The organism is Marivirga sp., assembly GCF_035704835.1.
Lineage (GTDB): Bacteria > Bacteroidota > Bacteroidia > Cytophagales > Cyclobacteriaceae > Marivirga.
This window is the reverse complement of the sequence record NZ_DASSWQ010000086.1, coordinates 1-115,343: the sequence shown is the minus strand read 5'-3', so window position 1 is coordinate 115,343 and position 115,343 is coordinate 1. Positions and strand designations below refer to the sequence as shown.

Genomic DNA, 115,343 nt, shown 5'->3' with positions numbered 1-115,343 from the left:
CATTAGTTTCTACTTTGAAAACTGTCACTTTTTGATCAAGACTTTTTTCTATTATACAACCTCCTGCATATTCAGTAATAGACGTGATTTGATAATCTCCAGCATCTTGGAAGGTATAATTTAGTTCTGCTCCTTCAATGACTGTACCATTGACTTTCCAGGAGTATTTAGCCGCCTCTGGAGTACTATTTTTAGCTGAAAAGTTAAAAGGAGCACAACCTTTAAATTGAGTTACGTCCAATACTGGCGTATTAACTTCTTCCACTTTCAGCAATTCAGATCGATGAATTTCAGAAATACAACCATATTCATTTTCATAAAATAGGGATACATCAACAGCACCGGGTTGATTTAATTTTACATTAATTTCTTTCCCTTCAAAAACCTGTTCACCTATTTCCCATTTAAATCCATTTTTGTCAGGATGATTGGCTTTTAATGTTATTTCTTCACCAAGGCAAACTTTTGAGTTTTGCACAATAATTTCAGGTGTTTTGATATCCACCACTTTAATGGGCTCTGCTAAAGTAATCACATTTGAGCATCCGTTTTCACTCTTGTAGCTCACCTTCACTCCATATTCCCCTTTCTTTGGATAAATATATTCTACATTATTTCCAATCTGAACATTACCATCTCCAAAATCCCATTCAACTTCTTGAGCCGCTGCAGCTATGGAGAAATTAATTGGTGAATCATTTCCCAAACATTGCGAATAAGCACTAGCAGAAATTTCATATTCTGCAGCTGGGGCAACTTCAATAAACCTCTCTTTTACCACAATATCTTGACAATCATTTCCTGCACTAGCGAGTAAGGAAATTGAATAGACACCTGCCTCTCTGTAAGTATGTATTGGATTTTCATCTGAAGACTGATTTCCATCTCCGAAAGACCACTGAAAATCAGTGGCGTTTTCTGAAAGGTTTGTAAAGAAAACCTCATTATTTAAACAGATCAATGAAGAATTGACTTCAAAATTAGCAGAAGGCTTATCTGTAACGGAAATCATGTTTTCTACGATTAATGTATCCTTATTTCCGTCACTTTTAGTTAAAATAGCGCTAACATCCCATTTCCCCTCTTTTTCAAATAAGATAGTAGGAGTTGCAGCATTTGCAGTTTGACCATCTCCCATCATCCAAATGACAGATTCGAAAGCAGTATTTTCCAATTGAAGTGACACCATCAATGGAGCACAGCCAGATGTTTTATCAGCTTTAATCTGACCATAAGATTGAAAAGTCAGTGCAAAAAAACTTAGAAAAATAATTATTGATGATTTAAAAAGTATAAATGATTTCATGATGATGATTATTTAATGAGCATTACTTTACCTGATTGATCGATTCCTTGTCCTTCGTTGCCTTTGGCAAATACTTGATATACATATCCACCAGAAGGAGCTACCTCTCCATTTAAGATGCCATCCCATTTTTTTTCAATATCATTACTAGTGAATACAATATCACCAAATCGATTATATATCACCATTTTGTATTCCTTAACACCTTTAGCAACACCACCAAAAGAATCGTTTAGTCCGTCACCATTAGGAGTAAAGGCTGTTGGAAACTCAAGTGAAAAAGGCTGAAACAAAGTGATTATATTGGATGCGCTCATAACAGAGTCATTTGCAGCGCTTATCGCTAAGATGCGATATTTGGCAGGTTTTTTATCGGGATCTACATCGGCAAATCCAGTATTAAGACCCAATATTAGTAGTCCAATGATGATGATGATGTTTTTCATGATGAATTCCGATTAATGATACATCAAAATTCGTCATTATAATACTCCTATAAATCAGCTGAATTCTTAAAGAAAAAAATACGGATAAACCGCATAAAAATAGGGGATTGCACTAAAAGTGATTAAGTGAATCACTTAAGAATTAGGACTCAAAGATTCGATAAAAAAATGATAGCTTTTCGTTATCTAAAAATTCCGACACAAAAAAATCTTTACAATTCACATTAAATATTACAAAGTCTCTAACATTTCTTCAATAGCCTCATACACTTTCTCAATCTCTTCTTTTTTGATAATGTAAGGCGGTAAAATATAAACTACATTACCCAAGGGACGTAACAAAATATCTCTTTTAAGGAAGAATGGATACAATTTATGTCGAACCTCATTTACGTAAGAAGTATCTGCATTTGTTTTCAGCTCTAATGCGAAAATAGTGCCTAAAACCCTACTTTTTAGTACTTTAGGGTGTTGGGAAATTTTTTCATTAAAATGATTCTGCCATTGACCAATCTTAGAAATTTGAGCTTGTGTGCTTTCTTCTAGCAACAAATCAAAACTGGCTATAGAAGCAGCGCATGCAATGGGATTAGCTGTAAAGCTATGACCATGAAAGAAAGTCTTCATGATATCGGTGCTTTTGTAAGCTTCCATTATTTCAGCCGTGCAAGAAGTAACTCCTAGAGCCATAGTTCCACCAGTTAATCCTTTAGAAAGACAGAAAATATCAGGTTTATTTTCTAAATAATCTGCAGCAAAGTGTTTTCCTGTTCTACCAAATCCAGTAAATACTTCATCTGCAATGCATATCACATCATTATCTTGGCCTATTTTGATAAGTTTATCCAGCATTTCAGCAGAATACATTTTCATGCCCGCAGAGCCCAAAACTAAAGGTTCAAAAATGAAAGCGGCTACTTGACCAGATTCCACCAACTGATAAAATTGCTGAAGAACTTCATCTTCATTTTCTTCAGTTGGTATAGATAGAAATTCCACATCAAATAGAAATGGAGAAAAGGGCGCTGAAAAAGGGCCCCTATCCCCTACTGCCATCGCTCCGAAAGTATCACCATGATAAGCCCCATCAAAAGCAATTACTTTCTTTCTTTTTTCATATCCTTTATTGTACCAATATTGAAAAGCCATTTTCAAGGCTACTTCATTGGCAGTACTTCCGTTATCAGAATAAAAAATTTTAGATTGATTATCGGGCAAAATGGAAAGTAACTTTTCTGCCAATTCAATGGCAGGACGATGCGTAAAACCAGCAAAAATTACGTGTTCTAAATTTTGAGCTTGCTTTGCCACCGCTTCAGCTATTTTTGGGTGACTATGACCATGCAAATTGACCCACCAGCTTGAAATGGCATCCATGATTTTACGTCCGTCAGAAGTATGCAAGTACATTCCTTCCGCTCTCTCTACCATAATATGCTCAAATCCATTGACCAACTGCGTAAATGGATGCCAAATACTCTCACTATCTCTATCTAACCAGTTCATAAATTGTTTCTTAACTCAGCAGCGTATTTTCTAACTACTGCATGATTAATTTCTTTTTCTTCCGCTATTCTTAACAAGCAAGGATAGCCGCTTTGTTTTAAAATTATCTCCTCGCTAGCAGGATTCGAAGGTCCGTTAAATACAATTCCTTTTACTGCTAAACCCCTTCTTTTCAATTCATTTATGGTGAGTAAAGTATGATTTATACTCCCTAAATAAAGATTAGATACCAGAATCACAGGAATTCCCCATTTTTGCGGGAAATCAATTACAAACTCTTTATCATTAATCGGTACTAGTACGCCACCAGCCCCTTCAATAATTAGATTTTCATTATCTGTTATAGGAATGTCAAAATTCTCTACTTTTAATTTTACCTTATCAATTTCAGCTGCATAATGTGGAGAAGCTGGCGTATCAAGCACATATTTTTCTGGGATCAAATCAGTTTTTAAATTGCTTATTAAACCCCCTACAAAATCTGTGTCTCTTGGATATCCTGCTTGAATGGGTTTCCAGTAGTCAGCTTCTAAAGCTTCACAAATGATGGCACTAAAAAGTGACTTCCCACTATCCGTGCCTATTGCTGTAATAAAATAGTTCATTGAAAATACTGATTGATATGATGGCACAAAGTTGTTATTTCTTCCTCAGAATTGAAAGCATGCAGACATATCCTTACTCTTTCTTTTCCCTTTGGCACCGTGGGGCTGAGGATTGGCCGGATATCAAAGCCATTTTCATTCATATATCCTGAAAATTCTATTGCTTGATCGGCATTTTCTAAAATGATACCCTGTACAGGATGATTGCTTTCTAATATATTGATATGATCAGTTAATAATTCTTTATATAAAGAAACATTGGCATTTAACTTTTCTAATAAATGAGGATTTCTTTTTCTATATGATAATGCATTGTGTATGACTTGAACACTATGAAAAGGCAATGCTGTTGTATAAATAAATTGTCTGCTGTAGTTAATCAAATAGTCTTTCAAAACCTTACTTCCAACAACCGCAGCTCCATGTGCACCAACAGCTTTTCCAAAAGTATAAATTCTAGCAAATATTTTATCCTGCAAACCCAAATCGCAGCACAACCCAAAACCAGTTTCCCCATATAAACCAGTGCTATGGGCTTCATCAACGATTATTTCAGCATCAAATTCATTAGCTAATGCAACAATTTCTCGTAAAGGCGCTTCATCTCCATCCATTGAATAAACAGATTCAACTACTATAAATTTATTGCCACTTTCAATATTTTTCAGTTTCTTTTCTAAGTCATGAAGGTCATTATGCTTAAAATTAAAATAATTGGCTCTGCTCAATCTTACTCCTTCTTTGATGCAAACATGCGATAACTCATCCATCAAAACAGTGTCTGCTTTTTGTGGAACTGAAGACAAAACTCCTAAGTTTGCCATATAGCCAGAATTGAAAAGTAAGGCTGAATCGGAGAGAAAATAATTCGCTAAGAATTTTTCTGTTTCTTCATGATATTTTTTGTTTCCACTTAACAAACGTGATCCTGAAGCACCATTATCCACAAAACAAGTCGAATTTGAATGGATTTCTTCCACTTTTGTAAGTCCCAAATAATCATTTGAACTAAAGTCGATTAGACCTTCTTGGCTTAGCTTCAGTTTTCTATATCCGCCATTCGTTTTTCTATTTTCAAGCTGTGATTTTAACACATCTGTAAGTTTTATCTTATTTTTCATGGGAATAATCGTTGAATATATAACATTTGTCGCCATATTCGTTGTTAGAAAATTAAAAACTAAAATTAATCAAGATGAAAAAGCTTTTTACATTAACAGCACTATTATTTTTTGTTGGGATATCAGCAAAAGCACAATTATTCACGATTGGCCCTAAATTAGGGATTAGCAATACGACTCTCAGCATTAAAGATAATGTTGGTGAATACGAATCTGGAGATGCGAAGTATAGCTATCATGGGGGAGTTTTTGCAAGAGTTAAAATTGCTGGATTTTATATTCAGCCGGAAGCTTATTTTAATTCTGTAAAAGGAGAATATTTCGATCCAAATCAGCCTCAAGGTGAACAAGATGTCCAATTTAATCAAAGTAGAATTGACATGCCGATTCTCGTAGGCTGGAAAATGGGGCCTCTAAGAATAAATGCTGGGCCAGTTGCCAGTTTCAATTTAGATGAAGATGTTGACGCTAGTAGTACAAATAGTGTAGTTACAGAATATAAAAGTGCTGTATTTGCATACCAAGCTGGTATTGGTCTGGATATTTCAAAAATAATAATTGATTTGAGATATGAAGGAAACTTAAGCAATCAAGCCATTTTAGGTAATGATGAAGGAAAAGTAAAAGTAAATCAAATCATGTTAAGCGTAGGTCTTAAGCTTTTATAATTAGAAATTGACTAAAATAGAAAAAGGGGAAGTATCCCCTTTTTTTATGATTTATAATTTCACTTCATTCTCTACTACAGGAATGTCTGAGTATCTTAATTCCAATTCATCAGATAAAACGATATGTCCTTTATCTCCTCTTTTAGTTAAAAGATTTAGGCTTTCATCACTTACTTGATAATAATAGTTAATATCTAATGGACTTTCGAATCGGAATGTTTTCTTCTTTATCGAATTAAAATCATCATCAAATACAGAAACATTCAAACTCTTCAAATCTTCTGAGGAAGAAGTAATGATTATCCCTCGCTCCGTCTGAAAAATTCCATTGTATTTTCCATTAATATCTATCTCTTTGATTGAATAATCAGTGCTATCTGCCTGATATTTCACCACCGTCAAGAAATTAGGCCAAACTGCATCTCCAAATCCTTCGCCTTGATAAAGCGCAATTTGCATATTACTGTTTCTTAAAGATACTAATTCAATGGGCTTCTCCTGAGTCTCAACTTCAATTTGATTTTTTACTTCACCTGCTTCGTTAGAAACAATTATTTTATTCAAGAAATCAAGCGAATCAATATGTCTTTCATATAATAAAAAGTTGATATCACCTCCACCAACAACATTTATATCGCTGATTTTTTGCCATGATTGGTTGACTTCATAAGCTGATGGAACTGCATTATACCAACTTACAGCATTTTTATTTTTCGCAGCATAAAAAGACTGTGGAATGCTATCCTCATTAAGATAATAGCCTGTGAAATATTCCAAATCATTCACATTGGTTTTAGACGTAGTGATAAATGCAATATTTTTACCTAATGAATCGTACTCATATTTGGGCATTTGCCATTCAAAAGTAATTCCTCTAAAATTCGGGATGTCTTGCAGAAAAGGCTGTTCTTGATAATCCAATATCTGATTTTTCAGTTTACTAGCTGTATTTCCACGAATTTTCAATAAATCTGCTTCTTCTGATTTGAAATAATCTTTAAACCCCTCTATACCACCATAATATTCTTGATAGAATTCTTGGTTCTTTTTCAGATTGCTTGCTTTTATTTCTTGATTGTACTTTTGCAAATCCTTTTCTAGGCTTAAGGTTTCCTGAAAAACCCTATTAATTGCGTATAACTTAACCTGAAATGATACGTCCTTTGCTGTATCATAAACTGCTAAACTCTTTTGTTCATTTACCAAATCAAGCTTATCGTCTTTATATTGAAACACATTCGCCACTGGAGAATTCAAATCATATTTTCGTATTTTATAAATTGATTTCTTTTCGATTGGATCTAAATTAATAGAATCATTAAGTGACCAGTTTTCCATTTGCTCGAAGCTAGCATCCAAGCTAGTTTCTATCTTATCAATGTCCTTTCTCAGCTGATTAATTTCAATGTCAATAACCTTCTTTACGTCATTTACCCATGCGGTATAATCCCATAATTCAATATTATCAGCTAAGAAATTTGTTTGTATAACTAGACCGTCTAAACGATACGTTTGAATAGTGTTAAAGGATAATTCCTGATTGAGTTTGAATGGTGGATAAGCAGCAGCTGCTTTTTTATATTGATCAAAATAATAAAGTGTGGAATCAAAACTATTCTTAACCAAATTAAATCTTTTCTCTAATTCTTTATCGAATAATAAGTAAACATCTTTAAGAGAATTGAATTCTCCATTAATTCTGACAAAATTCTTAGATGCTAAATCGTATTGTTCTACCGTTTTCATGAAATTCTTATGAATTTCAGGCATATGGGTTAGGAAAGAATCTGCATCAATAATTCCTTGTTCGAATACTACTCTAACAGAATCAAATTCAACTTCTGGTTTACCATTTCTTTTGAATTGACTTGTGAAATTCGGATAAAACCATGCATTTCTTCTTACTTCTTTATCGTCAATCAAATTTTTAGCCCTTCCAAATAATAACTTGGCTCTTTCAGCATTTTCAATGGCTGATTCATAATCAGAAATAGGATGCGCTTTTACATATCTATCTTCAAAAATAAGTGCTAATTGTAGGTTGGAAGCAGGATGGTCATTATTGTATTTAAAAAAATCGTATAGAATAGGGAAAACTAAGTCTACACTATCGCCTATAAAATAGGGGTTTATATCTTCCTCATAATCTAACTCTAATTGAGCATAATTTATATGCGGCAAGACGAATAAAACGGATATGATAACTATAATTTTTTTCATTTTTTTAATCGTTTTGAGCCAATTTGATATCTAATATTTTTAATTCAACTCTACGGTTTTTAGCTCTATTCTCTTCAGAATCATTTGCTGCCACCGGTTGAGATTCACCGTAACCTTTAGAAATCAATCTATCCCCATTTATACTATTACTCGTTAAATAACTTATTACACTATTCGCTCTTTCTTTTGATAGCCGAACATTATAAGCTGCATTGCCTACATCATCTGTATGAGCAGCTATTTCTATTTTCATACTTGGATAAGACTTCATCAATTTTATAACCCTATCTAATTCTTCAAAGCTACTTTCAAACAATGAAGATGAATTTGATTCAAAATAAATATCCTTTAAGGTCAGATTGGCATCTTTTGAAAGTGGTTGTAATTTTAGTTCAACCCCTTCGCTATTTTCTTGTATTTCACCAGTTTCTTCATTTATGGTTTGAAGTTTACCTTCATTAGAAATACCTATTTCAGTTGAATTAAAGGCATATCCCCTATCACTGGATGCTTCCACCAAATATCTATCTCCCACTCGCAAATTTATAGTCTGATTTCCTGAAATTACAATTTCTTCATTCCTTGTTTTATTTCGAATTATTAATTGAGAAGAGGATACAGAACCATCGCTTAGTAAATCTCTAACATTGATAGGAACACCGACTTTTTCAGGTACTAATTCTATATCTTGCTCGTAAACTCTATATAATATTAGACCAGTTAAATCAATAGAAAAACTTTTAGATTTAAAGTTTTCGCTCTCAACATCAATAGTATAAGCTTCACCGATTGGTAAATCCACTTTAGTTTTCCAATTTTCCCCATCTGATTGCACCACATCTATAGTTCTACCAACGCTATTTTTTATTGTAATAGTGGCTTTAAGTGGGTCATATAATTCAATATCATAAATATTCACATTCAAATGTGCTGTTGTAAATAGGTCAATGTCAAGTTGATATTCTTGATAGCTTTCAATACCTCTTAAATCATAATAATGCAATGCACTGCTAAAATCATCTTTTCGCACTTCAATATTATACGCTCTTCCCGCGGATAAAACTATAGAATAATAACCATCTGTAGGGTTATTATTGAAGCTAGAAATTTCTTCAGAAGTATTTGCATCAGTAACACGCAAACTAGCTGACAACCCTTCTTTACTATCTGCATCTCTCACCACTCCCTGAATAGTTACGTTTTGAAACTGCCTAAATTCCTCAGGGATAACTACACTGTAAATATCCTCGTTTTTAGAGAAATACATTAAATCACCTGAAGCAGAAATACATGAAAATAAATCATTATCTGTAGTATTAACATATTCGAGTGGTATAGGTGCAGTCCAGTCACCATCAGCATTCAATTGTGTTTGATACAAATCGAAACCACCAATCCCTTGTTCTCTGATGGAAGCAAATATCAGAGTTCTGTTGTCAGCCATAATTTTAGGAGCTTTTTCACATCCTAAATTTACCGGATACGGTAATACGGTGGGTTCAGTCCAGCCAGAGTCTGTTTTTTGACTGGCATAAATCTCATAGCAAAACTCATTAATACCTTCAGGGGAATTTTTACTATTTCTCGCAAAATAAAGTGTTTTACCATCTGTAGTAATAGTAGGAAAACCATCAAAACTTCTGGTGTTAATTTCTGGACCCATATTTTTAGGCTTCGACCAAGTGTCTCCAATTCTTTCAGAATAGTAAATGTCCTCAGACCCTATTCCATCATCAAAAGAGGCATGAAAGTAAATTCTATTACCATCATAACTAAAGTTCGGTCCTGAAATTACATCAATAGAATCTCCATAATTATTGATACTATCAAGTGAAATTTGCTCTGTCCATTTATTGTTTTCAAAACGCGTAAGGTAAAGCTTCCAAGAGCCATCTTCATTTGACTCGTATATCAGCTTTCGTCCATTTGCACTAATACTTGGCGCATACTCAATATATTTTTCAGTGCTTATTTCACTTACAATTGTCTTAGGATATTTGGCATCCAAAGCTTGTTCTATTGAATCTTTTTGACTTTGTGAGAAAATTGGTAGAGTCACAAAACAAAACAAAACAAAAACTAATACAGTAGTATATTTTTTCATCATTTTTGTTATTCTCCTATTATAGTAAATGCAGCCCAATAATACGGCTGAGGAAATTCTTCTTTAATTTTCATCTGTGCTTTACGGAATGAAGTGAATTTATCATCTCCATCAGTCCAATTTTTGTAAAATTCTGTCATTAATAACTGTGTTGTATAATCATTTACTGTCCATAAACTCATAATTAAATTTTCGGCTCCAGCCACCAAAAATGCTCTTTGAAGACCATAAACACCTTCTCCATTTTTAACTTCCCCCAAACCTGTTTCACAAGCAGATAAAACCACCAATTCAGTTCCATCCAAATCCAAATTCATGGTCTCATAAGCGGTTAAAAGTCCATCTTCAAAGCTATTTTCATAAGGTAAGCCTCCTGCTAAACCAATAGATGAACCTGAAAGTAATATACCAGACCGTAATAAAGGGTTTTCTTCTGTTCCTTGATTTTCAACACCTGCCATTTGATGATCAGCATCGTAGGTTTTGAAAAAACCATGCGTAGCGATATGAAGAATGTCAGGAGCCGATAGACTATCAATGAGGATTTCACTGGCATCTTTTTCCATATATTTGCTAACTTTCCAATTACTTGCAGTGGTCATGGAATCAATTGCGTTAATTTCCACTTTTGTGCCAGGAAGCGGAGGAATTCCACCATTAAAATCTCTTAATCCAGTATTAGCAGCTGTTAAAGTCAAGTCATCTTCCGCTCTACCTAGTGAAAAATCAGGAGAACCTATCAAAACTAATGTAGGAAATTCCTTATTTGTTCCTGTATTATTTTTAGCTAACATTACAGATTCATTTCTAGTTAAAACAGAATCTGAAATTTGTAAATTTATTTTCTGCTTTATCAAATCTCTCGCACTAGTAATAATTCTAATATTCTCTTTTTCAAGTAGATATTTCCCTAGATTTTCACTGTAAAGCGTATTGATGTTAATTTTATTGTAAATACCGTCAGGACTTACATATAGCTTATCCAATCCTTCAGGAATATCCTTATCTACCCATTCCCATAAATTCTCGTAGGAAATTTTATCCATCAATTTGTATTTGATTAGGTTTTGGTAAGCATTGAAATACTTTTGCTCAATTCTTCTACCTTCTTGTAATACTGCAATTTCAGGCTCATCCATAGTATCTGTTAAAATTAAACCTGCATATATTATAGAATCGTTTTTCAAACTTTTCTTAACTCTAACTAACTCCACAACGCCAGTATTGGGCTCTAGACTTTCTTTCAACATTCTCCAATTGATGGTATCAGAAGCAAAACCCGCATTAAATAAATTTGATTTAACACTTAATTCCTTTTCCATGGAATTGATTGTATTTTCTATTTCTGCTAAATCAATATTTTGTTCTAAAAGCTCCCCTTTGGTATAAGAGTAGTATTGAATCGCTTGTTCTTTTTTATCTTGCCATGAATTGAATAATGCTATCAAATCCTGATCTCCACTATTTAAAATTTTATTTTTCATTTTAGCAGAAGCATTCAATAACATTGCCTTTGTGGTGAGCTGTAAATCAAATAAATCTTCTTTCAGCTTAGGAATTGATTTGAAATTCTCAATTGCAAAATCTTTGTAGGCTTCAAAAACTGGATTTACCTTATGATAGAAAGCAGATTTTTCACTTTCACTCATTGAAGGAAAATATTCTTTAAATAAGAATAAATAACTATTTACTGAATTATTAAACAGTGCATAAGCCGAATCAATATCGTTCTGTACTTGTTTTAATATTCCCCAGCCATATAGTGTAAAAATATAATCGGGATGGTTAACGCCTAATACTTCTCTTCTTAATTCAGTAACTTTAGCGAAAAGTGAATCAGCTTTTTTAAATTCTTCTTGTTTTTGATAAAGTACCGCTAAATTGTATTGGGTGCTAGCAAAAGTGGGATTATCTATTCCATAAACTTTCTCATCAATCATCAAAGACTTTTCATAGTAAGCTTCTGCTTTCTCATAATCTTCACTAGAAAGATAAAGAGAAGCAAGGTTATGCAGGGTAGTGGCATATTTTGGATGTTGCACTCCATAAATTAATGAATCCATTTCCAAAGCCTCATTTAATAAAGGAAGTGCCTTTTCAATATCTCCTTCACTTTGATATATTGAGGATAAATTTTCAATTGACGTAATATAAGATGGATGTAATTTGCCTAATTTATCAACATAAATATCGATTGCTGTTGTCAAATTTGTTTTTGCTTCTTTCAGGTTACCCGTATTTTGATAATAAAGTCCCATTCCAGAAAGTGCATCCGCGTAAGCAACACTTTGATTTCCAAAAATGGTTCTAGACAATTCTAGTGTTTTTCTAAAATATCGCTCTGCTGCTGGATATTCTGCCTCTGCTAACTTTACTAATGCTAACTTTGAATTAACATTTAAAAGTTTGGGATGAGTTGCACCTAAACTGGCGATATAGGTTTTTTCGGCTAATTGATACAAAGAATCTGCAATTCTATATCTTGCTCGACTTTGAGCAACTGTTCCAAGATTCTCAAAAACCATTGCATTATTTTCATGGTTCGCATCGAAAATAGATTGGAAAATATAACCCGCATCCTTAAAATAAGACTCTGCTAATTGATAGTCACTATTCTCTAAACTTAATGAACCAAGATTATTTAAAGTGTTGGCATATTCAACGGTCTGTTTTCCTACAGTCTTTTCAATTAAATTCAAGTTTTTTGTGAAATATTCTGTTGCCTTATCAATATTGGTTCTGTTTTGCTCCAATACACCCAAACTATTTCTAGTTTGAATTTCAATTTCGGTTTGAAATTTATTTTCACCTTCAAACTGAGCTAAGGATTTATTTAAATAAAGCTCAGCCGAATCAAAGTCTGCTAATTCTAAATAAATATCTCCTGTATTTTTATAGGCAAGTGCTTTCTCTTCTTTTTTTCCATTGATATTTTCTAGTATTTCTTGATCGACTGACAATAGTATCTGAAGGGCTGAATCAAGCTGCCCCATCGACTTAAAAACAATCGCTTTCTGAGAAAGAATTTTTACAGATTGCAAACTATCTTCTTCATTATTTATATTTAAAGAATCATTAGCAATCGAATATAAAGCCAAAGCAGTGGTATAATCTCCATTATTAAATGCAACTGCAGCGCTGTTTAACTGGCTCTGTAAATCATCTCCTCCTAATGCCAATAGGGATTCACCTTTAGAAGTTTGTCCTGTTTTTTGATATAATACTCCCAGATTATTTTTCGTGCTGATATACAAATCTCTTTCTGTTTGTCCATCATTTTCTAATTGAGTTTTTAAAATTTCATAAAATGAAATTGCTCTGTCATTTTGACTATTATCCTGATAAATGAGCGCTCTTTGGTAAGCTGAAACTTTCCAAATTTCGCTATTTTGCATACTATTATCTTGGGTTATCCCAATCACCTTGTCATAATAGTTTGCAGCTTGATCCAAATCACCTTTGGACTCTAGTAAATTCGCTATATAAAAAAGAGAATATAAATATTGAGAACCTGCCTTAGCTATAAAACTATTTAAAAGCGGCAATGCTTCCAGAAAATATTGTAAGGCATCTTCATCCTGATTTTGATAGCGTAATGAAGCATAATCAAAAACTGCAAGTGCATGGTTTAAAGAATTGCTATGTTCTTTAGCAAGGAGTTCCATGTAATCCTTAGAATAAATAATTGCATCCTGTATATCATCATTTTGCAGGTGCAGCTGAGATAAGTAATTTAATAATTGGATATAGAATTGAGTTTGTTGATCAAAAGTCACTTCTTTCATTAATTCCAACTCGCTATTTGCTAGTTCTAGACCCTTTAAATAATCCTGAGTTTTGAAAGAAAGTTTTACGCCCAAATGGAGCGTTAAAACGTAAGCTTGATGTTTCTTTCCATAGGTTTCCTCGGCCTGAGTTAATGCCTTTTCCAGCAAGGATTCAGCTAATTCTAGTTTATTATCTTTTTCTGCATTTTGTAAAGCTGTGAAGGTTTCATCCCACGAGTTTTGTGCAAATCCAACTGATGTAACACAGATAAAAATCACTAAAAATTTTATACTTCTCATATTGAATTTTACTATCCTCACGCAAGATGATAATATTGTAAGAATAATGAAAAAGTTTTGTCGAAATACCTATTTTTAGGTAGAATTTCCCAAGAAATCCTCAGCAATAAGCTAACTTACTTTCTTTAATCTGAATAACCGAAAAACATATCAAATTAACAATATGAAACTTTATTCCAAACCCCTGCTCATTTGCTTTATATTTTTAGCTTTTAATACTCTTTTATCTGCTCAAAAAGATTTTACCAAAGCTGATAGCCTGAAAGGAGGGCTTAGCAAAGAAAGGACCTGGTGGGATTTGAAATATTACCACCTTGAAACTAAAGTAAATCCTGAAAAGAAATTCATTTCAGGAAGCAATACCGTGCAATATAAAGTTTTAGAACCTTATCAGGTCATGCAGATTGATTTGCAAAAACCCATGCAGATTGACAGTATTGTTCAAAATGAAAAGCAATTGGATTTTAATACATCATTTAATGCTCATTTTATTCAACTAAAAGAACAACAAATAACTGGCGCTATAAATGAATTGACTATTTATTATTCAGGTAATCCTAGAGAGGCAAAAAATGCTCCTTGGGATGGTGGATTTACATGGGCGAAGGATGATAATGGTCAGCATTTTATAGCAACAGCCAATCAAGGAATTGGCGCTAGCGTTTGGTGGCCTTGCAAGGAACATCCAGCTGATGAACCAGACAGTATGCTGATCAGCGTGAATGTCCCAAAACCATTGATCGATGTATCAAATGGAAGATTACGGAATGTAGAAGAGCATGAAAACAGCCGCACTTATCATTGGTTTGTAAGCAATCCTATCAATAATTATGGAGTGAATTTAAACATTGGTGATTATGTGAATTTTACTGAAACCTATAAAGGAGAAAAAGGCATACTGGATTGCAGCTACTGGGTATTAAGCTATAATTTGGAGAAAGCTAAAAAACAATTTCAAGAAGTACCCCGCATGCTGAAAGCTTTTGAATATTGGTTTGGTCCCTACCCTTTTTATGAAGATAGCTATAAGCTGGTAGAGGCTCCTTATTTAGGAATGGAACATCAAAGCTCAGTGACTTACGGAAACGAATTTAAAAATGGCTATAGAGGCAGAGATTTAAGTCAAACCGGCTGGGGCTTGAAATTCGATTTTATCATTATACATGAATCGGGGCATGAGTGGTTTGCCAATAATATTACCAACAGTGATGTGGCTGATATGTGGATTCACGAAGGTTTTACGCATTATTCGGAAAACCTGTTTTTAGATTATCATTATGATTCACTCGCAGCTAATGCTTACGTACAAGGTGTTCGCTCCTCTATTCAAAATGACAGACCTATTATTGGAGAATATGGTTTGTCATATGAAGGTTCCGGTGATATGTATTACAAAGGTGCAAACATGCTGCACCTAATCAGACAATTATTTGATAATGATGAAAAATGGAGACAAACCTTGCGAGGATTGAATGAAGAATTCTATCATCAGACTGTGACTACCAAAGAAGTGGAGAATTATATTTCAAAAGCTTATGGACAACCTTTGAATAAAGTTTTTGACCAATATTTACGGACTACCCAAATTCCAACTTTAACTTACAGAATATTGGGCAATCAGTTGCTTTACAAATGGGAAAACACAGTTGATGGCTTTAATATGCCAATTCGAGTTTTTATAAATGGTGAAGCTGAATGGCTAAAACCCAATTCAAAGACATTTAAAGCACTACCTAATCTACCTGAAAATGCAGATATTTTGGTTGATCCTAATTTTTATGTGGCGGATTTTAATTTGACGGAGTGAAGCTAAGTAATGAATAAAATACATTTCATGCTTTATTTAAATTAATCTTATCTATATTTTATACATATAATTATATTTTATTGAACTATTTAATTAAATTTAACTTTTTTAATCAAACTAAAAGAAATAGTCATGAAAAACATTGTTTTAAATCTCATTCTTCTTCTATTTTTTAGCAATGAAATAATTTTAGCATCAGACAAATTACCACCTAAAATACTTACAGAATTTGAGTTCACGAATGAATTGCAATCATTAAAAACAAAAAAAATACAGCAACACAGACTTACAGCTTCGACATTAAATGTTAGAAATCCTTCCTCTTACATTAATGATTACCATGGTATTAGAAGAGACTTAGAAAACTTTGAAAAGCAAATGCAAAGCAAAGTACTTAAAGGAGAAACTATAGAGTATGATGGCAAAGAAAGAGTTTTTATTGGAGGCATGCCTGCATACTATATGGATTATGAGGGAATTAAAAAAAATGAGGAAATATGGAGTTTCTATGGCATTGATAAATACATGATAGGTACTGATTATTATAAACAATTTCCTCCAAAGAAAATATATGAAATTAGAATAGAAACCAGTGGTAAATATGCATATCTAACTAGGCTAGACACAGAAGGTTATTATCCAAATGGTAAAATCTATATGGGTGGATGGGAAAAAATAAATGGTGCTCAAGTAGGTATAGTGGAACTCTATGGTCAAAACGGTAAAACCACAGAATATTTTCAATATCAAAATGAAAATACAATTGAAATTCAAATCGATTTTAACGAAGGTGAAAAAGTGATTGATATCATTTACAATAGAAAAAATGGCGCAGGAAAATATCGCCACCCTGAGGTTGAAGAAGGAAAATGGCTTTGCTGGAATGCTGAAATGAGAAATATTGAATGTGAAAACCTTAATCAACTAAATGATTTTGAAAATATATTTAACACGGAAAAACTAGAAGAAAATAATAATATAGAAAAGAGAACTGAAATTAGTACTGATAATTCAGAAAAAAGAGTAATCAAAAATACACGACTTGGCTATTCTGTATCTGTTCCTGTTAGTTCAAAAGTTAGTTTCGGCACTTCTAATGATGGCGTAACTGGGTCACTTAAGGTAACTTCTGAGACTATGAAAGAAGAAGATGATTGGACAGCAATTTCATTAAGTCCGAAATTAAATGAAGTCACGATGATTATTATTTACATCATCGAAGAAAAGGATGCTTATTCTTACGAAAAATTAAAGTCTGGAGTTAACAGGTGGGTAAATGGATTTAATCCTTATCTTAAAAATCCTCAAATAATAAACGAGGAAAAAGATTATGAATTAGCAGGTTTAAATGGGTATTTGTTTGAGTTAGAGCAAGAAGACGGTAAGGCTAAAAGATATATGTTTCAATATTTAGATGGAAAAACTAGAATATCAATTCAATTTGGTGTATGGGAAGAAATGATGGATAATATGGATAAGTATAACCCAACAAAAGATTATTTAAAGAATATTCAAATTAAAAAGATTTAGATTTTAACTTTTATTCAATATTTAAAAGGTCTGTAATTTGTTAAAACTGAAATTACAGGCCTTTTAATTAATATTTACGAATTAACAACACACCCAAAACCAAAAATACTACTCCTAAAATGCGTTGCCAGCTTATTTCTTTTATCGAAAATCCTAATAAGCCAAAGTGATCTAAAATCAAGGAAATTATCATTTGACCTCCTACAATAAGTGAGAAGGTTAAAGCAGTTCCTAATTTAGGCGCAATGATAATAACAGACGCTACATAAAACGCACCTAAAATACCTGCTGTCCAGAAAATCGGAGATGCAGATTGAGTTGCTGAAATGGTACTAAAATTAAATTTAATTACTAACAAATAGATAAACAAAGCAACAGTACCAATGAGAAATGAAGCAAAAGCCGCAAAAACCGGCTGTTGCACTGTCTTTCCAATTTGGATATTGAAACCTGCTTGAATAGGTAAAATTGCACCCGCCAAGAAAACTAAGAGCATTAAAAACAAGGTAGATTTAGCCATTTCTATATTTCAAAATTGAATTACTTTTTATAATCCAATAAACCTGCTTCGATTCTTGCTCTATGTGGTTCTTGCCATTTCGGTAATTTTAAAGAGCTTCCAAGTTCTTCATTAGTTTCATCAACCAAAAAGCCTGGGCCTTCAGTGGCTATTTCAAATAGCACTCCACCAGGAATCCGAAAATAGATAGATTGGAAATATTTTCTATCCTTTACTTCAGTTACTTTCAACCCTAACTCATTCACTAAATAGTCTTTAATTTTTAAAGAGTCTTCCAATTTTTCAACTCTATGGGCTACATGATGAACCGTCCCGATTCCATTCTTGCCTTTAGGTAATCCAGTCGCATCCATCACAACTAAAGAATTTCCCGCACCTCCTAAACTCGTGCTCAATTGGACATAGTCACCTTCTCTTGAGATTTCTTCATACCCAAAAACTTTTAAAAACTGTAAAGTTTCCTCCACATTGCTTATTGCCAATACGACATGATGAATTCCCAAAATATTTTCTTGATCTGAAATTTCATTTGTTTTCCAAACGGGACTTCTATTGTCATCAGCATCTTCAATGATTGCTATGTTTAAACCTGAAGGATCCTTAAAAGTGAGTTTCTCCTTGCCAAAAAGTTTTATCTTGGAGAAATTGATCTGATGGTTTTTCAATCTGCTTTCCCAATAAGATAAACTGTTCTTTGGTGCTGAAAAAACAGTTTCAAAGACCTGTCCAGCACCGATAATTCCATCTTTAACTCTTTGTCCTTTATATGGAAAAGTGGTGAAAATTGTAGAAGGAGCTCCAATTTCATTTCCATAATAAAAGTGGTAAACATTTTCATTATCGAAATTTACAGTTTCCTTAATCAGCCGCTGACCTAATAATTTGGTATAAAAATCGTAATCTTCTTGAGCATCACTTACTGTAGCAGTTATATGATGAAGTCCTTTTATAATTCCTTTAAAGTTCATAGTCAATAAATTTTAAATTGTGGTTAGCATTTCATTTACCTTCTGAATTTCATCCTCACAGATAATATGATCCATGCCTGGGTAAACCCGTTTATCCACTTTTGCTCCCATTGGTTTTACTGCAGCTTCGGATTCGTGCAATCTTTTCTCTGGGATATGATGGTCTATATTACTACAACCAATGAATATTTCCGTCCTTTCAAAATCACCACTATAATTACTTTTTTCTATATGTGGACCAATTAAGCCTCCACTTAAAATAGCTATTCCAGCATATTTTTGAGCATTTCGAGTGACATATTCTAAAGTGAGACATGCTCCTTGAGAAAATCCTAAAAGAAATATTTTATCGTTTGAAATACCTTTTTTATTTAAATATTTGATGATAGCTTCTAAATTTTCCAAAGCAGAATCCAGCCAAGGTTGATTTTCACTCCAATCTTCCATAAATCCTTTAGGATACCAGGTACTATTGGTAGCTATTGGATAAATTATAGCTGTTTCAACCGTAATGTTCAAGCTTTTCACTAAATCTTGCATTTTCGAAGAATCATCTCCCCGTCCATGCGTCATGATGATAGCACTTTTAGCTTCTTCTAATGAAGCTCCATCAAAAATAGTATTTTTAAAAAGGTGTAAATTATTAGACATTATTTATAATTTAATACAATGACAATATATGTATATACAACTATTTAAACAAAAGAAGGTTTAAAAAATTTGCAATATGTTCCTGAAGAAGGAGTACACAATTAATTAACATAAAAGTCTTTGTAACCTACTGTCAAATGTATATTATTGTTAAATAATACTTGCATACAGTTCCCAATCTAAAAAAAGAAACTCAACCTTAACCTGTAAAAGATGAAAGCATACAATCTAAATTTCTTATTCTTATTAATTGCATTTATTACTTCAAGTTGCTTTTCTATTAATCAAGGAAACATTAGTTCAAATGTTGTAGAGTCAAACCTTACATACAAAGAAACTGCAATGGGCCAGGCAAGCTCCATTATAATTTTAGGATTTGGTGCAAGTAAAAGAAACGATTTAGTGAACAAAGCAAAACGTGACTTAGAAGCTAAACGATTTCTAGCTCCTAACGAGCGCTATATAAATTATGTAATTGATAAGAAAACGACTTATTATTTTGGGATAGTAATCAAGCAAATATTCACCGTTCATGCAGATATAATCGCTTTAAATCAAGAAGAGGATAATCCGATGAGTCGCGAATTTAAAGAAAACTATTTAGTACAATCTCCGAAAGATATTAAGATATTGGGTCCGATTGCAATAGGAAAATACTGGCACTTTGTAAAGCAAAATGACCCAATTTATTTAGCAGATGGAACCAAAGCTCTAATAAATGATCTTACTAAACGCAAAGCTACTATCTTTTATATTTCGGAAAATGCATACAAAAAAAAGACAGTAAATATTTCAGAAATATTTTTTGAAGTGAATTCAAATAATCTTGCTGCACTAAAAGAAGATTTGGTAGATGTAAATGAAAAAGGAGAGGTAATTGCATTTAGTAAAAATAAGATTTTAGTAAAATCTGAAGATCAAAAATTTAAAGTAATAGATCAGCCTTCAAGTAAGTGAAAAGGTTATAATTTTAGCGAAAATGATAATAGTATAGTTGAAAATAAAAGATTTGAACATAGATTTCAATCTATCCCTCCAAACTCCCCTCATAAGCTTGATGAAGCATATCCACTAATTTACTTTTATCAAGTGGCGCTACGTTTTCATAAGGTTTAGCCAAAACTGTCTCCACTGCTTTATCAATATCTTCCTTTTTAAAGCCAATGCTTTTCAAATCGGTTGGTCCACCTGCTTTTGCAGAAAGTTCTTGGAGCTTTTGAGCTGGCTCATGACCTAAAACTTGCCTAAAATCGCTTTTAATGTCATCGGATAAAGAATCCCATTGATAATTTAATACAAAGGCTTGCAAAACGGTGTGAACATAAGAATGCTCTAATTTGAAAGTCCCACCTAAAACATGAGCCATTTTATGATGCAATGACATACTAACTTCACACAAACATTTTCCTGCTAAATAAGCTCCAAATTGAATATCGATATTGGCTTGTTCGGTCAGACTTTGTTCACGTGCAACTTCCTCCAAACCCGACTTAATTTTTTCAACTCCAAGCAAGGCGTGATGGCGGGTGACTGGATTTCCATTTGGTGCATAGATTGCTTCCATCAAATGCGCCATTGCATTCATTCCACTAGTAACGGCCAGACTTAAAGGTAAGCCTGCGGTTAAATCTGAGTCATAAACCACTACTTTCGGCATAACATCCATAGATTTACCAGTGGTTTTTCCTTCTTCGGTGCTAATACCCCAAATATTGGTTTGCTCTGAACCAGCATAGGTTGTAGGAACTGCTACTATGGGTAATTTTGTCTCTAAGGCTAAAGCTTTAGCCAAACCTATGGCTGAACCTCCACCAAAAGCCAGCAAGACGTCAGGCTTTTCTTCTTTCAATTTTATCATCGCCCTATCCACCAAATCCTTTGGTACATGCTGAATAATTTCTGGGAAATAATAAAGTCTATCCGTGCCTAACGCATTGCTTACAGTATTAATCTGAGAAGCCCAGCGCTCCTCTCCCATTGCCATTACTTTTTTGTAATCCTTTACTATTTTAGGCAATTCTGATGTTTTGCCTTTTCCGAAAAAAACTTGATTAGGATATGATGTATATGTAAAGTTCATGATTTATAATTTATGTATCTTAGGTAGTTTAGTTAAGTGTTTTTTTAAAAGCTTTATCCTTCTCCAAATAGAGAAGGAAATTTGTCTTAACTAAACTGATTTATGTATTGCATTTTCTATTTGAGCTACTGTACTTTTTAAATGAGGAAGGAATTTCTCCAACATTTCATCTTTGCTTACTCTGCTGGCGTGCCCGCTAATGTTCAAAGCAGAAATGGTTTTGCCGTACTTATCTTTAATAGGACAAGCAATAGAACGAACACCTATTTCTAATTCTTGGTCAGCTAATGCCCAGCCTCTTTCTTTTACCAATTGAACGCGTTCAATTAGCTTTTCAGAATCAGTAATCGTATTGGGCGTTAGTTGCTCTGCTTTAACTCCTCTTAAAAACTCTTTCATTTCTCCATCTGGCAAGCCAGCTAATAATACCCTACCCATTGAAGTTGCATAAACAGGTAAGCGAGTTCCAACCCCTAAAGAAATTGTCATAATTCTATTGGTTTGGACCCTGGCTACATACACGATATCATAGCCATCCAAAACAGACATAGAACAAGATTCATTTACCTCATCAGCCAAAGTTCTTAAATAAGGTTTGGCCAACTCCTGAAAGGGCAAAGCTGATAAATAAGAATAACCAAGTGTCAGTACTTTTGGACTCAAACTAAACTGCTTGCCATCCTCAGTCTGCACAAAACCTAAATATTGGAGCGTCAACAAAATCCTTCTTGCATTGGCCCTAGTCAAATCCACTTTTTTGGAAACTTCCGTTAAGGTCATTTTATCATTTTCTGCATCAAAGGCTGCTATCACTTTTAACCCTTTTTCAAGTGATTGTACAAAGTCTGATTTTTTAATAGTTGGCTCCATGATGCAAATATGCAGATTTAAGATGAATTAGGTTTTAAATTACCATGGTATATACCATTTAAAAAATACACTTGTTATTTCTTAGCTAACTTAAAATCGTATTCCACATCGCAAAAAGTAGATTTGAATCCCCATTTCTTGGCATCTTCTTTATTTTCATTCAATGGAAAATCCAGAATTAAGGATTCCTTTACCCCGAATACCGCATCAGAATCTAAATATTCATCACCTTCCACGAAAATATGAGTAATTAAAGTCTGGAAACCTTCAGCTTCAATCCAGAAGTGAATATGAGCTGGTCGCATCGGGTGTCTGCCCGCAGCTCTCAAAACTTCACCAACAGGGCCATCAGTTGGTACTGGATAAGGAGACGGCTTTATTGATTTAAACCAAAACTCACCCGTTTCATCTGTTGTGAAAATTCCTCTCAAATTCATTTCAGGCTGGCTGGAATCTTGAATATCATAAAATCCATCATCATTGGATTGCCATACATCTATTTTTGCATTTTTGATTGGGTTTCCGCTTGGGTCTAATATTTTTCCACGGAATAAGGCAGGCTCTCCCGTTTCCAACTCCTTGCCTCTGGCAATGTTATCACCCATCTTCATTTCCATCGCTGGCGCATGAAAAGGACCCGTTACGGTAGTTTCAGTTGCTTCTTGTTGGGTTCTATGATTGATAGCATCTACCAACATGGAAACACCCAACACATCAGATAATAAAATGAACTCCTGTCTTTTATCATCGCATTTTTTACCTGTACGAGTCAGAAAATCAATGGCTTTAAACCATTCCTCCTCTGTAGGTTCTAAATCTTTTATGAAAGCGTGAAGATGTTTAATAAGCTTAGTCAATACTTCCTGACTCCTTTTATCATCGCTTTTAATTCGCTCTAAAACGATATCAGTTAAATTTTCTTCGGTTAAATTCCTCATGACATTTTTTTTTGTAAACAATAATTTTGTAGTATTGTTTTATTATTAAACAAATGTACGACATATAAACTTATCTACAAAAATATTTAGTTATGGCGAATCCAAAATATGAAACCGATGTCCTGATAATTGGTAGTGGTCCTGCAGGTTCTACTACTTCTGCACTATTGAGTAAATATGGCGTTAAAAATATGGTAGTCACTAAATATGGCTGGCTGGCAAATTCTCCACGAGCTCATATTACCAATCAGCGAGCGATGGAAATATTTAGAGATTTGGGCATAGAGGAGGAAATCATCGAAAAAGCTGTGCCTCATGAATTAATGGGAAATAATGTATTCTGTACAAGTTTAGCAGGTGAGGAATTAGGAAGGTTATATTCATGGGGAAACCACCCCAACCGTATGGCCGATTATACTTTAGCTAGTCCAACGAAAATATGCGATATTCCGCAAAATCTGGTAGAACCTATTATTGTTGGAGCAGCCGCCACTAATGGTTCTAAATATAAATTTGATACGGAATATCTAAGTCACGAGCAAGATGAAACTGGCGTAACCATACTTTGTAGAGACAGACTTTCCGATGAAGAATTTACCATTAGAGCTAAATATCTGGTCGGTGCAGATGGTGGAAATAGTAAGGTAGCAGAAAACCTAAACTTACCTTATGAAGGTGAAATGGGAGTGGGCGGCAGTATGAATATTGTTTTCAAAATGGATTTGACCAAATATGTGGCTCACAGGCCGAGTGCCCTCTACTGGGTGATGCAACCTGGTTCCAACGTAGGTGGAATAGGAATGGGGCTGGTTAGAATGGTAAGACCTTGGAATGAATGGCTAATTGTTTGGGGTTATGATATTAATGATGGTCCACCAGAAGTAAATGATGATTTAGCCAAAGAGATTGCCATTAAATTGGTTGGGGATGACAGCATTCCCATCGAAATCCTGCAAACTTCCACCTGGACAGTAAACCATTGCTATGCCACCAAAATATCTGATAGAAAAGTATTTTGTATGGGAGATGCTATTCACAGACATCCGCCATCAAATGGTTTAGGTTCTAATACTTCTATTCAGGATGCTTTTAATTTAGCCTGGAAATTAGCCATGGTAGTTAAAGGAGAGGCAAAGGAAAGTCTATTGGAATCATATGAGGCAGAACGAGCTCCAATTGCCAAGCAAATTGTGGATAGAGCTAATAAAAGTATAGAAGAATTTGGGCCTATTTTTCAATCATTAGGTTTAGGAGATAATATAGAACCTCAGCAAATGAAAGCCAATATGGCCAAATTGAAGGATAACAATCCTACTTCAGAACAGCAGAGGGAGGATTTGAGAAAAGCTATTGCATTGAAATCTTATGAATTTAACTGCCATGGAGTAGAATTAAATCAACGATATGCATCCAAGGCTATAGTTTCAGACAATACCGCTGAAGAAGAATATTTGAGAGATCAAGAATTATATTATCAGGCCTCCACAAGACCAGGCGCACATTTGCCGCATGTTTGGTTAGGTGATAATGGACATCGAATTTCCACCTTAGACGTAACAGGAAAAGGTAAATTGACCTTATTTACGGGAATTGGTGGAGAGGACTGGATAAAAGCAGCTCAAGAATTAAGTAAATCTTTGAATGTAGCAATAGAAACGGTACAAATTGGCCCAGACCGAGATTATGCAGATTTATATGGAGAATGGGCTGAAGTTCGAAATATCAAAGATTCAGGCTGCCTGTTAATCAGACCTGACTTTCATATTGCTTTTAGAGCAAAAGAGGTCATCCAACACTCAAAAGAAGAATTAAAGAAAGCACTTAATCAAGTCTTAGGACTTTAATAATATGAAGAAAGTTCCCATTATATCAGCGCAAGAGGCTGCACAGAAAGTAAAAAATAACGATACCATTTTATGCGGAGGATTCGGTATGACAGGTGCACCTGTTCATTTATTACATGCTCTCGCTGAAACTTCTACTAAAGACTTAACCTATATTGGCAATAATGTAGGAGAGCCAGGTTTAGGTGGCGATAGATTATTAACTAATGGACAGCTTAAGAAAATGATTGGCTCCTATTTTACCAGCAATCCAAATGCAGTAAAATGGGCTCAAGATGGCAAGGTAGAATATGATTTATTGCCTCAAGGCACATTAGGTGAAGCTATTCGCGCAGGGGGAATGGGTATAGGAGGATTTTTTACTCCTACCTCAGCAGGTACAGTCCTGGCTGAAAAAATGGAAACCAAGGTCATCAATGGTGTTGAGCAGGTTTTTGTAGAAGGAATAAGGGGAAATGTAGCCTTTATCAGAGCCTGGAAAGCAGATACATCTGGTAATTTAACTTACCGCATGACAGAGCAAAACTTCAATCCTGCGATGGCAGCAGCTTGCGATTTAGTAATTGCAGAGGTAGAAGAAATAGTTCCAGCAGGTGAATTAGACCCTAACCAAATTCATACCCAAGCTTGCTTTATAGATTTTTTAGTGGAAGCCAAACTACAGAAAGAGCATTTAGGCTCATCTGCTTCAGTAGGCAGCAAAAAAGCAGGAGAGGACAGGATGAATATTGCTGAAAGAGCATTAAAAGAATTGCAAAAAGGCGATATCGTAAATCTTGGAATTGGAATCCCCACTTTGGTAGCTGATTTGATTAAGGAAGAAGACGGCATCATTCTCCACACTGAAAATGGAATGTTAGGCGTTGGTCCTGAACCTGCGGATGGAAGTGGTGCAATGTCAAACCCTGTAAATGCTGGAAAAATTCCGGTCACTGCGGTAAAAGGAGCCAGCTATTTTGATACAGCTACTTCTTTCGGCATGATTAGAGGAAAACATGTGGATGTTGCCATTATGGGAGGATTAGAAGTGGATGAAAAAGGCAATTTAGCCAACTGGGCAGTACCAGGAAAACCGCTCTTGGGTGTTGGTGGTGCTATGGATCTAGCTTCGGGCTCTAAAAAACTCATCATCACCATGAACCATAATAATAAAGATGGCAGCCCGAAATTGGTAAAATCATGTGAGTTACCCATTACCGCTATGAATGCAGTAGATATGGTCATCACCGATAAAGCTGTTTTTAAATTAAGTAAATCTGGTTTTGAATTAGTAGAATTGATGCCAGGTGTAAGTTTGGAAGAAGTGGAGAAAAGTACTGGGGTTGAGTTTCTCAATCGGTTGAAATAGATAGTACTTTTAAAAATAATAATGGTGAACCAGAATTCTAAATAATGAGATTGAACTGACTTTTGTGAAATTCCGTTTAATTATTTAAATTTCATGAAATGAAAACATTTAAAAAGAAATATAAGGTAAAGGATAATCAACTTATAATTGATTTACCACGAACTTTTGAAGATATCTCAAGTGTAATTGTTACTATAGAAGAAGACATGAATGACCATCAGAAAAAAATAAATATGATGAGAAAAGCTTCTAAAGACCCATTATTTATGTCTGATATCAAGGAAGTTAATGACGACTTCAGATTTGCCGATTCAGATGCATTATGAAATATTCCAAATGGTCAATATTTAGAGCAAATTTAGACCCTGTAGTAGGTTCAGAACAGGGTAAATCTAGGCCTGTTTTGATAATAAGTGAAGATTACATAAATGACTCTCTAAATGTGGTAAACGTAATCCCAATCACCAGTAGGAAAAAAGGAAGAAATATTTATCCGAATGAAGTTTTATTAATTGATAATAACTATGGAATTGAAAAGGAATCCATATTATTATGTCATCAGATTCGCTCTATCGATAAAAAAAGACTGTCGAAGGAATATGGTTCTATACAAGATGATAAAACCAAAAATGAAATCTTTGATGCTATCATTTTTCAATTCGGAATCCCACTTTCATAATTCTATTTGAAACATTCCTGTCCGCTTCTTTCACATCTCTTACCTATTTTAAAATCACAAGTAATCCAATATTCGAATTTTAAGAAGATTTCTTCCAAATAGATATAAAAAAAGCATATCCCGAAACTCAGTCAGGATATGCTTTCAAAAAACTCACTTTTTTCAAAGTCTTATTAATTAATCTTTCAAATAATGAGGCACAGTAATTTTTTCTAAAGGCTTAATCAATTCTTCTCTTCTGTTCTCAAAGAAAGGAGGTAGTAACAACTCATGACCTAATAAATCTTCTGGTTCATCTACTGCAAACCCTATATCAGAAGTTGCAAATTCAAATAGCTGACCACCTGGCGTTCTGGTATAAATAGAGTGGAAATAGTTTCGGTCCTTGATTTCAGTTACATCAGTGTAGCCAGTTCCCTCGATGTATGCCTTCAATTCAGCACTTTGCTCATCGTTTGCAGTGGCAAAAGCAATATGATGCGGAATTCCTACTCCAAATGTCCAACTTCCTTGTGGTAAATCTGGTTGATGATGCAATTCAATCACTCTTCTTGCTCCACCGTTTTTAATGTGATAACGATGGTATTGACCTTCCTGACCAACTTTATTAAAACCTAAAGTTTCCGTTAAATACTTATCCATCATTTCTACTTCTCTGACGGATAAAACTGCACTATGAAGACCTCTGATTCCATTTTCTTTAGAGATTTCCTCTGTTTGCCATGCATTTCTATTGTCATTGGCATCTCCAAAAACGCCAATACCAACTCCAGATGGGTCTTCGAAATGGATTATTTTCTGACCAAATCGCTCTAAAATACCTGAATTTTTCACTTTATGTTTATCCAAATGCTCTTTCCAGAATGGAATTGCATCAGGATGAACTGAGAAGCCTGAAATTTCAATTTGTCCAGAACCTTTTTTTCCGTAAACTCCTGCTTTTTTGAAAGGGAAAGTAGTCCATACCGAACCAACTTCTGCATCAGCATTGGCATAATATAAATGATATACACTGGCAGAACCATCAAATAAAACTGTTTGCTTAATCATTCGCATCCCCATCACCTGGGTTACGAAATCAATGTCTTCCTGGGCGCTTCCAACACTCACCGTTAAGTGGTGCAAACCCGTAATATATTCGTTCGGATTCATAGTAGTAAAATTTTAATTTATAACAGTGAATTTAACCAAAGAAGATAGAGGTTGTTCTACTATTTAAACAAATGTTTACTATATGAACTTAAATCTTAACTTAGTTTAAGATTGTGCCAATTTACGCTTCAGTTTACTTAAGAATTCTGGAGTAATGCCCATATAAGAGGCAATATATTTTTGAGGTACTATTAATTCCAGACGAGGATGAAGCTTAACAAATTCCAAATATTTTTCTTCTGCAGTAAAGGAAATATTCCTGATAATCCGCTTTTGATGACTGATTAAAGCATTTTGAAATAGCTTCCTGAAATAACTTTCGAAAGCTGGGTGTTTTTGATTAAGGTCTTCAAAATCTTCTTTACTTAGTAGATAAACCTCAGAAGGAGTTAAAGCTTTGATAGCATAATTAGAGGGATGTTGATTAAAAATTGCATCTAAATCACCAGTCCACCACATTTCCTGACCAAATTGAATGGCATGAACATGCTCATTTGGGTCTTTAAAATAGGTCATCAAACAACCGGTTTTAATTAAAACAAAATGAACAGAATATTCACCGTTTCTAATGAGGTGTATGTTCTTTGGTAAAGATTTTAATTTAGCTTTTTCAAAGAAATAGTCTAAGTGAGCAGAACTTAAACCTGCTTTCTCTTTTAAATATTTCGCTACTTCATCTTGAGTCATTTTAGCTTATATTTTTCCAATACAACTCAATCTAAGGATAATTTGGAAATCAGTATTCACTATTCTGATGACTAGCAAAATCATTTTACTTTAATTTTTCATTATCCTTATGTCTATCCTTATCTCGATTGGTTTTCTTTTCAATATTTTTCTGCAAAGCATCCGTCAAGTCAACTCCTGTTTGATTTGCCAGACAAATCAATACCCAAAGCACATCCGCCATTTCATCTCCCAAATCAGCATTTTTATCACTTTCTTTGAAGGACTGCTCACCGTATTTTCGAGCCATAATTCGAGCCAACTCTCCTACCTCTTCAGTCAAAATAGTCATGTTGGTCAGCTCATTAAAATAACGAACACCAATGGTTTTAATCCATTCATCGACTTGCTTCTGAGCTTCTGCTATGGTAATGTCTTTTTTCATCAATAGGGCCTTTTAGGCATTAAATGAGAATCTAACTTATTGTTCTGACTGTAAGTATCAACACGAAACTAAGTCTCTATTTATTTGATTATTGCAATTCATAAACTTTCTCTCCAGCAGAATGGGTCTGAATTACTTTTGTGTCTCTTAATTCCTCCACTGGAACTTCCATGATGTCTCTATCCAATATCACAAAATCAGCCCATTTTCCTTTGGCTATACTTCCTTTTTCTTTTTCTTCAAATTGACCAAAAGCTGCCCAAGAGGTCATTCCTTTTAATGCCTCTTCCCTGCTTAATGAATTCTCTGGCTGAAAACCACCCTTTGGTAAATTATTATCATCCTGTCGGGCAACTGCTGAATGGAATCCATAAATTGGATTGATATCTTCTACAGGAAAATCAGAACCCAATACCAATTTGCCATTTTGCTTCAGTAATTCTTGATAAGCATAAGCATTTTTCACTCTTTCCTCTCCCAATCTTTCATCTGCCCAATCCATATCAGAAGTAGCATGGGTTGGCTGAACAGAAGGAAGAATATTATAATCACCAAACTTACTGAAATCATTTTCCGCTAATACCTGAGCATGCTCTATTCTCCACCTTCTATCATTTTTCCCTTTTAAATATTTAGCATAAATATTGGTGATAGCTCTATTGGCTGAATCACCAATGCAATGGGTATTCATTTGAAAATCTTTAGCAAAAATCACTTTTGCCAGACTGTCAAAAACCTTGGGTTTACTTCTTAAAAATCCATAATTATTTTGATCATCTGCATAAGGTTCCAACAAACATGCGCCTCTTGAACCTAAAGCACCATCACCATAAATTTTGAATGAGCGAACATTTAGATAATCAGTTTTGTAATGTCCATTACTGAAATAGTATTCCATATTTTCAGGAGTTGGATTTATCATGGCATAAATACGCATTTTCAAAAGGCTATCTTTATGCATTTCATCCAGCAAATCAATTTGAGATTTATCCAACCCTGCTTCAGCTAAAGAAGTGATTCCTACAGCAAAACAATTATTCTGAGCTTCATTAATCAGTTCTTTTTCTTGCTCTTTATTCATTTCTGGCATTTTATCCATCAACAAATCCATGGCATTATCAATCAAAACACCACTTGGCTGCCCATCTTTCAATAATACTTCTCCACCTAAAACTCTGGTATTAGCGGTAATCCCAGCCAAATTCAGTCCTTTCTGATTCGTTAAAACAGCGTGTGCATCTACCCTTCTCAGCATTACAACCTTATCGGGAAATAGAATGTCGAGCGTGTCCTTAGTAGGAAATTTCTTGCCTTCCCAATTATTCTGGTCCCATCCTAAACCCAATAATGTCGGTTCATCTGGATATTCTTCCACATGCTTTTGCAAACGCTGAATCAATTCATTAAAAGAAGTAGTGCCGAATAAATCGACTTCACGCAATCCTTTGGCATAGCGCACAAAATGAGCGTGACCATCGATAAAACCAGGATATACAGGAGATTCCATCAAATCAATTTCTTCTTCGGCTTGATATTGATTTCGAATATCTGGAGAGCTTCCAACCGCTATAAACTTACCATCTTTGATAGCAAAAGCTTCTGCTTTTTCAAAATTTGCATTTACAGTATATACTTTTCCATTGAAATAGATAGCATCTACCTTTTCCTTGCTGGTACAAGAGGACAGAAAAATAATTAACGTTAAACTAAGTAGAAGTTTGTTCATATGTGGTTTTGATTTTTTTAAATAATTAACAAGTTGGAATTGAATAAATTAATTTAATCCTGGTCGAATAATGTTTCGGTGAATTTCAAATGTTTAACGGATTCTCCTGAATTTTTCAATTCAGTTAAAGCATCAATTCCTATTTGAAGATGGTAATTCACAAAACTTCCTGTTACTTTCTGATCACTTTGAGCTGTTTTTACTCCTTCTGGTGTCATAGGATTATCAGAAACCAACAGCAAAGCTCCTCTTGGAATACTATTCACAAACCCAACAGAAAATATAGTAGCCGTTTCCATATCAACAGCCATTGCTCTAATTCTTCTTAAATAATCTTTAAATTCATCATCATGTTCCCAAACCCTGCGGTTGGTTGTAAAAACAGTGCCGGTGTAATAATCCCTTTCATGCTTTTTAATCATAGAAGAAACCGCTCTTTGCAAACGGAAAGAAGGTAAAGCAGGCACTTCGGGCGGCATATAATCATCACTGGTACCTTCTCCTCTTATTCCTGCCAAAGGCAAAATCAAATCACCAATTTTTGACTTTTTCTTTATACCTCCACATTTCCCTAAAAATAAAACTGCTTTAGGCATAATTGAGGAAAGTAAATCCATAATCGTAGCAGCTACTGAGCTGCCCATCCCAAAATTGATAATGGTAATTCCTTCAGCAGTAGCCGTTTGCATCGGCTTATCTCTTCCTTTTATTTCAACCTCATACCGCTGCGCAAACATCTCTACATAATTAATGAAATTAGTCAGTAGGATATAGTCTCCAAATTCATCTAAACCTGTCCCCGTATAGCGTGGCAACCAATTGTCTACGATTTCTTTTTTTGTCTTCATTTATAAGTTTTGATTAAATATTTGTCAGTAATTTGCAATTCTATTGCCACAAAGTTAAGCGAAACGAATGCAAAAATTAAACCTTCCGCCTTATGATGTGAACTTGCGTAAAATGGACGGCAAGATACATATTTTTGACCCTATCAGGAAGAAGTTTTTGGTTTTAACACCCGAAGAATGGGTACGCCAACATTTTATTCAGTTTTTGATTCAATATAAAAATTATCCTGCAGGGCTTATTAAATCCGAATCAGGCCTCAAGTATCATGAAAGAAAAAAACGTACAGATTTAACGGTTTTTAATAGAAAAATGGAACCGCTCCTTTTAATTGAATGTAAAGCGCCTGAAGTAAAAATAACCAATAATACCTTTTCACAAATCGCGAATTACTACAGCCAATTTAAGGCAAAATATATGATTATCACCAATGGGCTGGAGCATTACTGCTTTGGACCAGATGCCAAAGAATTTGTTTTCGAAAAAGATATTCCTGATTTTTCTGATTTATAAATCACCACCTAAAAATCTGCTCTAATAACCTTAAACCTTCTGTACCATCACCCATTTTTCTCTTTTCTATCTTTTGAATACAATTTATCCCTGCGACATTAATAGTGAAAGCGGATAAATTTGATTTCAAATCCTCAGGCTTCCACATCACTTCTTCTACATCCAAATTGAATTTTTCTGCACTTTTGAATAGATACCTTCTGCTTACACCATTTACACATCCATTTTCCAATGAAGGAGTATAAATCTTCTTGTTTTCCATATCCAAAAAATAAACATTGGATGAGGAAGCTTCTCCAATAAATCCTTCTTGACTAAGCAATAGAAGCTCTTCAAGGTTTCGCTGCTTTTTTTCAATCCCAGCCATTATATAAGGTAAGGCAGAAATCGTTTTTAAATGACTAAAATTGGTTTTTTGTAAGAATACCGTATTTGCAATTCCTACTTTTTCGAATTTTTGAATTTTCTTTCTCTGAGACTGTTCTGAAGTCAGTAAAAACTCAGCTTCAAAATGCTCCGGAGCATATAACCCACCGGTTTTCCTCCAGATATAAAGTTTCATTCTGGCCGATTGCCCTAATAAACCATTTACTTCCAGTAAATCATAAAGTATGGTTTCTAATTCTTCTTTTGTAAAGGGCAATTTCATTTTCAAGCCATTTACCCCATCTAAAATTCTTTCCCAATGTTCATTTAGAAACATAATCTCTTTTTTTCGAAAAATTATAGTTTCGAAAATTCCATCCCCATATTGAAAACCTCGGTTCGAAACTTCTAAACTTCCTGAACCAGAGGGAATTAAGTTACTATTGTAATTAATCATGCTAATTTCGCTTTTAAAACTTCCATTTTCCACTCATCAAGTATACTTTTACTAGAGCAAATAATTGCCTAATATTGGGTTTTATTTTGAATAATGGCAGAAAGAAGTAGCATTTTTGATATGATTGGTCCCGTTATGATTGGTCCTTCAAGTTCACATACCGCAGGAGTTGTAAGAATCGCACGTGCAGCCGTTAAGGTTTTAGGAGGAATTCCTAATGAAGCCATCATTACTTTTTACAATTCATTTGCTCGAACCTATGAAGGACATGGCAGCGACAAAGCCATTGTCGCAGGTTTACTAAATTACAAAACAGACGATATTCGCATAAAACAAGCCTTTGAACTAGCGGAAGAAGCAGGATTAAAATACACTTTCAAATCTATTGGAAGTGCAGGTACCTACCATCCTAATACTATTAAATTAAATTTAATTAAAGGTGATAGAAAAGTGGAGGTAATAGGCGAAAGCTTAGGTGGAGGTGTAATCAATATTTCAAAAGTTAACGGATTTACAGCCAATTTTTCTGCTGCCTTGCATACTTTGATTATCACCGCTGAAGATACTCAAGGAAGTATAGCTTTCATATCAAACATCATCAGCAATGATAAAGCCAACATAGCAACTATGAGTGTTTCCAGAAAAGGGAAAAATGACATAGCTTGTTTGGCAATTGAAATGGACACAGGACTAAAAACTATATCTCTTGAATACCTTAAAAATTTAGATTGGGTAATGGATGTTATTTATATTCCAGATATTGACATGTAAACTATTAACTAAAATTATGCTTAGAATTTTTATTTTTATTATTTTTTTTACCATTGGAATGAATACCTATGGTCAGGATAAATGGTCATTACAGAAATGTGTTGATTATGCATTGGAAAATAATCTGCAAATAAAACAATCTGAACTGGATGTTGAAAGTGCAGAAATTAACTTATTTGGTTCCAAAATGAGTAATCTACCTGGTGTAAGTGGAAATCTAGGAATTAATACATCAACTGGACGTTCAATTGACCCATTTACCAATACGATTATTGATAGAGGAATTAATTCTCAGAATGCTGGTTTGAATGCAAGTTTACCATTATTTGATGGTTTTCAAAGGTACAATAGTATCAAAAGAGACCAATACCGACAGTTAGCGGCAGAAAAAGATTTAGAAAGTGTTCAAAATGATGTCATTCTAAATGTAGTGTCATTTTATACTAATATTCTCTTTAATCAAAAGTTACTTGAAACTGCGAAACTCAGACTTTTGACAACTGAAAGCCAAGAGAATAAAATTGAAAAACAAGTTGAAATTGGTGCATTGGCTCAAGCAGATTTATTACAAATTAGCCAACAAAAAGCAAATGATGAACTAGAGGTAGTTAGAGCTAAAAATAATTTAGAATTATCATTTTTACAACTAAAGCAAGCATTGCAAATACCTGCTAATCAGACTTTTGATATCGAAATACCAAAACTACCAGAACCAAGTGAAAGTGTGTTAATGGAGTCGTCTTCAAACGTTTATGAATATGCTTTGCAAAATCAACCCGTTATCAAAGCAGCAGAATATAGAAAAGAAAGTGCCATTAAAGGAATTGGAGTCGCAAGAAGTGCATATTACCCTTCTGTGAATTTAAATGCAGGGATTTCAACCAACTATTCAGATGCAGCACCAGCTCAGTTTCCTGTTTTAGGTTCTGAAAACCAAACTGTAACTGTTCCTATCGGCATTACAGAAAGTGGCGAAACTGTTTTCTCCGAGCAATCAGTTCCTTCAGAATTTAGGGAGAATACTTATTGGAATCAATTAGATTTTAACCTGAGACAATTTGTAGGGATAAGCATAAACATCCCTATTTTCAGTAGATTTCAAGTAAGGAATAATGTTCAACAAGCCATTATAAATCAGAAAAGAAGTGATTATCAATTAACCGCTGTTAAAAACCAATTACAGCAGACTATTGAACAAGCTTATTTGGATGTTAAAGCAGCAGCAAAATCATATGAGGCATTAAAAAATAGTTTAGATGCATCTGAACTTAGTTTTAGTAATGCAGAACAAAGACTTGAATATGGCGCTATAGATGCCATTCAATTTACACAAATTAAAAATGATTTCGAAAGAATAAAATCTGACCTTATTAGAGCAAAATACGACTATATCTTCAAACTTAAAGTACTGGACTTTTATCAAGGGAAACCTTTAAACTTTTAACCATGGCTAAGAAAAAATCATCAAAAAAAACATTATATATCCTATTAGGGATAGTCGCCTTTTTAATTATTGTGGCTATAATTGGAAAGAAATCAGGCGTAATAGGTCAACCCCCTTCTACTCTTGTTGAAATTGAGGAAGTACAGTATAGAACTATTATTGAAAAAGTAAATGCAAGTGGTACTGTTCAACCAGTGGTGGAAGTTAAACTCAGTCCTGATGTAGCCGGTGAAATCATCGAACTAGCCGTTGAAGAAGGTGACCCCGTTAAGGAAGATGACCTGCTAGTAAGAATTAGACCTGATAATTTTCAGAGTGCCTTAGAACGTGCAAAAGCAAACTTAAACCAACAAAAGGCAACCCTAGCGCAAGCTGAAGCTTCTCTGGAAAGAGCAAAAGCCCAACTAACACAGGCTCAGCAAATTTTTGAACGCCAAAAGAAATTGTATGAGCAAAAAGTGATATCGACTGCTGATTATGAATCTGCATTAGCAAATTATCAAATAGCAGAAAATGATAAAGTAGCATCAGAAAAAAATGTATTAGCAGCAAGATATACTGTCAAAAGTAGTCAAGCTACTGTAGATGAGGCGAGTGAAAACTTAAGTAGAACTATTATATATTCACCTGTGGATGGAACTGTTTCAAAACTTAGTGTTGAACTTGGGGAACGTGTTGTTGGTACTCAACAAATGGCAGGAACTGAATTGATGCGAATTGCCAATTTAAATAATATGGAGGTTCGAGTTGATGTTAATGAAAATGACATAATCAGAATAAGTATAGGTGATACAGCTAACATAGAAGTGGATTCTTATACTTATATGGAAAAAGAATTCAAAGGTGTGGTAACTGCTATTGCAAATACAGCAAAAGAAAAAGTGTCGCAAGATGCTGTAACTGAATTTGAAGTGAAAGTAAAAATATTGAATTCTTCATATGAAGATTTAATTACTGAAGGTGATGCCTCCCCATTCAGACCGGGTATGACTGCTAGTGTAGAAATCATGACAGAAACTAAAAAAGATATTTTAACTGTGCCTTTATCCTCTGTAACTTTGAGATCTACTGAAATTAAAGAAGATTCTACAGAAACAATTGAAGAGATTCAAGTTAGAGGACCAAAAGAAGAAAAAGAAGTCGTTTTTGTTCTTCAGGATGACAATACTGTAAAAAGAACTATTGTCGAAACTGGAATTAGTGATTTTGAATTTATACAAATTAAAAAAGGACTGTCAGCTGGTCAAAAAGTTGTAAAAGGACCATTCTTGGCGGTTTCTAAAACATTGAAAGATGGCGACTTAGTAGAGGTAAAGAATTCTGGGGTTGTTAAAGAATAAAGAAGTTATATCAAAATATTTAAGTGATAAAATGGCAGCCAAAAGCTGCCATTTTTTATTGTATACCCAACACAATTCCTGGGGAAAAATCTCCCATAGTAAATAATGAAGGCTCTTGATTTTTTACTACAGATAATTGGTAATTCATAGCTACACCTATTTCCAAAAATCTATACTTCGTTATCTTAAAGCCATAAATAAGCTCTGATCTTAGTAATCTAGGTCCTTTTAGAAACTTTCGATTTTCAGCCTTTTGTTGCCAAAATACAGCATTGATTGAGATAAAGTTAATTTTCTCGGGATTAGTCCATTCCTTCTCTAAACCATAAGACATTCCCCATTTAGGTAGTCCATTCAAGGAAAGGTTATATCCAAACTGTAGTAAATTATTAAAGAATCTGCTTCCCGAAGCAACTGTTATATTCGATAAAAACATATCTGAAGCTCTTAAACTTAAATGTCCCTCACTTGCATCAATATTAAGTAGTCCTAATGGAACACCATTATTTTTCCCAGAAATATTAATCAATCCTATTTGATTCCCATTATTTACCTTACTAAAATTAATTAATCCAATCTGCCAAGTATCATTAAGCAAACTGGTAAAGTCATGTCCAAAGCCTGCAGTCCGAGCATAATTAAACAATCCCAATTGCAAGCCATTAGTCTGACCATCCGAATAATTGAATAAAGGGGCAATCTGAAAACCTACCATCCCTGTTTTGGATGAATTAATTAAGCCTGCTATTTGAGCTCCTTGTAAATATCTAGTCTTATTTGTCATGAATCCCAACTGAAATCCTATGAAATCTGAGACTGCTGTATTAAAAGTAGAAACCTGTACTCCTGCCCCATCGCCAAAAGTTTTATTAGAGATAGCAGCAAATTGAAAACCCTTAAAAGTCTGCTCCAATTTTTCCTTTGGGTTTAGTTTATTGTTGATTCCTGAAATATTTGCAAAGCCAGCAAACTGAATACCTTGAAACTTTTCATAATTATAATTTGAAATAAGACCCAACTCAATGCCACTTACGCTGCCAGTTATTCCTGATGTTAGATTTAATGACAATTTGTAATGATTTGATATCTCATCTACTGTGTTATTACTGAATCCGGGAAAAGCAGAAATATGAATTTTAGACTGTTTCGAATAGGATTGGGAGAAAAGTCCTATTGGTATTATGAACAATAAGACAGAATAATAAATAAAAAATTTCAAGAGGTTTGAATTTTTATAAAGTACTAATGTAATAGGTTTTATTTTTTCCAATCTAAATAATTTTTAGTTAATTGTTTTGAAATTTAAGAAAAAAAAAAAGTACTTGCCCAAAATTTATTTTTAACCTAAAAATTAAGTCTTATGAAAAAGCTTATTATGTTAGTAGTTGTAATGGCAATTACCGTTGGTTCTACTTTTGTACCATCAAACAAAAGTTCACAGGTAAATGCAAAAAAGTGGTTTGAATTTATTAGAGTTTATAACGGCACGAATTCCGATGGATCAGCAAGATGTGGTCTAGGTAGAGGTTTATGTAACTTCTAAACCTTATTTTTTTACAATCAAACTGGGATTATTAATAATCCCAGTTTTCAATTTCTATAAAATGAAAATAAGTGAATTACTGTTAATAAATGTAATATTCATTATATCAATAGCTTGCAATAATCAAAATACTGAAAATGAATGTAATCATAAAACTTTTGAAGAATTCTCACCGATAATTATTGATAGCCTAAAAATAAAAATTAGCAATACTACTTCCGATCAAAATATTAGTTCCCAGATTAAAGTAATTAATGGAACTCAATATTTATTTAGATTTAATGACTATCAATCTAATACAAATCCAGCATCCATTGAGATATATGATTTAAATCATCAAAAATTCATAAAAAGAGTTGACTTAACTTTAGACGGGCCCAACTCTTACGAGGGTGTCATAAACTTTTACGTACATAATTTTGATTCTATTTTTTTACATAATGAAGCCAATCCTTTGACATTCTATTTAACTGACACTTCAGCTAACAATATAAATAGGTGGTATGCAAAAGATAGATTTAAGGCTGCAGGATGGATGACTTCAGCTCAACCCTTTTATGACCCCAAAGAAAAACAAATTTGGTATTATAATATTTCACCTAGGTACTTTTACCCTGATGATAAAGAATTTTTTGAAATTCCATACCTATCGTATTTCAAGCTAAGTGATAAAACGATAGGTAGTGTTGGTGATTTAAAGTATCCAGATCAATACGTGACAGAATTCAAGAATAGGAACTGGTTTCCTTGGTTTCAAAAACCTGCTTATGACTATATAGACAATAAAATTTACATCAGCTTTCCTTTAAGTCCACAAATAAATATTATTGAGAATAATTCTATATCTCAAATTTGCATTGGTACAGATCTGTTAGATTTGCCGGAATCAGTTCCAATAGACATCAACGATTTTCCTTCAAATCAACAGTTTTATATGCAGAGCGGTAGATATTTCGGAATTGTGAAAGATAATTTTAGGAATATATTAATTCGTTTGGTCAAATTCTCCCAAGAAAAAAGAAATTTAGATGGATTGTTAAACAAACATTATAATGCACAATTTGCATTAATTATTTATAGAGATAATAAGCCTTTAGATATCATTAGATTACCAAAAGACACTTATAATCCTCACTTAATCATACCTTCACGCAAAGGGCTTTTAATTAGTACTGATAACCCGTTTAATGAAAATAACGATGAAAACTTCCTTAATTTTAATCTTATCTCTTTGGATAAGTTTTCAAAATAGTTGCTTTGCACAATTAGACAAAGTATCTGATAGTCAATTATTTTTTTGTAGAGCAAATGCTGATATGAAAAATATTGTTCGATTAACAGATAACACCCTCATTCGACCCGAAAAAGGTGAATTTATTGTACTCGCAAACAATAATGGCTTAATAACCGACACTTTAATCCGTAATCGGAAATGGGGAAGTGTTATGGGGATATCAGTTTCTAATGACACTTCTGTTTCAGTCTCTTACATGAATCAAGGATTAGTGGTTGCTATTGAGAATAATAAATTTTTCATAACCGAGGAGATTCCCGCTAATTATTTAATTGACCAGTATGAAATGGGAATGAAAACCAAAGTCAATAATCTAATAGTTGGCATTAAACCGAATACAAATGCGCCAAGAAAACATAGTATTTATCAATATGAAATGATCAATCCTGAAGATTCGCAGCATGTTATAATTAATAAGCCTTTGATTTTGAAATCACGTTATTATGAAGGCATGAGTCATTTAGCTGATTTTCAACTGTATAAAAAAGATAACTTATTAATCAATCATTCAGAAGCGAATACTCTTCTTAATTTTAATATGATAACTTATAAGACTAAATTTATTTCATTCCCAAAAATTGATGATAAAAACAAAGAAACTTGGTATGCTAAAATCGATAGAGATACCGATAAAATCTATTTTATTCATAATCTTAAAAAATCTTTGAACGAATTATACCTATATGATAAAGAAGAAAATGAATTAAAATTTCTACTAAAAACGGAAGAAAAAATAATTGAGATATTTAAAGAAAAAGCATACTATAGAAAAATAGATGATGAAAAAGATACTTGCTTTTACTTTATTGATTTAAATAATAAAACAAACTCAAAAACAGAAATTATCAGATTAGATGAAGTTATTATCAATAAAAACTAATTTATCCATTTTCATATTATTATTTTTCGTCTCATTAATTTCTTGTGATTCTAAACCTGAATCTCAATATAAATATGAAAAGGATTTTAAAAACTATTTGAGCGATGTACATAATCTTAACAATAATATAATAAATCAAATCTATTACATTGTTCCATTATACAGCTGTTCTCCTTGCGTTGATAAAAATTTAAAGTTTCTATCATCCTTAAACAAAATAAAGAATTTCAAAATTATCCTTATAGGAGAATCTTCAAGGAAATCTCATCAGAGTATGGTTAATTCCATTAATAAAAATCATGTTACCTTATTTGACAAAGAAAACAAAGCCCAGTTCTATGAACTTGGTTTAGGAAAACCAATTATTATACATTTTGAAAATGAAATCCCTATTCATTATCAGCAAATTGGCGACAATCAAATAAATGAAATTTACGACTATTTCAATAAACTAGAACAATAATAGATATATTGAAATGCCGAGAAACTAACCTAAATAATTTTAAACATATTCTCCAGTAAATCTTTCTAATCAAATGTTATAAGTTCTATATTGACGTTTACATCAATATTTATCATTATCGACATATATGTCAATATTTTTATTTATCGATAAATATGTCGATATTTACAAAGATAATAAGTATTATAATGATAGCAGTAATAACAGGAGATATTATCAATTCAACTGAAAAGGCATCTGTAAATTGGTTAACAGAATTGAAATCAGTTTTAAATCAATATGGCAGTAGCCCCAAAAAATGGGAAATTTATAGGGGGACAGCTTTCAGCTAAAACTCCCTGTTGAAAAAGCTATTCTAGCAGCTTTCCATATTAAAGCCGCCATCAAACAAATCAAAAACAAAGATGTAAGAATGGGGATTGGAATAGGTAAGGAGGATTATGTGTCCGAAAAAATATCAGAATCGAACGGTACTGCCTATCAAAATTCAGGTTTATGCTTTGAGTCCCTTAAAAAGAGTAACTTAGCTATTAAATCAAATGATGTTGACTGGGACGAGCCTTTAAATATAATGCTCGAATTAATACTTTTTATTGCAGACAAATGGACTGAAAGTCAGGCTGAAGTTATAAAAGCAATAATTGAGAACCCAAAGAAAAGTCAAAACCAACTAGCCAAATTATTAGATAAAACTCAAAGCACCATTAGTACATCCCTTGATAGAAGTGGATAAGACAGCCTACAAAGAATATTTGAATATTATAAGAAGCAAACCCAACTGTAATGATTTCATTTGTACTAAAGGCTTTAATCGCTCATCTATTGGGTGATTTTGTATTTCAACCCGACCATTGGATTACTGACAAACAACGAAAAAAGGTAAAATCAAAATACCTTTATTTCCATATTGCTATTCATGCTTGCTTAGTTTTGATTTTATTGCGATTCAATTTTGAGTTTTGGTTGGCCTTCCTCATCATTCCAATTAGCCACTATTTAATTGACATCATCAAAATCTACCTTGAAAAAAGACTTAACTCTCGTTACTTATTTGCATTTGACCAGTTAGCTCATGTATTAGTTATATTAGGTGTAAGCTGGTATTATTATCCCCAAGAATTTACCTTTAATTTTCAACCTTCCGATTCCATATGGTTTCTAGCACTATCTGTTCTTTTCCTCACTTATGGTGTGGAAGTCTTCATAAAAGTCATCATGTCAAAGTGGGAATTACCAGAAGATTCAGATAAAGACTCCTTATCGAAAGCAGGGAAATACATAGGGATTTTAGAACGATTGTTCGTTTTTTTCATTTGTAATAATGCAAGAATGGCAGGCCATAGGTTTTTTAATCGCTGCAAAGTCAGTATTTCGATTTGGTGATTTATCACGTGCCAAAGACCGAAAACTTACGGAATATATTCTGATTGAAACATTGCTCAGTTTTGGGTTTGCTATCCTGATTGGATTCCTGTACAAAATCATAATTCAAGCAATCTAAACCTCCTCATACAACCCAAAAAATAAAATTCTGAACTTTCTTTTTATCATTCGAGTTTTTATGCTTTAATTTGAAAAACTTATCCAGAAAGACTGAGGGACTGGGCCCTTTGAAGTCTTAGCAACCCTTCCAATGCATTTGCAAAAGGAAACGGTGCTAACTCCCATCTTGACAAGCTTGCTTCGTCAGGAAAAGATAAGAAGAAGCCTCTCTCATGGCACTTTCTGGATTCAAATAATTAAATATTCAGAATGAGCCGATTTTCAAAATCAATTCTTCAAGACAAAATTTTAGTACTCGATGGCGCCATGGGCACCATGATTCAAAACTACAAACTCTCGGAAGCAGATTACCGTGGAGAACGTTTTGCTGATTATCCTTCAGATTTAAAAGGGAATAACGACCTACTATCCTTAACTCAACCTCAAATCATTAAGGATATTCACAGAGCTTACTTAGATGCCGGAGCAGATATTATTGAAACCAATACTTTCAGTGGTACTACTATCGCCATGGCAGATTATGATATGCAAGATTTGGTTTGGGAACTAAATGAGCAGTCTGCTAGAATTGCCAGAGAAGTAACTGAAGAATTTACTGATAAGCCTCGATTTGTTGCAGGTTCAATAGGCCCAACTAATAGAACAGCTTCTCTTTCACCGGATGTAAACAGACCTGGATACAGAGCTACTTCTTTTGATGAATTGAAAATTGCTTATAAAGAACAAGCAGAGGCTTTAGCTGTAGGTGGCGTAGATATTTTTCTAGTGGAAACTGTTTTCGACACGCTCAACTGCAAAGCAGCTTTAATGGCCATTCAGGAATTGAAAGAAGAAAAAGGAATTGATATTCCGGTAATGGTTTCTGGCACCATTACTGATGCCAGCGGTAGAACACTTTCAGGCCAAACAGTTGGGGCATTTTGGAACAGTATCCGTCATTTCCCTTTACTAAGCGTAGGATTTAATTGTGCATTGGGTGCTGACCAGCTAAAAACTTATCTGCAACAATTAGCTAGAATTTCCGATGTGGCGATTTCTTGTCATCCTAATGCGGGATTACCCAATGAATTTGGGGAATATGATGAGAGTCCTTCGGAAATGAGCAGCATTATCAAAAGCTATTTCGATGAAGGATTGGTGAATATAATTGGAGGTTGTTGTGGTACTCAACCAGAGCATATTAAAGCCATTGCAGAGTATGCGAAAAAATCTAAACCACATCAAATCAAGCCAAACAAAAAGATAATGAAATTGAGTGGTTTGGAGCCTCTATCTCTCACTCCCGAACTCAATTTTGTAAATATTGGTGAGCGCACTAACGTTGCAGGTTCCAAGCAATTTGCTCGTCTAATTCGCGAAGAAAAATTTGAGGAAGCCGTTGCTATCGCACAGGAACAAGTAGAAGGAGGCGCACAAATCATCGATATTAATATGGATGATGGTATGTTAGATGCCATCACGGTTCTGCCTCAGTTTATAAACCTTATTGCTTCCGAACCTGATATTGCCAGACTTCCATTTATGATAGATTCTTCCAAATGGGAGGTGATTGAAGCCGGATTAAAATGCTTACAGGGAAAAGGCATTGTTAATTCTATCAGCTTAAAGGAAGGAGAAGAGAATTTTATTGAATCTGCCAAGAAAATAAAAAGTTATGGCGCAGCCGTGGTAGTGATGGCCTTCGATGAAAAGGGTCAAGCTGATACTTTTGAGAGGAAAATTGAAGTCTGTAAGAGATGCTATGATTTACTAATTGATAAAGCCAATTTCCCTCCAGAGGATATCATTTTTGACCCAAATATCCTCACCATCGGCACGGGAATGGAAGAGCATGATAATTATGCTGTTGATTACATAAATGCTGTAAAATGGATAAAAGAGAATTTACCATATGCCAAAACTAGCGGTGGTGTAAGTAATATTTCATTCTCTTTCAGGGGAAATAATGTGGTTCGGGAAGCCATGCATTCTGCTTTTCTTTTTCATGCTATCAAGGCTGGGCTGGACATGGGTATAGTAAACCCTGGAATGCTCGAAGTTTATGATGAAATCGATAAGGAATTACTTGAATATGTAGAAGATTTACTGTTCAATCGCAGGTCAGATGCCACAGAGCGATTAATGACTTATGCTGAAAATTTAAAGCCAGGAGAAAAGGCTGAAAAAGCTGCACAAGAATGGCGAAACCTTGAAGTAAATAAAAGATTGGAACATGCTCTAATCAAAGGTATTACTGAGTTTATTGATTTAGATACTGAAGAAGCTAGAAAGAAAGCCACCAGACCATTAGACGTCATTGAAGGCCCGTTAATGGATGGCATGAATGTGGTGGGTGATTTATTTGGTGCTGGTAAAATGTTTTTGCCACAAGTAGTTAAAAGTGCACGGGTGATGAAGAAGGCTGTGGCTTACCTCCTACCTTATATTGAAGAGGAGAAAAAAGCCCCCTACCCCCCAAAGGGGGAACAAGCTCAGTACTGGCAAACTGCAGATCCGATACTTTATGGTTTGATGAAGGATTTTGCAAAACAAATGAGGCATGACCATCCTACTCAAGCAGAAGAAATCCTATGGGATGCATTAAAAAGAAAACAACTTGAAGGATATAAATTCAGAAGACAGCATATCATTGGTGGCTATATCGCAGATTTCATTTGCTTAAAAGAAAATTTAATAATTGAGGTAGATGGACTAATTCATCAATTACCAGAAAACAAAGCAAGTGATGAAGAAAGAACAAAATGGCTAGAAGAACAAGGCTTCAAAGTAATCCGATTTACAAACTCAGAAGTTATCTCTCAATTAGATGATGTGCTCGAAAAAATCCTAAAAGCACTGACCCAAGCTCCCCCTTTGGGGGCTGGGGGGCTGGAGGCCAAGAGTGGCAATGGTAAAATCCTAATGGCCACCGTAAAAGGTGATGTTCATGATATTGGAAAGAATATCGTGAGCGTTGTTTTAGCCTGCAACAATTACGAAATAATCGACTTGGGTGTAATGGTTCCTTTGCAGAAAATACTGGAAGAAGCTGAAAAGCACCAAGTAGACATCATTGGCCTGAGTGGTTTGATTACGCCTTCTTTGGATGAGATGATATATGTGGTAGAGGAAATGGAAAAGAGAGGTTTGAAAACACCAGTTATGATTGGTGGAGCTACTACTTCCCGTATTCATACGGCAGTAAAAATAAAGCCAAATTACAGCGGACCAGTTATTCATGTAAATGATGCCTCACGCTCTGTAACTGTTGCCGGAAAGCTGTTAGGAAAAGATAAAGAGGACTTTTACAAAGAAATAGAGAATGAATATGCTGAGGCAAAAGCCGGACATAGTAAAAGAGGTGAAAGCAAAAATTATGTAAGCATAAAAGAAGCTCGTACAAACAAATTCCAAATTGATTGGGACCGCTATAAACCTTATGCCCCTAAGAAAATTGGCGCTCAGGTTTTAAAAGATTATGACCTAAAGGAAATCGCAGAATACATTGACTGGACTCCATTCTTCCAGACTTGGGAAATGAAAGGTCGATATCCTAAAATATTGGATGATGCTGAAAAAGGCGTTGAAGCACGTAAACTATTTGCTGATGCACAACAAATGTTGCAGGAAATAATTGATAATAAATTACTGACCGCAAATGCGATATTCGGACTTTATCCAGCACACACTAAAAATCATGACAGCATAGAAGTATTCTCCGATGCAAGTAAAACTCAGAAATTAACTGAATTTCATACGCTTCGTCAGCAGAACAAGAAAGGCGATAAAAATCCTAATTATGCCTTTTCAGATTTCTTAGCCCCTGATGAAGCTAATTACACGGATTTCATGGGATGTTTTGCGGTGACTACAGGAATAGGTCTCGATAAACTAACAGCAAAATATGAAGCTGACCATGATGACTACAACAGCATTATGGCAAAAGCATTGGCTGATAGATTAGCAGAAGCTTTCGCAGAATTATTACATAAAAAAGTCAGAACAGAGTTCTGGGGATATGCAAAAAATGAAACTTTAGACAATGAAGATTTAATAAAGGAGCAATATAAAGGCATTAGACCAGCACCAGGTTACCCTGGTTGTCCTGACCATACAGAGAAAATCACTTTATTTAATCTCTTAGATGTTGAAAAGAAAACGGGCATCACCTTAACTGAAAACTTAGCCATGTTGCCTACAGCATCTGTTAGCGGTTTCTATTTCGGGCATCCAGAAAGTCGCTATTTCGGACTGGGAAAAATCGGAAAAGACCAGGTAAAAGACATAGCCAAACGCAAAAATCAACCCTTTGAAGAAATTGAACGATGGCTTAGACCTAATTTAAATTATTAAATTAGGTTGGCGAGTTGACAGGTTTGCATGTTGGCAAGTTACGGGTTAATATAATGATAAAATCTATTGAAAAATGTATTGATTGATTTCAATTATAAAATAGTTATAAATGGCAACAATTAAAAGATTTGAAGATTTAGAAGTTTGGAAAGATGCCAGAGAGTTTACAAAAGTGGTTTTTCAAATAACTACAACTGAAGAACTTAAAACAGACTTTGCTTTCAAAGACCAAATTAGAAGAGCATCTATTTCTATTATGAATAATATATCTGAAGGTTTTGGTAGGTACAGTAATAAAGATTTTCGAAGATTTCTTGACATAGCAACAGCATCAAATTTGGAAGTAAAAAGCATGCTCTATTTAGGGTCTGACTTAAAATATATCCCAGAATCCAAACTTGATAATCTTATTCAACAAAACGAGAAGCTTCATTATCAACTTTTAGCACTTATTAAATATTTAAGGTCTAAATCGAATTAAAAAAAATAGAAGTGCATAGCAACTTGACAACATGTCAACTTGATAACCTGAAAACTTACAAAATGAAAGTAACAGAACATATAGCAAACTCAAAAAACACAGTTTTCTCATTTGAGATTTTACCGCCTTTGAAAGGGCAGAATATTAAACAATTATTTGAAAATATTGAACCATTAATGGAGTTTAAACCACCTTTTATAGATGTCACCTATCATCGAGAGGAATACATTTATAGAGATAAAGGTAATGGTCTTTTGGAAAAGCGAACTACTCGAAAAAGACCTGGGACAGTAGGGATTTGCGCTGCTATCAAAAACAGATTTGATATTGATACTGTCCCTCACATTATTTGTGGTGGATTTAGCAAAGAAGAAACCGAAAATGCATTAATTGATTTAGATTTTTTAGGTATTGACTCCGTACTGGTTTTAAGAGGGGACCCCATTAAATCAGAGGCTAAATTTATCCCAGACCCAAATGGACATGCTTATGCCATTGAACTAATGGAACAAGTGGTGAATATGAATAATGGAAAATATGTCGATGAGGAACTACATTCTGCAACTCCTTCAAATTTTTGTATAGGTGTTGCTGGTTACCCTGAAAAGCATTTCGAGGCTCCAAGTATGAAATCTGATTTAAGAATCTTAAAGCAAAAGGTAGAAAAAGGTGCAGATTACGTAGTGACTCAAATGTTCTTTGACAATCAAAAGTATTTTGACTTCGTAAAGCTTTGCAGAGCAGAAGGAATTAATGTCCCTATAATTCCTGGTTTGAAACCTATTACTTCATTGAAACAAATGAGTGCATTACCAAGAACTTTCTATCTTGATTTACCGGATGACCTGGTTGATGAACTGGAAAAATGCAAAGACAATGAGGCAGCTAAGGAAGTAGGAATAGAATGGTGCATTCAACAATCCAAAGACCTCATAAAATTTGGTGCACCTTGCTTGCATTATTATTCCATGGGAAAATCTGACCCTATTTATAGAATCGCAGAAGGGGTATTTTAAAATAACTTTTCCAAAGTTAGTAACTTTGGAAAAGTTATTTAATTCAATTGATTTTAATACAGGGTAGCAAACTGCTCTGGATTGAATTCATTCATCATTTCATAAACTCTTTCAAAAACATCTTCAACTTGTGGTTTACTAAAATAATCACCATCTGAAGCATAAGCAGGTCTATGTTCTTTTGAAGTAATGGTAATAGGTTGGGCATCTAAGAATCGATATGCTTTTTGTTCTTCCAAGACCTTTTGCATCATAAATCCTGTCGCTCCACCTGGAACATCTTCGTCAGCGAAAACAACGCGATTTGTTTTCTTTATCGATTCTACTATGCTGTGATTAATATCGAAAGGCAATAAAGTCTGTACATCTATTACCTCACAAGAAATTCCCTGTTCAGCAAGTTGATCTGCAGCATCCATTACCACTCTGCACATTGAACCATATGTCACAATAGTAACATCGCTTCCTTCTCTTATAATTTCTGGCTGTCCTAAAGGAACCGTAAACTCACCAATGTTCTCTGGTAAGGATTCTTTTAATCTATAACCATTCAAACACTCAATAATTAAAGCGGGATCATCTGATTTTAGCATCGTATTGTAAAAACCAGCTGCTTGTGTCATATTTCTTGGGACTAGTACATAAATACCTCGAATGGAATTTAGAATCATGCCCATAGGCGAACCGGAATGCCATACGCCTTCTAGTCTGTGACCTCTTGTACGGATAATTAAAGGCGCTTTTTGCCCTCCTTTAGTTCTGTATTGAAGACAAGCCAAGTCATCAGACATAATCTGAATAGCATATAATAAATAATCTAAATATTGAATTTCTGCTATCGGTCTTAAACCTCTTAGTGCAGCACCAATTCCTTGTCCTAGTATGGTACACTCTCGAATTCCTGTATCCATAACTCTTAATTCGCCATGCTTATCTTGCAATCCTGCAAAAGCTTGATTTACATCGCCAATCTTCCCAACATCCTCTCCAAAGGCAAAAACTCTTTGGTCCCGAGCTAAAGCGGCATCAAAACAAGCCTGCAAAACTTCCCTTCCATCTACTTTTTTAGGATCGTCAGAGTATGTAGCTTCAATCACTTCCACCTTTAAAGCTGAATCCTCAGACTGGCTGTATAAATGAGAGCTGTAACGATCATGTCCTTCTTCAATCACTGCATATAGCCAATTAATTGCCTTCTGCTTTGCTTCTCCTTCATGCTTGATTAATAGTCTAAGTGATTTTTTAATTGCCTTGATATTATCCAACCTTAAAGGATTCATGGCTGATTTTAATTCTTCCGCAATTTCAGAAATCGCATTATTTCCTGACTCTTCAGCCAAATTATTTAATAAACCCAAAGCTTCTTTTTGCTGGTCTTTTATTTCACCAATGAAAGCTTTCCATGCAGCATCTTTAGCTTCTTTAGTTACTTTTCTTGCTTCCTCTTCTATTCCATCTAATTCCTCAGAAGTTGCTATTTTGTGATCAAGAATATATTTTCTGAATTGATTTAAACAGTCATATTCTTCTTCCCACTTTAATCTTTCTTTTGATTTGTATCGCTCGTGAGAACCAGAAGTAGAATGCCCTTGTGGCTGTGTCATTTCATAAACATGTACTAAAGAAGGCACATGTTCTTTGCGAGAAATCTCTGAGGCCTTTTGATAGGTTTCAACTAAGGCTTCATATTCCCAACCTTTTACAGTTAAAATTTCATAGCCTTTTTTATCTTTCGTTCGTTGAAAACCAGCTAATGCTTCTGAAATGCTACTTTTTGTGGTGTGAAATTCCTGTGGTACACTAATTCCATAATGATCATCCCAAACAGAAATTAACATTGGAATTTGCAAAACTCCAGCTGCATTTATCGATTCATAGAACATACCTTCTGAAGTGGAAGCATTTCCTATGGTTCCAAATGCAACTTCATTTCCATTAATTGAATATTGCTCGAATTCTTTTTTATTTAATTCCTTGTTTTGTCTGAATAATTTAGATGCAAAAGCCAAACCAACTAATCGAGGCATTTGCGCAGCAGTCGGTGAAATATCAGCAGAACTGTTTTTTCTATCAGTCAACTTTGTATACTTACCTGCTTCATCTAACATTCTCGTAGCAAAGTGTCCGTTCATTAATCTTCCAGCAGAGGCAGGATCAGCATTAACATCGGTATGCGCATAAAGCTGAGCGAAATACTCCTGTATACTTAATTCTCCAATCGCGAACATAAAAGTTTGGTCACGATAATATCCAGAACGAAAGTCACCATTCTTAAAAGATTTGGCCATAGCCAGTTGAGCCAACTCTTTTCCATCACCAAATATTCCAAACTTGGCCTTGCCCATAAAGACTTCTTTACGCCCCATCAAACTGGCGTGTCTACTCTCCCATCCTAAACGGAAATCATTTAAAATCTCCTCTTTAGAAAGATTGAATTTTTTATTTTTATTGCTTTTGGTAGTTGTCATCAGCTCGGTGTTTTATTGAAAATTATTAGCTCACTTTAAATGTAAACTCAACAAAAATAACCAAAATGATTAGGCTTTCAAATCATAATTTCTCTGTTTGACCTAACAAGTGTTTGGAATCTATATGTCAGACATTATTTTTGACTTTTATCATTCTGTCAAAATAATATTTCACCAAACAAACACTAACTATAAGTATTCAAAATAAAATATTAATTTGATTTTGAAATTAATAAATAAAGTGGTCTAAAAAAGTATAAGCAAAGACTGTAAAGTCTTTTGTTTGCTTTATATTTGCCCCAATTAGGAAACATTAAAAATATTTTGTTATGATCATTGGGGTACCAAAAGAAATCAAAAATAACGAAAACCGTGTGGCTTTGACACCGGCCGGTACGCAAGAATTGGTTAAAAGAGGCCATGAAGTTTATGTACAGGCTACTGCTGGAGAAGGTAGTGGTTTTTTGGATGAAGATTATGTAGCATCAGGTGCTCAGATTTTACCTGACATTCAAAGCACCTATGCGAAAGCAGAGATGATTATGAAGGTAAAAGAGCCAATTGAGGAGGAATATGAATTGATTAAAGAAGATCAATTAGTATTTACCTATTTCCATTTTGCCGCTTATGGTGATTTGACAAAAGCAATGATCAAAAATAAGTCTATTTGTTTGGCTTATGAAACAGTTGAAAGAGCGGACAAAAGTTTACCTCTTTTGGTGCCTATGTCTGAAGTAGCAGGAAGAATGGCTATTCAGGAAGGTGCAAAATACTTGGAAAAACCATTAAAAGGAAGAGGAATTTTATTGGGTGGCGTACCAGGCGTTAGACCAGCTAAAGTGCTAATTCTTGGAGGCGGAGTTGTAGGGACTAATGCAGCTAAAATAGCAGCTGGTATGGGTGCTGATGTTACTATCATGGATGTAAATTTGCAACGTTTGCGTTATTTGGATGATGTAATGCCTGCAAATGTTAATACCTTTATGTCAAGCGAATATAATATTCGTGAAATGCTCCATAGAGTTGATTTAATAGTGGGTGCTGTATTAATCCCTGGTGGTAAAGCGCCTCATTTGGTTACTCGTGACATGTTAAAAGAAATGAGACCAGGCACTGTGCTTGTAGACGTTGCAGTTGATCAAGGTGGATGTATTGAAACTTGTAAACCGACCACACACGAGGATCCAACATATATTATTGACGATGTTGTTCATTACTGCGTGGCCAACATGCCAGGAGCGGTTCCTTATACTTCAACTTTAGCATTAACAAACGCTACACTTCCTTATGCTATTCAATTAGCCAATAAAGGATGGGTAAAAGCTTGTCAAGAAAATAGAGAATTAGCTCTAGGATTAAATATAATTAAAGGTGATGTTGTTTATGATGCAGTTGCTAGTGCATTTGATTTAAAACATGTTCCTTTTGAAAAATATCTTGGAAACGTTTGGGATAAAGCATAATATTTAATTTTTAAGCTAAAAAAATCCCGTCAAAATAATTTGACGGGATTTTTTTTAATCTGCTTTAAAATTATACGAGGCAGTAAAAAGCATTATTTGCGTTTCTCTCTTTCGAACGAATGTTTGCTCAAAATTTGGTCCGAAATTTTGTCCTCTGAAATTTCTTGAGTCAAATAAATCTCTAAAGCTTGCACTTAAACTCAAATGCTTATCAAAAAAGTATCGCTGCAAACTACCATCAACATAATAACGAGCTAAATCTCTCCCCTGAGCTTCAATTTCTGGTGCATAATAATTTCCTGTGAATTGAAGATTTATATCTAATGGTAAGTTGATACCAGTGGTAACTTTAGCATACCATGATAGTCCTCTGTTTACAAAACTTTCATCAAGGTTAGTTCCATCTATTCGAGATTCAAAGATGGTATAACTAGCATTTAAATTCCACCATTTATTAATTTGAGAAGTATTTAAAAATTCAATACCATACATACTGGCTGAATTTAAATTTTGCGGTCCTCTATAAGAAATTCCATCTTCAACTCTCACAATCCAATCAACTTGTCCGTTTATTCTCCTATAAAAAGCGTTAGTTGTTAAAGTTATTCCTCCTTTTTGGTACATATGACCCACCTCAAAGGAATTAATGAACTCGGGCTGAAGATTAGGTTCTCCGACTCTTACATTAAGTGAATCTGAAAAATCAGGAAATGGATTTAATCTCCATCCACTAGGTCTGTCAATTCTTCTTGAGTAAGTTGTTTTTAAAGTATTATTATCATTTAAAAAATATGCTAGTTGTACGCTTGGAAAGAAATTAAGATAATCTTGACTATTGGAAAGGTCTTCAGGTGCAACTAAAGAAGTTTCTACATTAGATAGTTCATTTTCTAAAATTGTTTGTTCAGCTCTTAAACCTACAGCATAGGTTAAACTTGGAAGACTATCTGAATAAATCGCATAAAGTGCATGAATTTGATCCTGATAAATGAAACGATTACTTATACTATCATAAGGATTGATTTCATCTGTGGTAGGATCAACTAATCCATATATATAGTCATTATCAAATTTTCTAAAGATGGATTTATATCCAGCTTCTAATAAACCAGTGAAAATTGGTGTTGCATAATCTGCTTGGATAACAGAGGTATTTCGAAATTCATCTGTATTACTTCCTTCAATCCGGTTTGGATTTTGTCCTTCGGACTGCAAAGTATTATTGAAAACATCTATATTCTGACCCTCTACTTGATCTCTAATTGATACACTAGCAGAAGCCCTAAAAAACTTTTCTTTGTCATTAAAATCTCTTTCATAGATTAAGGCATTATCGTAAGTATAGTTTTTTTCTGTTTCAGTAGTGTTTCTAACATAAGAAGTTAAAATTTCTTCTGTATTTAAATTTTGAATAAAAGCGCTACTAGATTGAAAATCGTTCTCATCCTCTGTATTAAAAACTCCCTCAATACTAAGCTTATTTTGCCCCCAGAAATAATCCCCTCCGTAATTAATAGTATGTTCAAAATCCTCATTCCGACTTGATTGTTCTTGTCGAAATAATTCTTTCTCTCCATTGAATGTAGTTCTTCTTTCAGTTTCTCTACTTCCAACTCTAGGCCACTTACGATAACTGTATCCACCATAAGCAGCAAATTTTGTGGTTCTTCTTGAAAGATTGATATTAGCATTAGTACGCATTCTACTACCCATGGTAAGTTCAGCTCTACCCGTAGTTCCTAAATCTTCACCACGCTTTAATATAATATTAATTATACCTCCGTCAGAGGAAGCATCGTATTTTGCATTTGGATTATTAATGATTTCTACCTCCTCAATCGCACTAGCTGGTATTTGCTCCAAATCTGATGCTAATGCAGAATTACGACCATCAATTAACACATTCGTACTTCCACTGCCCCTCAAAGAAACACCTCCATCATCGCCTACACTTACTGAAGGGGTATTTCTTAAAATATCTAATAAAGTACCTCCAACATTCGCGATTGTTTGATCTGGTTTTATGGTCATTCCTTCCATAGTAGAAACCATAGGTCTTTTAATTTCATTTCCAGTAACAACTACTTCATCCATTATTTCTTCTTCAACTGATAGTGGGATCTCACCCACATTTAATCCTGATTTAGTAACGGTTATATTCTGTTCATTATCCTTGTATCCCACAAAAGAAACTATCATTTTATAATCTCCAGGACTTATTGCTACTTTGAAACTACCATTTACATCAGAAGAACCACCAGTAACCGGCATTTTAGAATCACTTTTATAAAAAGCTATTTGCGCAAATGGAATAACTTTCTCCGATTCTGGATCAATTACTTTTCCTTTTACCGTAGGGCTTTGGCTGTATGCAGTATGAATTAAAAAGATTGATAAGATTAGGATGAATATGTTTTTCATTAGTCAATTTTAAATGTAGATACACTTAATCTAACTGACTTAGCCTTTAAAAGTTTAGTAATTCCAGCCTTTTTCACGAATTCCGGATTTACATTCCTCAATCTCTGTTCACTAGGCTTTTACTAAAAATAAAACTAAACGATTTGATTTATAGAAAGTTAAAGTCTAAAATTACCGCAGATGAAAAATCAAAAATCAAATTTCTGGGAAAATCCATACCAAAGACTGCTTTCTGAAAAAATGAAAGAAAGAAGCGAAAAAATCATAATTGTTATTGCTATAGTAGGGTTTTTCATTCATTTATCGTTAATTATAATAAATAAAATCGGAGTGATTGAGGTGGCTTCAACTAGTAGCCTTCTAGATAATCCAATTGCAGCTATTTACACACCATTCTCCTTTATCCTTGTTTATGAAGTATACCTCCTGGTCTACTTTTTACCAAAATCCATTACTATTTATATCGGAAAGCAGTATGAAATTATTCTACTTGTTTTAATACGAAGATTATTTAAAGATCTAGCGCAATTAGATTTAGAGAAAAGTTGGTTCAGCAGTAAAGATGATTTACAATTCACTTATGATATAGCAGCTACCCTGATAATTTTTGCTCTGATATTTTTATTTTACTATCTAAATGGAAAACGAATTGCGGCTAAAAAAGGCAAAATTCACACCGAAGAACAAACGCAAAAGTTCATTGAAACAAAAAAGAGATTCGCAGTAATTCTAATTCCGGTACTTTTCTGTTTAGCAATTTATAGCTTTGGAGATTACTTTTATCAAGTCTTTTTCAGTGCATCACATAATCTGGACGGAATTAAGGATACGAACAATATATTTTTCGATGAATTCTTTACAATTCTAATTTTAAGTGATGTGCTTTTATTACTTATTTCCTATACTCACACTTCTAGTTTCAGATCTATAATTAGGAATTCAGGCTTTGTTATTTCCACCATATTAATAAAACTCTCTTTTGGAACATCAGGAATTTTAAATGACGTTTTAGTAGTTTCTGCAATATCATTTGGTGTTTTGATTTTACTTATCCATAATTTTTATGAAAAAATAGAGCTACCAAATGAAACGTAAAATTTTACACTTCAGCCACACATTTTAATTCAATAGCTATTGGAGTTGGTAGTGCGTTAACTTCAACAGTTGTTCTGCAAGGTTGTATATCTTTAAAATATTGGGCATAAACTTTATTGAAAGTCGAAAAATCATCCTTCATATTTGTTAGAAATACTTGGACATCTACCAGTTTCTCCCAACTACTGCCACAATCTTCTAATATCATTCTAACATTTTCAAAAACTGACTTACATTGCTCCTCGATATCATAATGAATAATTTCTCCTGACTTGTTTAGCTCAACTCCAGGAATTGTTGAACTATTTTTTTTCCTTGGACCAACGCCAGAAAGAAATAGTAAATCTCCCACTTTACGAGCATGAGGATAAAATCCTACTGGTAAGGGTGCTCTATCCGAATTTCTAATGTTAACATCCATTATGCTGCATTTATTTTTAATTTGTCTTTTACGTTTGATGCCTGATTAATATGTCGTTTTGTATGACGCATCATGATATAAAGTTGTTCACCTACATTAAACCTCAATAATTTACTTATCGGACTATATGTATTAACATTTGAATGATTGTAAGAACATGCTTTTTGAGCTGTTTTTATAAGTTCCTCCTGAAGATTCAAAAATTCTTGTACTGTTTGTTTCCCATTCGATACTCTGTTTTCATTTATTGGCTTGAAAATTTTTGGAGCCGGTACTTTCCATTTATATTTTGGATCAACAGCTAATAAAAAAAGTTTCCCTGTTAGGGAAAAGCGAATTGGATATTCGATAGTTTTGACCTCTGCTTTTTCTAGACGTTTCTTTATATCCTCGTTATATTGAGTATTAGCAATAATAATATGTTTTAAACAATCCGCTATGGACCATTCTGAAGGCCCTGACTTCCATAAAAGTTCCTCTTCACTTAAATTTTGAAAAGAATTAAGAATAGTTTCTTCAACTTTTTTTAGCTCCTTTATTATGTCTTTCAACCAAATCATATTGGCATATCGAAATTGATAGGAAAAGGTTTGTAAATTCTGTTATTAAGATAATGATAAGGATTTTTAAAGTGTAGAACATTTAAAAAAATGTTAATACATTTTACCTATTCAAATAATATTTTATCTTTTTCTAATAAATTAAATTTATTTTGTTTACTAATGAAACCTAAAAATTAAACACTCCATTTAAGTACTTGTAACAACATTAAATCTGATGAAACGCACTTTACCACTTTTCCCTCTAAATTTAGTGGCATTTCCCTATCAAAACCTTAATCTTCATGTATTTGAACCTCGCTACAAAGAACTAATTGCTGACTGTATAAGTCAAAACAGCACTTTTGCTATTCCATCATATGTCAAAAATATGGTAGAATATGGAACAGAAATGGAAATAAGAGAAATATCTAAAGAGTATGAAGACGGAAGCTATGACATCAAAACTAGAGGCAAAAGAATAGTGAAAGTTTTAGATATGGAAAACCCATATCAGAATAAGAAGTATGCAATCGGAGCTATTGAGGAAATCCCTAATAAAAACAATGCTGATCTAATATTAAAAGAAGAAATTTTTGAGGCAGTTCAGGAAATGTATGATTTAGTTGAAGTTGATAATCGTAAATTATCAATGGATTTTCAGGTTTTTGATATTGCTCATCAAATTGGTCTATCTACTGAGGCTGAGTACGAATTAATTCAGTTGACAGAGGAGAGACAAAGACAACGGTTCATTTTGGATCATCTAAAAGTTATTTTGCCAAAATTGAGGGATATTCAACGTTCGAAAGAGGTTATCCAAATGAATGGTCATTTTAGAAAATATAATCCGCCACAAGAATTTTAAATTTAAGCCAACCACAAGTTGGCTTTTTTTATTTCTTGATAATTCGCTGAACATGATTTTCAGCACCATGTGTAATTTTCAAATGATAAATACCCGATTCTAAACCGTTTAATTTCAACACCTTATCATTACTTATTTTTCCTTGATATAGAATAACCCCCTCCAATCCTATTAATTGGTAGCGATAATCCCCAGGAATCATAACTTCAATCTTCAATTCAGCATCTACAGGATTAGGATAAATTAAAAATTGATTTTCATTTGATGGTTTGTTTGAAGTAATCATCTCTTCAAAACCCTTTAGATCCATATTATATTCTTGATCACCAGAAATATGAACTAATTCTCCTTCAATCTCCCCTCTCCTTGCTTCAACAGGAGAAAATCGGACATAAACATTAATTTCAGGTATATTTCCTATTTCATTTATTGGCAACTCCAAATCATTAGAATAATTGGAAAATTCCAGTAAGCTGATTTGAAAATTTTCACTTGCTGAGATTTTGAGATTTTCAGGCAAATTTTCAGCTTTTAGACTGTAGGATTGTGGTTCTGAAAATTCATCCAACATGACATTTCCAAAACTTAAACCATCTTCGGGCGCAAGAATAGTTAAAACCGTATCTCTTGGAATTATTTCTAAATCCTCTACGAATTCAGGATACAGTTGATATACACCATTTCTCTCTCCTATAAAACCCGATATATTTACTTTTCCTATTGGAATCTCAACCCCAATTAAAGGATGGTTTTCACCATTTAATCTAAATATTAAGGAATCAGTATTATCATCTAAAAGCAAATAATTCCCAACTTCAAATTGACCTGAACCAAAAATGTCCAAATTCTCAATTCTAACTCTCTGAAATTCCAAAGAATCATTAATTTCACTAATAGATTTAACCATAGGTTCCATCGCACTGGAATCTGAGGATAAAATGTTGATTATTTTTTCAGAAATAAGAGTTAACCAATCTTCATGCATTTCCAAAATGCCCTCTACCTCCACACTATCTCCAAAATTAATATTAGAAGAATTCATTCCTTGGATTGCAATGCCCCCCGTCTCATCCTGAACAATTCTTTTTTCCTCAAAATGATTATTCCCGCCAATTACAATACCTTGAATTTTCACTCGCTCACCTATCAATTTATCTCTTGCAGAGGCAATAGTGGATAAGCTTAAAGTGCCCTCTTGTCCGCTCACCGGTAGTAAAACAGAATCTGCATCTTGACTTAAGTGGAGGATATTTCCATTATAGAAATCACCATTGCTATCCTCTGGTGAAAATCTTACAAAAATTTCTGTTGTACTGAAATTTTGATTCTCCAAAACCAAGGTATCTCCTCCATTTGAAAAATCAGGATTTAATGATAGTTGAAAAGCTTCGGGAGCAATAAGCAAAAGCGAATCCTTTAAATGAGCTGCTGAAATTCGATAGGATTCTATTGTAGAACTGTCTGGAAAAGTTATCAATCCGAAATCATTATTAAAGCCAGTGCTATCCAAACTAATTTCTGCTTGGATAAAATTGATTTCAATAGAATCCAAAACACTTCCATCTGTAATTTCAAAAGTAGATGCACCAGTCTGATTAAAGCTCAATCCTTCAAATTCGCCTGTTCCATTGATTATATTTAATTCTGTTTGACCTGACAATTCACCCTCAGCAGAAGTAGTTATAGTCATAGTTCTTTCTGCTTTATCCAAATTGCCATTAGCATCTTCTGTACTTAGCAAAATATCAAAGTCTTCTTCAATGTATACTTCTGATGGATATGAAAAATTCAAATCAGTCGCGACCACATCCAATGAATGAACTGAAGAAATCACTGATTCGCTAAAGCTTTCCGCTAATTGTGAACCATTCGGCTCTACTTGCCATCCTGATTCAATGGAAGGTATTTCAAAAGCTAAATTTAGCTCATCTTCAACCGCTTGATTTAACTTTGTTTTGAGCTGAAAGGTATTGGAATCACCATCATTTACTTCAAAAATCTCATCCAATTCAAAGACTATTGAGTCAGGGAAAACTGATTTTTGAGAATTAATTATCGTATCATTTGTCAGATCATGCAATTCCACTTCAGATATCACATCCACAAAATCAACTTCATTTTCAGGGGCTGATTGGACAACTATCTGATTGATAAAAGCAGATAATTCATCACTTGTACCGCCATCTTTTATTGTGAAATTGAAAACCGGTATAAATTCCTGCGTAGCGTTAAAAGCATTGATTGCAGTCGCTGATATTTGCTCGGTTGCTTCAATGACTTCCACATCTTCATCTGCTGCGGCATTGAGTGTAAAGAAATCCAACTGTTTGATTTCATTTGCATTTCCTAAAGTATCTTCCGCTACTATAAAAACTGAATATTCAGTGTTGCTAGATAGATTTTTAATATTTGAAGAGATTGAATTCCCAATATTGCCAATCACTATGTTTTCTTCGCCAAAACTGATGATTTGCGCATCAGATTCTGGGTTTTTCAATACCTCCAAATCAGGAATTGAGTCTCCATCATTCTTAAGTGCATAATAAACAGTCGATAACTCATTAACAGAAAAATTTAATTCTGCAGCTTCACTTTGGATATTGGAAATCTGTGGTTCTTCCGTAAAGATTGGAGCATAGGAATCAGTAATTTCATTATCTAAAGTTACGATTAGCTGAATGCTATCGTTTCTCTTTTCCATTACCCCTTTCAAATCAACAGCACCAAAAGGAACTTGAGCAGCACCATCAAAGTAAATAGTATTGGGTTCAATTTTAACGAAAACTGAATCCTCTAATTTTGTAAAAAGGAGTGCATCCGTAATAATATCCCTCCATGATTCGGGCTGATTTAAAATCATGCTATCTAATTGTACCCTGGTTCCGATAAGTTCAGCCGTATTATTAAAATCCGCGGGTGAAATCAAATAAGTTTCTGGTGAAATCTCATCACTAAGAACAATGACCGTATCTGTATTTATTCTGATAGTTCCATTTACTTCCTCTCTACTGCCCAGTATTCTCACTTTATTGCCGAAATTAATATTGGGGTTTGGAACATCTGAATAAACAGCAATTCCTTGCTCATAGGTAGTGGATTCCTCATTTTGAATATAGAATTGACTATTTCCTGAGCCAAAATCATTGGATGAGACATAGCCAGTAGTTATATAATTAATGGAATTATTTCCATTTCTGACATCTTCTATCCTGTCAAAAGCTTCTACAATTTCTATTTGGTTTGAAATAATACTTTCCGCTAAAATATTCGAAATCCCCGAACCTGATTCAAAACTAACAAACTCATGTTCTGCTGGAATTTGCAAAGCAAATTGTTGGGTATCAGTCACCTCAAATCTATTAAACCAAATAGCCAAAGAAAAATTAACTGATTCACCAGATGGTATTTCGTATTCTTCATTCTCATGAAAATCAATTTTAATGCTATCGTTTAGTACATTAATTTCTGCATTATTGATTTTCCCATTTTCATCTTTCAAGATTGCATTGATTGTATTTTCCCAAGGTAATGTATTTGAACTGGCGGATTGAAAGACCATCTCCTTAATTAAAGTTGGCACCGTATCATTAGTTGCCAAATCAGCTACTTGAAATGCAAAAATATCCTCGGCTTCCAATTCTTCATCTGTGGTAGAAAGTAAAGTGGAAACTTCAGGTTGGGTCAGTTTATTGATTTCGGTATCTGTATTGAAGGCCATTTCAGTAGAAAAACTTGCAGTAGCTGGACTAGCCAAATTATAGCAATTTTCCGTTTCATCATAAGCAAAAATCGATACATGATAAATTGTGCCAGCATTTAGATTTGAGATATTTATATTTTCTCCACTTCCTGCAAATGCAATTTTATTTCCATCTCCTAATTCATTAGCCAATGTGAAATCCGGATTAGCGGAATAGGAATTGCCACTAATTGGCGGGAAATCAACTGTGCTACCTTCTTTTAATAAAACGATTGAATGGGTTCCAGCTGGGGCAGACCAATTAATTTCAGCTGTGTTTTCAGTGATATTTTGGGCAATTATATTCGAAACCTGCTCTGTTGGTGCAATGCATCTAAAATGATTGCCTAAAAAGGAAAAATCATCTGTATCATAAACAATCCATTCTGAATCAAAAGCATTAGTGCCAAATGAGGCCAAATTATTAGGATTACCCTCTGTGACGGATGCTTTTCGGACTAAGGTTTTATCATGAGTCCCTTCTGAAATTCCAGCAACATCCCAAGCTGTGCCCTGGTCAGTTCCAATTTCACCTATCACATCAATAATATTTCCTTTGTACAATAATGCCAGGGCATCATCTCCATTGAAATTTGCTATTGCACTAGTGTAATTTGTAATATCATTAATAGCTGTATCTGCTGCTGAATTTGAAATAATTAATACTTCTTCAGCATTAAGTTGATTTTGTAAATCTGATAAAATAAGTTCAGTACTCATGGTCGATGAGCCATTCGTATAAATTCCAAGAGAAAAATCATTCAAATCAATTACTTGACCTGAATTATTGTATATCTCAATCGCTTTATTATCGCTACTTCCTTCTATATACTCCGATATAAAAACGGTGGTAATCAAAGGAATAATATCAATTTCAGGAGTATTTACAGTTAATCCATTTCCATCCGAAACTTCAATAATGATGCTTTCCTCAGTATCATATGCTAAATCTGTCCACTCGTAAAAGCCATTATTCACTGCCAGAGGGCCTAAGCCAACAGATAGTGATCTTAAATTCCCACTACCAGTACTTAATGACAAACTTATTTCCCTAGTTGCTAAGTCAATATTGCCGTTTGCATCCACTGCCCTTGCGCTCAGATTAAAAGCCTCATTAACCTGAGCACTAGCAACCGTATTGATTTCAAAATCAGTTGCTATCACATCAATTGGAAAAATATTGGAAGTAATGGATGAGGAAATAGGATTGCTTAACAAAGAACCGCTAACATCTGCTGAAAAGCTATGATTTGCAGGAATTTCAAAGCCAATAGTATCTCCATCGGCTTGAGTTTCACTTAGCCAAATTGACAATGTTAGACTTTCAGTATTTCCATCAGCAATAGAATATTCATTTCCTGTCAGGTCAAATTCTATATTATTTGGATTGATGGATATATTTGTAAACGGTATATCAGAAGTGCCATCATTTAGTTTTGCAGATTTTATTGTTGACGACCAATCTGATACGGTATTTAAAGTACTTTTATCTATGACAATGGTATTGAGTAAAGTAGGTTGACCATCACCGCTTCCTAAATCTGAAATTTCAAACTTAAAAACCTCCACTGCATCGGCTTCCGAATTGGCCACCGAAGAAATATCGTTCGAAGGAATTTGAGTCAAGGGAGCAGTTATTTCACTATCCTCATCAAAAGAAGTGGTGGTCGTGATAGTTAGAGTTTCACTTTCAGTTAAATAACATTGGTCAGTGCTTAAATACTCAAAAATGGCAAAATGATATTCAGTGCCTTGGGTTAATCCAGTAATATCAATTGTTGTATCGGCTCCATCATAAACCACAAAATTGCCATTTCCGATTTCATCAGCTAAACCACTACTAAAATCAGTATCCGAAACATAAGTAGAACCATTTTGAGGAATTTCATTTACCGGTTCATTCTCTTTTGCTAAAATCACTACTCCATCACCATCTCCGCTAGTCCAATTTAAGGTGATTTGAAATTCATCTATTTCTGCAGCAGAAGGTGTAGAAAAAATTGCTTGAATTGCAGGAGAAGTACAGGCAGTACCAAAAGTTTGGTCGTTATTGGGTTGTCCTTTGGTTTCAGTAGCAGGTGCAAGCCAAGTGAAATCCCTATAGGCAACTCCACTTCCAGTTAATTGTATGGAATATCCAACTGGAGTTGAACCGGTTTCTTCAAAGCCCACATCTTCTGAAACTACTCCATCTGCTGACCCCCCGACTCCATTAAAAGAACCACCATAGCTTATAAATCGAACTAAAGTACCATTATAATCTAAAGCTATTCCATCTGGTCCATTTTGAATACCTGATATATCTTTAGAATAAAATGTAAATCCATTTTCTGTGATACCTTCAGTAAATGTAGCTAACGAATGAGATTCGTAGGAATCACCGCCATTCCCATTGTAAAGGTTTATAGTAAATAAACTTAAATCATATGAGCTTACATCTTCAATTACAACTTCTACAAACTCTCCCTCATCTGTACTAGCATTATCATAATGAAATTCATTAATCCAGGCGTTTTGAGCTTGGACTTGAAAAGTAAGAAAAAAGAGAATAATAGCGGGAAAAATGGGTTTTGGCTGAAAAATCTTCATTTTGAATACAATGGTTGAGATTCAAAAATGATAATTTACGTTTGAAATTCATAAAAAATCGAAGAATTTCTAAACATCTATTCCTTCAAACTCTTGATATAAAGCCGTTCAACTTTTTCTCTAGCCCAGGGTGTTTTCCTTAAAAAAGTCAAACTAGATTTTATGGAAGGGTCATGATTAAAACTATTGATTTTAATCCTATCTCCTAATTTTTCCCAGCCATAAACATCTACTAAATGCTCCAAAATGGTTTTGAGCGTGACTCCATGAAGTGGATTATTGGGTTGTTGTTCAGGCATAAAAAGTTGTTTTCAATGATTTAAAATAAAAAAAGCATCCGACATAAGCCGAATGCTTTCGATATTATTTTCGTAAAATTACTTCTTACAATAAATCGTTTGTTTTTCTAACTGCATCAGCACTTTCTTTCAATTTTGCTTTCTCAGCATCATCTAATTCAATTTCAACGATTTTTTCAATTCCGTTTCTACCGATAATGGCAGGTACTCCTATTGAAATATCTTTCAATCCATATTCGCCATCCAATAAGCATGAGCAAGGGAACATTTTCTTGGAGTCATTTGCAATTGCATGAACCATTGCAGAAACAGCAGCACCTGGTGCATACCAAGCAGAAGTTCCTAATAATTTGGTCAATGTAGCACCACCCACTTTAGTTTCCTCTTTCACATTTTCTAATTTATCATTAGAAATGAATTTAGAAACTGGTACGCTATTTCTTGTTGCTAATCTTGTCAAAGGAATCATTCCAGTGTCACTATGTCCACCGATTACCATACCATCAACATCAGATGCAGGGCAATCTAAAGCTTCAGCCAATCTGTATTTAAAACGTGCAGAATCCAAAGCACCACCCATTCCGATGATTTTATTTTTAGCTAAACCAGTTGATTTGTGAGTCAAATAAGCCATAGTATCCATTGGGTTGGATACCACAATGATGATTACATTTGGCGAATTTTTGATTAGGTTTTCAGCTACTTGTTTTACAATACCAGCATTTGTGGAAATCAATTCTTCCCTTGTCATCCCTGGCTTTCTAGGAATACCAGAAGTGATTACGGCTACGTGGCTATCAGCTGTTTTGCTGTAATCATTTGTAACACCCGTGATTTTAGTATCAAATCCATTTAAAGAAGCACATTGCATTAAATCCATGGCTTTACCTTCAGCAAAACCTTCTTTAATATCAACCAATACTACTTCTTCTGCAAAATTTTTGATGGCAATGTATTCGGCACAACTTGCACCCACTGCACCAGCTCCTACTACGGTAACTTTCATTTTATTTATTTTATGAGTTAAACAATCTTAAATTCGTTTACAAAAATACAAAAAATAATATTATTCTTCCGATGATTATTGAAGTGATTCAAAGGTTAGAAAAGCAAGAATTAATTAAAAAAGTTTACATTTTCCCATATACATGACCTAAATCAAAAAACCCAAAATTGGCCTTATATGTTGAAAACAAACGAGCGACATAATCATTTTGTTGCTGTGTATAAGACTCTAAAACCTTGGCTTTGATTTTAGGATAATGATCAAATATTTCAAAAATATTGATTTGAGGAATTACATAAATCTGAGCCTTTTCAGAGGCAATAACAGCATTATAAATTCTTCTTGCATCAGGAATTAAGGCATTATCTCCAAAAGATTTATTGGCGGTTAAAATCCCAAGACTCTCGAATCTGTCTTGAATATCAATCGTTAATGAAATCTCTCCTTTGTGTGTGAGGTATAATGCATGACTAGGGTCATCTCTAAAAAAAACTACTTCATCTTTTTTATAAACCCTCATATGCATAAAAGGGACAAAATGAGACAATTGTTCGAAGCTTAACTGCTCAAACAGTTTTATCTCTTTTAAAAACTTAAAAAGCACCAATTGCTTATGATCGAACGTCTTTTTAAATGGATTAAGAATTTTCATAATATTGTATACGTAATATTTTATTAGTATTTTCTTTTATCTTGTATAAGTCGGAAAACTTATACCCAACTACCCAAGCAATCTCTCCTTCTGATTTTAGAACCAAAACTTGACTTTTTTGCGGTAAAGGCACTTTTTGGTCAATTAATACATCACTAACTTTTTTCTTACCCTTCATTCCTAAAGGCTGAATTTTATCTCCTTCTTTCCAAAAATCTACTTCAAGAGAATCCTGCATGCAATCGAAATCAAAAAATGCTATATTTTGATTATGCTCAAATGTAATAGATTCTAATTTAACAAATTCTAATTTCAAATGTCCAAATGGCAGTTGGATTGTTTTTTGGTCGAATTTCACCTTTATTGGTAATTTCAAGGAATTGTGTTCTTCTTGAATTTTCGTAAGAATAATATGAGTTCTATCAACGCTTAAAGTATAAGTTGAACTTAATAATTGAGCTCCTACTCTTTCAAAATCAAATGATTGTAACTTTGACAATCCAAATCCATAATCAGACAATAATTCTGATAAGTAGATAATCGCATGAGGCTCATTTAAAATAGATTTAGCAATTTCAGTAACCGCACCATTTATTCTAAAATATTCATCTGATATTTCATTTAACTTTTCTTCCCATGCTTTTTCTGTTGCTCGCAATCGAAGTGCGGTTTGTTGAAAACCAGTTAATAAATTAGGATTGATGGATTTCAATTGTGGAATAACATGATGCCTTAATTTATTTCTAGTGTAATCATCTGAGGCATTAGAAATGTCTTCCCGCCATTTAATAGAATTATTGATAGCAAATTGCTCTAGTTCTGACTTATCAGCAAACAGCAAAGGTCTAGCAATCCCATTTTGAAGTGGTAAAATACTTCTCAGTCCTTTTATCCCCGTCCCTCTTGTTAAATTAAGTAAAGCAGTCTCCAATAAATCATTGGCATGATGAGCTGTCAAAAGTTTAGCAAAACCATTATTTTTGATTAGTTTTTGAAACCATTCATAGCGCATTTGGCGTGCTTGAATTTGGGTAGAACCTAAATTTTTATTAATTCTAACTTTGGTTATGAAAACCTCAACCTCTAATTCATCTGCCAAATTTCTAACTAATTCCTCGTCTTGAATGGAGTCTTCTCCCCTCAATTGGAAATTCATATGTGCCAGTGAAAATGTATAGTTATTCCACTTCAATAAATAAGCTAACACAACAGAATCAAGACCACCGCTAATTGCTAAAAGCAAATGATCGTGCTTTTCAAATAGTTTTTCATGGGTAATAAAATCTAAAAACGTCTTGCTTAACATATTTCTTTATGAAATTACTTAGATTTGCATAGAATTTGCTATCAAATGCAAACAAAAGTAAAATTATGAACTTCCAGCGAATTTTAATCCTTTGTTTAATACTAATCTCCGGTTTTGCGGCTAATGCGCAAAAAAAAGGAGTAAAGTACGGATCTGAAGGATATCAAGAAGGTGTAAATAGAGGGAAAGATAGTTTCACCAGATTAGTGAAAAATGTTTACTTTGATATTAAGGATAAAGACATAAGAATCACTGGAGATTCAGCTCTATATTATGAAAAAAAGGGAATCATGATTGTTTTTGGTGATGTGGTGGTTACCAAGGGTGACTCATTAGATATCCGATCCGATCGGTTAAATTATTATGTAGATGAAAATAGAGCTGAGCTAAGAAAGAACGTTCGATATGATGATGGTGAAATGAAAATGAGGACGAACTATCTTGACTATTTTATGGATACTGAAGACGCCCATTTTTTTAATGGAGGCACACTTATTGATGATGAAACTAATCTTAAAGCTCGAGAAGGTTTTGTAGTTAATAATGAGGATTTAGTAAAATTTTATTTTGATGTTGACCTCACCAATCCTGAATATCAGCTATTAACTGATACTTTATTTTACAACAAAACAAGTAAAATAGCAACCACTTACGGACCCACAAAAACCATCTTAAAAAATGGTGAAGTGATTGACGCAAAAAAAGGCGGTAAGTTTTACACAGATAAAAAGAATGCTCAATATTCATCAGGGAAAATCACTACCGAATCATATGAAATATTTGGTGATGAATTATATTTTGATGATAAAACACAAGAATCAAAAGCAAAGGGAAATGTAAGAGTAATATCCCAAGAAAATGATATTATAATTCTAGGTGACGAAGCATCAACCCAAAAAGAAAGTGGCATCACTAAAATATGGGGCAATCCAGTAGTAAAACAAGGAGTTGAAAATGATACATTGTATTTAACTGCAGATTCAATTATATCTATTGATTCAGAATATGACTCCTTAAGTAGATTATTAGCCTACAATAATGTAAAAATTTTTAAATCTGATATGCAAGGAGTGGCGGATTCTATGGCTTACTTCATGCAAGACTCCATGATATTCTTCTACGATAACCCCGTGATTTGGAGCGATGGAAATCAAATTGTAGCAGATACTATTTCCATGGAAATGAAAAATGGAAAAGTCGATAAATTATATATGCGTAATCAGGCATTTACTATTAATCAGGATACGGTCAAAAATTTCAACCAAATAAAAGGAAGAAATATGACCGCTTTTATGAAAAATGATGAAATGGAAAAAATCACGGTAGAAGGAAATGGTGAGAGCATCTATTTTGCAGTTGATGATAATACATTAGAATTGATTGGAATGAATAAAATTATTTGCAGCTCCATGAAGATTAATTTCATAGAAGGAGAAATGAATGATATCACATTTTATACCGCTCCGGAAGGAAAATTCATTCCACCGCATGAAATTAATGAACCTGAAAAAAGATTAAAAAACTTTAACTGGCAAATTGAACGCAAGCCAAGCAAGATGGATGTTTTGGGAAAGTATGCCGTAATGCAAAAAATCTTAGAGAAAGTAGAAAAACCTAATGTACCTACTCCACTAAAACTAGAAGAAAAAAATAAATAAGCTTCACAACGTGTATAAGTTCAATTTATTATAATTCTCTATACTTTTTTTCCAAATCAATAGATTTTTCAGGAATTAAATCGTATTTTTACTATCCAAATTGCAAATGTTGTGAAGATAGTTTATACCATATTGTTCTTATTCATTTCCATAACAGTATGGTCACAGGACTTGACAGTGCAAAACCTACCCAAGAAAATTAAAGTTGGTTATCAAAAATCTAATATTAAATCATTTGAAATTCAGAATTACAACAATACTGAAAAATCAATCAGAATAATTCATAATTCAGAACAATTACAAGGTGGTAGCACTCTTTCATTTTGTTATGAAAATAAGTGTTATAGCTCAAAAGAACCTTTAATCATCAAAATCCCTGCTAATTCTACTTCTAAAAGCATAAGAATCAAATTAACTGGAGGGATTTCAACTTTCAAAAGTTCAGTATATTTTGAAATTGTAGATTTAGATATTGACCAAACTTTGAAGAAAGAAATTACTGTGGAAATCTCTGAAGAAAGAATTCAGGACTTATTTTACTCAAAGGGAGACTTGTCAGTAAATAGCTTCTTTCCAAATCCTGCAATAGAATCTGCAATTATGGAATATAGCATCAATCCAAATGAGAAAGATGCTAAAATAATTATTCAAAACGTTTTAGGTAGCATTGTAACTACTTACAATTTAAACCCTGATGAAAATAAGCTAAGCATCAATACAGAAAACCTCAATCCAGGTGTATATTTCTACACTTTATCTGTAAAAGATGAAGGTCTAGCCACAAGAAAATTAATTATTAAAAATTAATTAACCATTCAATTTTTAGTTGAAGTTTACGTTAGCATTTTAAAAATTGCTCATTCCATAAAACAAATGTATATTTGCACGCTTATGCGATACACTACCAAAAATATATTCATATTATTACCTATGATCTTCATTTTTGTTGCTTGTAGCGATTATAGAAGATTGCTAAAAAGTGATGATTGGGAGAAGAAATATGATGCCGCAATATCTTATTACAAACAGGGAGAATATTACAAGGCTAATGTATTATTAGAACAAATACTACCTATTATAAAAGGATCTGAAAAAGCAGAGATTGCCAATTATTACTATGGCTATACTTATTATTACCAAGGACAATATCTATTGGCTTCCCATTATTTTAAGACATTTTACGATACATTTAATAGAAGCGAATTTGCTGAAGAGGCTAGGTTTATGTTTGGATATTCTCTTTTTAAAGATTCTCCTAGATATAATCTTGATCAGGCGAGTTCAAAAGAAGCCATTGTTGCATTACAAGGTTTTATAAATAGATTTCCTCAATCCGAATTTGTACCAAAAGCAGATGATGCATTAGCACAATTACGAAATAAACTGGAACGAAAAGCTTATGAAAAAGCTTTATTATATTATGATTTGAAAAAATTCATGACAGGGGAATATCTAAAAGCTGCTTTAGTAGAGTTTGATAATTTTCAGGATGATTTCCCAGGTTCATCGTTCACAGAAGAAATTAGATATTTAGAAATTGAAGCTAAATATAAGTTGGCGGAAGTTAGTATTTATACGCTGAAAAAAGAAAGATATCAGGAAGCAATCGATTTTTATGAAGACTTCATCGATACGTATGAAAATAGTCCATATCAAAGCAAAGCTGAAGATATTTACGAAAAAAGTTTAGAACAAATTAGAAAATTAAATACATAATTATATGGCAAATCCATCAATCACCACAAGAGACACGTCAGAATTGGTAAAGGATACTGATAATATTTACCAAACAGTAGTAGTAGCTTCTAAAAGAGCTCGTCAGATTTCGAGCAATGTAAAAGAAGAATTAAGTAATAAATTAGCTGAATTCGCTTCTACTGTTGATAATCTTGAAGAAATATTTGAAAATAGAGAACAAATAGAAATTTCTAAATTTTACGAAAGAATGCCGAAACCAACAATTATGGCAATGGAGGAATTCTTAGAAAATAAAATATATTATAGAAAAAGAGAAGAAGAAGAAAAATAGCCTAGGAAATGCTCCAAGGTAAAAAAATAATCTTAGGAATAACGGGTAGTATTGCAGCCTATAAAACTGCAATATTAACCCGTTTATTGCTTAAGGCTGGTGCTGAAGTGCAAGTCATCATGACTGATGATTCTAAGGAATTTATTACACCACTCACCTTGAGCACATTAAGTAAAAAACCTGTCTTATCACAGTTCACCAAAAATGAAATGGGTGAATGGAACAATCATGTTGCCCTTGGATTATGGGCAGATTTGATTTTAATAGTTCCAGCTTCGGCCAATACGATAGCTAAGTGTGCAAATGGTATCTGTGATAATCTATTATTAGCTACTTACCTCTCAGCTAAATGCCCTGTAGCCTTTGCACCTGCAATGGATTTGGATATGTACCAACATCCTGCCACAATTGAAAACCTCAAAAAATTAGAATCTTACGGAAATTCAATTTTTCATGCAGCTTCTGGAGAATTAGCCAGCGGATTAGATGGCCCCGGTAGAATGCAAGAGCCAGAAGATTTAATTAAAGAAATTGAAAAATTATTCTTCATAAAAAAAAAGTTTACAAACAAAAAAGTGATCATCACTGCTGGCCCTACCCACGAGGCAATTGATCCTGTCAGGTTTATAGGAAATCATTCTTCAGGAAAAATGGGATATGCCATTGCTTCGGTTTTCATCAATGAAGGGGCAAATGTCACGCTAATCTCCGGCCCCTCTTCTTTAGAACCACCAAAAGGTCTTTTAAATTTCCATTCTGTAAAAACAGCCCAGGAAATGTATGAAAAAGTAAATGAGCATTATAATGATGCACATATTACAGTTTTTGCTGCCGCTGTTGCGGACTATAAACCAAAAACAGTAGCTAAGGAAAAAATCAAGAAGAAAGCGGAGGGCATGACTATAGAAATGGAAAAAACCATTGATATAGCCAAAACATTAGGTGAAATAAAACACAAAAACCAACTTAACATTGGCTTTGCACTCGAAACTGAAAATGAAGAAGCTAATGCTTTAAAAAAATTGAAAAATAAAAACTTCGATTTGGTCGTTCTCAATAGTCTTAAAGACGAAAATGCTGCTTTCGGATATGATACCAATAAAGTAAGAATCTATGGATCAGATGGATTGATTATGGAATCGGAATTATTAGGAAAAACAAAAGTAGCTGAAATTATTCTGAGTCAAATTTATAACTTGAGCAATAATAATTAGAAAATGAAAAGAATAATCCTATTTTTCTTCCTTTCCATTTCAGTTATCCTGTCAAATCAAGCACAAGATTTATTCTTTCAGGTAAAAGTTGATGCCTCTGCTGCTAATACATCAGAGACACGAGTATTTACCAATATGGAGAATTCCTTCTCTCAATTCATTAACGATACAAAATGGATTACTGAGGAAGTAGAACTATATGAAAGAATGAAAGGATTGATGGCTATCAATATAACTGGAATTCCAAGAACAAGTAGGTATCAAGCACAAATGCAAGTTCAATCTGTGCGACCGATATACAATAGTAATTATGAATCGGTGATGATAAATATTGCAGATCGTAACCTAAATTTTGACTTCACAGAATCTCAGCCTTTAATCTATACTCAAAATAGCTTTAACGATAATTTAGTTAGCATATTAGCTTTCTATGCAAACTTCCTTTTAGGAATGGATTTCGATAGCTTTTCTGAATTGGGAGGACAGCAATATTATGAAGAAGCTTTTAATATTGCTCGTTCCGCTAATCAGCAAGGGTTTGGGGCAGGATGGAAACCATTTGAAAACCTAGAAAGTAGATATGCACTGATTCAATCAGCACTAAATTCTCAACTGGAACCTGTAAGAATTGCCCTTTATTTATACTATAGAAAAGGCTTAGATATGATGGAGGAGGATCCGGAAGCAGCTCGAAAGTCAATAATAATGGCTTTAGAAAATATACAAAAGGCTAACAAATTAAATCCTAATTCTCCATTTATAACCCTTCTATTGCAAACAAAAGCTGAGGAAATCATTAGTATTTTTACAGAAGGTGATATGAATACGAGAAGGAAAGCTTACGAAATCATGAGAGAAATTTCCCCTGCAAACTCTGAGAGATATGAAGTCATGATTAAATAATTTCTACAACTATTTCATTCTGTTTATTAAAAAAATGAATGCTGAATAAGAAAGAATTTACTATCCATAATTTTTAAGTAAATTAGCCCTGCGATAAAAAAATAGTACCCATATGCTTCAGAAGCTTTTGATTAAAAATTACGCCTTAATTCAAGAACTTAATATCAACCCATCTGCCCACTTTAATACCATTACGGGCGAAACAGGTGCAGGTAAGTCAATAATGTTGGGTGCTGTTGGCTTATTATTAGGAAAAAGGGCTGATACGAAAGTACTTTACTCTGAAGACGCAAAGTGCATTGTAGAAGGAATATTTAATATCTCTGAATATAATTTAATCTCTTTTTTTGAATCAGAGGATCTTGATTACGATCACGAATGTGTTATAAGAAGGGAAATTAGCGCTAGCGGAAAATCAAGAGCTTTTATAAACGATACTCCAGTCACTCTAGACATCCTAAAAAATCTAGGCAGCTATTTAATGGATGTACATTCGCAACATGAGACGCTATTAATTGGTGACCAAGATTTTCAGCTTAGGATAATTGATGCTTATGCAGGAACCATTGAAGCCCTTAAAACATATCATTCTTTATTTTCAGCTTATACGAAAGCAAAAAGAAGCTTAGAAAATTTTAAAGAAAGTGCCGCTCAAATGCAGCAAGAAAAAGATTTCAATCAATTTCTTTTTGAAGAATTAGATAAGGCACAACTAAAATCTGGTGAGCAGATAGAATTAGAAGAAAGATTAGAATTACTCGAAAACGGAGAATTAATCAAATTAAAATTATCTGAAGCTTACCAATTAGTTGATGGACAAGAATTCGCTGCTATTCATAATTTACATCAAGCAGCAGAAAGTCTTAAAACCATAAAATCTTACGGAAAAGAGTTTCAGGAACTGTCTGAAAGATTGAATAGTAGTTTTATCGAAATACAAGATATAGCGAAAGAATTAGAAATTATTGCCAACGAATTTGAGCATGAGCCTAAGGAGCTTCAAAAAACACAAGATAGACTCAGTCTGATATATTCTTTGCAACAAAAGCATCATACAGACTCTGTTGAAGGTTTGCTGGAAATCAGAAATATCATAGAAGAAAAGTTATTGACTGTAGCCGATATTGAGGGAAGTGAATTGAAATTACAAAGTGCAGTTGATCATGCTTATTCAAAAATGAATGAAAAATCAAAAGAAATAAGTAATCAACGAAAAAAGCATTTTGAAAAATTTGAAAACGAGCTGCGAGTTCTTCTAGCAAGTTTGGGAATGGAAGATGCTGTTGTTAAAATTGATAATAAACCAAAAGCACACGATAAAACTGGTATAGATGATATTAAAATATTGTTTAGTGCCAATAAAGGGATTGCGCCACAAAATTTGAAAAACGTAGCATCTGGAGGAGAATTTTCACGCCTTATGTTTGCTATTAAATATATTATGGCAGATAAAATAGCCATGCCTACCATTATTTTCGATGAAATCGACACAGGAATTTCAGGAGAAGTTGCTATTAAAATGGTCAATATGATGCAGAAAATGGCTGAAAACCATCAGGTGATTACTATTAGCCATTTACCACAAATTGCCGCCAAAGGACATCAACATTATTTTGTTTATAAAGATAACTCTGCTGAGAAATCGGTAAGTAAAATAAAATTACTTAATGAAACTGAACGCTCCATCGAAATAGCAAAAATGATTGGTGGAGAAAACCCAAGCGAATCAGCTATCCAAAGTGCGAAGGAATTGTTGACGGTTTAAGTATCAAACTTTATAAGTTAGCAGCTTTGAGGGATAGATAGCCATTAAGTCAGTAGCTAAGGTCCGACCAAAAATAGCTCTAAATAATAGTTGCAAGATAGAAGTGAGATCCAATTTTCTAGTTACTTGCTACTAAATCCTTAGAACACCATCAAATTACACCCCCTGATATCAGAATTATCAAACCGACCTAAAACCTTAAAACTCCCATCTTCATTTACCAATCCTACATCTTGCGTTTCTATAAATGCACAGCTATCAATATTTGCTAAATCAATAACATTTAAACCACCGCTTCTTCTATCTGAAAATTTGATGTCAAATGGATCATTAACTTCTCTTACCATAATTTTCATGCTGCGGGAAGGTTGAAAAATTCCATCTCCTTTACTGTAGCTTTGTGATAATAACTCAGTCATTCCATATTCAGAGTGGATATTACTTACATGCAACCCATCGCATAAAATTCTGTGCAATTCCTCTCTTGTGATTTCCTTTCTTCTCCCTTTCATCCCTCCTGTTTCCATTACGATGCAGTCAGTGAAGTCTACTTTATGATTTTCAGCCAGATCCAGTAAGGCAAAACTAACTCCCCAAACAATAATCTTCTTTCCATTATTTTTTGCCTTGAGTTCTGCTACTTTATCAACCAATTTATGTAAATCATATAAATAAAATCCAGAGTCAGATGAATTCGTTTTTTTAATAAAATCATCAACCATAGCCACTAAAGAAGAACCCTTTCTTTCAAGATATGAAGGTAATAAAGCCAAAATCACAAAATCGTCTAAAGTTCCATAATGTAGCTCAAAAATCTTCTGAGCATGGCTTAAGTAGTAGTTCAAATCTGGCACAAAGTGTTTACTGCTCAGTCCTGAACCAGTGCCACTACTTTCAAAAGTGGCATCATATTTTTCAATTTGAACTGAATTAGTTATGATTTTATGTTGTTTGAAAAAATCAATAGGTAAGAAAGGGATTGACCTCAAATCATGGATAGTAGAAGAATCTATTTTTAAGGCAGTTATATATTTTTTATAAACTAAATTATATTTACTTTGGTACTGGAAGAGCGCTAGCGCAAAGTCATTAAAATTTTCACCATTTAAGGCATCAAATTTCTTTAATAAGCGTTCTCTTTCTGACATTTTGAAAATTATTATGCAATACAATATTAAAAATAAGGCACGGCATCTCATATTTTATTCTACTATTATTCTCGGATTTTTACTAATCCTTACTGGTTGCCCTACTCCTCCCGAATTTGACGAAGTGCCCATTATTCAATTTCAGGATGTACAAGTTGGTCAACGCACAGATACATCATCAAGTGGACAACCCCTAAATCAGGATGTAATAAGTCTTACAATAACATTTGAAGATGGAGATGGTAATTTAGGATTAGGAAGTAATGAATTAGGCCCTCCTTATCAGTTATTTGATATTCCATTAGACGAAAATGGTGAGTTGATTAAATTCGGAAGTAACCCCAATCTTCCACCATACAATTTTTATGATTATTTTATAGTAGAAGATTCATTAGAAATTAATAATACCATTTTAGTTGATGATACATTATTCGTACTTTTTAATGAAAGACATTTTAATATTTATGTGAATTTCTTTTACCAGGAACCAGGTGAAGAATTTAAACAGTTCGAATGGGGAAGAACATCACCATTTTATCAGCCATTCCATGGAAGATTTCCTATGCTAAACACTGAAGATTATGATCGCCCGTTAAATGGATCTTTAACTTATGATGTTGTAAGTACAGGTTTTGGTCGAACATTTTTAGATTACCCCATGTATATTGAAACCTACATAATTGATAGAGCTGGGAATAAAAGCAATGTCGTTCGTACAGAAACTTTCCGATTTTTAAACCCTGGCTAATAAATTATGAATGCTTATCTTCTTTTCAAACAGTTAAATCTTTAAGGACAAATTTTAAAATTATAAAAACCTTTCTATTTGTTATCAATTTCCAATTTAAATTTAGCTTTTGTGGCTGATTTAACTTCCGAAGAACTTGAATTTGTTATGCTTGAAAGATTTGGAATTGGGTTATTTGAAACCTTATTACTTTTAGCGTAATATTCTTTTGCAACAGGAAGTAATTTATTTAAGTCTTCTATTCGCGTGTCATTACTTGGGTGAGTACTTAGAAATTCTGGTGGTGCTCCTTCTGATTGAGCTTTCATCCTTTTCCAAAACTCAGGTGCAGTGGCTGGATCATATCCTGCTAATGCCATAAATTTTATTCCTAATTCATCTGCTTCAGATTCATGTAATCGGCTAAAAGGTAAAACACCTAAAATTGTACTTCCTCCTGTATAAGCGGCCATTGCTAAAGCTTGTGTTTGCTCAGGTTGCTGACTCAAAGCCAGGCTTAATGCCATACCTCCCAATTGTTGCGCTAAAGCCTGGGTCATTCTTTCGCCTCCATGCTTAGTTATAGCGTGGGCCACCTCATGACCCATAACCACTGCTATCCCCGCTTCATCTTTGCAAATTGGCAAAATCCCCTCATAAAAAGCCACTTTTCCCCCAGGCATACACCATGCATTTACTATATTTTCTTCTAATAGATTAAATTCCCATTCAAATCCTTCAGTTGCATCGCCCAGATTATTCTCTTTTAAATGCTGTTCTACTGCGACTTTAATTCTCTCCCCCACTCTTTTGACCATTTCTACTTGTTGGGTGTTATTGGAAAGAGTACTCTCCTCTAAAACTTGATTATAACTTGCATAACTTGAGGCATTTAGTTCTGAATTCGGAATGGCATTCATTTGTCTTCGATCAGTTAAAGGAACCTTTTTACAAGCCAAAAGAATTGAAACAATTATGAGTAAGCTGAATATTTTTTTCATGTTAATTAATTTTATTTTAAAAAGTCACCATCATAGAACCCTGCTTAGAAAAGAAACAATAAATATTCTATCCAAAATTTTATTAATCTAAACTTAATTTATTTCGATTTCTAAAATTCGTGTTCGTTTTATGGATTTTCTAATCAATGGATTGTAAAATTACAGTTTAAAATCCCATAAATACAATCTGCAAGATTTCTTTTAAGATTTAACGTAGCTTTCATTTTTATAGTTAAAAGAAAGCATATTTTTGTGAAAAATTTTTCTCAAAATGAAGATACTGGCAATTGGTAGAAATTATGTAGACCATATTAAAGAGCTCGAAAATGAGCGACCTGACGAGCCTGTTATCTTCACCAAACCCGATACGGCACTTCTTAAAAATAACGACCCATTCTATTACCCACCCTTTAGCACAGATATTCATTATGAAGTGGAACTCATTTTAAGAATCTGCAAAGAAGGTAAATTTGTAAAAGAAGAACATGCGCATAAATATTATGATAAAATTGGGTTAGGAGTTGATTTTACTGCAAGAGATTTACAATCAAAAGCTAAGGAAAAAGGCTTACCTTGGGATATCGCAAAAGGATTTAATGGTTCAGCACCCATTTCAGAATGGATTGATAAAGAAGAATTTGAAGATCCACAAAATATCAACTTCTCTTTAAAGGTAAATGGAGATTTAAAACAAGAAGGAAATTCGGCATTAATGTTGTTCCCTATAGATTATATCATCTCTTACCTATCACAATTTTTCACCTTAAAAACAGGTGATATTATTTTTACTGGTACACCAAAAGGAGTGGGATCAATTTCAATAGGTGACAAGCTTGAGGGCTATATCGAAACTCAAAAATTATTAGACTTTGAAGTTAAATAAATTAAAAATAATTCTATTCATATTTTCACTAAGCTTCCCGCTTGCGGTTTTAGCTCAAAGTTCTGACCCTTATACTTTTCCAATACGACCCAATAAAAGTAATTATTTAGCAGGTACAATGGGTGAATTACGTTCTTCTCATTTCCATGCGGGTATTGATATTAAAACTGGTGGGAAAATTGGAGAACCTGTACATGCAACCAAAAGAGGCTACATCACAAGAATAAAAGTTTCTACCTCAGGCTATGGAAATGCTCTTTATATGCTCCATCCTGATGGAAATACATCCGTTTATGCGCATCTGGATGAATTTGCACCAGAAATTCAAGATTTCGTAAAAAAAGAACAATACAATCAAAAGACATTTGAAATTGAATTATTTCCTCAACCTTATCAATTCGCTTTTAAATCCCAAGAAGTAATTGGTATTTCCGGAAATACAGGCGGCTCAACAGGACCTCATTTACATTTTGAAATTAGAGACCCACAACAGCGAGTTCTAAACCCACTTCATTACGGATTTGATGAAATAAAAGATAATATACCTCCTATTTTACAAGATTTTGCCCTAAGACCTATGAATAGTAATTCAAGGATCTTTAATAAATATAAAAGAACTAATTTAAGTCTAAGCCGACAAGGCTTTAATTACAAGGCAACTGACACCGTTAAAGCAATTGGTAAAATTGGATTAGAACTTTTGGGCCACGACAAATTAAATGGCTCTGCTAATAGAAACGGTATTTCGATTATAGCAGTAAATGTAAACGAAGAACCCTATTTCAAGCAAAATATTGATGTAATGAGTTTTAGTTTGCAGCGCCACATCATTGTGCATTATCCGTACGATGTAAAAATGACTATAGGCCCTCGATATCATAAATTATACATTGATAATGGAAACCAATTAAAGTTTTATGAAGCAGATAGTCTAAATGGGATTTTAAATATTGAACCAGGTAAATTCTACCATGTAGAAATTAAAATGTACGATCCTTATGGAAATATGAGTACACTTCAATTAAACATTACGGGAGAGTCACCTGTAGAGGTTTTACAAGAACCATTAGATTTTGAATTAGATAATATAGATTATTTAATCGAAGAAAATATTTTAAAAGTATATACAAAAGCCAATTGTGAGAAAGAAATTGAAGAACTAAACTTAAATTTTGATGGAAAAATAGAATCAGTCAAACCTGATTATTATCTCAATAATATAGCAGTTTATTTATGGGATTTAAAAAATGGTATACCTTATTCCATCCTTAATTGTGATAAGGGAATAAATTTAAGAGCAATTCATCAAATAATTCCTAAAGAAGATAAAACGATATCGGTTGAAAAAATGAATATAAAATTCAACCCTTATACGTTATTTGACACACTTTATTTAGAAACAGATTATGAAATAAAAACTTCGGATTCATTGGAAATATTCTCAATAGGCCCCATAACTTCCCCACTTAAAAGTTCTATAGAAGTTGAACTATTCCCCTCAAGAGAAAAATATGATATCAACCATAGTCACGTTTATAAAACAGATGATGCAGGTAATTTTTCATTTACTGGTGGTGAATGGGAAAATGAAAAAATGATTTTCAACACTAGAGATTTAGCAGATTATACCATTTTGACTGATAGCATTCCACCACTCGTAAAAGAAGGGTATAAGAAAAATAGCTTTATTATAAATGACCAATTATCTGGAATCAAATCATACGAAGGACGTTTGAATGAAGAATGGGTGTTACTAAAATATGAACCAAAAGACAATCTAATATGGATTGAATGGTTGAATGAAGAAATGAATAAAACTGGTGAATTCATTTTAACAGTTAATGATAATGCTGGAAACGTAACAGAATATATTACTAAACTATAAATACTATGGAATTAAATATAGGAGATAAAGCACCCGACTTTAATGCAAAAGACCAAGACGGAAAAGAAATTAAATTAAGCGATTTTAGCGGTAAAAAAGTAGTCCTCTATTTTTATCCGAAAGATAACACGCCAGGATGTACTGCCCAGGCTTGTAACTTAAGAGACAATTACGAAGAACTGCAAAAACAAGGCTATATCGTTTTAGGTGTTAGTCAAGATTCTGAGAAATCACATCAAAAATTTATTGAAAAGCAAAATTTACCTTTTCCACTTATTACAGATGAAGACCACACCGTACATAACTTATATGGTACTTGGGGTGAAAAACAAATGTACGGCAAAACCTATATGGGTACTCTTCGCACAACCTTTGTCATAGATGAAAAAGGAAAAATCGAGGATATTATTCAAAAAGTAAAAACAAAAGAACATACAGCACAAATTTTAAATAAATAATCAATGGCAAGTCAGGCAAACATTCAAGAGCTTGAAAAAATAGCTTCCCAAGTAAGAAGAGATATCGTAAGGATGGTTCACGCTGTGAATTCAGGTCATCCTGGTGGCTCTTTAGGATGTACAGATTTTTTCGTAGCATTATATTTCCACATTTTAAAGCACAATGTTGATTTCGACATGAATGCAAAAAATGAGGATTTATTTTTTCTATCCAACGGTCATATTTCTCCCGTTTGGTATAGCGTTCTAGCTAGAAGTGGCTATTTTGATACATCTGAACTCAATACATTTAGAAAAATAAATAGCCGTTTACAAGGACATCCTACACCAGAAGAAAATCTTCCGGGAATTAGAATTGCATCAGGTTCATTAGGACAGGGATTATCAGCTGCATTAGGAGCTGCGCAAACCAAAAAAATGAATAATGAAAATAACCTGGTTTACGTTTTGATGGGAGACGGAGAATTACAAGAGGGTCAAATTTGGGAAGCAGCTATGTATGGAGCTCACCATAAAGTAGATAATATCATTGCTACAGTCGATTACAACGGTCAGCAAATTGATGGTCCAATTTCAGAAGTAATGGACTTAAAGGATTTGAAAGCAAAGTGGCAAGCTTTTGGATGGGAAGTGATTGAGAGCAATGGAAATAACATGGAAGAAATTGTGAAATCATTAGAGCATGCAAAAAGCTTAACAGGAAAAGGAAAACCTGTTTTGAATTTAATGAAAACTGAGATGGGCTATGGCATTGATTTCATGCAAGGCACGCATAAATGGCATGGAGTAGCTCCTAATGATGAGCAATTAGCAGATGCCCTATCTCAATTGGAAGAAACTCTAGGTGACTACTAAAGAAAAATGACATCAGGAGAATAAATCTCCTGGTGTTTATTTTAATTAAATGAAATATAAAATTACCATATCATTTCTCCTTCTTTTCTTAGTGATGCATCATGCAAAATCACAAAGAGTAGAACAAAGCATCCCAGAAAAAACTAGAATCTTATTTCTGTTTGATGCTTCTGGAAGCATGTTAGCACCCTGGGGAAATGAGTTAAGAATCGATGCTGCAAAAAGAGTACTTACCGATTTAGTCGATTCTTTAAAAGTGAATGATAAAATTGAATTAGCTTTAAGAGCTTATGGTCATCTAACTCCTTCGAAGGAACAAAATTGCGAGGATACAAGACTAGAAATTCCTTTTTCACCTAATAATAATGACCAGATTATAAACAGATTAAAATATATTTATCCAAAAGGCACCACTCCTATTGCCTATTCTTTAGAACAAGCTTCAAAAGATTTTCCCAGAGATAATAGTTATCGAAATATCATTATCATTATAACGGACGGTATTGAATCATGTGATGGAGACCCTTGTGCAGTTTCATTAGAATTACAGAAGAAGGATATATTTCTCAGACCATTTGTAATTGGATTAGGTATGGAACAGGAATTTGCTGCGGAATTTGATTGTATGGGTGAATATTATAATGCAAAAAATATTAGTGCATTTCAGTCCGTTTTAAATGGAATTTTAAGTCAGTCATTAAGTAAAACTACCGCAAGTGTTGAACTTTTAGACCAAAACGGAAGACCAGTTGAAACAGACGTTAATGTATCATTTATCAATAGTTTTACTGGCATTTCAGAATTTGATTTTATTCATTTTCGTGACAAAAATGGTAAACCTGATACCGTAGAAGTTGATCCCGTTTTAAGTTACGATGTAGTAGTTAATACTATTCCTCCAGTTGTAAAAAGAAATGTTTACCTAAAAGGAGGAACTCATAATGTAATCAATATTAAGAGTCCTCAGGGTGAGTTAAAAATAAGTCAAGAGAACACATCGGAATACGATAAAGATGTTCAGGTTCTGGTGAAATTATCTAATCAACCAGAAATTATCAATACGCAACCTATTAGAGCAAGTGAAAAATATTTGATAGGAAAATATGATTTAGAAATATTAACCTTGCCAAAAATAAAATTTAATAATGTCGAGATTAAGCAAGGAATTACTAAAAACATAGACATTCCTGCACCAGGAAGAATCAATATTAGTTACGGCAGTAAAGGAATTGGAAGTTTGTATTCAATTGACGAAGAAGGCAGGCAAACATGGATTAAAAAATTAGACCTAAATGGTAGTAATCTTAGCTTTGGCATACAACCAGGCACATATAAATATGTTTACCGCTCAGAAAGAGCAATGGGCAGTAAATACACGCAAATAAAGGAATTTAAAGTTAATTCTGGACAGACATTAAACATCAAAATATATTAACAAGAGCAAAATGGCAGAAACTAAATTTACATTTACAGAAAAAAAAGATACGCGTTCAGGATTTGGAGATGGATTACTCGAAGCTGGTAGAAAAAACGATCAAGTAGTAGGCCTCTGTGCAGATTTAATTGGCTCATTAAAAATGGGTGATTTCCAGAAGGAATTTCCTGATAGGTTTTTTCAAACCGGGATTGCAGAAGCCAATATGATGGGTTTAGCTGCCGGCATGACAATTGGTGGAAAAATTCCTTTTACTGGAACTTTTGCCAATTTCTCTACTGGTAGAGTTTATGACCAAATCCGTCAATCAATTGCTTATTCTGAGAAAAATGTGAAAATATGTGCATCTCACGCTGGAGTAACTTTAGGTGAGGATGGTGCAACGCACCAAATTCTGGAAGACATAGGCATGATGAGAATGTTACCCAATATGACCGTCATCAATCCATGTGATTATAATCAAACAAGAGCAGCTACTTTAGCCATTGCAGAATATGAAGGACCTGTGTATTTAAGATTTGGAAGACCAAAAGTACCAGTTTTCACTTCTGACAATCAAAAATTTGAAATAGGAAAAGCACTTCAAATGATTGAAGGCAATGATGTAACGATTTTTGCTACGGGACATTTAGTATGGGAAGCAATTGAAGCAGAAGCTATTTTACGAGAAAAAGGAGTAAGTGTTGAGCTTATTAACATCCATACCATTAAGCCACTTGATGTAGATGCCATCTTAAAATCTGCTGCAAAAACAGCTTGCGTAGTAACCGCTGAAGAGCATCAACGAAATGGAGGTTTAGGAGACGCAGTAGCTCAGGTATTAGCTCAGCATAATCCAACACCTCAAGAATATGTTGCAGTAAATGACCAGTTTGGAGAAAGCGGTACTCCTGAAGAATTAATGAAGAAATATGGACTTGATGCTGCGCATATTGTTGCTGCAGTTGAAAAAGTCATAAAAAGAAAATAAATTGAACGGAAAGGTCGGTATAAATGCCGGCCTTTAATTCCTAAATTATGCTAATCAGAATTGTACAAATGACTTTCCATCAAGATAAGATTGATAATTTCATCAAAATATTTGAAGAAAATAAAGAAGCCATTAGAAATCAACCTGGTTGCAAACATTTAGAACTTTGGCAAGATAAAAATCAACCTAATATATTCAGTACTTATAGCTTATGGGAAAGTGAAGATAATTTGAATCAATATCGGGATTCCGAAACGTTTGGGCGAGTGTGGCCTGCAACCAAAGCATTATTCTCAGAAAAGCCTGTAGCCAGCTCCCATATTCAAAGATTCGAATTGAAATAACCTATTTTTTTCTCTCTATTGTATATTTAACTAATTCCATTAAAGATTGCCTATATTCTGATTTGGGAAAATCTTTGATAATAGTCATAGCTTCGTTGTAGTAATTGTGCATCACTTCTTCTGCATAAGCAATACCATTCTTATTGCGGACAAATTCCACTACTGTTTTAACGGTAGAATTTTTATCACTATGCTTTTTAATCAATTTAATTATATGTTTTTGCTCTGACTTATCAGATTGATTCAACGCATAAATAAGCGGTAAAGTCATTTTCTTTTCTTTGATATCAATACCAAGTGGTTTTCCGATATCATTAGTCCCATAATCAAATAAATCATCTTTGATTTGAAATGCCATCCCCACCTTTTCGCCAAAAAGTTTCATTTTTTCACTTACACCATCATCTTTGATGACTGAACGACTTCCTACTGCACAACAAGAAGCTATTAAAGAAGCAGTTTTTTGTTTTATGATATCATAATAAATATCTTCTGTGATATTGAGCTTTCTAGCCTTTTCAATTTGAAGCAACTCCCCTTCACTCATTTCCCGAACTGCTTCAGATACAATTTTCAACAAATCGAAATCCTCATTGTCAATTGACAATAAAAGTCCTCTGGAAAGGAGATAATCACCCACTAAGATGGCAATTTTATTTTTCCATAAGGCATTGATAGAGAAAAAGCCTCTCCTGTAGTTGGCGTCATCTACTACGTCATCGTGGACTAAGGTTGCCGTATGTAATAATTCAATTAAGGCCGCGCCCCTGTAGGTTGCTTCATTAATTTGTCCATGAACACCAGCGGAGAGAAATACAAACATAGGACGCATTTGCTTTCCTTTTCGTTTCACAATATAGCCCATGATTTTATCAAGCAAATACACTTTACTTTTCATAAATTGGCGGAATTTTATTTCAAATTCTGCCATTTCATTGGCTATCGGTAATTGTATTTCTTTAATTTTACTCCCCATGTGTATGCAATATTACTACCAAATGAATATCTAAGCAATCCAAACAATCAAAATGATTAAAGAAAATATAATTATTACAAGTACGGTACATAATAAGCCTATTACGGCTGATATACGATACATTTCTACTCAGGAAAAGAAACCGTTAATCCTTTTTGTTCATGGTTTTAAAGGATTTAAAGATTGGGGAGTTTTTAATCTGATGGCTGATAAGTTTGCGATAAAAGGGTTTATTTTTATGAAAATAAATTTGAGTCATAATGGCACCACCGCAAACCAGCTCATTGATTTTGCTGATTTAGAAGCGTTCGGAAATAATAACTTCACAATTGAACTAGATGACTTAAAAGATACTATAGATTATCTATTTTCCACTTCTACTTCTATTCCAGTAGATGAACTTGATTTTAATAATATCAATCTGATGGGACACAGCAGAGGAGGAGGATTAATTCTACTAAAAGCGCGAGAGGATAAAAGAATAAAGAATGTAATAACACTAGCTGCAATTAGTGACTTAACTAATCGATGGCCTCAGAGTTTTTTGGATGAGTGGAGAGCAAAAGGTGTTCAGTATATTGAAAATAAAAGAACCAATCAACAAATGCCACTTTACGTGCAACTTTATGATGATGTGTTAAATAATCTTGATAGATTATCTATTCCCAAAGCTGTAAAAGAATTAAAACAACCACTTTTAGCTTTTCATGGAACTGAAGATGAAACACTTCCTGTTGCAATGGGGTACCAACTTAAAGAATGGAAGCCAGAAACTGAATTAGTGATTTTTGAGAACGAAAATCATGTATTTGGTGCGGCACATCCATGGAAAGAACCTGACCTTCCGGAGAATTTTCAAAAGATTGTAGAGAAATCAGCACTCTTTTTAGAAAAAAAATAAAAGCTGCTCAAAATTGAGCAGCTTTTTTTGAAGTTTTTTCTCCAGTTTTAACATTTAATATTTTGGTGTAATTTGACAAGCTTTCAGAATTATCTCTAATTATACCTGGTGGAGCAATTATTTCAATTTCATAGTCAGAAATCCACTTCGCCTTACCCAAAGGCAAATTTCCCTCATCAACAATATTTTTCTGACTAACATCCATCACCACATACTTAAATCGAATCTGTCCTTCTTGTTCATCTTTAGAAGTTGCCAAAAGAAAATCTCTATTTTCATTATAATTAAATTCAATTCTCTCTTCTCCTAATGCCTCTAACGCTAAGTTGTAAATGGTATCTTGATTATTGTTTTGAGCATTTTTACTGCTTGTTGTACAAGCGCCAACAAGTAGCGCAATAAAAGTTATGAATAATAATTTCATTATTGTTTTATAATTCGTTTAGAAATCATTCTACCATTTTTAGCCTGAAGCTGAAATAAGTAAATCCCACTTTCTAAATCTGAGATATTTATCTCATTATTGTCGGATTTCAAATCATACTTTCGAACTAAAACACCATTAGTACTGTAAACCTGAAGAATTTGAAAGTCTACATGAGCAGAATTTACATTAACGAAATCAGTTGCCGGATTAGGATAAATTTTAATCTCATCTTGAATCACATTAGAATTTGATGTAATTAGGCGATTTGCAACAGTAGTCGTGTAAACATTCCCCCTTAAATATCCTCTGATAGTCACGTCATTTCTACCTATTTGGTTATATTCAAATTCAATTACTCTATTGGGTTCAGATTCTGTTAAAATTTGCTGGTCAGTATGCACTACCTCGTTATTAAATAAAATTTCGACTTTCTCATAGGGCTCATTATTTTCAAGCTCATATCTAATTTGAAGGGGTGCTTTATCTCCAGAACTCTCTTGAGATATTAAAATAGGTGAAAAATCTATCTCAGGTGTTTTAAAAGCTTGAGAAGTATATTCCTTATCTAAATAAGTACCTCTCAAATTTAATTTCACAGGTTCCAAATCAAAGAAATCATTTATTTGTACTGAATTACTACCTACAGAAAATTGAGTGTTTATGATTTCCTCTTGGTCATTCAGTAATAACTTTAAAGTAGAATATTCAACGGGTAAATTATATTTAATTTCAGCATTTCCATATCCTGAATAGCTAAAGTCAGTAACTTTCAAACTTGTATATCTTAATTCTTCTGTCTCAGCTGTCCAAATCCCTCTTCCATGCGTTCCAATTACAACCTGGTCGTCTACTATTTTCATAGACCAGATAGAAACTGAAGGAAAATCATTTCGAATATTCCAAGTCTGACCACCATCCAATGATTCATATAAGCCAATTTCAGTGCCGGCCCATAGAATATCCGTATTAAATGGCATTACTAGCAAACTATGAACGAAAACATCAGGAAAGCCACGATTACTTCCTTGTGAGCCTTCATCAAATCCTGAGATATCTTCCCAAGTTTGTCCAAGGTCTGTGGTCTTTAATATTTTTGGAAAATTTGCTCTGCTAAATAACGCATAAGCAGTATTTTCCTCTGTTGGATGAGTATAGATTCCAGTATAGAAAGCAGAAGGATTTCGAGAATAATCATTGACAGCATTGAAAGACTCGCCAGCATCTGTAGAAACAAAAAGACTTAAAGCCTCACCTGCCATTCCAGCACCGGCCCACACTATTTGGTCATTAGCTAGTGAAACTTCTACATCACTAGCACTGTTTTCACCCAGCCATCCAGGATTATCAATTAGTTTTATTTGCCAAGATCCACCAAAATCATTGCTTTTATATACTCCCGTTTCTCCAATTGCATAAATCACATCTGGATTTGAAACTGAACCAACCAATCTTGTAATAAATGGACCTTCAGTAATACCTGAAGTAGCATCAGAAAATAGTTGTCCACCATTTAACGAACGTCTTATTCCATTAAATTGAAAACCACCAATTACTTTCTGAGGATCAGTTGCATGCCATATTACCTCAAAACCATCACCTCCTATCACTGCGTTGTATGGATTCGTTTCATCTACGACCGTTCCACTCGATATCCATGTTCCATTATCTTGCATTCCTCCGATATACTTTTCTTCTCCAGGTTTTTTATCCGCACCATAAAATTGAGTGGTTACATACCCGTTGGCTAATTGGGTAATTACCTCTCCACTATTGGTAGAAATTCCAAAACCACCATCATTCCCATTTACTATCATAAATTGTTGGGTATTATCATTCATCGGTACTAGCGTTAAATGATGATGATCAGGATGTAAATTCCCTCTATTTTGATTCTCCCAATCACCATAAGCATCATAAACAGCACTAGCTTCAGATGCTGCAATGGTTTGAGTACCAAATACGATATTCATGGTAGTACTGAAATTTGCAGGTTCCCATACAGCTGATTCACTCAATACTGGCCAGAAAAAATACATGTTTGCGTACTCAATTCCACCATCCATAGCCACCTCCGTTGTGGGAGTATTCGGATCGTATTCAACATCATGTATGTAAATGTATTCCCTAGCGGCAGATAAATTCTCATCTGTTTGACTTCTTTTATTTAAGTCAAAAATTCCATCATTTTCTTGATCACGGTAAGAAACCATTAATTGACGATTAGCTTCTACATCCCATACTTCGAAAGGAACATCTTGATAATCTTCATATTTGTAATTAGAAATAGGGACACCAGCCGTTTCTCCGGCAGGAATTGTAAATCGATGCGCTTTTTGCATATTATCTCCCCCAAATCGAACTTCAATCGATACTGGGTTATTAGACGGACTATTTGATCCGCTGCCGATTTCAAGTGTACCATTATTGAATCCTGCTTCAAAACTCACTAGATTTATTACTTCTTGTCCTTCATATTCAATACCGAGGAAGGTTCTTTCGGTTTCACTTATATTAGTAGGATCAATATTAAATTTACCGATGCTCACTCCTCCTATAAAGACCTCATAAGGATCATATGGATTAACAGCAATCGAATTATCATACCATCCTTGTTCTCCCAAGAAACTTGTATTATAATTTTCAACAGCCGCAATATACCAATTTTGACCTCTATCATCAGAATAATACAAAATGGTTGGATCATTATCAGGGCCTGGAATAGATTGATAGGTAGAAGTGTACAAAATTGCAGGATTACTTGGAGAAACAGCTATTTCAAATCTGACTCCTTCTCCAATTCCATTAGAAGAAAGTGCCCAGTCATTACCAGCATTTACAGATTTGATTATTCCGGTACTATTTACACCAGCATATTGAATATTATAATTTTGAGGATCAACTTGCAAATCCTGTACTGTAGCGTTTCCAGGTGCATCGTAGGTTTGAATCCAATTCAATCCGCCATCTGAAGACTTAAATACTCCAGTATTAGTGGCTATTGTTAAAATATCAGCATTTTTTGGGTCAACTTGAATTCTATTAACAGAAAGAAAATTATTATTAGAAACAGTTGAGGGAAGTAATGACCAAGAATTACCTCTATCTATACTTTTATAAATTCCATCACCTCTTACAAAGGTTGAATTTCCTGCAAAAACCTCTCCTGTTCCTACATAAAGGATGTCTGGGTTAGATTTGCTTTGTGCTATGGAATTAGTGGACAAATTCGGTAAATCAGGAGAAAGATTCTCCCAAGATTTACCACAATCCGTAGTTCTCCAAATTCCACCACTAGCTGCACCTGCTGTCCAAGTACATTTCGATGCGTCATCTGGATCAATCGCAATTGCACGGGTTCTTCCACCTACATTTCCTGGACCTCTAGATTTAAATTGTGCATTTAATACATTTTGATTGGCAACTCTTCTACTTCTAAAAGATTTGGTTAACTCTTTATAACGATAACCTGCTTTATATTCTGAGGTTTCGGCATCTATCTTTTTTGAAATATTGTTGTAATATTTGATAAAACCATCTGGTTTCATATAAGCCTCTTTTCCAGCCTTAACTTTAGATTTCTTGGTTGACCAAGGTGCTTCAGATTTTGATGAATACTTTTCTATTTTTTGATTATCTACATACAAATAGAGCGTTGCAGTGATGAGTAAACATGAAATAATGGTGAGAATATAATTTTTGTTCATAAGGGAATTGTATTTGACCAAAAATAATACAAAATTTTACATAAAAAAAGTTCAACTTTTCAGAATAAAAAATGAAGAAATCAATTTATTACTATATCATCATTTGAATAAACTGTGTTTAACGAAACAAAAAAAGGCTATCGAAATTCGATAACCTTTTAAAATGAATTTAAAATTGTTTTATATTATTGTTCAGGAGCTACTGCATTTACAACATATGTTGTTGTTTCTCCCAATCCTATTTCACCATCTTGAGAAGTAACACCAGTTAATTCAATGTTGATTTCAGTTGGTTCTGCACCGGCTTGTACCCAGCTTTCATCTATATCTAAGACAATGCGAGTTTCGGTTTCGCCAGCAAAAACTTCTAATGAACCACCTGTTTTATCAGGATTATTCAATATAAATGGTGTACCAGCCGCATTTGTAACAGAATATTGAATTGTTACATCCTCATCTATAGCTCTGTTCAGCACAACATCTACAAAGTAATTACCTGCTTCACTTACTTCAACTTCATCAAACTCGATATCCAAATCAACAGTTTTAATATCGTCATTAATATAAACTACAGAGGATGTTGGAAATTCATCAGGATTCAATGTAACTGCAGTATTCCCAGGTCCAGTTTGAGTCACGCCTGTCAATTCAATGAAGAAATCCTTAGGTCCGTCATCAGTGTCATTATCAATCGTTAAAATGCTGATGTAACCTTCTAATTCACCTTTTTCTATGATTACCTCATCGTTCAAGATTTCATAGTCGGTTCCTTCTATTGCAGAACCGTCAGTAACATCAAATGAAATTCTGGTTTCTTCAACATTTCTTCCTGCAAGTACAGAACCTTCCACAGTTCTTTGAATCCTCACTGGGAAAAATAGTGTATCTCCTCCTGCATTATATTGCTCTTCGAAAATGTTCAAAGTATCTGTGATTCCAGCAAATTCGTCAATATCTTCTACTACTATTGTAAAATCTCCAGATAAACCTTGATTGTTTTCCACTGTTAAAGTGTACGTTCCAACTTCCTGAGCAACAACAGTTACAAATTCACCATTTCGTCCTTCGACTTGTGTTACTGTTGCAGTTCCTGCTGGTTCAATAGACCAAGTATAAGTTTCATCCATATCATGGCCTCTAACAAAATATTCAGTATCCTGATAGGTCAGAATCTCACCAGAACCTGATATCAATAAATTAGAACCAGGATTTAAACTGATGCTCTCTTCTTCTCCTTCGCAAGCCATAAAAAATACCGCTACAAAGGCAAAAAGAATTGATTTTATATAAAAATTAATATTTTTCATGATTTTTATTTAGTCTATGTCCCAAAATAAGTTTGTGTCATACTCATCACCACCAATAGCGCTTGATGCTTCAGCGTAATTTGCATTATTTAATGTTTGCTCATCATTAGGATAGATTCTTCTTTTAGGAATACCTGAAATCTCAATGAAGTTCTGATCTGGTGCATACACTACCAAATTTGCTTCTGGAATACTTTCGATATCAAGTCTTCTGATTTCAGCCCATGATTGCCATCCTTGAATATATAATGCAATATATTTTTGAACCGCAAGGTTAGTTGCAGTATAAGGATTAGCAGCAGTATAATTAATAATATCTGCCTGGCTATTTATACCCCAATATTCCATGCTAGCAGCAATTCCATTTTCATAATATTGCTGTGGAGAACCAGTTACCCAGCCATTAGCTGCAGCTTCAGCAAGTATGAAACTAACTTCTGCATAATCCATCATCATTCCTTCAAAATCAGGTTCTAATAGTTGTTCATTCAATTGAGAAACTGCACTTCTTGGAATACCAGCAGCAGTAGCACTCTCTAATCCATATGTCATCCCTACAAATGTGCCAGTAGCTGTAGCAGGCTCAAAATATTCTGCTATTCTCGGATCACCTAAACCATCTAATAAATTAATAAAGTTTGCAGTTGCACAGTAATCCTGACGACCGTTAACTATATAAGAAGTATAGAGTGGATTAACGCTTGGCTGCTCACTAATGAAATTAATAGCGGCATTATCTGCATTACTTGTGAACACATTCCCAGCAGCGAATGCAATAGTTTCCTGAGCTAATGTTTCATTTACATCAGAAAGCCTAATTCCCATTCGAAGTAATAAAGAGTTTCCAAATTTTTGCCAGTTGGTCATATTGTTATAATACACAACATCACCCCCATTGAAGGCAGGTTCCTCCACATCAATTGCGGTAACAGCTGCTTTCACATTTATAATTAAAGAATCATAAATTTCCTGCTGGCTATCATATCCAGGACTCGGATTATCTTGCCCACCTAATGATTCACTTACAGGAATATTTCCATAAATATCCACCATATTGTGAAGAGCCCATGATTTCATTATGGTAGCTATAGCATTTTGATTTGCAAGTTGTGCCGTATTTAATCCTGCTGCACCTTCTTCAAGTAACGCATTATTTTTACGAATAATTTCTTCCAAATCATTAATAGCAGTATAAAAATCCAACCAGAATGTATTATTAGTTGCTGGTCTGAATTGATATCTTACCTCATCAGAATATTCATTCTGAGCCCAATATTGTGAAATTGTCATACCAAAAGAGATATTGTCAAAAACACCATAATATCGCAATCCTAACGCTCTTTGTGCTGAAGTTAATAAATATTCATTTGGTACCTCAGCAGGTCTGTTAGGGTCTTCGTTTAGCTCGGTAATATCTTTACAACCGGTTAGGGCTGTTGCCATTACCACAGCAAACAGTATCAATGTTTTAAATATATTTTTCATAATAAATTTATCCTTTATGATTAAAATCCAAGACTTACTTTAAACCCTATGCTTCTTAAACTTGGTAATGCACCACCTTCAAGTCCTTGAACATTTCCTGAACTTGTTGAAGCTTCAGGATCAATATGTGGAACTTTCTTGTACAGTATGGCTAAGTTTCTAGCTTCTACTCCAAAATTAACTGTGGTAAATGGTGTATTGTCAATTATTGAAGAAGGTAAAGAATAACCAAAAGTTAATTCTCTAAACTTAATGAAAGTAGCATCATAAACATGAGCAGCCGCTAATCCAAATTGACCAGAGAAATAAGAAGCACCATCAATTACGGTAGTGTTCTCACCTGTTACCTCACCATTTTCATCAACATTCACACCTTCAGCCACAATCCCTACTTGCCGGATGTTACCATCTACGGTTTCTTGTGTCATACCTGAATATTTAGCGAATAAATTAGTTACTGAGTGCAGTGAACCTCCCATTCTCATATCAAATAAGAAAGACAAGTTAAATCCTTTATAACTTAAGCTATTGTTTAAACCTCCAGTCCAATCAGCCAAATAAGTACCTAAAGCCTGTTGGTCTGATGATTGAAGATAATTTCCACCGCTGCCAATCACTTTATTGCCATTTTCATCGTATACAAAATTAGCACCGTAAATTGAACCGTAAGGCTCTCCTACTCTAGCATCTAATGTTGTCTCAAAAATACCATTAGCAATTCTGTAATTTGTAATACCTTCTGCCAATTCTACCACTTCGTTTCTATTTCTAGCCCAGTTTAAATTAACATCCCATCTAAAATCACCCGTATTGATAACATTTGCACCTAGAGAAGCTTCCAACCCTTGGTTTATCATTTTACCAGCATTAATGATTTGATTTTCATAACCTGATGCACCAGAAACTCTTACTTCAAAAATTTGGTCAGTTGAAGTATTATTATAGTAAGTTAAATCAAGGAAAATCCTATCATTTAAGAATCTTAATTCGGTACCTATTTCATAGGAATTAGTTTGTTCTGGTCTTAAATTTTGATTATTCAACTCATCGGGAATTGAATAAACAGGATTAGTACCAAAGTTAGCAAGTGGTGTATAAACAGAAGTGATTCTGTACGGATCAGTATCATTACCAACTTGTGCATAACTTGCTCTTAACTTACCGAAAGAGAAAATATCTCCACCTGATAATCCATCCAATTCAGAGAAAATAAATGTTCCACTTACTGATGGATAGTAATAAGAATTATTTCCTTCAGGTAAGGTGGAAGAAACATCATTTCTTATTGTTGCATCTAAATAAACGATGTCTTTATAACCTAAGGTTGCAGAACCAAACCAGCTGTTTATCTGCTTTTGTCGAGTAAAATCAACAATCGTTGGTCTACCAGTTGAGTTTTCTAAATTATAAAAACCTGGCACACTTAAACCTCCAACTGTAACACCAATATTCTCACTAAAGTTATCAACTCGAATATTTCCTCCTATAAAGGCATTAAGAGAAAGATCGTCATTAATTTCACCTTCATACTTTAAAATCAAATCTGTATTTATTTCAGATGTTTGTCTAATTGCCTCGCTATACCCTGATTGAGCTACTGAACCTTCTGCTATTCTGTCTTCTCTTCTGTCTGTATAAAAATCAGTCAAAACTCGACCTGTAATAGATAGATTTTCAGTGAAATCGTAAGACAGTTTCATATTACCAAATACTCTGTCTCTACCATCATTTTGGTAATTTTCATATCTAATCCAATATGGATTATCGGCATATAGAGGTCTTGCAATATCAGATGATATCCTATTCCAAGATCTTTGTTCACCTGTAGATTCAACTTTGTAATTTCTCAGTTCATCCATATCAAGTTGTCTTTGACCAAAATGATTGAATTGAACCATCAAATCACCATACCCTTGAGATGGTCTACCTAACGCTTCAGTTTTTACATAGTTTACCCCTGCACTTGCTGTCAATTTATCAGATAAGGCATAAGAGCCGTTGAAATTAACAGTATTTCTTTGCATCTCACTATTTGGAACAATATGAGTCAAATCCATATTGGTGAATGATAAACGGAATGAACCTTTATCATTTCCTCCAGAAAGAGAAACATTATTGTTATACTGGACACCTGTTTGATAAAAATTACTGATATTATCAGGATGCGCGACCCAAGGAGTTTCCTCACCAAAATTTGGATGATCTTCATAGTAGCTATACCATTGTCTTACTGGTCGACCATCAAGTCTTGGTCCCCAACTTTGGTCAACGGCAAAACCAGCTACTTTTTGCCCATTTTCAATGGTAAATGGTCCGAAACCACCACCAAATTCATTTTGGTAATCTGGCAAAAACATTGGATTTGAAAAAGATACACTTGAATTTATTCTCACACCAATGCCTTCACCTTTTCTACCTTTTTTGGTAGTGATAATAATTACACCGTTAGATGCTCTATTACCATAAAGTGCTGCAGCACTAGCTCCCTTCAAAACAGACATTGATGCTATATCAGCCGGATTAATATCTTGAGCTGCATTACCATAATCTACTCCACTAGCACCTCTTTGCTGATTAGCAGAGTTAAAATTTGAATTGTCAATAGGAACGCCATCTACAACAAAAAGTGGTTGGTTATTTCCTGCAATTGAATTGGCTCCTCTAATTAAAATATTTGAAGACCCCCCCATAGCACCCGTGTTACCGCTAATCTGAACACCTGCAATTTTACCTTGTAAAGAGTTTATAACATTAGTTTCACCAGAATTAACAAGCTCATCACCTTGTACTTCCTGAACGGAATATCCTAAGGATCTTTGTTCTCTTTCTATTCCTAAAGCTGTTACAACAACTTCAGATAATTCACGGATATCTGGTTGCATGGCAACATCAATAACAGATCTTGAACCAATTTCAACTTCCCTGTCGGCCATTCCAATAAAGGTAAACACTAGTGTACCACCATCAGAAGGGACAGAAATCTTATAGTTCCCGTCCAAATCTGTAGTCATTCCCCTAGAGGTACCTTTGATTAATACATTCACACCTGGTAAGGTTTGTCCTGACTGAGCATCAGTGACAGTTCCACTTACAGTGCGATCCTGCGCCCATGCGTGTAACACGAACACTAACATGAGACATGTTAATAGAATCTTCTTCATTACTGTTTGTTTAGGTTAAAAATTTATTTCACTTCAGACAAACTTAACAAAGAATTAATACTGGCAAAATATTCGTCTCCTTTTTATATGCTTTTATCTAAATTTATTACATAAGTTAACGATGATTCATATAAGATATTTGAATATTTATATATTGAGTAATTAAATTCTAATGAGCATATTAGCTTTTAATTGAGTTCTTTTTCAATTTCTGGGTTCACAAAAACAAATCCTTTTGCATCATTTCCATTGTGAAATCTCACTTCCATGCCAATAACATACATCACATGACCTTTATCAATATAAACTGGAATTCCGTCAACCTCAAAGGTCTTATCAGTGTTTTTTGGCTTATCAAATCCTAAAATATAATTCATCCCAGCTGCACTACAGCCACCTCCACCTCGGACTCCTACTCGCAAACCGTAGCCATCAGGAATATTTTTATTCTCCATTATATTACGTACTTCTTTAATTGCTTCTTCTGAAATTTTAACTGGAATCATAAATTGTTTTTAACTCAAGAACGAATGAATAAAAACAAAAGTTTGGCACATCGGCTTGCTTTTATTTGATGCGAAATTAACTAAATTTGAAAATCATCTTAGAAAAAAAACTTTATGGAGCCTATTTGGGACTTATTTAAAATTATAATTCCAGCTGGAATCGTTTTATATGCAATGTTTTTAACTGTAAAAACCATGATGCAAAAACAGAATGAAGCAAAAATCATAGACATTAAAGCAAAAAACAAAGAAATCGTTTTGCCTATACGGCTTCAAGCTTATGAAAGAATGAGCCTTTTTCTAGAAAGAATTTCGCCTGATCAAATTATAAAACGAGTGCAACAGAACGAAATGAATGTTGCTGAACTTCAATATTTACTTTTAAATGAAATTAGGGAAGAATTCAATCATAACTTATCACAGCAAGTTTATATGAGCGATGAAGCTTGGAAAATTATCAAGAATGCCAAAGAAGAATTAATCATGGTGATAAATCAAGCCGCCAAAAACCTTGATCCGGAAGCTAAAAGCCTTGAGTTAGTAAAAAAGATTTATGAGGATTCCTTAGAAAAGAAAATTGATAGTATTGAATATGGTCTTAGTTTTCTTAAAAATGAAATTCAACAAGAGTTTTGATAAGTACAGAGTATTTGGTGCTAAGTACTGAGATAACTCAATTTGAGATTCGGTAGATTATTCTTTGATTAGCTCTAAGAACTTATCGATTTTATTATTGTCAACGGTCACGGATAAATCATAGAGCGCAATTTTCCAACCATCAGGTCTCATGACTAATACAGCTGTTCCTTTACAGACTCCCATCCAGGTATCTAATTTTTCATATAACCATGCAGTTTTACCATCTTCTGAAAAATAAACATCTCTTTCAGTAGCAGTAAATGCCCAAGCCGATTCTTCTTCAAAATACTCTTTAGCCCATTCTGCCATTTCATCTCTTGTCCACTTTTCAGTTTTATCGGTTCCCAAGTAAATTCCTTTTTCTGTCATGCTTCCAAAAAACAGTTCTTCATTTGCATTGGCTGCAGCTTTATGCCAATTATCCATAAACTGGTTGATTGTTTCTGTGGGAGTTTGAGCCATCAAATACATAGGGAAGAGTACTAACCCAATGTTAGCCAAAATTTTTATGTTTTTCATTTTATAAATATTAATTAATCTTCACTGTAATTGCTATAAATGGTATACCAGTGGGTATAATATCTGCAATTTGTTGATTATATAGAAACCCAATATCATAACTAGCAGTCTCTGTCAAGTATCTTCCGCCATAAAACACAAAACCTAAATTTCCATCAAATTCAGATGGTAAATAAAACCCTTCTGTAACCACCACTAATTTCTTTGAAACTCTAGCCATTCCTGCTAATGAGTAAAATGGACTTGCACTTTGCACGCCACTTAAGCCTGCTAAATAAACCGTACCTGTTATATTCAAATCAGGCTCTCCTACCGTAAATCCTGTATTCAAAATAGCGGCAGCTCCACCACCTCCTTGAAATGAAAATCCTGCAAAAGCGTCCAATCCCACTTTATAATGAACGTATTTACCTAATTGTGTCGTGAATTGAGGATTAACATAAAGAATGGGCACTCTAAAAACTAATGCCCAAATACTTGTCCCTACTCCAATTGAGAAATTATCGCTCAACCCTCTATGAAAAGTCATTGGATTATTTCTGATATAATTTTCGCCTTTCTTATAATTAAATGCTGACGTACCTACCATATAACGAACAGCATTAATTTGCTCCAGTTTATTGTCATTACCGAAATCATCTGCCTCATTCCCGCCAAGAGACTCTATTTTTTTAATCCTATTGGTTGGTATTTGCAGAGTTCCAACGCTTTCTGTTTCAATTTCTAAGAAATCTTTATTTTGACTGATAAAAAATCCTTTATAAATCTCTCCCGTTTTAGTGTATACGATTACCTTGGCTCTTAATTTTTTATTAGATTCTTCAATTTTTGGATCCTCAATTTGAGCAAGTGATAAAGAACTTCCAGAAAAAATAAGAAAAAGGGATATGATTAGTTTTTTCATTACTAAAAGTAAAATCGGTTCAAATTATATAAATTTACTTAACGTTAAAGAATAAAATGAATTTTAATATAGTTAATTCATTAGAAAAAATATAATCGAAAATAAAAATATGAATAATCTACATAAACAGAGCCAAATTAAAGCAAATAATATCAGATTTTGGGTAGGTATCGTAAGTTTAGTAGTGGCTTGGGGCTTATTTATTTATAAAGACCTCTTACACGATCTATATCTTATATTAATTGGCTCATTTACGCTATATACCTTATTTGCCTATATCTGGATGCCAATCCAAAAGAATAAAAAGTTGAAAGAGATAGAAAATGAGTAAGCGACTAAACTACAAAAATGCTTTAGAAAGGGCCTCCAGAGTACTTAAAGATAAGAGATTAAGTCAAAAGCTGGTTAATGAGGCTAAGGAAACTTTAACCAGCAGAGCGAAAGTCTCTGAAAAAATTGGGCAGTTAAAAAATAAAATTGCAATCCTTATTAGACTTGTTAAAGCATATACTAAGGGCACATACAGAGATATTTCTAAAAAAAGTATGCTCTATACTGTAGGTGTATTATTGTATTTCATTACCCCAATGGATATTATTCCAGATTTTATACCTGTATCAGGATTTTTAGATGATGCTTCTTTATTGCTTTGGCTCTACAATCATTTAAGCACAGAATTGCAACAATTCATAGCTTGGGAGAGTAAGCAAGAAGAAAAATAAACATGAATAATTCTACAAAGACATTAAAATCTGAAGCATTTGCAAATGCAATTGACTACCCAACTTATCGTTCACTCATAAAATCTCTATTAAAAGAACAGAAAACTACTGGTTCTAATCATTCTGAATTTATGGTCGCTTATACTTTGATGAATGATAAGCGAATGGACCGATGGGATAAGAAAATCGTGCTGGATGCGGAACTTTCAGAAAAAATAAAATCATTATCTAAAATGAAATGGTTGGTGATTACTGAAGGCTGGTGTGGAGATGCTGCTCAAAATATTCCTTTTCTAGCCAAACTGGCTAATGAAAATACAGCTATTGATTTACGATTCATCTTGCGAGACGAGCATCCTCAAGTTATGGACCAATACTTAACGAATGATGCCCGCTCCATCCCTATTCTCATTTTAATGGATGAGAATTTTAACGATTTAGCCACTTGGGGCCCAAGACCAGAAGCCGTTCAAAATATGGTTATGGAAGCCAAGAAAAACCCGGATTTAGACCAAAACACCTTTATAGAAAGCATTCACAAATGGTATTCTGTGGATAAAAACAAAACTATTAGCCAAGAATTTTACGAACTACTAAATAAAATCAAGTAATGTCAAAAACAGCCTTAATTGCAGGAGCCACTGGTCTGGTAGGAGGCCATCTATTAGATTTACTAATGGAAGATAAAAACTATTCTACCGTAAAAATCCTTACCAGAAGAACCATGGGAGGTGATGATGATAAATTAAAGGAAATCATACTTGATAATTTTGACCAACTGGAAAACCATACCAAAGAGCTTAAAGCAGACGATTATTTCTGTTGCTTAGGAACTACGATGAAAAAAGCGGGGAGCAAAAAAGCTTTCAAAAAAGTAGATTTCGAATATCCGACAACCTTAGCTGCTATAGCGCGGGAAAATAATGCAGCATCATTTCATGCGATCTCAGCGATGGGGGCTGATTCAAGTTCTTTGATTTTTTACAATAAAGTAAAAGGTGAAATGGAAAAAGGTATTGAAGCCATGAAATTGAAAAAGGCATTTATCTTTCGTCCTTCCTTTATTGCTGGAGAAAGAGCAGATAAACGAGCGGCAGAAAAAGCTGCCCTGTGGTTTGCTGATAAATTTGATTTTATTTTCTCCGGACCTTTTAAGAAATATGCGGCTGTTCATGCGAAAACCATTGCTAATGCTATGCTGGAAACAGCAAAAAATGGCAAAGAGACTTTCAAGATAATTCCTTCCGATGAAATCGAACAGATAGGAAAATGATAGCTGTAATTCAGAGAGTAACGGAAGCTTCGGTGACGATTGAAAATAAAGTAAAAGGAGCAATTCAGAATGGCTTAATGATTTTATTGGGTATAGAGGAAGCTGATAATGACGAAGATATTGAGTGGCTTACGCGCAAAATCATTAACATGCGCATTTTCAATGATGAAGAGGGCGTTATGAACAAAAGCCTATTGGATATTGAAGGAGAAATCCTACTTATAAGTCAATTTACGTTGCACGCCAGCACTAAAAAAGGAAATCGGCCATCGTACATAAAAGCAGCAAAGCTTGATATCGCCATTCCACTTTACGAGAAAATGTTGAGCTCAATAGATATGGCCATTCCAACCAAAATTCAAAGTGGAGAATTTGGTGCTGATATGAAAGTGAGTTTGGTGAACGATGGGCCAGTGACGATAATTTTAGATACTAAGGATAAGAAGTAATGATTTGACAGTTGACCATTTCAACTTATTTCTTCAACAGTAAAGGCAACAAAATCAAATCTGTGAGCAGAGCAAAAAGCATAGCTAAGGATAGGAATAAACCTAAATAGAATGTTGTAGCGAAAGATGATAGGGTAAACAAGACAAATCCGCCTATTATTAAAATTGAAGTAATCAGAATAGCCAAGCCAGCGGATTTAAAAGTTTTGATAATGCGCCAAATTGGACTTTTAGCTTTTTGCTGTTTATAAGCACCTAAGAAATGAATGGTATCATCCACAGCAATTCCAAAAGCGACTACAAAAATGATAGCCGTTGTCAATTTTAAAGGGACATCCATAAAACCCATGATTCCAGCTGTGAACAATAATGGAATGAAATTAGGAATCAGACTAATCAAAAGCATTTTGAAGGATTTGAAATAAATAGCTAAAGCAATAGCAATCATCAAAACGGCTAGTAATAATCCTTTCATAAGTTCAACAGATAAGCTTTCATTACTTTTATCTATCAAATACGTGGTGCCTGTAATTCTCACTTTCAAAATATTTTCATCAATTTCTCTATCGATAAATGATGCTAAGGCATGGTTTCGATTTTGGGTATCATGAGAGCCCCATTCTGGAATGAATCCTGCAAACCGGGCATATTGACCGCTTGAATCTACCAGTCCATTCGCAAATCCCCTATTAATTATTGTATTTCGAATTGATTCTTGCTGTTGAAAATCTACTCGATCAGGAAATTCATAATACTTATTGGCTCCACCTTTATCAATCTGATTGGCATATTTTACCAGATCCAAAGGCGATAGGAAGTTTTCAATTCCAAATGAATCTGTCAGGTAAGATTCAATCTTTAAAGCTTCTTTTAGAAAATCATAACCTAAAACATTATCTGATTCCTTAGCAGGTAAAATTGCCATTTCCCAGGGTTTGGATCCTCCAAATGATTTATCCAAATATTCAAAATCATTTCGCACTTGGGAATCTTCTGGTAAATCTTTTAGAAGATATGCATCTGTTTTAAGTTGTAAAAAACCGAAAATTGAAATAACGATAAGAATAAAATAAACTGCAAATATGCCTTTCTTATTTTTAATCAATAACACAGTCCAGTTCTTATAAGGCAGTTTTATGCTTTGCCTTCTGTAATTTTTTCTGATTAAAAGCGGACCAAATAAAAAATTTACTCCAAAAGCTATCAAAACTCCAGCCCCTGCAAAAACTCCTAATTCTCTGATGGGTTGAGTTGGCAAAATCAACAAACTGAAAAAGCCCAAAGCAGTGGTAATAGAAGTTAGGAATGTGGGTGAAAATACTTTTTTAATAGATGATTTTAGTCTTTTCAGGAAATCTCTTTCTTCATTTTGACGGTAAGCATTCACCAAATGAATGGCGTCTGATGTGGAGACAAAAAGAATAATTGGAGGTATTAAAACACTCAAAATGCTTAATTCCACTTGAAGCATCGCCATAAATCCTAGCAAATAAACCAAGGAAGAAATGCTCATCAAGAGAGGCAATAGCATAATGTTGAACGAGCGATAAAGCAACAAAAGCAATATGATTGTAACAGCAATTCCGAGTCCTAAAAACACACTAAAATCTGACCGAATATGATTAATAAAACTTTGCTGCGCTACTAATTTCCCTACTAATCTGTAATCTTTAATGTTGGATTGAGCTAAGCTAGATTTTAAAGAATGGAAAAATTCCTGCTCAGTTTGAGGTGATTTAAAATGTTGGTGATTGAGTTGAATTATTAGCGATTTACCATCTTTTGAAATAAAATTGCTGTAAAGCGGATGCCTCATAATTCTGGAACTATCACTTTGAAGCTTTTTGGAATCCTCAATATGCAATAAAGGGACTGCTGTGATTCCATAAGGAGATTTGATTAGGTGTTTTAAATCAAAAACAGATTGAGTACCCACTAATCCAGTTAAGGTATCTAACTCATTTTTCCATTGCTCTATTTTTGTCAAGAAATCACTTTCAAAAACAGTAGGTTCATTTTCAATAGCGACTAATAAATAGTCATTATCATAACCAAATTTCTCGACATGCTTTTCAAAGAAAACTTTATCCTCATTATCATCTGCAAAGAATTTTTCGAATTCGAAAGCAACAGAAAGCTTAGGGAATTGAGAGACGAAAAAAGCGATACTAATTAGCCAAACGGCATAAAGCATAAAGCGAAATTCCTTCTCCTTAAAATTATTATAAAATTGCTTAGCTAGTTTTTTCAAGTGCTATTAAATTTCAAAACCCAAAGTTAAATAAACGAAGCTTAGGACTCCTTCGGATTGCAAATAAATTAAGGTCTTCTGTTTGCTACTGTATGTTTAGCTAAAATCCTTTTTGATTCTATTTTAACTGCAGGCTCTTTTCGCATATCCCAAATCAATTTTCTAGCCTTTTTTCCTGCATCTTCTAAATCAATTATAGGATTCGGATAGTCTCTGCCCAGTTCAAAATTCAATTCTTTCTGCTCAATGAAATTTAACTTCCATGGTTCGTGAATGAAAGCAGCTGGAATATTTCTCAACTCTGGCACCCAATTTTTGATAAATACTCCTTCAGGATCATGCTCAATGGATTGCTTTACAGGATTATACATTCTGATGGTATTAATGCCAGTCACGCCTGCCTGCATTTGAAATTGAGGATAATGAATACCTGGCTCGAAATCCAGAAATTGTCTTCCCAAATGCAATGAACCTCTTTTCCAGGGTTGCCATAAATGATAAACCAAAAAAGAAACCAACATGGCACGCATTCTAAAGTTGAGATAGCCTGTTTCGGTTACACAGCGCATGCACGCATCCACCAAAGGAAAGCCTGTCTGCCCTTTTTCCCATGCTTCATACAAAATATCATTTTCATTTTGACGGATGTCATTATATCCTCTATTGATGTTTTCAAATTCATAGCGCTCTTCCATTTCAAATTTTTGAATAAAATGACAGTGCCAGCGCAATCGCGACCCGAAATTATTTAATGCACTTTTATTACCATACTCCTTGGCATTCATCATAGACTGAAATACCACTCTCATACTAATATTTCCATAAGCCAAATAGGGAGATAAGCGACTGCAAGATTTTCTTGCCTCCGTAGGTTTACTTATGGTTTTGCTATAGTTTCTATGCCTCTCTTTCAAAAAGCTATTTAAATATTGATAAGCCTTGGCAGTCCCACCTGTTTGTGTAATTCCTTTTTCTCTGGTGACCTTTAATTCTTTTGGATTTTTGATGATTTCAATACCTGAAAGCTCGTTCAAATCTAACCCTTTTAAAGCATTCAAATCATTTTGAATTGCATTTTGAATCATGAATTCATACCATGATTTAGACCAATCTTGTCTATTTTGTCTTCCTCTTTGCAGACCATATTGTTGAAATTCAAGCCATTGTATAGTTTGGCTTTGGCAATATGTTTTTACCTGTAAATCCCTTTCATAAGTTATTCTAATACCTGTTTCTTGGTGGGATAGTAAATACTTGATTTCGTATTTATCTTTAATTGATTTCAGAAAATCAATCACTTCTCCATGAACTTGAAGCAAGGATAAATCAAATTGCTCTAATTCGTTCCCAATTTCTGTTAAGGATTCATCTATAAAATTCCAATGACGATTACTGTAATTTGGTGCAGACAAAAGCCTTGGTTCCCAGGCATAAAAAATAAGAGTAGGCAGACCTAGCTCTGCAGCTTTTTGCAAAGGAGCATGGTCTTGCAATCTTAAATCTCTTTTTAGCCAAACCAAAGCAATCGTTTTTTTCATTTGAAAGGGAATTTGATTTTCGGTTTAAGGGGAAACCTACAGAAAGTCCCTTTGTTTGAAATGGCTTTAACTTTAAAACTGGGAGCATTAAAAAACTGATTTAATGAACCTTCCATCAAATCGGTTTTACTTAAAACTTATTACCTAAAACTTAATTATTTCCTCAAAAAGTCTCTTAATACATATTGCAGAATACCTTTATTTTTATAGTATTCTACCTCAATTTGAGAATCCAGTCTAGCCAATACTTCAAACTTCACTTCTTTTCCATCTGACTTTTTGGCCACTGCTGAAAGTTTCTTTGATGGTGTCAAACCTTCGCTAATACTACTTATCGATATTTTCTCAGAACCGTCCAAACCTAGAGATTCAGCAGTTTCTCCATCTGCATATTGTAATGGTAATACGCCCATACCCACTAAATTGCTTCGGTGGATACGTTCATAACTCTCTGCAATTACCGCTTTGATTCCTAGTAGATAAGTTCCTTTTGCTGCCCAGTCACGGGAAGAACCACTACCGTATTCTTTTCCACCCAACACAACCAATTGTGTATTTTCTTCCTTGTATTTTTGAGCTGCATCAAAAACAGTCATTTCCTCTCCGGAAGGAATGTGTTTGGTATAACCTCCTTCTTTTTCAGCCAATTGATTATTAATTCTCACATTGGCGAATGTACCACGAGTCATCACTTCATCATTCCCTCTTCTGGAGCCATAAGAGTTGAAATCTTTTTTCTCTACTCCTTTATCTTTCAGGTATTTTCCTGCTGGGCTGTCTTCTGCAAAAGCACCTGCCGGTGAAATATGGTCAGTGGTTATGGAATGACCCAATTTTAACAAAACATGAGCTTCCTTTATATCCTGAAAATCTTCAGCTTCGTCACTTATATCTTTAAAGAAAGGCGCTTCTTTGATATAAGTTGATTTATCATCCCATTCATAATCTTCAGAATCAGGTGCTTTCATGCTTCTCCACTGCTCGTTTCCATCGAAAATTTCTCCATAATTCTTTTTGTAAGAATCTGGTGAAAGCACTTTTCTCATCACATCAAAAATTTCGTCTTGAGTTGGCCATAAATCTTTCAGGTAAACTGGCTCACCGTTTACGTCATAACTTAAAGGGTCATTATTTAAATCAATATCTACCCTACCCGCTATCGCATAAGCTACAACCAGCATAGGTGACATCAAGAAATTCATCTTCACATCAGGATGAACTCTGGCTTCAAAGTTTCTATTTCCTGAAAGTACTGAAGAAACCACCAAATCATTCTCTTTTACGGCTTTAGCAATATGTGGCGGTAATGGTCCAGAATTTCCAATACAGGATGTACAGCCATAACCTACAACATGGAATTTTAATGCTTCCAAATCATCCAATAAACCGGCTGCTTCTAGGTAATCTGTCACAACTTTTGAGCCTGGCGCCAAACTGGTTTTTACCCAAGGCTTTACATCCACTCCTCTTTCTATTGCTTTTTGAGCTACTAAACCAGCGCCTAGCATTACGCTTGGATTAGATGTATTCGTACAACTCGTAATGGCTGCAATTACAATCGAGCCATCACTTAGGCTAAACTCATCATTATGGGTTTTAATTTTTACCGTTTTTAAACCATTTCTTTCCTCCTCTTCAATTGCGACATCATCTCCGACTTGTTCATTTTGTTCCTCAGTTTGAGAACCACCTTCTGCATACCATCTGCTGACTTGTCTCTCATTGAATCCAAGATATTTTCTACCGTGTTCTTCTTTGAGTAAGCCTTTAAATTTATCTTCAAATTCCCTTACCAATATTTTATCTTGTGGTCTTTTTGGACCCGAAACTGTAGGTTCAACTGTGCTTAAATCTAATTCAAGAACAGTTGAGTAATTGATTTCATCCTCATTTTCTCTCCAAAGCATATTGGATTTAGCGTATTTCTCCACCAAATCAATTTGCTCCTGAGAACGATTCGTTTTCTCCATATAGGATAAGGTTTGGTCATCTATTGGGAAATAAGTAACTGTACAACCAAACTCTGGAGACATATTTGAAATAGTGGCTCTATCTGGAATCGTTAATTTATCTAAACCTGGACCAAAAACTTCTACAAACTTACCTACTACTCCGTGATTTCTTAATAAGTGTGTAATGGTTAAAACCATATCAGTGGCAGTAGTTCCAAGTGGCAACTCACCAGTTAACTTCAAGCCAATTACTTCCGGCATAATAAAATTGATAGGCTGACCTAAAATAGCAGCTTCTGCTTCTATTCCACCTACTCCCCAGCCTACTACTCCGATTCCGTTGACCATAGGTGTGTGGGAATCAGTTCCTACTAAGGTGTCGGGAAAAACATATCCATCTCTATCGATTACTCCTTTTGCCAAATATTCTAAATTTACCTGATGGCAAATTCCCATACCAGGTGGCACAACCGAAAAATTATCAAAAGCTTTTTGAGCCCACTTCAAAAATTGATAGCGCTCTCCATTTCTTTCATATTCTTTATCTACGTTTTTAGCATAAGAATAATTGGTTCCGAAATAATCCACCTGAACGGAGTGGTCAATCACCAAATCGACAGGAATTAATGGATTGATTTTTTTAGGGTCTTTTCCTTTGCGAACAGCTTCTGCTCTCAAGGAAGCAATATCCACAACTGCAGGAACACCAGTAAAATCTTGCATTAAAACACGAGCAGGTTTGAAGGGAATATCCTTATCTGAAGCTTCCGGTTTCCAGTTTAGAAGCGTTTCGACATTTTCTTTAGTGATGGCAAAATCATCAAAATTCCTTACCGCATTCTCCAACAAAATTCTGATTGAAAAAGGCAATTTATCTATATCATGTCCTTGTTTTTGTAATTCAGTAAGGCTGTAGTATTTAAGCTTTCCTTTTTTACTGTCAAGCTCTTTAACAATTTTGTATGGGTCTTTGTGCATGGTGAAGTGGTTTACAGTTAAATTTTATTTAAAAATAAAAAGGAGGTACTTTTTATAACAATACCTCCTTTATTATACCCATTTACGTTAAAATAGTTACTCCAAACTAATTACCAAATCATCCTGTTGCACCATATCTCCAGATTTTAAGTGAACTGCTTTTACTATTCCTGCTCTTGGAGCGGTAATGGATGATTCCATTTTCATGGCTTCAATCACAAATAAAGCCGTATTTTCTGTCACCTCATCTCCTGCTTTCACTTTAATGGAGGCCAGTTTTCCTTGTAATGGAGCTCCTATTTCATTATCGCTTGAAATTTTTTGATTGGTTACTTTATCGACCTTTGCAGAATTATCTTTTATTTTAACTCTTCTGGTTTGTCCGTTTAGCTCAAATGAAACCGTTCTTAATGCTTCTTCATTAGGTTCAGAGATATAAAGTAATTTGATGATAATGGTTTTACCTTCAGATATCTCCACCAAAATCTCCTCTCCGTTTGTCATACCATAGAAGAAGGCCAAAGTTGGGATATAGCCAACTTCACCATATTGCTGTTGATGCTTGTAGAAATCCTCATACACTTTAGGGTAAAGCAAGTAGGCCAGTAAATCCAATTCATCATCATGTCCATTAAATTTCTTTTTAAAGGCAGTCATTTCCTTTTTGAAATCTATTGGCTCTAGGTGTTTGTTTGGCTTGTCGGTAAATGGCTTTTCTCCTTTTAAAATGATTTTGCTCAATTTTTCTGGGAATCCTCCTACTGGCTGACCTAATTCTCCACGGAATAAATCGACTACAGAATCAGGGAAAGAAAGGGTGTGTCCTTTTTCAAAAATATCATCAGGAGTAAAATTGTTGGAGGTCATGTAAAGCGCCATATCTCCTACTACTTTGGAGGAAGGTGTTACTTTCACTAAATCTCCAAACATTTTATTGACCAATGCATAATTCTTCTTAACTGTCTCAAATTTATTACCTAAGCCTAAAGCATTTGCCTGTGGCCGTAAATTTGAATACTGTCCACCCGGGATTTCATTATCGTAAATTTCTGCAGTTCCAGCTTTTAAACCAGACTCGAATGGATAGTAATACTCTCTCACATATTCCCAATAAGTGGAATAATCATTTAAAGAATTGATATTCAATTTCAGCTCTCTCTCATGCCCTTGCATAAAACTAGCTACAGAATTAAAATTAGGTTGGGATGTCAAGCCTGATAAACTCCCCAAAGCAACATCCACTACATCCACACCAGCTTCAATGGCTTGCAAATAAGTAGCTGATTGCACAGAGGAAGTGTCGTGCGTATGTAAATGAATCGGCAATTTGATTTCTGATTTCAAGGCGGAGATCAGTTCTTTAGCGGCATAAGGTTTCAACAAACCTGCCATATCTTTGATGGCAATTATATGAGCGCCTTCATTTTCCAACTGCTTTGCAAAATCAACATAATAATCAAGCGTATATTTCTTTTGCTTTGGGTCTAGGATATCGCCTGTATAACAAATCGCAGCTTCAGCTATAGAATTGGTTTTTTCCCTTACCGTTTTAATGCTGACTTTCATCGCTTCCAGCCAGTTAAGAGAATCAAATATCCTGAAAATGTCAATTCCAGTATCTGCTGATTTCTCTATGAATTTTTCAATCAAATTATCAGGATAAGCTTTATAGCCGACCGCATTGGAGCCTCTCAACAACATCTGCAACAAAACATTAGGCATTGCCCTTCTGAACTTCGCCAATCTCTCCCATGGGTTTTCATGTAGAAAGCGCATGCAAACATCAAAAGTAGCACCACCCCATACTTCCATTGAGAATATTTCTGGATTGTTCTTAGCATATCCTTCTGCTACTTTCATCATATCGATGCCACGCATCCGCGTTGCTAATAAGGATTGATGTGCATCACGAAAAGTAGTATCGGTATAATGAATGGCTTTCTCTTTTTTCAGCCATTCTGAAAATTTTTCTGGTCCAAGTTCCGTTAGAATATTCTTAGTCCCTTTAGGATAGGTTCCATATTTATCATAATCAGGAATAGTAGGATGACGGAAACTTTTATTTGCATCTTTAAACTTGACATCTGGGTGTCCATTGACGCTGACATCGGCTATATATCGAAGTGTTTTAGTTCCTCGGTCAAATTTCTGATTAATTTGAAATAAATCAGGATTTTCATCTATAAACTTGACGGTGCATTCGCCATTGTAGAATGTAGGATGAGAAATCACATTTTCAAGAAAGCCAATATTGGTTTTCACTCCTCTAATTCTGAATTCGCGTAAGGCTCTATTCAATCTTTGAGCAGCCCCTCTTAAAGTTCTACCATGAGAAGAAACTTTCACCAACATGGAATCAAAGAATGGTGAAATATTCACTCCTGCATATGAGCTTCCTTCATCTATTCGGATACCAAAACCACCTGCATTTCTGTAGGCTATGATAGTTCCATAATCGGGCTTAAAGCCATTTTCAGGATCTTCTGTAGTGATTCTACATTGAATAGCAAAACCGTTACAAGTAACATCATCTTGGCTTTGAATAAAAATCCTTGGATCGTCCAGAGCATGGCCTTTAGCAATTAATATTTGAGATCGGACAATATCTACTCCTGTGATTTCTTCTGTAATGGTGTGTTCTACCTGAATTCTTGGATTGACCTCAATAAAGTAGATGTTTTCTTCCTTATCTACCAAAAATTCAACTGTACCCACATTATTGTAATTAACCTGACGTGTGATGGCTAAAGCATATTCATACAACTTATCTTTGGTTTCCTGAGAAAGATTGGCTGAAGGTGCTACTTCCACCACTTTTTGAAATCTTCTTTGAACAGAACAATCACGTTCATACAAATGAACAATGTTGCCATAATTATCTCCCATAATTTGCACTTCTATGTGCTTAGGATGGTCTATATATTTCTCAAGGAAAATTGTGTCATCACCAAATGCGTTTCCAGCTTCACTTTTAGAATCTGAGAAAGCCGTTTTCAGCTGATCTTTATTCTGTACCACTCGCATTCCGCGACCACCACCACCGGCAGCGGCTTTCACCATAATGGGATAGCCAATTCTTTCCGCTTCTTTTAAAGCAGTTTCCGTATCTACTAAATCAATTTTACTGTCTTCAATAATGGGAACACTGGCTTTAACCGCAATATCTTTGGCTCTTACCTTATCGCCCAGAGCGTTCATAACTTCTGGTTCAGGTCCTACGAATATTATTCCTTCCTCTTTACATCTTCTGGCTAATTTTACATTTTCAGAAAGGAAACCATAACCAGGATGGATTGCATCAACGCCTTTATGTTTGGCAAGGCTGATGATTTCTTCAATATCCAAATATGGCTTAAGCGGATCATCATCTTTTCCGATTTGATAAGCTTCATCTGATTTATATCTATGCAGCGAATATCGGTCTTCATAAGTGTAAACCGCTACCGTTCGGATTCGAAGTTCAGATGCGGCACGAAGTACACGAATTGCAATTTCTCCTCTGTTTGCTACTAATAGTTTATTGATTTCAAAAAGTTTAGTTGTCATATTGATGTTTTGTATAGTCTGATTTTTGGCTTTTAATTTAAGGATGCTGAATATAAAAAGGGATAACGAGAATGGGAAGGAAATTGATTGGAAATTGAGTTTTTAAGTTAATATAGCGGTAATTACAGATATTATATTTTACAGTAAATCTAAATTCTAGATATTTGAAAATAACCAAGTTTATTTTCTATATGTTCTTTTGTGGTAGTAATTTACAACTGTTAATAGGAAAAGCTAACATAACTATTTACCACAACAGAAACAAAAGAAAACAAAAGGAATTTCGCTCTAGCGAAAAACTCTTAAAGGAAATTTCCTGAAGTTAAAAGCATTGAAGACCTTCATTCTGTTGCTCTAAATCCTCCTAACTTTCCTATATTTGCCACAAATTACAAGCAATGCAAAAATTGAATAATAGATATACCATTACCGCGGCATTACCTTATGCTAATGGACCTTTACATATTGGGCATATAGCAGGCGCTTATTTGCCAGCTGATATTTTCGTGCGCTACCTGAGATTGCGAAAAAAAGAAGTAGCTTTTATGTGTGGAAGCGATGAGCACGGTGCTGCCATTACCATTCGAGCTAAAAAAGAAGGCATTACGCCCAATGCCATTATTGATAAATACCATGAATTAAATAAAAATACTTTTGAGAAATTCGGAATTGCTTTTGATATGTATCACCGAACTTCTGAGCCTTCTCATCATGAACTTTCTCAAGAGTTTTTCACCAATTTATATGAAAAAGGTGAATTTGAAGAGCGTGAAAGTGAGCAATTTTTTGATGCTGAATTCAATCAGTTTTTAGCAGACAGGTACATCACAGGAACTTGCCCTAAATGTAATAATCCTGGAGCATATGGAGACCAGTGCGAGAAATGTGGAAGCTCATTAAACCCAACTGATTTGATTAAACCGGTTTCTACTTTAAGTGGGAAAAAACCAGAGTTAAAAACTACTAAACATTGGTTCCTGCCATTAGATAAATATCAGGAATGGATGGAAAAATGGTTGATTGAAGGCAAAAAAGGTCAGTGGAAATCGAATGTTTATGGACAGTGCAGTTCTTGGCTAACCCAAGGGTTACAAGCCAGAGCCATGACTCGCGATTTGGATTGGGGTGTGGATGTTCCACTTAAAGGAGCTGAAGGAAAGAAATTATACGTTTGGCTAGATGCTCCTATCGGTTATATCTCCGCCACCAAACAATGGGCAAAAGACACAGGAAATGATTGGGAGAAATTCTGGAAGAAACAAGCAGACCCAAAAGACAACAGTACGCTAATTCATTTTATAGGGAAAGACAATATTGTATTTCACTGCATCATATTCCCAGTGATTTTGCATGCGCATGGAGATTACATTTTACCTGAAAATGTACCTGCCAATGAATTTTTAAATCTGGAAGGAGATAAATTATCGACTAGCAGAAATTGGGCGGTTTGGTTGCATGAATATTTGGAAGCATTCCCAGGCAAAGAAGATGTTTTAAGATATGCGTTGGCAGCAACACTTCCAGAGACAAAAGACAGTGAATTCACATGGAAGGATTTCCAGACTCGAAATAATAGTGAGTTGGTTGCTATTTTTGGTAATTTCATCAATAGAGCGGTGGTTTTAACGCATAAATATTATGATGGAACAGTACCGGAAAGAGGTGAATGGTTTAAATACGATAAAGAAATCTTAGATGAATTGAAAGGTTACCCTGATTTGATTGAAGAGAAAATCGTGAATTATAAATTCAGGGAAGCAATGGCCGCTATGATGGAATTCGCCCGTTTGGGAAATAAATATTTGGCCGAAACGGAGCCTTGGAAATTGCAAAAAGAAAATCCTGAAAGGGTTAAAACTATTATGAATTTGGCTTTACAGATTGCCGCTAATTTGAGCATTGTTTGTGAACCATTCTTGCCATTTACAGCAATGAAATTAAGAAAGATGTTGAATATTGAAGCACTTGAATGGGATTTAGCAGGAAGTGTGGATTTATTGAAAGCAGGGCATCAAATCAAAGAAGCAGAATTATTATTTGAAAAAATTGAAGACAAAACAGTGGAAGAACAAGTCAATAAATTAGAAGAAGCCAAGAAAGCTAATGCTGGCGGAAGCCCTAATGTTGCTCCGATGAAAGAGGAAATCAAATTCGATGATTTCATGAAAATGGATATGCGTGTAGGCACTGTTTTGACTGCAGAAAAAGTAAAAAAATCAAACAAACTTTTAAAACTGACTATCGATACTGGCTTGGACAAAAGAACTATCTTAAGTGGAATAGCAAAGCATTTCAAAGCTGAGGAAGTAGTAGGCAAGCAAGTGACTGTTTTAGTAAACCTTGCACCTAGACCCATGATGGGAGAAGTTTCTGAGGGAATGGTATTGATGGCAGAAGATTCAGAAGGGAATTTGCAGTTTGTTCAGCCGGGAGCGAATGTGAATCCGGGAAGTACGATAGCGTAGTGTGTAATAGGTAGTGAGTAGTGAGAAATGGTACGAAAGAGATTATTTGAAATTGAGTTCAGGGTTTTAAGTTTTAGGTTATAAGTTAAAAAAACGCTCATTAAATCCTGAAGGAAAGTAATGTTATTGGCTCAAATCTCAATACTCAATACCAAGTACTGAATACTAAAAATTATGACTTTTAAGGAATTAGAACATAAAATCAAGCAATACCAAAAAGAAGGAAAGAAGTATTTCACTACTTCTTCTTTTCAATCGCACAGTTTGGTATTATTGCACATGCTCAGCAAGATTGATGCTGATATTCCTGTTTATTTTATCAATACTGGCTATCACTTTCCTGATACCGTAGCTTTTCGAGATAAAATCATGGCGGATTTTGGATTGACTAATCTAGTGGATTTAAAACCTCTTACACCAAAAAACATGCAGCGTGATGCTGATGGAAAAATGTTCTTCACTTCTGACCCTGATTATTGCTGCTACCTCAACAAAACCCAACCTATGGATGCGGTATTAATGCAAAATGATATTTGGATAAACGGAGTTCGTGCCGACCAAAGCAAGACCCGCTCAGCCATGAAAGAGGTACAAGCAGCTCCTCACGGAACTACCCGCCTCCACCCTATGCTGGACTGGAATTCCAAAATGATTCATGATTACCGAAAGGAATTCCAATTACCAGAACATCCACTTGAAGTCAAAGGCTATTTTAGTATCGGTTGCGAGCCGTGCACCCGAAAATTTGATTTGGATATGCAGGAGCGAGAAAGTAGATGGTATGGGATGAATAAGACCGAATGTGGATTGCATACTGATTTGATTAAGTAAAGTCCTACATTTATTTAGTCGACCCTTAAAAACTAATTAATACATTGATTATCAATTATTTAATTAATAAAAAGCTTTGATTTTTTTGCAAGTTTTCGTATTTTCCTGACAGAAACCTTGCAAATATTGATGCATGAAACCCATTAAAAAAG

At 34.2% G+C, this 115,343-nt stretch carries 94 protein-coding genes and 1 riboswitch (1 of these 95 running past the window's edge); of the genes, 49 read left to right on the top strand and 45 right to left on the bottom strand.

The window, feature by feature from the left end; translation table 11 throughout:
* The 5 genes from VFM92_RS15640 to VFM92_RS15620 form a co-directional block, all read right to left on the bottom strand.
* Window positions 1-1,306, bottom strand: partial view of a PKD domain-containing protein gene (locus VFM92_RS15640; RefSeq protein WP_325123167.1) — the 5' end (the start) only. 3,974 nt of this gene lie to the left of the window's left edge; the window shows 1,306 of its 5,280 coding nt (coding positions 1-1,306); its start codon is at window positions 1,304-1,306; its stop codon lies beyond the left edge, outside the window.
* Window positions 1,307-1,314: 8 nt separating this feature from the next.
* A complete protein-coding gene (locus VFM92_RS15635) occupies window positions 1,315-1,752 on the bottom strand; it encodes a gliding motility-associated C-terminal domain-containing protein (RefSeq protein WP_325123166.1) in 438 nt (145 codons plus the stop codon).
* A 231-nt stretch (window positions 1,753-1,983) separates the two neighbouring features.
* Window positions 1,984-3,258 (bottom strand): adenosylmethionine--8-amino-7-oxononanoate transaminase, encoded by a 1,275-nt coding sequence (gene bioA / locus VFM92_RS15630; RefSeq protein WP_325123165.1) that lies wholly within the window; start codon window positions 3,256-3,258, stop codon window positions 1,984-1,986.
* On the bottom strand, window positions 3,255-3,863 hold the full coding sequence (gene bioD, locus VFM92_RS15625) for a dethiobiotin synthase (RefSeq protein ID WP_325123164.1): 609 nt from the start codon (window positions 3,861-3,863) through the stop codon (window positions 3,255-3,257). The genes bioA and bioD overlap by 4 nt, the downstream gene beginning before the upstream one ends.
* A complete protein-coding gene (locus VFM92_RS15620; RefSeq protein ID WP_325123163.1) occupies window positions 3,860-4,984 on the bottom strand; it encodes an 8-amino-7-oxononanoate synthase in 1,125 nt (374 codons plus the stop codon). Before VFM92_RS15620 ends, bioD begins: the two co-directional genes overlap by 4 nt.
* Window positions 4,985-5,058: 74 nt before the next feature.
* On the opposite strand from VFM92_RS15620, the gene VFM92_RS15615 reads away from it, so the two are divergent.
* Window positions 5,059-5,652, top strand: coding sequence for a porin family protein (locus VFM92_RS15615; RefSeq protein WP_325123162.1), 594 nt, complete (start codon window positions 5,059-5,061; stop codon window positions 5,650-5,652).
* Window positions 5,653-5,703: 51 nt separating this feature from the next.
* On the opposite strand, the gene VFM92_RS15610 is transcribed toward VFM92_RS15615, so the two are convergent.
* Genes VFM92_RS15610 through VFM92_RS15600 form a run of 3 tightly spaced genes read right to left on the bottom strand, consistent with a single transcriptional unit; the run spans window position 5,704 to window position 14,043 of the window.
* Window positions 5,704-7,872 carry a hypothetical protein gene (locus VFM92_RS15610; RefSeq protein ID WP_325123161.1) on the bottom strand — a complete coding sequence of 723 codons (2,169 nt, stop codon included), beginning with the start codon at window positions 7,870-7,872 and terminating at the stop codon, window positions 5,704-5,706.
* Window positions 7,873-7,876: 4 nt separating this feature from the next.
* Window positions 7,877-9,979: an OmpA family protein gene (locus tag VFM92_RS15605; RefSeq protein ID WP_325123160.1), complete on the bottom strand. Its 2,103-nt coding sequence runs from the start codon at window positions 9,977-9,979 to the stop codon at window positions 7,877-7,879.
* Between the two features lie 5 nt (window positions 9,980-9,984).
* Window positions 9,985-14,043 (bottom strand): CHAT domain-containing protein, encoded by a 4,059-nt coding sequence (locus VFM92_RS15600; RefSeq protein WP_325123159.1) that lies wholly within the window; start codon window positions 14,041-14,043, stop codon window positions 9,985-9,987.
* A gap of 163 nt (window positions 14,044-14,206) precedes the next feature.
* On the opposite strand from VFM92_RS15600, the gene VFM92_RS15595 reads away from it, so the two are divergent.
* Window positions 14,207-15,850 carry a M1 family metallopeptidase gene (locus VFM92_RS15595; RefSeq protein ID WP_325123158.1) on the top strand — a complete coding sequence of 548 codons (1,644 nt, stop codon included), beginning with the start codon at window positions 14,207-14,209 and terminating at the stop codon, window positions 15,848-15,850.
* A 132-nt stretch (window positions 15,851-15,982) separates the two neighbouring features.
* Window positions 15,983-17,380 (top strand): hypothetical protein, encoded by a 1,398-nt coding sequence (locus VFM92_RS15590; protein ID WP_325123157.1) that lies wholly within the window; start codon window positions 15,983-15,985, stop codon window positions 17,378-17,380.
* 67 nt (window positions 17,381-17,447) lie between these two features.
* On the opposite strand, the gene VFM92_RS15585 is transcribed toward VFM92_RS15590, so the two are convergent.
* Genes VFM92_RS15585 through VFM92_RS15575 form a run of 3 tightly spaced genes read right to left on the bottom strand, consistent with a single transcriptional unit; the run spans window position 17,448 to window position 19,519 of the window.
* On the bottom strand, window positions 17,448-17,900 hold the full coding sequence (locus VFM92_RS15585; RefSeq protein WP_325123156.1) for a DMT family transporter: 453 nt from the start codon (window positions 17,898-17,900) through the stop codon (window positions 17,448-17,450).
* Between the two features lie 20 nt (window positions 17,901-17,920).
* Window positions 17,921-18,868 (bottom strand): ring-cleaving dioxygenase, encoded by a 948-nt coding sequence (locus VFM92_RS15580; RefSeq protein ID WP_325123155.1) that lies wholly within the window; start codon window positions 18,866-18,868, stop codon window positions 17,921-17,923.
* 12 nt (window positions 18,869-18,880) lie between these two features.
* Window positions 18,881-19,519 (bottom strand): alpha/beta hydrolase, encoded by a 639-nt coding sequence (locus VFM92_RS15575; RefSeq protein WP_325123154.1) that lies wholly within the window; start codon window positions 19,517-19,519, stop codon window positions 18,881-18,883.
* A 213-nt stretch (window positions 19,520-19,732) separates the two neighbouring features.
* On the opposite strand from VFM92_RS15575, the gene VFM92_RS15570 reads away from it, so the two are divergent.
* Window positions 19,733-20,476, top strand: coding sequence for a DUF6567 family protein (locus tag VFM92_RS15570; RefSeq protein ID WP_325123153.1), 744 nt, complete (start codon window positions 19,733-19,735; stop codon window positions 20,474-20,476).
* A 70-nt stretch (window positions 20,477-20,546) separates the two neighbouring features.
* On the opposite strand, the gene VFM92_RS15565 is transcribed toward VFM92_RS15570, so the two are convergent.
* From VFM92_RS15565 to VFM92_RS15555, 3 genes are all read right to left on the bottom strand, one after another.
* A complete protein-coding gene (locus tag VFM92_RS15565; protein ID WP_325123152.1) occupies window positions 20,547-21,599 on the bottom strand; it encodes a maleylacetate reductase in 1,053 nt (350 codons plus the stop codon).
* Window positions 21,600-21,689: 90 nt separating this feature from the next.
* Window positions 21,690-22,469 (bottom strand): IclR family transcriptional regulator domain-containing protein, encoded by a 780-nt coding sequence (locus tag VFM92_RS15560; RefSeq protein ID WP_325123151.1) that lies wholly within the window; start codon window positions 22,467-22,469, stop codon window positions 21,690-21,692.
* A 74-nt stretch (window positions 22,470-22,543) separates the two neighbouring features.
* Window positions 22,544-23,407, bottom strand: coding sequence for an intradiol ring-cleavage dioxygenase (locus VFM92_RS15555; protein ID WP_325123150.1), 864 nt, complete (start codon window positions 23,405-23,407; stop codon window positions 22,544-22,546).
* A 92-nt stretch (window positions 23,408-23,499) separates the two neighbouring features.
* Between VFM92_RS15555 and VFM92_RS15550 the strand changes: the two genes are divergently transcribed.
* The 4 genes from VFM92_RS15550 to VFM92_RS15535 all read left to right on the top strand — a co-directional run bounded on the left by VFM92_RS15550 (window position 23,500) and on the right by VFM92_RS15535 (window position 27,278).
* Window positions 23,500-25,251, top strand: a complete 1,752-nt coding sequence (locus tag VFM92_RS15550; RefSeq protein WP_325123149.1) for an FAD-dependent monooxygenase — start codon at window positions 23,500-23,502, stop codon at window positions 25,249-25,251.
* 4 nt (window positions 25,252-25,255) lie between these two features.
* A complete protein-coding gene (locus VFM92_RS15545; protein ID WP_325123148.1) occupies window positions 25,256-26,599 on the top strand; it encodes a 3-oxoacid CoA-transferase in 1,344 nt (447 codons plus the stop codon).
* Between the two features lie 98 nt (window positions 26,600-26,697).
* A complete protein-coding gene (locus VFM92_RS15540; protein ID WP_325123147.1) occupies window positions 26,698-26,925 on the top strand; it encodes a hypothetical protein in 228 nt (75 codons plus the stop codon).
* Window positions 26,922-27,278, top strand: coding sequence for a type II toxin-antitoxin system PemK/MazF family toxin (locus VFM92_RS15535; RefSeq protein WP_325123146.1), 357 nt, complete (start codon window positions 26,922-26,924; stop codon window positions 27,276-27,278). Before VFM92_RS15540 ends, VFM92_RS15535 begins: the two co-directional genes overlap by 4 nt.
* Before the next feature lie 177 nt (window positions 27,279-27,455).
* Here VFM92_RS15535 and VFM92_RS15530 read toward each other — a convergent pair whose 3' ends face one another.
* From VFM92_RS15530 to VFM92_RS15510, 5 genes are all read right to left on the bottom strand, one after another.
* Window positions 27,456-28,430 (bottom strand): VOC family protein, encoded by a 975-nt coding sequence (locus VFM92_RS15530; RefSeq protein ID WP_325123145.1) that lies wholly within the window; start codon window positions 28,428-28,430, stop codon window positions 27,456-27,458.
* 105 nt (window positions 28,431-28,535) lie between these two features.
* The gene (locus tag VFM92_RS15525) at window positions 28,536-29,117 is read right to left on the bottom strand and encodes a Crp/Fnr family transcriptional regulator (protein ID WP_325123144.1); all 582 of its coding nucleotides are present in this window, start codon (window positions 29,115-29,117) and stop codon (window positions 28,536-28,538) included.
* Window positions 29,118-29,202: 85 nt separating this feature from the next.
* On the bottom strand, window positions 29,203-29,541 hold the full coding sequence (locus VFM92_RS15520; RefSeq protein WP_325123143.1) for a nucleotide pyrophosphohydrolase: 339 nt from the start codon (window positions 29,539-29,541) through the stop codon (window positions 29,203-29,205).
* Window positions 29,542-29,629: 88 nt separating this feature from the next.
* Window positions 29,630-31,267, bottom strand: a complete 1,638-nt coding sequence (locus VFM92_RS15515) for an amidohydrolase (protein WP_325123142.1) — start codon at window positions 31,265-31,267, stop codon at window positions 29,630-29,632.
* Between the two features lie 53 nt (window positions 31,268-31,320).
* Entirely contained in the window at window positions 31,321-32,115 is a 795-nt protein-coding gene (locus VFM92_RS15510; RefSeq protein WP_325123141.1) for an AMP nucleosidase, read from the bottom strand.
* 67 nt (window positions 32,116-32,182) lie between these two features.
* Here VFM92_RS15510 and VFM92_RS15505 point away from each other — a divergent pair, with 67 nt between their 5' ends.
* Entirely contained in the window at window positions 32,183-32,626 is a 444-nt protein-coding gene (locus VFM92_RS15505; RefSeq protein ID WP_325123140.1) for a type I restriction enzyme HsdR N-terminal domain-containing protein, read from the top strand.
* Between the two features lies 1 nt (window position 32,627).
* Here VFM92_RS15505 and VFM92_RS15500 read toward each other — a convergent pair whose 3' ends face one another.
* Window positions 32,628-33,449 (bottom strand): aminotransferase class IV, encoded by an 822-nt coding sequence (locus VFM92_RS15500; RefSeq protein WP_325123139.1) that lies wholly within the window; start codon window positions 33,447-33,449, stop codon window positions 32,628-32,630.
* Between the two features lie 93 nt (window positions 33,450-33,542).
* Between VFM92_RS15500 and sdaAB the strand changes: the two genes are divergently transcribed.
* Genes sdaAB through VFM92_RS15485 form a run of 3 tightly spaced genes read left to right on the top strand, consistent with a single transcriptional unit; the run spans window position 33,543 to window position 37,004 of the window.
* Window positions 33,543-34,220 carry an L-serine ammonia-lyase, iron-sulfur-dependent subunit beta gene (gene sdaAB / locus VFM92_RS15495; RefSeq protein ID WP_325123138.1) on the top strand — a complete coding sequence of 226 codons (678 nt, stop codon included), beginning with the start codon at window positions 33,543-33,545 and terminating at the stop codon, window positions 34,218-34,220.
* A 16-nt stretch (window positions 34,221-34,236) separates the two neighbouring features.
* Window positions 34,237-35,664 carry a TolC family protein gene (locus tag VFM92_RS15490; RefSeq protein WP_325123137.1) on the top strand — a complete coding sequence of 476 codons (1,428 nt, stop codon included), beginning with the start codon at window positions 34,237-34,239 and terminating at the stop codon, window positions 35,662-35,664.
* Between the two features lie 2 nt (window positions 35,665-35,666).
* A complete protein-coding gene (locus VFM92_RS15485; protein ID WP_325123136.1) occupies window positions 35,667-37,004 on the top strand; it encodes an efflux RND transporter periplasmic adaptor subunit in 1,338 nt (445 codons plus the stop codon).
* A 55-nt stretch (window positions 37,005-37,059) separates the two neighbouring features.
* Here VFM92_RS15485 and VFM92_RS15480 read toward each other — a convergent pair whose 3' ends face one another.
* Window positions 37,060-38,073, bottom strand: a complete 1,014-nt coding sequence (locus tag VFM92_RS15480; protein ID WP_325123135.1) for a hypothetical protein — start codon at window positions 38,071-38,073, stop codon at window positions 37,060-37,062.
* A gap of 291 nt (window positions 38,074-38,364) precedes the next feature.
* Between VFM92_RS15480 and VFM92_RS15475 the strand changes: the two genes are divergently transcribed.
* The 10 genes from VFM92_RS15475 (at window position 38,365) to metF (ending at window position 48,516) form a co-directional block, all read left to right on the top strand.
* Window positions 38,365-38,547 (top strand): hypothetical protein, encoded by a 183-nt coding sequence (locus VFM92_RS15475; protein ID WP_325123134.1) that lies wholly within the window; start codon window positions 38,365-38,367, stop codon window positions 38,545-38,547.
* Window positions 38,548-38,608: 61 nt separating this feature from the next.
* A complete protein-coding gene (locus VFM92_RS15470) occupies window positions 38,609-39,799 on the top strand; it encodes a DUF4221 family protein (protein WP_325123133.1) in 1,191 nt (396 codons plus the stop codon).
* A complete protein-coding gene (locus tag VFM92_RS15465; RefSeq protein ID WP_325123170.1) occupies window positions 39,747-40,721 on the top strand; it encodes a hypothetical protein in 975 nt (324 codons plus the stop codon). The genes VFM92_RS15470 and VFM92_RS15465 overlap by 53 nt, the downstream gene beginning before the upstream one ends.
* Window positions 40,696-41,184 carry a hypothetical protein gene (locus tag VFM92_RS15460; RefSeq protein ID WP_325123132.1) on the top strand — a complete coding sequence of 163 codons (489 nt, stop codon included), beginning with the start codon at window positions 40,696-40,698 and terminating at the stop codon, window positions 41,182-41,184. Before VFM92_RS15465 ends, VFM92_RS15460 begins: the two co-directional genes overlap by 26 nt.
* 188 nt (window positions 41,185-41,372) lie before the next feature.
* Entirely contained in the window at window positions 41,373-41,516 is a 144-nt protein-coding gene (locus VFM92_RS15455) for a hypothetical protein (RefSeq protein WP_325123131.1), read from the top strand.
* Window positions 41,517-41,536: 20 nt separating this feature from the next.
* Window positions 41,537-41,917 (top strand): SatD family protein, encoded by a 381-nt coding sequence (locus VFM92_RS15450; protein WP_325123169.1) that lies wholly within the window; start codon window positions 41,537-41,539, stop codon window positions 41,915-41,917.
* A 50-nt stretch (window positions 41,918-41,967) separates the two neighbouring features.
* Window positions 41,968-42,567 (top strand): DUF3307 domain-containing protein, encoded by a 600-nt coding sequence (locus VFM92_RS15445; protein WP_325123130.1) that lies wholly within the window; start codon window positions 41,968-41,970, stop codon window positions 42,565-42,567.
* Between the two features lie 194 nt (window positions 42,568-42,761).
* A riboswitch (SAM riboswitch) is annotated at window positions 42,762-42,887 on the top strand.
* A gap of 49 nt (window positions 42,888-42,936) precedes the next feature.
* On the top strand, window positions 42,937-47,019 hold the full coding sequence (gene metH, locus VFM92_RS15440; RefSeq protein WP_325123129.1) for a methionine synthase: 4,083 nt from the start codon (window positions 42,937-42,939) through the stop codon (window positions 47,017-47,019).
* Between the two features lie 109 nt (window positions 47,020-47,128).
* A complete protein-coding gene (locus VFM92_RS15435; RefSeq protein ID WP_325123128.1) occupies window positions 47,129-47,500 on the top strand; it encodes a four helix bundle protein in 372 nt (123 codons plus the stop codon).
* A gap of 62 nt (window positions 47,501-47,562) precedes the next feature.
* Entirely contained in the window at window positions 47,563-48,516 is a 954-nt protein-coding gene (metF, locus tag VFM92_RS15430; RefSeq protein WP_325123127.1) for a methylenetetrahydrofolate reductase [NAD(P)H], read from the top strand.
* Between the two features lie 53 nt (window positions 48,517-48,569).
* Here the strand turns inward: metF and VFM92_RS15425 are convergent, their stop codons facing one another.
* Window positions 48,570-50,984 carry an alpha-ketoacid dehydrogenase subunit alpha/beta gene (locus tag VFM92_RS15425; protein WP_325123126.1) on the bottom strand — a complete coding sequence of 805 codons (2,415 nt, stop codon included), beginning with the start codon at window positions 50,982-50,984 and terminating at the stop codon, window positions 48,570-48,572.
* A 329-nt stretch (window positions 50,985-51,313) separates the two neighbouring features.
* Here VFM92_RS15425 and ald point away from each other — a divergent pair, with 329 nt between their 5' ends.
* Window positions 51,314-52,447, top strand: a complete 1,134-nt coding sequence (gene ald, locus VFM92_RS15420; protein WP_325123125.1) for an alanine dehydrogenase — start codon at window positions 51,314-51,316, stop codon at window positions 52,445-52,447.
* A 54-nt stretch (window positions 52,448-52,501) separates the two neighbouring features.
* Here ald and VFM92_RS15415 read toward each other — a convergent pair whose 3' ends face one another.
* Window positions 52,502-54,868 carry a TonB-dependent receptor domain-containing protein gene (locus VFM92_RS15415; protein WP_325123124.1) on the bottom strand — a complete coding sequence of 789 codons (2,367 nt, stop codon included), beginning with the start codon at window positions 54,866-54,868 and terminating at the stop codon, window positions 52,502-52,504.
* A gap of 180 nt (window positions 54,869-55,048) precedes the next feature.
* Between VFM92_RS15415 and VFM92_RS15410 the strand changes: the two genes are divergently transcribed.
* On the top strand, window positions 55,049-55,963 hold the full coding sequence (locus tag VFM92_RS15410; RefSeq protein ID WP_325123123.1) for a hypothetical protein: 915 nt from the start codon (window positions 55,049-55,051) through the stop codon (window positions 55,961-55,963).
* A 4-nt stretch (window positions 55,964-55,967) separates the two neighbouring features.
* Here the strand turns inward: VFM92_RS15410 and VFM92_RS15405 are convergent, their stop codons facing one another.
* Window positions 55,968-56,384, bottom strand: a complete 417-nt coding sequence (locus VFM92_RS15405) for a RidA family protein (RefSeq protein WP_325123122.1) — start codon at window positions 56,382-56,384, stop codon at window positions 55,968-55,970.
* Window positions 56,384-56,935: a DinB family protein gene (locus VFM92_RS15400; protein ID WP_325123121.1), complete on the bottom strand. Its 552-nt coding sequence runs from the start codon at window positions 56,933-56,935 to the stop codon at window positions 56,384-56,386. Before VFM92_RS15400 ends, VFM92_RS15405 begins: the two co-directional genes overlap by 1 nt.
* 226 nt (window positions 56,936-57,161) lie before the next feature.
* Between VFM92_RS15400 and VFM92_RS15395 the strand changes: the two genes are divergently transcribed.
* Complete coding sequence (locus VFM92_RS15395; RefSeq protein ID WP_325123120.1) at window positions 57,162-57,791, top strand: LON peptidase substrate-binding domain-containing protein; 630 nt, start codon at window positions 57,162-57,164, stop codon at window positions 57,789-57,791.
* Between the two features lie 28 nt (window positions 57,792-57,819).
* Here the strand turns inward: VFM92_RS15395 and VFM92_RS15390 are convergent, their stop codons facing one another.
* The 5 genes from VFM92_RS15390 to tilS form a co-directional block, all read right to left on the bottom strand.
* Entirely contained in the window at window positions 57,820-64,119 is a 6,300-nt protein-coding gene (locus VFM92_RS15390) for a lamin tail domain-containing protein (protein WP_325123119.1), read from the bottom strand.
* 77 nt (window positions 64,120-64,196) lie between these two features.
* Window positions 64,197-64,418 (bottom strand): VF530 family protein, encoded by a 222-nt coding sequence (locus VFM92_RS15385; RefSeq protein WP_325123118.1) that lies wholly within the window; start codon window positions 64,416-64,418, stop codon window positions 64,197-64,199.
* An 85-nt stretch (window positions 64,419-64,503) separates the two neighbouring features.
* Complete coding sequence (locus VFM92_RS15380) at window positions 64,504-65,424, bottom strand: malate dehydrogenase (RefSeq protein ID WP_325123117.1); 921 nt, start codon at window positions 65,422-65,424, stop codon at window positions 64,504-64,506.
* A 124-nt stretch (window positions 65,425-65,548) separates the two neighbouring features.
* Window positions 65,549-66,076: a cyclic nucleotide-binding domain-containing protein gene (locus VFM92_RS15375; RefSeq protein ID WP_325123116.1), complete on the bottom strand. Its 528-nt coding sequence runs from the start codon at window positions 66,074-66,076 to the stop codon at window positions 65,549-65,551.
* Window positions 66,063-67,382: a tRNA lysidine(34) synthetase TilS gene (tilS, locus tag VFM92_RS15370; RefSeq protein ID WP_325123115.1), complete on the bottom strand. Its 1,320-nt coding sequence runs from the start codon at window positions 67,380-67,382 to the stop codon at window positions 66,063-66,065. Before tilS ends, VFM92_RS15375 begins: the two co-directional genes overlap by 14 nt.
* 65 nt (window positions 67,383-67,447) lie before the next feature.
* Between tilS and VFM92_RS15365 the strand changes: the two genes are divergently transcribed.
* The 7 genes from VFM92_RS15365 to recN all read left to right on the top strand — a co-directional run bounded on the left by VFM92_RS15365 (window position 67,448) and on the right by recN (window position 74,951).
* A complete protein-coding gene (locus VFM92_RS15365) occupies window positions 67,448-69,040 on the top strand; it encodes an OstA-like protein (RefSeq protein ID WP_325123114.1) in 1,593 nt (530 codons plus the stop codon).
* A gap of 111 nt (window positions 69,041-69,151) precedes the next feature.
* Window positions 69,152-69,847: a T9SS type A sorting domain-containing protein gene (locus VFM92_RS15360; RefSeq protein ID WP_325123113.1), complete on the top strand. Its 696-nt coding sequence runs from the start codon at window positions 69,152-69,154 to the stop codon at window positions 69,845-69,847.
* An 84-nt stretch (window positions 69,848-69,931) separates the two neighbouring features.
* A complete protein-coding gene (locus VFM92_RS15355) occupies window positions 69,932-70,756 on the top strand; it encodes an outer membrane protein assembly factor BamD (RefSeq protein WP_325123112.1) in 825 nt (274 codons plus the stop codon).
* Between the two features lie 4 nt (window positions 70,757-70,760).
* Complete coding sequence (locus VFM92_RS15350; RefSeq protein WP_325123111.1) at window positions 70,761-71,069, top strand: DNA-directed RNA polymerase subunit omega; 309 nt, start codon at window positions 70,761-70,763, stop codon at window positions 71,067-71,069.
* Window positions 71,070-71,077: 8 nt separating this feature from the next.
* The gene (gene coaBC, locus VFM92_RS15345) at window positions 71,078-72,283 is read left to right on the top strand and encodes a bifunctional phosphopantothenoylcysteine decarboxylase/phosphopantothenate--cysteine ligase CoaBC (protein WP_325123110.1); all 1,206 of its coding nucleotides are present in this window, start codon (window positions 71,078-71,080) and stop codon (window positions 72,281-72,283) included.
* A gap of 3 nt (window positions 72,284-72,286) precedes the next feature.
* Window positions 72,287-73,186, top strand: a complete 900-nt coding sequence (locus VFM92_RS15340; protein ID WP_325123109.1) for a DUF4835 family protein — start codon at window positions 72,287-72,289, stop codon at window positions 73,184-73,186.
* 112 nt (window positions 73,187-73,298) lie between these two features.
* Complete coding sequence (gene recN / locus VFM92_RS15335) at window positions 73,299-74,951, top strand: DNA repair protein RecN (RefSeq protein WP_325123108.1); 1,653 nt, start codon at window positions 73,299-73,301, stop codon at window positions 74,949-74,951.
* Between the two features lie 140 nt (window positions 74,952-75,091).
* Here the strand turns inward: recN and VFM92_RS15330 are convergent, their stop codons facing one another.
* A complete protein-coding gene (locus VFM92_RS15330; RefSeq protein WP_325123107.1) occupies window positions 75,092-76,099 on the bottom strand; it encodes an acyl transferase in 1,008 nt (335 codons plus the stop codon).
* Between the two features lie 13 nt (window positions 76,100-76,112).
* Here VFM92_RS15330 and VFM92_RS15325 point away from each other — a divergent pair, with 13 nt between their 5' ends.
* Window positions 76,113-76,847 carry a hypothetical protein gene (locus VFM92_RS15325; RefSeq protein ID WP_325123106.1) on the top strand — a complete coding sequence of 245 codons (735 nt, stop codon included), beginning with the start codon at window positions 76,113-76,115 and terminating at the stop codon, window positions 76,845-76,847.
* Between the two features lie 74 nt (window positions 76,848-76,921).
* On the opposite strand, the gene VFM92_RS15320 is transcribed toward VFM92_RS15325, so the two are convergent.
* The gene (locus VFM92_RS15320) at window positions 76,922-77,827 is read right to left on the bottom strand and encodes a M48 family metallopeptidase (RefSeq protein WP_325123105.1); all 906 of its coding nucleotides are present in this window, start codon (window positions 77,825-77,827) and stop codon (window positions 76,922-76,924) included.
* 271 nt (window positions 77,828-78,098) lie between these two features.
* Here VFM92_RS15320 and VFM92_RS15315 point away from each other — a divergent pair, with 271 nt between their 5' ends.
* Genes VFM92_RS15315 through VFM92_RS15285 form a run of 7 tightly spaced genes read left to right on the top strand, consistent with a single transcriptional unit; the run spans window position 78,099 to window position 84,657 of the window.
* Window positions 78,099-78,710, top strand: a complete 612-nt coding sequence (locus VFM92_RS15315) for a fumarylacetoacetate hydrolase family protein (protein ID WP_325123104.1) — start codon at window positions 78,099-78,101, stop codon at window positions 78,708-78,710.
* Window positions 78,697-80,595, top strand: coding sequence for a M23 family metallopeptidase (locus VFM92_RS15310; RefSeq protein WP_325123103.1), 1,899 nt, complete (start codon window positions 78,697-78,699; stop codon window positions 80,593-80,595). The genes VFM92_RS15315 and VFM92_RS15310 overlap by 14 nt, the downstream gene beginning before the upstream one ends.
* A gap of 5 nt (window positions 80,596-80,600) precedes the next feature.
* A complete protein-coding gene (bcp, locus tag VFM92_RS15305; protein WP_325123102.1) occupies window positions 80,601-81,053 on the top strand; it encodes a thioredoxin-dependent thiol peroxidase in 453 nt (150 codons plus the stop codon).
* A gap of 3 nt (window positions 81,054-81,056) precedes the next feature.
* Window positions 81,057-81,908, top strand: a complete 852-nt coding sequence (locus VFM92_RS15300; protein WP_325123101.1) for a transketolase — start codon at window positions 81,057-81,059, stop codon at window positions 81,906-81,908.
* A 49-nt stretch (window positions 81,909-81,957) separates the two neighbouring features.
* Window positions 81,958-83,343 carry a vWA domain-containing protein gene (locus VFM92_RS15295; RefSeq protein ID WP_325123100.1) on the top strand — a complete coding sequence of 462 codons (1,386 nt, stop codon included), beginning with the start codon at window positions 81,958-81,960 and terminating at the stop codon, window positions 83,341-83,343.
* A 10-nt stretch (window positions 83,344-83,353) separates the two neighbouring features.
* Window positions 83,354-84,313 (top strand): transketolase family protein, encoded by a 960-nt coding sequence (locus VFM92_RS15290; protein ID WP_325123099.1) that lies wholly within the window; start codon window positions 83,354-83,356, stop codon window positions 84,311-84,313.
* A 47-nt stretch (window positions 84,314-84,360) separates the two neighbouring features.
* Complete coding sequence (locus VFM92_RS15285) at window positions 84,361-84,657, top strand: putative quinol monooxygenase (protein WP_325123098.1); 297 nt, start codon at window positions 84,361-84,363, stop codon at window positions 84,655-84,657.
* A gap of 1 nt (window position 84,658) precedes the next feature.
* Here VFM92_RS15285 and VFM92_RS15280 read toward each other — a convergent pair whose 3' ends face one another.
* Window positions 84,659-85,633 carry a polyprenyl synthetase family protein gene (locus VFM92_RS15280; RefSeq protein ID WP_325123097.1) on the bottom strand — a complete coding sequence of 325 codons (975 nt, stop codon included), beginning with the start codon at window positions 85,631-85,633 and terminating at the stop codon, window positions 84,659-84,661.
* Between the two features lie 52 nt (window positions 85,634-85,685).
* Here VFM92_RS15280 and VFM92_RS15275 point away from each other — a divergent pair, with 52 nt between their 5' ends.
* Window positions 85,686-86,534: an alpha/beta hydrolase family protein gene (locus VFM92_RS15275; protein ID WP_325123096.1), complete on the top strand. Its 849-nt coding sequence runs from the start codon at window positions 85,686-85,688 to the stop codon at window positions 86,532-86,534.
* 7 nt (window positions 86,535-86,541) lie between these two features.
* On the opposite strand, the gene VFM92_RS15270 is transcribed toward VFM92_RS15275, so the two are convergent.
* The 6 genes from VFM92_RS15270 to VFM92_RS15245 form a co-directional block, all read right to left on the bottom strand.
* Window positions 86,542-86,958, bottom strand: a complete 417-nt coding sequence (locus VFM92_RS15270; RefSeq protein WP_325123095.1) for a hypothetical protein — start codon at window positions 86,956-86,958, stop codon at window positions 86,542-86,544.
* Window positions 86,958-90,665: a T9SS type A sorting domain-containing protein gene (locus VFM92_RS15265; RefSeq protein WP_325123094.1), complete on the bottom strand. Its 3,708-nt coding sequence runs from the start codon at window positions 90,663-90,665 to the stop codon at window positions 86,958-86,960. Before VFM92_RS15265 ends, VFM92_RS15270 begins: the two co-directional genes overlap by 1 nt.
* 185 nt (window positions 90,666-90,850) lie before the next feature.
* Window positions 90,851-91,972, bottom strand: a complete 1,122-nt coding sequence (locus tag VFM92_RS15260; RefSeq protein WP_325123093.1) for a Calx-beta domain-containing protein — start codon at window positions 91,970-91,972, stop codon at window positions 90,851-90,853.
* 9 nt (window positions 91,973-91,981) lie between these two features.
* Window positions 91,982-93,457 (bottom strand): SusD/RagB family nutrient-binding outer membrane lipoprotein, encoded by a 1,476-nt coding sequence (locus tag VFM92_RS15255; protein ID WP_325123092.1) that lies wholly within the window; start codon window positions 93,455-93,457, stop codon window positions 91,982-91,984.
* A 20-nt stretch (window positions 93,458-93,477) separates the two neighbouring features.
* A complete protein-coding gene (locus VFM92_RS15250) occupies window positions 93,478-96,618 on the bottom strand; it encodes a SusC/RagA family TonB-linked outer membrane protein (RefSeq protein ID WP_325123091.1) in 3,141 nt (1,046 codons plus the stop codon).
* 188 nt (window positions 96,619-96,806) lie between these two features.
* The gene (locus tag VFM92_RS15245; RefSeq protein ID WP_325123090.1) at window positions 96,807-97,124 is read right to left on the bottom strand and encodes a HesB/IscA family protein; all 318 of its coding nucleotides are present in this window, start codon (window positions 97,122-97,124) and stop codon (window positions 96,807-96,809) included.
* A 114-nt stretch (window positions 97,125-97,238) separates the two neighbouring features.
* On the opposite strand from VFM92_RS15245, the gene VFM92_RS15240 reads away from it, so the two are divergent.
* A complete protein-coding gene (locus VFM92_RS15240) occupies window positions 97,239-97,760 on the top strand; it encodes a hypothetical protein (RefSeq protein ID WP_325123089.1) in 522 nt (173 codons plus the stop codon).
* 57 nt (window positions 97,761-97,817) lie between these two features.
* Here the strand turns inward: VFM92_RS15240 and VFM92_RS15235 are convergent, their stop codons facing one another.
* Both VFM92_RS15235 and VFM92_RS15230 read right to left on the bottom strand, forming a co-directional pair.
* Complete coding sequence (locus VFM92_RS15235) at window positions 97,818-98,282, bottom strand: nuclear transport factor 2 family protein (RefSeq protein WP_325123088.1); 465 nt, start codon at window positions 98,280-98,282, stop codon at window positions 97,818-97,820.
* A gap of 10 nt (window positions 98,283-98,292) precedes the next feature.
* Complete coding sequence (locus VFM92_RS15230) at window positions 98,293-99,186, bottom strand: hypothetical protein (protein ID WP_325123087.1); 894 nt, start codon at window positions 99,184-99,186, stop codon at window positions 98,293-98,295.
* Between the two features lie 109 nt (window positions 99,187-99,295).
* On the opposite strand from VFM92_RS15230, the gene VFM92_RS15225 reads away from it, so the two are divergent.
* Genes VFM92_RS15225 through dtd form a run of 5 tightly spaced genes read left to right on the top strand, consistent with a single transcriptional unit; the run spans window position 99,296 to window position 101,630 of the window.
* Window positions 99,296-99,517, top strand: a complete 222-nt coding sequence (locus VFM92_RS15225) for a hypothetical protein (protein WP_325123086.1) — start codon at window positions 99,296-99,298, stop codon at window positions 99,515-99,517.
* Window positions 99,510-99,908, top strand: coding sequence for a YkvA family protein (locus VFM92_RS15220; RefSeq protein WP_325123085.1), 399 nt, complete (start codon window positions 99,510-99,512; stop codon window positions 99,906-99,908). The genes VFM92_RS15225 and VFM92_RS15220 overlap by 8 nt, the downstream gene beginning before the upstream one ends.
* A gap of 2 nt (window positions 99,909-99,910) precedes the next feature.
* Window positions 99,911-100,519, top strand: coding sequence for a thioredoxin family protein (locus tag VFM92_RS15215; protein ID WP_325123084.1), 609 nt, complete (start codon window positions 99,911-99,913; stop codon window positions 100,517-100,519).
* Window positions 100,519-101,181, top strand: a complete 663-nt coding sequence (locus VFM92_RS15210) for an NAD-dependent epimerase/dehydratase family protein (RefSeq protein ID WP_325123083.1) — start codon at window positions 100,519-100,521, stop codon at window positions 101,179-101,181. Before VFM92_RS15215 ends, VFM92_RS15210 begins: the two co-directional genes overlap by 1 nt.
* Entirely contained in the window at window positions 101,178-101,630 is a 453-nt protein-coding gene (gene dtd / locus VFM92_RS15205; protein WP_325123082.1) for a D-aminoacyl-tRNA deacylase, read from the top strand. The genes VFM92_RS15210 and dtd overlap by 4 nt, the downstream gene beginning before the upstream one ends.
* 25 nt (window positions 101,631-101,655) lie before the next feature.
* Here dtd and VFM92_RS15200 read toward each other — a convergent pair whose 3' ends face one another.
* The 4 genes from VFM92_RS15200 to VFM92_RS15185 form a co-directional block, all read right to left on the bottom strand.
* Window positions 101,656-103,881: an efflux RND transporter permease subunit gene (locus VFM92_RS15200; protein ID WP_325123081.1), complete on the bottom strand. Its 2,226-nt coding sequence runs from the start codon at window positions 103,879-103,881 to the stop codon at window positions 101,656-101,658.
* 68 nt (window positions 103,882-103,949) lie between these two features.
* Window positions 103,950-105,419 (bottom strand): cryptochrome/deoxyribodipyrimidine photo-lyase family protein, encoded by a 1,470-nt coding sequence (locus VFM92_RS15195; protein ID WP_325123080.1) that lies wholly within the window; start codon window positions 105,417-105,419, stop codon window positions 103,950-103,952.
* A 155-nt stretch (window positions 105,420-105,574) separates the two neighbouring features.
* Complete coding sequence (gene acnA, locus VFM92_RS15190) at window positions 105,575-108,349, bottom strand: aconitate hydratase AcnA (protein WP_325123079.1); 2,775 nt, start codon at window positions 108,347-108,349, stop codon at window positions 105,575-105,577.
* Window positions 108,350-108,445: 96 nt separating this feature from the next.
* Window positions 108,446-111,895 (bottom strand): pyruvate carboxylase, encoded by a 3,450-nt coding sequence (locus tag VFM92_RS15185; RefSeq protein ID WP_325123078.1) that lies wholly within the window; start codon window positions 111,893-111,895, stop codon window positions 108,446-108,448.
* 398 nt (window positions 111,896-112,293) lie between these two features.
* On the opposite strand from VFM92_RS15185, the gene metG reads away from it, so the two are divergent.
* A complete protein-coding gene (gene metG / locus VFM92_RS15180) occupies window positions 112,294-114,360 on the top strand; it encodes a methionine--tRNA ligase (protein ID WP_325123077.1) in 2,067 nt (688 codons plus the stop codon).
* Window positions 114,361-114,534: 174 nt separating this feature from the next.
* The gene (locus VFM92_RS15175; protein ID WP_325123076.1) at window positions 114,535-115,191 is read left to right on the top strand and encodes a phosphoadenylyl-sulfate reductase; all 657 of its coding nucleotides are present in this window, start codon (window positions 114,535-114,537) and stop codon (window positions 115,189-115,191) included.
* The last annotated feature ends 152 nt before the right edge of the window (window positions 115,192-115,343 follow it).

Coding starts and splice junctions, on each gene's coding strand:
- VFM92_RS15330 (WP_325123107.1), bottom strand. CDS start 76,099: ATGTCAGAAAGAGAACGCTTATTAAAGAAATTTGATGCCTTAAATGGT.
- VFM92_RS15485 (WP_325123136.1), top strand. CDS start 35,667: ATGGCTAAGAAAAAATCATCAAAAAAAACATTATATATCCTATTAGGG.
- VFM92_RS15475 (WP_325123134.1), top strand. CDS start 38,365: ATGAAAAAGCTTATTATGTTAGTAGTTGTAATGGCAATTACCGTTGGT.
- VFM92_RS15415 (WP_325123124.1), bottom strand. CDS start 54,868: ATGAAAAACATATTCATCCTAATCTTATCAATCTTTTTAATTCATACT.
- VFM92_RS15405 (WP_325123122.1), bottom strand. CDS start 56,384: ATGGATGTTAACATTAGAAATTCGGATAGAGCACCCTTACCAGTAGGA.
- VFM92_RS15505 (WP_325123140.1), top strand. CDS start 32,183: ATGCAAAAATTAAACCTTCCGCCTTATGATGTGAACTTGCGTAAAATG.
- VFM92_RS15530 (WP_325123145.1), bottom strand. CDS start 28,430: ATGAATCCGAACGAATATATTACGGGTTTGCACCACTTAACGGTGAGT.
- VFM92_RS15425 (WP_325123126.1), bottom strand. CDS start 50,984: ATGACAACTACCAAAAGCAATAAAAATAAAAAATTCAATCTTTCTAAA.
- VFM92_RS15380 (WP_325123117.1), bottom strand. CDS start 65,424: ATGAAAGTTACCGTAGTAGGAGCTGGTGCAGTGGGTGCAAGTTGTGCC.
- VFM92_RS15490 (WP_325123137.1), top strand. CDS start 34,237: ATGCTTAGAATTTTTATTTTTATTATTTTTTTTACCATTGGAATGAAT.
- VFM92_RS15550 (WP_325123149.1), top strand. CDS start 23,500: ATGGCGAATCCAAAATATGAAACCGATGTCCTGATAATTGGTAGTGGT.
- tilS (WP_325123115.1), bottom strand. CDS start 67,382: ATGTTAAGCAAGACGTTTTTAGATTTTATTACCCATGAAAAACTATTT.
- VFM92_RS15565 (WP_325123152.1), bottom strand. CDS start 21,599: ATGAACTTTACATATACATCATATCCTAATCAAGTTTTTTTCGGAAAA.
- VFM92_RS15410 (WP_325123123.1), top strand. CDS start 55,049: ATGAAAAATCAAAAATCAAATTTCTGGGAAAATCCATACCAAAGACTG.
- VFM92_RS15395 (WP_325123120.1), top strand. CDS start 57,162: ATGAAACGCACTTTACCACTTTTCCCTCTAAATTTAGTGGCATTTCCC.
- VFM92_RS15375 (WP_325123116.1), bottom strand. CDS start 66,076: ATGAAAATTCTTAATCCATTTAAAAAGACGTTCGATCATAAGCAATTG.
- VFM92_RS15230 (WP_325123087.1), bottom strand. CDS start 99,186: ATGAAAAAACTAATCATATCCCTTTTTCTTATTTTTTCTGGAAGTTCT.
- VFM92_RS15515 (WP_325123142.1), bottom strand. CDS start 31,267: ATGAACAAACTTCTACTTAGTTTAACGTTAATTATTTTTCTGTCCTCT.
- VFM92_RS15605 (WP_325123160.1), bottom strand. CDS start 9,979: ATGATGAAAAAATATACTACTGTATTAGTTTTTGTTTTGTTTTGTTTT.
- VFM92_RS15235 (WP_325123088.1), bottom strand. CDS start 98,282: ATGAAAAACATAAAAATTTTGGCTAACATTGGGTTAGTACTCTTCCCT.
- VFM92_RS15455 (WP_325123131.1), top strand. CDS start 41,373: ATGATAGCAGTAATAACAGGAGATATTATCAATTCAACTGAAAAGGCA.
- VFM92_RS15270 (WP_325123095.1), bottom strand. CDS start 86,958: ATGAAATTATTATTCATAACTTTTATTGCGCTACTTGTTGGCGCTTGT.
- bcp (WP_325123102.1), top strand. CDS start 80,601: ATGGAATTAAATATAGGAGATAAAGCACCCGACTTTAATGCAAAAGAC.
- VFM92_RS15255 (WP_325123092.1), bottom strand. CDS start 93,457: ATGAAAAATATATTTAAAACATTGATACTGTTTGCTGTGGTAATGGCA.
- VFM92_RS15615 (WP_325123162.1), top strand. CDS start 5,059: ATGAAAAAGCTTTTTACATTAACAGCACTATTATTTTTTGTTGGGATA.
- VFM92_RS15295 (WP_325123100.1), top strand. CDS start 81,958: ATGAAATATAAAATTACCATATCATTTCTCCTTCTTTTCTTAGTGATG.
- VFM92_RS15610 (WP_325123161.1), bottom strand. CDS start 7,872: ATGAAAAAAATTATAGTTATCATATCCGTTTTATTCGTCTTGCCGCAT.
- VFM92_RS15300 (WP_325123101.1), top strand. CDS start 81,057: ATGGCAAGTCAGGCAAACATTCAAGAGCTTGAAAAAATAGCTTCCCAA.
- VFM92_RS15560 (WP_325123151.1), bottom strand. CDS start 22,469: ATGGAGCCAACTATTAAAAAATCAGACTTTGTACAATCACTTGAAAAA.
- VFM92_RS15575 (WP_325123154.1), bottom strand. CDS start 19,519: ATGTCTAATAATTTACACCTTTTTAAAAATACTATTTTTGATGGAGCT.
- VFM92_RS15595 (WP_325123158.1), top strand. CDS start 14,207: ATGAAACTTTATTCCAAACCCCTGCTCATTTGCTTTATATTTTTAGCT.
- VFM92_RS15465 (WP_325123170.1), top strand. CDS start 39,747: ATGAAAACTTCCTTAATTTTAATCTTATCTCTTTGGATAAGTTTTCAA.
- VFM92_RS15585 (WP_325123156.1), bottom strand. CDS start 17,900: ATGGCTAAATCTACCTTGTTTTTAATGCTCTTAGTTTTCTTGGCGGGT.
- VFM92_RS15535 (WP_325123146.1), top strand. CDS start 26,922: ATGAAATATTCCAAATGGTCAATATTTAGAGCAAATTTAGACCCTGTA.
- VFM92_RS15195 (WP_325123080.1), bottom strand. CDS start 105,419: ATGAAAAAAACGATTGCTTTGGTTTGGCTAAAAAGAGATTTAAGATTG.
- VFM92_RS15580 (WP_325123155.1), bottom strand. CDS start 18,868: ATGAACTTTAAAGGAATTATAAAAGGACTTCATCATATAACTGCTACA.
- dtd (WP_325123082.1), top strand. CDS start 101,178: ATGATAGCTGTAATTCAGAGAGTAACGGAAGCTTCGGTGACGATTGAA.
- VFM92_RS15275 (WP_325123096.1), top strand. CDS start 85,686: ATGATTAAAGAAAATATAATTATTACAAGTACGGTACATAATAAGCCT.
- bioA (WP_325123165.1), bottom strand. CDS start 3,258: ATGAACTGGTTAGATAGAGATAGTGAGAGTATTTGGCATCCATTTACG.
- VFM92_RS15225 (WP_325123086.1), top strand. CDS start 99,296: ATGAATAATCTACATAAACAGAGCCAAATTAAAGCAAATAATATCAGA.
- VFM92_RS15470 (WP_325123133.1), top strand. CDS start 38,609: ATGAAAATAAGTGAATTACTGTTAATAAATGTAATATTCATTATATCA.
- VFM92_RS15350 (WP_325123111.1), top strand. CDS start 70,761: ATGGCAAATCCATCAATCACCACAAGAGACACGTCAGAATTGGTAAAG.
- VFM92_RS15280 (WP_325123097.1), bottom strand. CDS start 85,633: ATGGGGAGTAAAATTAAAGAAATACAATTACCGATAGCCAATGAAATG.
- VFM92_RS15510 (WP_325123141.1), bottom strand. CDS start 32,115: ATGAAGACAAAAAAAGAAATCGTAGACAATTGGTTGCCACGCTATACG.
- VFM92_RS15520 (WP_325123143.1), bottom strand. CDS start 29,541: ATGAAAAAAGACATTACCATAGCAGAAGCTCAGAAGCAAGTCGATGAA.
- VFM92_RS15525 (WP_325123144.1), bottom strand. CDS start 29,117: ATGACTCAAGATGAAGTAGCGAAATATTTAAAAGAGAAAGCAGGTTTA.
- ald (WP_325123125.1), top strand. CDS start 51,314: ATGATCATTGGGGTACCAAAAGAAATCAAAAATAACGAAAACCGTGTG.
- VFM92_RS15175 (WP_325123076.1), top strand. CDS start 114,535: ATGACTTTTAAGGAATTAGAACATAAAATCAAGCAATACCAAAAAGAA.
- VFM92_RS15390 (WP_325123119.1), bottom strand. CDS start 64,119: ATGAAGATTTTTCAGCCAAAACCCATTTTTCCCGCTATTATTCTCTTT.
- VFM92_RS15185 (WP_325123078.1), bottom strand. CDS start 111,895: ATGACAACTAAACTTTTTGAAATCAATAAACTATTAGTAGCAAACAGA.
- VFM92_RS15285 (WP_325123098.1), top strand. CDS start 84,361: ATGCTAATCAGAATTGTACAAATGACTTTCCATCAAGATAAGATTGAT.
- VFM92_RS15210 (WP_325123083.1), top strand. CDS start 100,519: ATGTCAAAAACAGCCTTAATTGCAGGAGCCACTGGTCTGGTAGGAGGC.
- metF (WP_325123127.1), top strand. CDS start 47,563: ATGAAAGTAACAGAACATATAGCAAACTCAAAAAACACAGTTTTCTCA.
- VFM92_RS15540 (WP_325123147.1), top strand. CDS start 26,698: ATGAAAACATTTAAAAAGAAATATAAGGTAAAGGATAATCAACTTATA.
- VFM92_RS15620 (WP_325123163.1), bottom strand. CDS start 4,984: ATGAAAAATAAGATAAAACTTACAGATGTGTTAAAATCACAGCTTGAA.
- VFM92_RS15460 (WP_325123132.1), top strand. CDS start 40,696: ATGAAGTTATTATCAATAAAAACTAATTTATCCATTTTCATATTATTA.
- VFM92_RS15445 (WP_325123130.1), top strand. CDS start 41,968: ATGATTTCATTTGTACTAAAGGCTTTAATCGCTCATCTATTGGGTGAT.
- VFM92_RS15260 (WP_325123093.1), bottom strand. CDS start 91,972: ATGAAAAATATTAATTTTTATATAAAATCAATTCTTTTTGCCTTTGTA.
- sdaAB (WP_325123138.1), top strand. CDS start 33,543: ATGGCAGAAAGAAGTAGCATTTTTGATATGATTGGTCCCGTTATGATT.
- VFM92_RS15555 (WP_325123150.1), bottom strand. CDS start 23,407: ATGAGGAATTTAACCGAAGAAAATTTAACTGATATCGTTTTAGAGCGA.
- VFM92_RS15215 (WP_325123084.1), top strand. CDS start 99,911: ATGAATAATTCTACAAAGACATTAAAATCTGAAGCATTTGCAAATGCA.
- VFM92_RS15635 (WP_325123166.1), bottom strand. CDS start 1,752: ATGAAAAACATCATCATCATCATTGGACTACTAATATTGGGTCTTAAT.
- VFM92_RS15240 (WP_325123089.1), top strand. CDS start 97,239: ATGGAGCCTATTTGGGACTTATTTAAAATTATAATTCCAGCTGGAATC.
- acnA (WP_325123079.1), bottom strand. CDS start 108,349: ATGCACAAAGACCCATACAAAATTGTTAAAGAGCTTGACAGTAAAAAA.
- VFM92_RS15385 (WP_325123118.1), bottom strand. CDS start 64,418: ATGCCTGAACAACAACCCAATAATCCACTTCATGGAGTCACGCTCAAA.
- VFM92_RS15545 (WP_325123148.1), top strand. CDS start 25,256: ATGAAGAAAGTTCCCATTATATCAGCGCAAGAGGCTGCACAGAAAGTA.
- VFM92_RS15245 (WP_325123090.1), bottom strand. CDS start 97,124: ATGATTCCAGTTAAAATTTCAGAAGAAGCAATTAAAGAAGTACGTAAT.
- VFM92_RS15290 (WP_325123099.1), top strand. CDS start 83,354: ATGGCAGAAACTAAATTTACATTTACAGAAAAAAAAGATACGCGTTCA.
- VFM92_RS15500 (WP_325123139.1), bottom strand. CDS start 33,449: ATGATTAATTACAATAGTAACTTAATTCCCTCTGGTTCAGGAAGTTTA.
- VFM92_RS15325 (WP_325123106.1), top strand. CDS start 76,113: ATGCAATACAATATTAAAAATAAGGCACGGCATCTCATATTTTATTCT.
- coaBC (WP_325123110.1), top strand. CDS start 71,078: ATGCTCCAAGGTAAAAAAATAATCTTAGGAATAACGGGTAGTATTGCA.
- metG (WP_325123077.1), top strand. CDS start 112,294: ATGCAAAAATTGAATAATAGATATACCATTACCGCGGCATTACCTTAT.
- VFM92_RS15355 (WP_325123112.1), top strand. CDS start 69,932: ATGCGATACACTACCAAAAATATATTCATATTATTACCTATGATCTTC.
- recN (WP_325123108.1), top strand. CDS start 73,299: ATGCTTCAGAAGCTTTTGATTAAAAATTACGCCTTAATTCAAGAACTT.
- VFM92_RS15265 (WP_325123094.1), bottom strand. CDS start 90,665: ATGAACAAAAATTATATTCTCACCATTATTTCATGTTTACTCATCACT.
- VFM92_RS15250 (WP_325123091.1), bottom strand. CDS start 96,618: ATGAAGAAGATTCTATTAACATGTCTCATGTTAGTGTTCGTGTTACAC.
- VFM92_RS15340 (WP_325123109.1), top strand. CDS start 72,287: ATGAAAAGAATAATCCTATTTTTCTTCCTTTCCATTTCAGTTATCCTG.
- bioD (WP_325123164.1), bottom strand. CDS start 3,863: ATGAACTATTTTATTACAGCAATAGGCACGGATAGTGGGAAGTCACTT.
- VFM92_RS15570 (WP_325123153.1), top strand. CDS start 19,733: ATGAAAGCATACAATCTAAATTTCTTATTCTTATTAATTGCATTTATT.
- VFM92_RS15320 (WP_325123105.1), bottom strand. CDS start 77,827: ATGAAAAAAATATTCAGCTTACTCATAATTGTTTCAATTCTTTTGGCT.
- VFM92_RS15590 (WP_325123157.1), top strand. CDS start 15,983: ATGAAAAACATTGTTTTAAATCTCATTCTTCTTCTATTTTTTAGCAAT.
- VFM92_RS15220 (WP_325123085.1), top strand. CDS start 99,510: ATGAGTAAGCGACTAAACTACAAAAATGCTTTAGAAAGGGCCTCCAGA.
- VFM92_RS15315 (WP_325123104.1), top strand. CDS start 78,099: ATGAAGATACTGGCAATTGGTAGAAATTATGTAGACCATATTAAAGAG.
- metH (WP_325123129.1), top strand. CDS start 42,937: ATGAGCCGATTTTCAAAATCAATTCTTCAAGACAAAATTTTAGTACTC.
- VFM92_RS15600 (WP_325123159.1), bottom strand. CDS start 14,043: ATGAGAAGTATAAAATTTTTAGTGATTTTTATCTGTGTTACATCAGTT.
- VFM92_RS15435 (WP_325123128.1), top strand. CDS start 47,129: ATGGCAACAATTAAAAGATTTGAAGATTTAGAAGTTTGGAAAGATGCC.
- VFM92_RS15365 (WP_325123114.1), top strand. CDS start 67,448: ATGAACTTCCAGCGAATTTTAATCCTTTGTTTAATACTAATCTCCGGT.